This window comes from uncultured Paraglaciecola sp. (assembly GCF_963977085.1).
In the GTDB taxonomy this organism is placed as follows: Bacteria; Pseudomonadota; Gammaproteobacteria; order Enterobacterales; family Alteromonadaceae; genus Paraglaciecola.
The window spans coordinates 1-115,343 of record NZ_CAXBNC010000002.1 but is presented as its reverse complement, the minus strand read 5'-3'; the positions used below and the strand labels follow the sequence as shown (position 1 = coordinate 115,343).

At 40.2% G+C, this 115,343-nt stretch carries 97 protein-coding genes (1 of these 97 running past the window's edge); 36 read left to right on the top strand and 61 right to left on the bottom strand.

Annotation, left to right across the window (positions count from 1 at the left end):
* Nucleotides 1–355, top strand: the 3' end of a protein-coding gene (locus AAC000_RS03000) for a class I SAM-dependent methyltransferase (protein WP_339719982.1). Its footprint begins 833 nt before the window's first position; only the last 355 of its 1,188 coding nucleotides appear in the window; its start codon lies beyond the left edge, outside the window; its stop codon occupies nt 353–355.
* 58 nt (nt 356–413) lie between these two features.
* Here AAC000_RS03000 and AAC000_RS02995 read toward each other — a convergent pair whose 3' ends face one another.
* The 11 genes from AAC000_RS02995 to AAC000_RS02945 form a co-directional block, all read right to left on the bottom strand.
* The gene (locus AAC000_RS02995; protein WP_339719981.1) at nt 414–716 is read right to left on the bottom strand and encodes a PilZ domain-containing protein; all 303 of its coding nucleotides are present in this window, start codon (nt 714–716) and stop codon (nt 414–416) included.
* Between the two features lie 94 nt (nt 717–810).
* Nucleotides 811–4,719: an ATP-dependent RNA helicase HrpA gene (hrpA, locus tag AAC000_RS02990; protein WP_339719980.1), complete on the bottom strand. Its 3,909-nt coding sequence runs from the start codon at nt 4,717–4,719 to the stop codon at nt 811–813.
* Between the two features lie 90 nt (nt 4,720–4,809).
* A complete protein-coding gene (locus tag AAC000_RS02985) occupies nt 4,810–5,232 on the bottom strand; it encodes a CBS domain-containing protein (protein ID WP_339719979.1) in 423 nt (140 codons plus the stop codon).
* Between the two features lie 363 nt (nt 5,233–5,595).
* Nucleotides 5,596–6,816, bottom strand: coding sequence for a sugar MFS transporter (locus AAC000_RS02980; protein ID WP_339719978.1), 1,221 nt, complete (start codon nt 6,814–6,816; stop codon nt 5,596–5,598).
* Between the two features lie 173 nt (nt 6,817–6,989).
* A complete protein-coding gene (locus tag AAC000_RS02975; RefSeq protein ID WP_339719977.1) occupies nt 6,990–8,369 on the bottom strand; it encodes a DUF1080 domain-containing protein in 1,380 nt (459 codons plus the stop codon).
* A gap of 78 nt (nt 8,370–8,447) precedes the next feature.
* Nucleotides 8,448–10,850 (bottom strand): GH92 family glycosyl hydrolase, encoded by a 2,403-nt coding sequence (locus AAC000_RS02970; protein WP_339719976.1) that lies wholly within the window; start codon nt 10,848–10,850, stop codon nt 8,448–8,450.
* Nucleotides 10,851–11,086: 236 nt separating this feature from the next.
* Nucleotides 11,087–13,828 carry a TonB-dependent receptor gene (locus tag AAC000_RS02965; RefSeq protein ID WP_339719974.1) on the bottom strand — a complete coding sequence of 914 codons (2,742 nt, stop codon included), beginning with the start codon at nt 13,826–13,828 and terminating at the stop codon, nt 11,087–11,089.
* A 301-nt stretch (nt 13,829–14,129) separates the two neighbouring features.
* Complete coding sequence (locus AAC000_RS02960) at nt 14,130–15,002, bottom strand: aldose 1-epimerase family protein (protein ID WP_339719972.1); 873 nt, start codon at nt 15,000–15,002, stop codon at nt 14,130–14,132.
* On the bottom strand, nt 14,995–16,185 hold the full coding sequence (locus tag AAC000_RS02955) for an AGE family epimerase/isomerase (RefSeq protein ID WP_339719970.1): 1,191 nt from the start codon (nt 16,183–16,185) through the stop codon (nt 14,995–14,997). The genes AAC000_RS02960 and AAC000_RS02955 overlap by 8 nt, the downstream gene beginning before the upstream one ends.
* 30 nt (nt 16,186–16,215) lie before the next feature.
* Nucleotides 16,216–17,103, bottom strand: coding sequence for a carbohydrate kinase (locus tag AAC000_RS02950; RefSeq protein ID WP_339719968.1), 888 nt, complete (start codon nt 17,101–17,103; stop codon nt 16,216–16,218).
* Between the two features lies 1 nt (nt 17,104).
* On the bottom strand, nt 17,105–18,508 hold the full coding sequence (locus AAC000_RS02945) for a sugar porter family MFS transporter (protein WP_339719966.1): 1,404 nt from the start codon (nt 18,506–18,508) through the stop codon (nt 17,105–17,107).
* Between the two features lie 128 nt (nt 18,509–18,636).
* Between AAC000_RS02945 and AAC000_RS02940 the strand changes: the two genes are divergently transcribed.
* From AAC000_RS02940 to AAC000_RS02930, 3 genes are all read left to right on the top strand, one after another.
* Nucleotides 18,637–19,539 (top strand): AraC family transcriptional regulator, encoded by a 903-nt coding sequence (locus tag AAC000_RS02940; RefSeq protein ID WP_339719964.1) that lies wholly within the window; start codon nt 18,637–18,639, stop codon nt 19,537–19,539.
* A gap of 239 nt (nt 19,540–19,778) precedes the next feature.
* Nucleotides 19,779–21,218 carry an exodeoxyribonuclease I gene (gene sbcB / locus AAC000_RS02935; protein ID WP_339719962.1) on the top strand — a complete coding sequence of 480 codons (1,440 nt, stop codon included), beginning with the start codon at nt 19,779–19,781 and terminating at the stop codon, nt 21,216–21,218.
* A gap of 159 nt (nt 21,219–21,377) precedes the next feature.
* Nucleotides 21,378–23,033, top strand: coding sequence for a FapA family protein (locus tag AAC000_RS02930; RefSeq protein ID WP_339719960.1), 1,656 nt, complete (start codon nt 21,378–21,380; stop codon nt 23,031–23,033).
* Between the two features lie 36 nt (nt 23,034–23,069).
* Here AAC000_RS02930 and AAC000_RS02925 read toward each other — a convergent pair whose 3' ends face one another.
* Complete coding sequence (locus tag AAC000_RS02925) at nt 23,070–23,939, bottom strand: NAD(P)-dependent oxidoreductase (RefSeq protein ID WP_339719959.1); 870 nt, start codon at nt 23,937–23,939, stop codon at nt 23,070–23,072.
* 111 nt (nt 23,940–24,050) lie between these two features.
* Between AAC000_RS02925 and AAC000_RS02920 the strand changes: the two genes are divergently transcribed.
* Nucleotides 24,051–24,539 carry a glutathione peroxidase gene (locus AAC000_RS02920; protein WP_339719957.1) on the top strand — a complete coding sequence of 163 codons (489 nt, stop codon included), beginning with the start codon at nt 24,051–24,053 and terminating at the stop codon, nt 24,537–24,539.
* Here the strand turns inward: AAC000_RS02920 and AAC000_RS02915 are convergent.
* Nucleotides 24,525–25,310, bottom strand: a complete 786-nt coding sequence (locus AAC000_RS02915; RefSeq protein ID WP_339719955.1) for a methyltransferase domain-containing protein — start codon at nt 25,308–25,310, stop codon at nt 24,525–24,527. The two genes, AAC000_RS02920 and AAC000_RS02915, sit on opposite strands and share 15 nt — an antisense overlap.
* A 14-nt stretch (nt 25,311–25,324) precedes the next feature.
* Entirely contained in the window at nt 25,325–26,086 is a 762-nt protein-coding gene (locus tag AAC000_RS02910) for a Nif3-like dinuclear metal center hexameric protein (RefSeq protein ID WP_339719953.1), read from the bottom strand.
* 171 nt (nt 26,087–26,257) lie between these two features.
* On the opposite strand from AAC000_RS02910, the gene AAC000_RS02905 reads away from it, so the two are divergent.
* Complete coding sequence (locus tag AAC000_RS02905) at nt 26,258–26,626, top strand: hypothetical protein (RefSeq protein WP_339719951.1); 369 nt, start codon at nt 26,258–26,260, stop codon at nt 26,624–26,626.
* A 116-nt stretch (nt 26,627–26,742) separates the two neighbouring features.
* On the opposite strand, the gene AAC000_RS02900 is transcribed toward AAC000_RS02905, so the two are convergent.
* Nucleotides 26,743–27,537: a DUF2189 domain-containing protein gene (locus tag AAC000_RS02900; protein WP_339719949.1), complete on the bottom strand. Its 795-nt coding sequence runs from the start codon at nt 27,535–27,537 to the stop codon at nt 26,743–26,745.
* 122 nt (nt 27,538–27,659) lie between these two features.
* Nucleotides 27,660–28,178, bottom strand: coding sequence for a hypothetical protein (locus tag AAC000_RS02895; protein ID WP_339719947.1), 519 nt, complete (start codon nt 28,176–28,178; stop codon nt 27,660–27,662).
* A gap of 201 nt (nt 28,179–28,379) precedes the next feature.
* On the opposite strand from AAC000_RS02895, the gene AAC000_RS02890 reads away from it, so the two are divergent.
* From AAC000_RS02890 to AAC000_RS02855, 8 genes are all read left to right on the top strand, one after another.
* Nucleotides 28,380–29,600, top strand: a complete 1,221-nt coding sequence (locus AAC000_RS02890) for a pyridoxal phosphate-dependent aminotransferase (protein ID WP_339719945.1) — start codon at nt 28,380–28,382, stop codon at nt 29,598–29,600.
* A 4-nt stretch (nt 29,601–29,604) separates the two neighbouring features.
* Nucleotides 29,605–30,216, top strand: coding sequence for a 5'-deoxynucleotidase (gene yfbR / locus AAC000_RS02885; RefSeq protein WP_339719944.1), 612 nt, complete (start codon nt 29,605–29,607; stop codon nt 30,214–30,216).
* A gap of 96 nt (nt 30,217–30,312) precedes the next feature.
* Nucleotides 30,313–31,635: an anti-phage deoxyguanosine triphosphatase gene (locus tag AAC000_RS02880; protein WP_339719942.1), complete on the top strand. Its 1,323-nt coding sequence runs from the start codon at nt 30,313–30,315 to the stop codon at nt 31,633–31,635.
* 125 nt (nt 31,636–31,760) lie between these two features.
* Nucleotides 31,761–32,765, top strand: coding sequence for a protein-methionine-sulfoxide reductase catalytic subunit MsrP (gene msrP / locus AAC000_RS02875; RefSeq protein ID WP_339719941.1), 1,005 nt, complete (start codon nt 31,761–31,763; stop codon nt 32,763–32,765).
* A 12-nt stretch (nt 32,766–32,777) separates the two neighbouring features.
* The gene (gene msrQ / locus AAC000_RS02870; protein ID WP_339719940.1) at nt 32,778–33,422 is read left to right on the top strand and encodes a protein-methionine-sulfoxide reductase heme-binding subunit MsrQ; all 645 of its coding nucleotides are present in this window, start codon (nt 32,778–32,780) and stop codon (nt 33,420–33,422) included.
* Between the two features lie 79 nt (nt 33,423–33,501).
* Entirely contained in the window at nt 33,502–33,882 is a 381-nt protein-coding gene (locus AAC000_RS02865) for a hypothetical protein (RefSeq protein WP_339719939.1), read from the top strand.
* Between the two features lie 77 nt (nt 33,883–33,959).
* Nucleotides 33,960–34,439, top strand: a complete 480-nt coding sequence (locus AAC000_RS02860; protein WP_339719937.1) for a YchJ family protein — start codon at nt 33,960–33,962, stop codon at nt 34,437–34,439.
* Nucleotides 34,440–34,860: 421 nt separating this feature from the next.
* A complete protein-coding gene (locus tag AAC000_RS02855) occupies nt 34,861–36,780 on the top strand; it encodes a methyl-accepting chemotaxis protein (protein ID WP_339719935.1) in 1,920 nt (639 codons plus the stop codon).
* 45 nt (nt 36,781–36,825) lie between these two features.
* Here AAC000_RS02855 and AAC000_RS02850 read toward each other — a convergent pair whose 3' ends face one another.
* The 13 genes from AAC000_RS02850 to yceD all read right to left on the bottom strand — a co-directional run bounded on the left by AAC000_RS02850 (nt 36,826) and on the right by yceD (nt 47,201).
* Nucleotides 36,826–37,590, bottom strand: a complete 765-nt coding sequence (locus AAC000_RS02850) for a TatD family hydrolase (RefSeq protein WP_339719933.1) — start codon at nt 37,588–37,590, stop codon at nt 36,826–36,828.
* Nucleotides 37,591–37,618: 28 nt separating this feature from the next.
* Nucleotides 37,619–38,506, bottom strand: coding sequence for a DNA polymerase III subunit delta' (holB, locus tag AAC000_RS02845; RefSeq protein WP_339719931.1), 888 nt, complete (start codon nt 38,504–38,506; stop codon nt 37,619–37,621).
* Entirely contained in the window at nt 38,507–39,136 is a 630-nt protein-coding gene (gene tmk, locus AAC000_RS02840; protein ID WP_339719929.1) for a dTMP kinase, read from the bottom strand. It lies immediately after the preceding gene.
* Between the two features lie 11 nt (nt 39,137–39,147).
* The gene (gene mltG, locus AAC000_RS02835) at nt 39,148–40,143 is read right to left on the bottom strand and encodes an endolytic transglycosylase MltG (protein ID WP_339719927.1); all 996 of its coding nucleotides are present in this window, start codon (nt 40,141–40,143) and stop codon (nt 39,148–39,150) included.
* Entirely contained in the window at nt 40,140–40,985 is an 846-nt protein-coding gene (gene pabC / locus AAC000_RS02830) for an aminodeoxychorismate lyase (RefSeq protein WP_339719925.1), read from the bottom strand. Before pabC ends, mltG begins: the two co-directional genes overlap by 4 nt.
* A gap of 48 nt (nt 40,986–41,033) precedes the next feature.
* Complete coding sequence (fabF, locus tag AAC000_RS02825; protein ID WP_339719923.1) at nt 41,034–42,284, bottom strand: beta-ketoacyl-ACP synthase II; 1,251 nt, start codon at nt 42,282–42,284, stop codon at nt 41,034–41,036.
* A gap of 75 nt (nt 42,285–42,359) precedes the next feature.
* Entirely contained in the window at nt 42,360–42,599 is a 240-nt protein-coding gene (acpP, locus tag AAC000_RS02820) for an acyl carrier protein (protein WP_007620501.1), read from the bottom strand.
* Nucleotides 42,600–42,768: 169 nt separating this feature from the next.
* Nucleotides 42,769–43,506, bottom strand: a complete 738-nt coding sequence (gene fabG / locus AAC000_RS02815; protein WP_339719916.1) for a 3-oxoacyl-ACP reductase FabG — start codon at nt 43,504–43,506, stop codon at nt 42,769–42,771.
* Between the two features lie 31 nt (nt 43,507–43,537).
* Nucleotides 43,538–44,464, bottom strand: a complete 927-nt coding sequence (gene fabD, locus AAC000_RS02810) for an ACP S-malonyltransferase (RefSeq protein WP_339719915.1) — start codon at nt 44,462–44,464, stop codon at nt 43,538–43,540.
* Between the two features lie 23 nt (nt 44,465–44,487).
* Nucleotides 44,488–45,447, bottom strand: a complete 960-nt coding sequence (locus AAC000_RS02805) for a beta-ketoacyl-ACP synthase III (RefSeq protein ID WP_339719914.1) — start codon at nt 45,445–45,447, stop codon at nt 44,488–44,490.
* A gap of 3 nt (nt 45,448–45,450) precedes the next feature.
* Nucleotides 45,451–46,476, bottom strand: a complete 1,026-nt coding sequence (gene plsX, locus AAC000_RS02800) for a phosphate acyltransferase PlsX (protein ID WP_339719912.1) — start codon at nt 46,474–46,476, stop codon at nt 45,451–45,453.
* A gap of 16 nt (nt 46,477–46,492) precedes the next feature.
* Entirely contained in the window at nt 46,493–46,663 is a 171-nt protein-coding gene (rpmF, locus tag AAC000_RS02795) for a 50S ribosomal protein L32 (RefSeq protein WP_215927992.1), read from the bottom strand.
* Between the two features lie 10 nt (nt 46,664–46,673).
* Nucleotides 46,674–47,201 (bottom strand): 23S rRNA accumulation protein YceD, encoded by a 528-nt coding sequence (gene yceD / locus AAC000_RS02790; protein WP_339719909.1) that lies wholly within the window; start codon nt 47,199–47,201, stop codon nt 46,674–46,676.
* Nucleotides 47,202–47,321: 120 nt separating this feature from the next.
* Between yceD and AAC000_RS02785 the strand changes: the two genes are divergently transcribed.
* Nucleotides 47,322–47,921 (top strand): nucleoside triphosphate pyrophosphatase, encoded by a 600-nt coding sequence (locus AAC000_RS02785; protein WP_339719907.1) that lies wholly within the window; start codon nt 47,322–47,324, stop codon nt 47,919–47,921.
* 3 nt (nt 47,922–47,924) lie between these two features.
* Here the strand turns inward: AAC000_RS02785 and AAC000_RS02780 are convergent, their stop codons facing one another.
* Both AAC000_RS02780 and rluC read right to left on the bottom strand, forming a co-directional pair.
* The gene (locus AAC000_RS02780; protein ID WP_339719905.1) at nt 47,925–48,566 is read right to left on the bottom strand and encodes an HAD-IA family hydrolase; all 642 of its coding nucleotides are present in this window, start codon (nt 48,564–48,566) and stop codon (nt 47,925–47,927) included.
* Nucleotides 48,556–49,509: a 23S rRNA pseudouridine(955/2504/2580) synthase RluC gene (gene rluC / locus AAC000_RS02775; protein ID WP_339719904.1), complete on the bottom strand. Its 954-nt coding sequence runs from the start codon at nt 49,507–49,509 to the stop codon at nt 48,556–48,558. The genes AAC000_RS02780 and rluC overlap by 11 nt, the downstream gene beginning before the upstream one ends.
* A 607-nt stretch (nt 49,510–50,116) precedes the next feature.
* Here rluC and rne point away from each other — a divergent pair.
* Together rne and AAC000_RS02765 are read left to right on the top strand one after the other, a co-directional pair.
* Nucleotides 50,117–53,005, top strand: coding sequence for a ribonuclease E (gene rne, locus AAC000_RS02770; protein ID WP_339720371.1), 2,889 nt, complete (start codon nt 50,117–50,119; stop codon nt 53,003–53,005).
* Nucleotides 53,006–53,204: 199 nt separating this feature from the next.
* Nucleotides 53,205–54,521 (top strand): DEAD/DEAH box helicase, encoded by a 1,317-nt coding sequence (locus AAC000_RS02765; protein ID WP_339719903.1) that lies wholly within the window; start codon nt 53,205–53,207, stop codon nt 54,519–54,521.
* 187 nt (nt 54,522–54,708) lie between these two features.
* On the opposite strand, the gene AAC000_RS02760 is transcribed toward AAC000_RS02765, so the two are convergent.
* From AAC000_RS02760 to AAC000_RS02745, 4 genes are read right to left on the bottom strand one after another with little or no spacing between them, the layout of a single operon-like run.
* Nucleotides 54,709–55,155, bottom strand: a complete 447-nt coding sequence (locus tag AAC000_RS02760; RefSeq protein ID WP_339719902.1) for a YaiI/YqxD family protein — start codon at nt 55,153–55,155, stop codon at nt 54,709–54,711.
* Between the two features lie 23 nt (nt 55,156–55,178).
* On the bottom strand, nt 55,179–56,021 hold the full coding sequence (locus tag AAC000_RS02755) for a hypothetical protein (protein ID WP_339719901.1): 843 nt from the start codon (nt 56,019–56,021) through the stop codon (nt 55,179–55,181).
* Nucleotides 56,018–56,665: a sigma-70 family RNA polymerase sigma factor gene (locus AAC000_RS02750; protein ID WP_339719900.1), complete on the bottom strand. Its 648-nt coding sequence runs from the start codon at nt 56,663–56,665 to the stop codon at nt 56,018–56,020. The genes AAC000_RS02755 and AAC000_RS02750 overlap by 4 nt, the downstream gene beginning before the upstream one ends.
* An 8-nt stretch (nt 56,666–56,673) precedes the next feature.
* Nucleotides 56,674–58,500: a VWA domain-containing protein gene (locus AAC000_RS02745; RefSeq protein ID WP_339719899.1), complete on the bottom strand. Its 1,827-nt coding sequence runs from the start codon at nt 58,498–58,500 to the stop codon at nt 56,674–56,676.
* Nucleotides 58,501–58,794: 294 nt separating this feature from the next.
* Between AAC000_RS02745 and AAC000_RS02740 the strand changes: the two genes are divergently transcribed.
* The 7 genes from AAC000_RS02740 (at nt 58,795) to AAC000_RS02710 (ending at nt 69,579) form a co-directional block, all read left to right on the top strand.
* Nucleotides 58,795–59,940, top strand: a complete 1,146-nt coding sequence (locus tag AAC000_RS02740; RefSeq protein WP_339719898.1) for an efflux RND transporter periplasmic adaptor subunit — start codon at nt 58,795–58,797, stop codon at nt 59,938–59,940.
* 10 nt (nt 59,941–59,950) lie between these two features.
* Nucleotides 59,951–63,298 (top strand): efflux RND transporter permease subunit, encoded by a 3,348-nt coding sequence (locus AAC000_RS02735; protein ID WP_339719897.1) that lies wholly within the window; start codon nt 59,951–59,953, stop codon nt 63,296–63,298.
* Complete coding sequence (locus AAC000_RS02730; protein ID WP_339719896.1) at nt 63,291–66,380, top strand: efflux RND transporter permease subunit; 3,090 nt, start codon at nt 63,291–63,293, stop codon at nt 66,378–66,380. The genes AAC000_RS02735 and AAC000_RS02730 overlap by 8 nt, the downstream gene beginning before the upstream one ends.
* A 15-nt stretch (nt 66,381–66,395) precedes the next feature.
* Complete coding sequence (locus AAC000_RS02725) at nt 66,396–66,560, top strand: hypothetical protein (protein WP_339719894.1); 165 nt, start codon at nt 66,396–66,398, stop codon at nt 66,558–66,560.
* A 185-nt stretch (nt 66,561–66,745) separates the two neighbouring features.
* Nucleotides 66,746–67,762 (top strand): L-glyceraldehyde 3-phosphate reductase, encoded by a 1,017-nt coding sequence (mgrA, locus tag AAC000_RS02720; protein WP_339719893.1) that lies wholly within the window; start codon nt 66,746–66,748, stop codon nt 67,760–67,762.
* Nucleotide 67,763: 1 nt separating this feature from the next.
* Complete coding sequence (locus AAC000_RS02715) at nt 67,764–68,279, top strand: RNA methyltransferase (protein ID WP_339719892.1); 516 nt, start codon at nt 67,764–67,766, stop codon at nt 68,277–68,279.
* A gap of 127 nt (nt 68,280–68,406) precedes the next feature.
* Nucleotides 68,407–69,579, top strand: coding sequence for a hydroxymethylglutaryl-CoA reductase (locus AAC000_RS02710; protein WP_339719890.1), 1,173 nt, complete (start codon nt 68,407–68,409; stop codon nt 69,577–69,579).
* A gap of 67 nt (nt 69,580–69,646) precedes the next feature.
* Here AAC000_RS02710 and AAC000_RS02705 read toward each other — a convergent pair whose 3' ends face one another.
* Nucleotides 69,647–71,788 carry a molybdopterin-dependent oxidoreductase gene (locus AAC000_RS02705; RefSeq protein ID WP_339719889.1) on the bottom strand — a complete coding sequence of 714 codons (2,142 nt, stop codon included), beginning with the start codon at nt 71,786–71,788 and terminating at the stop codon, nt 69,647–69,649.
* Nucleotides 71,789–71,975: 187 nt separating this feature from the next.
* On the opposite strand from AAC000_RS02705, the gene AAC000_RS02700 reads away from it, so the two are divergent.
* The 9 genes from AAC000_RS02700 to AAC000_RS02660 all read left to right on the top strand — a co-directional run bounded on the left by AAC000_RS02700 (nt 71,976) and on the right by AAC000_RS02660 (nt 83,140).
* Nucleotides 71,976–73,274, top strand: a complete 1,299-nt coding sequence (locus tag AAC000_RS02700; protein WP_339719888.1) for an HlyD family efflux transporter periplasmic adaptor subunit — start codon at nt 71,976–71,978, stop codon at nt 73,272–73,274.
* 59 nt (nt 73,275–73,333) lie between these two features.
* Nucleotides 73,334–74,578 (top strand): ABC transporter permease, encoded by a 1,245-nt coding sequence (locus AAC000_RS02695; protein WP_339719886.1) that lies wholly within the window; start codon nt 73,334–73,336, stop codon nt 74,576–74,578.
* On the top strand, nt 74,575–75,837 hold the full coding sequence (locus AAC000_RS02690) for an FtsX-like permease family protein (RefSeq protein WP_339719884.1): 1,263 nt from the start codon (nt 74,575–74,577) through the stop codon (nt 75,835–75,837). Before AAC000_RS02695 ends, AAC000_RS02690 begins: the two co-directional genes overlap by 4 nt.
* A 105-nt stretch (nt 75,838–75,942) precedes the next feature.
* Complete coding sequence (locus tag AAC000_RS02685) at nt 75,943–77,235, top strand: efflux RND transporter periplasmic adaptor subunit (RefSeq protein ID WP_339719881.1); 1,293 nt, start codon at nt 75,943–75,945, stop codon at nt 77,233–77,235.
* 58 nt (nt 77,236–77,293) lie between these two features.
* Nucleotides 77,294–78,001, top strand: a complete 708-nt coding sequence (locus AAC000_RS02680) for an ABC transporter ATP-binding protein (protein WP_339719878.1) — start codon at nt 77,294–77,296, stop codon at nt 77,999–78,001.
* A gap of 18 nt (nt 78,002–78,019) precedes the next feature.
* A complete protein-coding gene (locus AAC000_RS02675; RefSeq protein ID WP_339719877.1) occupies nt 78,020–79,336 on the top strand; it encodes an ABC transporter permease in 1,317 nt (438 codons plus the stop codon).
* 11 nt (nt 79,337–79,347) lie between these two features.
* Complete coding sequence (locus tag AAC000_RS02670; RefSeq protein WP_339719875.1) at nt 79,348–80,595, top strand: FtsX-like permease family protein; 1,248 nt, start codon at nt 79,348–79,350, stop codon at nt 80,593–80,595.
* A 292-nt stretch (nt 80,596–80,887) separates the two neighbouring features.
* Nucleotides 80,888–81,139: a hypothetical protein gene (locus AAC000_RS02665; protein ID WP_339719874.1), complete on the top strand. Its 252-nt coding sequence runs from the start codon at nt 80,888–80,890 to the stop codon at nt 81,137–81,139.
* Between the two features lie 159 nt (nt 81,140–81,298).
* Entirely contained in the window at nt 81,299–83,140 is a 1,842-nt protein-coding gene (locus AAC000_RS02660; RefSeq protein WP_339719872.1) for a sodium:proton antiporter, read from the top strand.
* On the opposite strand, the gene AAC000_RS02655 is transcribed toward AAC000_RS02660, so the two are convergent.
* The 7 genes from AAC000_RS02655 to topA all read right to left on the bottom strand — a co-directional run bounded on the left by AAC000_RS02655 (nt 83,098) and on the right by topA (nt 91,928).
* Complete coding sequence (locus tag AAC000_RS02655) at nt 83,098–83,496, bottom strand: SRPBCC domain-containing protein (protein WP_339719870.1); 399 nt, start codon at nt 83,494–83,496, stop codon at nt 83,098–83,100. The two genes, AAC000_RS02660 and AAC000_RS02655, sit on opposite strands and share 43 nt — an antisense overlap.
* 73 nt (nt 83,497–83,569) lie before the next feature.
* Entirely contained in the window at nt 83,570–83,875 is a 306-nt protein-coding gene (locus tag AAC000_RS02650) for a hypothetical protein (RefSeq protein ID WP_339719869.1), read from the bottom strand.
* Between the two features lie 108 nt (nt 83,876–83,983).
* A complete protein-coding gene (locus tag AAC000_RS02645) occupies nt 83,984–84,862 on the bottom strand; it encodes a helix-turn-helix transcriptional regulator (RefSeq protein ID WP_339719868.1) in 879 nt (292 codons plus the stop codon).
* A gap of 554 nt (nt 84,863–85,416) precedes the next feature.
* On the bottom strand, nt 85,417–87,573 hold the full coding sequence (locus AAC000_RS02640) for an exonuclease domain-containing protein (protein ID WP_339719866.1): 2,157 nt from the start codon (nt 87,571–87,573) through the stop codon (nt 85,417–85,419).
* 308 nt (nt 87,574–87,881) lie between these two features.
* Nucleotides 87,882–88,343 carry a hypothetical protein gene (locus AAC000_RS02635; protein WP_339719864.1) on the bottom strand — a complete coding sequence of 154 codons (462 nt, stop codon included), beginning with the start codon at nt 88,341–88,343 and terminating at the stop codon, nt 87,882–87,884.
* 292 nt (nt 88,344–88,635) lie between these two features.
* Entirely contained in the window at nt 88,636–89,205 is a 570-nt protein-coding gene (locus AAC000_RS02630) for a DUF2058 domain-containing protein (protein WP_339719862.1), read from the bottom strand.
* Between the two features lie 80 nt (nt 89,206–89,285).
* Nucleotides 89,286–91,928 (bottom strand): type I DNA topoisomerase, encoded by a 2,643-nt coding sequence (gene topA, locus AAC000_RS02625; RefSeq protein ID WP_339719861.1) that lies wholly within the window; start codon nt 91,926–91,928, stop codon nt 89,286–89,288.
* A gap of 311 nt (nt 91,929–92,239) precedes the next feature.
* Here topA and astB point away from each other — a divergent pair, with 311 nt between their 5' ends.
* Nucleotides 92,240–93,580: an N-succinylarginine dihydrolase gene (gene astB, locus AAC000_RS02620; RefSeq protein ID WP_339719860.1), complete on the top strand. Its 1,341-nt coding sequence runs from the start codon at nt 92,240–92,242 to the stop codon at nt 93,578–93,580.
* A 63-nt stretch (nt 93,581–93,643) separates the two neighbouring features.
* Here astB and AAC000_RS02615 read toward each other — a convergent pair whose 3' ends face one another.
* Entirely contained in the window at nt 93,644–95,953 is a 2,310-nt protein-coding gene (locus AAC000_RS02615; RefSeq protein ID WP_339719859.1) for an Ig-like domain-containing protein, read from the bottom strand.
* Nucleotides 95,954–96,115: 162 nt separating this feature from the next.
* Between AAC000_RS02615 and AAC000_RS02610 the strand changes: the two genes are divergently transcribed.
* Nucleotides 96,116–97,489: a dicarboxylate/amino acid:cation symporter gene (locus AAC000_RS02610; RefSeq protein WP_339719858.1), complete on the top strand. Its 1,374-nt coding sequence runs from the start codon at nt 96,116–96,118 to the stop codon at nt 97,487–97,489.
* A gap of 7 nt (nt 97,490–97,496) precedes the next feature.
* Here AAC000_RS02610 and AAC000_RS02605 read toward each other — a convergent pair whose 3' ends face one another.
* From AAC000_RS02605 to AAC000_RS02545, 13 genes are all read right to left on the bottom strand, one after another.
* Nucleotides 97,497–97,991, bottom strand: a complete 495-nt coding sequence (locus AAC000_RS02605; protein ID WP_339720370.1) for a YcgN family cysteine cluster protein — start codon at nt 97,989–97,991, stop codon at nt 97,497–97,499.
* Nucleotides 97,992–97,993: 2 nt separating this feature from the next.
* Nucleotides 97,994–98,383: a hypothetical protein gene (locus tag AAC000_RS02600; protein WP_339719856.1), complete on the bottom strand. Its 390-nt coding sequence runs from the start codon at nt 98,381–98,383 to the stop codon at nt 97,994–97,996.
* Nucleotides 98,384–98,386: 3 nt separating this feature from the next.
* Entirely contained in the window at nt 98,387–99,052 is a 666-nt protein-coding gene (locus AAC000_RS02595) for a fumarylacetoacetate hydrolase family protein (protein WP_339719855.1), read from the bottom strand.
* Nucleotides 99,053–99,056: 4 nt separating this feature from the next.
* Nucleotides 99,057–100,031, bottom strand: coding sequence for a lytic murein transglycosylase (locus AAC000_RS02590; protein WP_339719854.1), 975 nt, complete (start codon nt 100,029–100,031; stop codon nt 99,057–99,059).
* A 2-nt stretch (nt 100,032–100,033) separates the two neighbouring features.
* On the bottom strand, nt 100,034–100,312 hold the full coding sequence (locus tag AAC000_RS02585) for a YcgL domain-containing protein (protein WP_339719853.1): 279 nt from the start codon (nt 100,310–100,312) through the stop codon (nt 100,034–100,036).
* Nucleotides 100,312–101,478 carry a ribonuclease D gene (gene rnd, locus AAC000_RS02580; protein ID WP_339719852.1) on the bottom strand — a complete coding sequence of 389 codons (1,167 nt, stop codon included), beginning with the start codon at nt 101,476–101,478 and terminating at the stop codon, nt 100,312–100,314. The genes AAC000_RS02585 and rnd overlap by 1 nt, the downstream gene beginning before the upstream one ends.
* 84 nt (nt 101,479–101,562) lie before the next feature.
* A complete protein-coding gene (gene fadD / locus AAC000_RS02575; protein WP_339719850.1) occupies nt 101,563–103,218 on the bottom strand; it encodes a long-chain-fatty-acid--CoA ligase FadD in 1,656 nt (551 codons plus the stop codon).
* Between the two features lie 155 nt (nt 103,219–103,373).
* On the bottom strand, nt 103,374–104,213 hold the full coding sequence (locus tag AAC000_RS02570) for an alpha/beta hydrolase (RefSeq protein ID WP_339719848.1): 840 nt from the start codon (nt 104,211–104,213) through the stop codon (nt 103,374–103,376).
* Nucleotides 104,214–104,342: 129 nt separating this feature from the next.
* Complete coding sequence (locus tag AAC000_RS02565; protein ID WP_339719846.1) at nt 104,343–104,909, bottom strand: Slp family lipoprotein; 567 nt, start codon at nt 104,907–104,909, stop codon at nt 104,343–104,345.
* A gap of 37 nt (nt 104,910–104,946) precedes the next feature.
* Entirely contained in the window at nt 104,947–105,573 is a 627-nt protein-coding gene (locus AAC000_RS02560) for a Slp family lipoprotein (protein WP_339719844.1), read from the bottom strand.
* A gap of 113 nt (nt 105,574–105,686) precedes the next feature.
* On the bottom strand, nt 105,687–105,989 hold the full coding sequence (locus AAC000_RS02555) for a hypothetical protein (RefSeq protein ID WP_339719843.1): 303 nt from the start codon (nt 105,987–105,989) through the stop codon (nt 105,687–105,689).
* A gap of 102 nt (nt 105,990–106,091) precedes the next feature.
* Nucleotides 106,092–106,778, bottom strand: a complete 687-nt coding sequence (tsaB, locus tag AAC000_RS02550) for a tRNA (adenosine(37)-N6)-threonylcarbamoyltransferase complex dimerization subunit type 1 TsaB (protein WP_339719841.1) — start codon at nt 106,776–106,778, stop codon at nt 106,092–106,094.
* A complete protein-coding gene (locus tag AAC000_RS02545) occupies nt 106,775–108,718 on the bottom strand; it encodes an ATP-dependent DNA helicase (protein ID WP_339719839.1) in 1,944 nt (647 codons plus the stop codon). The genes tsaB and AAC000_RS02545 overlap by 4 nt, the downstream gene beginning before the upstream one ends.
* Nucleotides 108,719–108,869: 151 nt before the next feature.
* Between AAC000_RS02545 and yeiP the strand changes: the two genes are divergently transcribed.
* Complete coding sequence (gene yeiP / locus AAC000_RS02540) at nt 108,870–109,442, top strand: elongation factor P-like protein YeiP (RefSeq protein ID WP_339719837.1); 573 nt, start codon at nt 108,870–108,872, stop codon at nt 109,440–109,442.
* A 383-nt stretch (nt 109,443–109,825) separates the two neighbouring features.
* Here the strand turns inward: yeiP and AAC000_RS02535 are convergent, their stop codons facing one another.
* Genes AAC000_RS02535 through AAC000_RS02520 form a run of 4 tightly spaced genes read right to left on the bottom strand, consistent with a single transcriptional unit; the run spans nt 109,826 to nt 115,143 of the window.
* Nucleotides 109,826–112,108, bottom strand: coding sequence for an FdhF/YdeP family oxidoreductase (locus AAC000_RS02535; RefSeq protein ID WP_339719836.1), 2,283 nt, complete (start codon nt 112,106–112,108; stop codon nt 109,826–109,828).
* A gap of 6 nt (nt 112,109–112,114) precedes the next feature.
* Nucleotides 112,115–113,350 (bottom strand): lipoprotein-releasing ABC transporter permease subunit, encoded by a 1,236-nt coding sequence (locus tag AAC000_RS02530; RefSeq protein WP_339719834.1) that lies wholly within the window; start codon nt 113,348–113,350, stop codon nt 112,115–112,117.
* On the bottom strand, nt 113,350–114,054 hold the full coding sequence (lolD, locus tag AAC000_RS02525; RefSeq protein ID WP_339719833.1) for a lipoprotein-releasing ABC transporter ATP-binding protein LolD: 705 nt from the start codon (nt 114,052–114,054) through the stop codon (nt 113,350–113,352). The genes AAC000_RS02530 and lolD overlap by 1 nt, the downstream gene beginning before the upstream one ends.
* Before the next feature lie 15 nt (nt 114,055–114,069).
* Nucleotides 114,070–115,143: a CNNM domain-containing protein gene (locus AAC000_RS02520; RefSeq protein ID WP_339719832.1), complete on the bottom strand. Its 1,074-nt coding sequence runs from the start codon at nt 115,141–115,143 to the stop codon at nt 114,070–114,072.
* Nucleotides 115,144–115,343: the final 200 nt, after the last annotated feature.

Sequence of the window (115,343 nt, the reverse complement as noted above, 5' to 3'; positions counted from 1 at the left end):
TGTGTTCCAAGCATTACGGGACTATAAACAAGAAGGTAGATATTTTGAGCAAATCATTTTAGATCCTCCCAAGTTTATCGATTCTAAAAGTTCCTTAGTACGCGGCTGTCGCGGATATAAAGACATCAATATGCTGGCAATGCAAATTATGCAGCCCGGTGGTATTTTATGTACTTTTAGTTGTTCGGGATTATTGTCTTTCGACTTGTTCCAAAAAGTCGTCGCTGACGCCGCTTTAGACGCAGGTAGAACTGTACAAATACTAGAAAGATTAGGACAAGCGGCTGATCATCCTGTTTCCACCAACTATCCAGAAGGGTTTTATTTAAAAGGTTTAGTGTGCAAAGTACTCTAAGTTGACCAACTAGGGTCAACTCATTAAATGACAAATGAAATAGACAACCAGTGGTTGCTTATTTCATTTCAATAATTTCAACACCCACAGTACATGAGTTGTCATCAATAGCTTCACAACGTACTACTTTAGTATCGGCAGTAAGTGACGGAATTTGTGAGTTGGTTGATTCAATATAAACGTTGATCTTGGTTCCCATTTCAATAGAGCTTTCCTCTATCTCAAAAGACATGCCAGTTGCACTTATGTCTTTACACACGGCCTGAAGGCTACGTGTTGATTCATCGTCAACTATTTCTAATTCACATACAGAATTAACCATCATCCTGAAAAAATTGCGTTTATCATCGTAACCTAACATTCAATACTCCACGCTGTTTAAATTCTCCCCCTTAGTTTATAGGGTGCCGTGAAAACAAAGTCAACGCAAATAAAACTCGAACAGTAAAACTGACCTAAATCGAATCCAAATGGTTTAAAATACGTTTCACTGAAATTGGGGCTGACGTGCCTAGTTGTTGAGCAAAAAACGATACCTGTAATTCATGTAACAACCAACGTACTTCCTGTAATTTCTCCGGTATTGGCTGTTGATTACCAGTAAATTTATTACATTTTTGCTGGTAGGCCTGTTGCGCCTTTTCCAAATTAAGTTGGTGTAGTTTGTCTTTGGTTGGATCTATTGCAACTTTTTCTAATCTTTTAGCAATGGCCTGAATATAACGTTGCCAATCCGCTAATTTATGGGCACCCACATCTGCTACAAACCCTTTGTACACTAAAGAATCCAGTTGACCTTTTATATGCCCGTGGGCATAAATTAGATTCAGTGGCACACTGCCTTTCATATTTTTCTTAATTTCATGGGCAATAGTCAAACCAACCTCAACCTGTTTAGCAATAGCCAACACAGTATCGTTGATGTCTTGTTTGATAAAATGACAACATGACTCAAAATGTGCTTTTCCACGAATATCACAGTCATTATCTTGGCAATACTGCTTAATAAGTTGATCAACAGCCGCATCTATACAGTCATCAATTAACGCTTTAATTTGTCCAAAAGGATTAAAATACAGTCCTAACTTGGCTTTATTAGGTAGTTTGTCCTGCAAATATTTGACGGGTGAAGGAATACTTAAAATAACTAATTTTCGTAATCCCAGCTGGTGGGATGCTTCGGCGATATGCGGTTGATCAAATAATTTAACCGCTACGGTTTTTCCTTCATTAACCAGTGCTGGATAGGCTTTAATTTCATAGCCGCCAGCTTTGTTAACGAACTCCTTGGGCAAGGCTTGCATTTCCCAACTTACTAAACCACTTTTCTCAAGTTCAGGCGTCGCCACAGCCTGCAGGTTTTGTTTCACTTTACCTTGCAAACTTTGTTGTAACACTAACAAATCACGCCCTTGAGCAATAACCTTAGAGTTTTGATCTATTACTTTGATATTGAAGGTTAAATGTTTCGGTAATTTATCACGTTGCCATTCAGATTCCTGTAGCTCTCGACCTGTCATTCGTTTTAATTTTAAAGACAAAGCCGTTAAAAACTGAATAGGATGGCCTTGTTTATCTTTTTGGGGCATATCCGACAAACAGGCATCAGCATAATTGGGAGCAGGCACAAAATTTCGTCTTAATGATTTTGGTAAGGCTTTAATCAAAGCCACGATCAGTTCATGTCGCAACCCTGGAATAAGCCAATCTAATCCCTCAGTTGTGACTTGGTTTAACAGCGCTAATGGCACCATCAAACTGACACCATCATCTTCATCCTTTGGATCAAAATGATACTCTAATCCCAAGGTTAGATTGTTTTGCCTGAAGGTTTCTGGAAATGACAAGGCGTCAATATGTTCAGTATCCTTCTTAAGCAAAGCTTTAGGATCAAAATTAAGCATTGTTGGATTGTCTGTGGAGTGTTTTTTCCACCACTTTTTGAAGTTCACTTCAGAACAAATATGCTTGGGGAGTTTTTCGGCGTAAAAATCGACTAAGGTATCTTCATCCACCAATAAGTCACGTCTACGGCTTTTGTCTTCTAACTCTTCGATGTTTTCTATCATTTTTTGATTAAATGACAAAAATGAAAAATTCAGCTTAGTGTCCATATTCACCAAAGCTTCGCGAATAAAAATATCACGACTGACTTCAGGATCAATCTGACTATAATTTTTGCGCCTTTGGTTAACCAGTATTAGCCCGTACAAACTCACTTTTTCAAAAGCCTGAACTACACCTTGTTTTTTTGACCAATGAGGCTCTGAGTATTCGGTTTTAATTAAGTGTTTTGCCAGTGGTTCAATCCACTCTGGTTCAATTTTAGCCGCCACTCGACCAAATAGGTGTGCCGTTTCCACTAACTCAGCCACCATAGTCCATTTAGGTTGCGATTTAGATAAGCCAGAACCGGGAAATATTTTAAAGCGGCTATTTCGGGCACCTAAGTATTCACGATCTACGTCTTTGGTCCCTAAATGGGATAACAAACCCGATGCTATGGCTTGGTGAATAGCTTGATACTCAGCCTGTTGCGAAGAAATACCAAAACCCAATTCCGCCACTGACTTTTTAAGTTGACTCACAATGTCTTGCCATTCGCGCATACGCATAAAATTGATAAAATGTTTTTTACACCAGTTGCGCAGTTGACTCGATGATAACCCTTGCTGTTGTTCTTTAAAGCTCTGCCAGAGCTGGAAATATCCAAGAAAATCAGACTCTTTATTAGTAAAGTCTTCATGCATTTGGTCAGCTTGCTGTTTTTTGTCTTGTGGTCTTTCTTTGGGATCTTGAATACTTAAACCCGCAGCAATAATCAGCACTTCACTGAGGCAATTTTGTTTCGCTGCCTCTACCACCATGCGTGCATATCTTGGGTCAATGGGTAATCTAGCAAGTTGCCTACCTTGATGTGTTAATCCTTGTCGCCCTAGTTTGTTATCGATAGCTCCCAATTCTTCGAGGAGTTTAAAACCATCATTAATGCTTCTAGAATCGGGGGGTTGCACAAAAGGAAATGCATCAACTTTACCCAAACCCAGTGACATCATTTGTAAAATTACAGAAGCCAAATTGGTGCGTAATATTTCAGGGTCGGTAAACACATCTCTGGATAAATAGTCATCTTCTGAATACAAACGGATACAAATGCCATCGGATACACGGCCACAACGCCCTGCCCTTTGATTTGCTGACGCTTGAGAAATGGGCTCTATTGGTAAGCGTTGTACTTTACTACGTACACTGTATCGCGAGATCCGTGCCGTACCAGGATCAATGACGTATTTTATTCCTGGCACTGTTAATGACGTCTCAGCTACGTTGGTGGCAAGTACAATACGTCTACCAGAATGGGCAGAAAATACTTTATTTTGTTCGCTATTACTTAACCTTGCGTATAAAGGTAATACTTCAGTATGCCGGTATTGTTGTTTATTTAGGGCGTCAGCGGTATCGCGTATTTCCCTTTCACCACTAAGGAAAACTAAAATATCCCCTCTGGGTTCGCTTAATAGCTCATTCACGGCTTCTGTGATAGCTTGGATCTGGTCGTAATCACCACTTTCAATTTCACGGTAACGCATTTCTACTGGGTAAGTTCTGCCACTGACTTCAATGACAGGAGCGTCGTTAAAGTGTTTTGAAAAACGTAAGGGATCGATAGTAGCAGAGGTAATGATAAGCTTTAATTCTGGGCGTCTGGGTAGCAGTTGTTTTAAATACCCTAGGATAAAATCGATATTTAAACTGCGTTCATGAGCCTCGTCTATGATAATAGTGTCGTATTGATTTAAGAACTTATCTTGTTGAATTTCAGCCAACAAAATACCGTCTGTCATCAATTTGATATAGGTACCATCGGATACTTGATCAGAAAACCTTATTTTAAAACCCACTTGTTGTCCAAGTGGTGTTTTCAACTCATCTGCAATCCTATTGGCTACCGTTCTAGCAGCGAGTCGCCTAGGTTGGGTGTGACCAATTAAACCACCTATGCCTCTCCCAAGCTCTAAACATATCTTTGGAATTTGTGTGGTTTTCCCAGAGCCTGTTTCACCAGCGATTATCACCACTTGGTTATTAGCAATCGCCTCTGCTATTTCATCTTTTCTTTCACAAACGGGTAAAGGTGGAAAGTCAATCTCAGGACGTTGGGCTTGTCTCGTGGCAAAAATCTGTGATGATTTTTGTATATCAGATTGCAGTTTTGCTAAATACTCCGCTTTTTTAGCGGCTTCTAGCCTGGGAATTTTACGCAGTCGAGAAATAAATCTAAATTTATCTCTCGACATACAAGTGGCGATATCACTGGAAAGTTGTTTAACACTAATTTCTGAGTTGGGTTGTACTAACGACAAAAACGGCTGCTCTATTACATCAATAAAAACGAATCAAGGATCCTAGAAGATGAATCGAGCAAATGCCAGTCTTATTGAAAATAACATCACTTAACCCTTAGGTAATTTGTAGCCATCATGGAGATGCAAATCTAAGGCGTGCAACAAAGCTGAACGATTGATTGTGCCTACTAAATATCCATCATCGTCAACTACTGGGTAAACTTTAGGTTTAGCAGTGGTCATTTGTTGCGCCAACTCAATAACGGAAGTGTAAGGCTTGATAGCCAACACCTCGGTTTTCATAATATCTTTGACGTGGGCTATCTGTTCTCTGTAATAACTCGATTCGATCATTTGTACTAAACAATCCTGCTCAGATAAAAAACCTATTACCTTATTTTGATCATCAATTACCGGTCCACCGGTTTGTTTAGTTTGTAATAATCTTTCTACTGCTTCTGCCACAGGCATACTACTAGTAAAAGTTACTGGTCTGTGATTCATATGGTCATTCACTTTTAAAGATTCCACTGTAACTCCTTGGTTTTCTAATAATTATAATTATATATCGTCACTGTTAAAGATAGACTTAAGTTCTAACATTACCTAATTTAATTAATTTTCATATTAAAATAATAATCGTTTCTCACTTCTATTTAAAAAATACTGATTTAGGTTTTTAATCACGCTAAAGCAAGGCAAAATCTGCAATTTGGCAATAGGGTGGATTGCAATAAAGAAGAAACGTCAGGTTGAAGAGTAGGTTTAAAGGTATCTCGGAATGACGGCAAATAAAGTGTTATTTTTAGCGATGGGGTAAGTATGAACATACTTAACCCATCGAATTAACCGTTTAAAGCAACACCACAACAAATTAAAAAGTAGGTGAAGACTTTATTGGTTTCTATTTAACGCATACCAACCAATATATAGGTAGCATAAAAGTGGAATGATAAAACTGAATTGAATTCCCCACATATCCGCTGCCACACCTTGAATAACAGGTATTAGAGCCCCGCCAACAATAGCCTGACATAAAATGCCAGATCCTTTACTTGTTAGAGATCCTAAGCCACGAATGGCTAACGTAAATATAGTGGGAAACATAATAGAGTTAAAAAAGCCCACCGCTAAGATTGACCACATGGCAACACTTCCGGAAGTATTCATACTTACCACTATCATCACAATAGCGATAAGTGAATTAACCGCTAGATAACGAGTTGCGCTGAAATATTGCATAAGAGCCGCACCAATAAATCGCCCTACCATTGCGGCGCCCCAATAAAAAGCGACCATTTCACCCGCTTCAGCTTCACTCAGCCCTGCAATTGAAGATTCAGCAAAGTAGTTTACTAAAAAGCTGCCTATTGATACTTCGCCACCAACATAAAGGAAGATAGCTAAGGCACCTAACAATAGTGATTTATGTCTCCAAATACTGTCAGTATTTTCGTTATCCTTACTTTCAACATGTGCCAGTACGGGTAAGGTTATCTTGTAAAAAACAAGGGCAGCTATGATTAACATGGCAGCAATAAACAAATACGGTAGTTGTACTGCCTTTGCGTCCGCTGTGGCTGCATTTAAAATAAGCATTGCCCCTAAAATCGGACCTATGGTGGTTCCCAAAGAATTTAACGCTTGGGCTAAATTTAAACGACTTGCCGCCGTTTTATTAGGCCCAAGTGCCGCCACATAAGGATTAGCTGCCACTTGTAGAATAGTAATCCCACTGGCAAGCACAAAAAAGGCAAATAGAAATAACGCATAAACCTCTAACTCCGCAGAGGGATAAAATAAAATACAGCCACTGGCGGTGGTTAATAGTCCTAAAACAATCCCTCTTTGGTAGCCAATTTTATCGATGATACGCCCTGCAAATGGCGAAATAATAAAGTAAGCCCCAAAAAAGCAAAATTGTACTAACATCGCCTGCGTATAATTAAGGTCAAATGCGGCTTTTAAATGAGGGATTAAAATATCATTTAATACTGTGATAAAACCCCAAAAGAAAAATAAAAATGTCATAGCAATAAAAGCAAATCTATATTGCCCTTGGCTTGATTCTTCAATTGAACTAGTTGTTGTTGAACTTGGTGTGACCCCAGCCATAACTCTTCCTATAGGTAAATTTATTCTAATAATTATAAGTTACTAAATTACAACAGAATTTAGGCAATTACGATTCGTAGTTTATTCTTTAAATAGTTGGACTATTGAATATGGCAACTGCAGTGATTGCTAATGATGTAATCACTGTCAGTGCCATTTTATTTTTGTTTAACTTAATCAAAGGTTTTAATCTTTATTGTTCTAAAGTGTACTTGGTCGCCATGATCTTGAAACAAAATAGGCCCTTGTTTCCACTCACCAAAATTATCCCATTTTTCATATTTACTTTTTTTAACTAGCGCCTGAAACATCTGACCGCCTCGTGGATATTCAACCACTTTAATATTATTTAACCAGTGCTCTACATGGCCATCTTTCACCACAATACGTGCTCTATTCCAAGACCCCAGTTGTTTAACACGTTTAGTATCACTCGTTGGGTCACTCAAATTGCTCGCAGGTATTAAGTCATATAATGAACCTATAGTGCGGTTTCCAAGGTGACCCTTTTTAGCATCTGGATGTTTCGCATCGTCAAGAATTTGAAACTCTAGGCCTATGGCAGAGCCATTACTTTTTAAATAGTTAGGATCAACAAAATATTTAATCCCAGAGTTGGCCGCTTCGGTAATTTTAAAATCTACCTCTAACTCAAAGTCGGTAAAGGCTTCTTTAGAAATAATATCGCCGCCATCGCGATATTCACCACCCGATGAGTAAACAATCAACTCTCCATTTTCAATTCCCCAACCACTGCTTGGGAAAGTATCACTATTGACACCTTTCCAACCATTTGTGGTTTTTCCATCCCAAAGTAATCTCCAACCTTGTTGTTTCTCTTTACTGCTTAAGGTATTAATTTGATAACTTATTTGTTGTGTTTCTGTTGGGGTATACCATTGATTTTGATGTAATTGTTCAGTCAAAACTCTAGGGTTGCGCATTTTTACCTGCTTACCAGCAAGGTCTTTGTTTTTAATGCTATGTACCTGAAAAGCAATAAACCCGTTAAGATTGCCGTCTTGATTATCCAATAAATCACTACATGGGACTTCATTTACCCAAGTTCGAATATGATTATCAATGGCTTCAATGCGGTAATGGTTCCACTGATTATTTTGGAACGCATTTTGACAACTTTGATTACGGCTTAAATTATATAACCAACCACGTTTTGCTTCTTCATAGATACCACCACTCCATTTTCTTATACTAGTATCTATTTCTGCTTGATAACCAAACACACGGCCATTGTGAAAACTAGGTATAGATTGACTCCTAAACTGTATCCCCGAATTTAGGCCTTCTTCGATCTTAATCTCAGCTTCAAAAATAAAGTCATCATAAGTAGATTTAGTGGTTAGAAAGCTATTAGGAGTACCCATTTTTGACTCACCAACTATGACGCCATCTTCCACTGTGAATTTTGCTGTGCCTCCTAACTGCTGCCAGTTTGATAAATCTTTACCGTTAAATAATGGCGTCCAATCAGAAGCATGAACGCCTGCAGACAGACACATCGATACAACTGTTAATAGTGTTAGCCTTTTCATTCAATATTCCTTGTTCTAAAAGTTAAATTTGCACTTATTCTAAATGTCATAACAAAGCGACATTTCCAATCTATATCTTTAATTTTGAAGGGCTGTACTAGTCATGACTAATTCTAAAATACCACCCGAAACAATTTCATTGTGGGTTAAATAGTGACGAGTTAATGGCTTACCGTTTAAGGTCATGGTTTTTATATAGATGTTGGTATCAGAGTTGTTTTTTACTTCAATGATAAAATTCTTACCAGGATAATACTGATCGTCCAATTCAATCTCAACACGGTCAAATATCGGGCTACCAATTTGATAAATAGCTTGCTGTGTTGTACCACCATCAAGTTGAAATAAACCAATCTTCATTAACACAGACAGAGATCCCATTAGGCCTTGATCTTCATCACCATTAAAGCCATGGCGTTCGGATACATCGCTATAAACCTTGTTTATCACTGCTCGAGACCACTTCTGAGTAAGATGGGGGGCGCCTAATTCATTAAAAATAAAGGCTGTTTGAATTGATGGTTGATTACCGTAGTTGACGGGAATACGGCGATTTTCTTCGTTGGTTTCTTCATCATGGGCATTGCCTGCTGTAAATCCTTGTAACGCAGCTGTTTCAAAGGCTGTATTTAATTTCGCTACGGCTTTCTCTTTACCGCCCATCAAATCAGCTAAGCCTGCATAATCTTGAGGAACAAACCAGGTCATTTGCGATGCGTTAGACTCTACAAAACCAACACGGTAATGGTAAGGGTCAAAGTCAGCAAGCCAGTTACCTTGTATATCTCGAGGACGCATAAAACCACTCTCCCCATCAAACAGTTTGCGGTAGTTCTGTCCTCGATTTAAGAAATAGTTGGCATCGTCAGTTTTACCAAGAGCAGTAGCTAATTGCCCCAAGGTCCAATCCTGAAATGCATATTCCAAGGTTTGACCAGCGCCATCTTGATGGAAAGCATTGTTTTTCTTGGGAAGCGGGTAAGGCACGTATCCATTTTCAATGTAGTACTCTAGACCACCAGAGTAACTACTTGTATGTTCGTACCCTGCTCTTCCCATAGTCCCACCTTCAAGATGATTCTTTTTGAGACCTTGGTAGGCCAGTTCTATATCAAGATCACGTATGCCTTTCATATAATTGCTTACAAAGAAAGGTGTGGCTTGTGCCCCCGTCATTACATGGGTGTAATTACCACCAGAAGGACCCCTTGGGATATAACCACCATCTTGATACATTTGTAAAAATGAACGAGAAAAATCAGACGCCACTTTAGGGTACGCTAACGGCCACAAGGTTTGGATTGTCCATTGAGCGCCCCATAGAGAATCGGAATTATGGTGATTAAATTGCGGTACTCCTTGTTCATTCAAAGGAAGCTGTTTAACGACCCGTGTTTCACTGGTTTGGTCTGCATACCTACCATCCACATCAGAAATGATTCGTCTGCCCTGTAAAGCATGAAATAAGTCTGTATAGAAACGTACTTTCGCCTGCTTATTTTCACCTTCAACTTTAACTTTTGATAACCAAGCGTTCCAATCACTGCGTGATTGCTGTACGACTTGCTCAAAGTTCCAATGTGCCAGTTCTGAATCTAAGTTATTCTTAGCGCCTTGCTCATCTACATAAGAAATGGCGACCTTCATCAACAACGGCTCTATTGAGTCAGCAAGGTCTAAAAGCACAGCGCCTTTTTGCTCATGCAAACTACTTACATCAGTATTGGTTTCGATATAAAAATAAATTGGAGTCGGCCTTGGACGACGTATAGTCGGTTCGTTTATTACAAAGCCACTAAATGCTCTTTCGTTTATTTGTGCAAATGCCCCCTTAGTTAAGTCAACAGGGCCAAATTTCCCTTGAAGATCAAACAAAACTTTCCGATTTTGATTCTTAGAATAGTGATAACGATGGAAACCAACACGAGTGGTAGACGTCAGTTCTACGTCAATGGCATACCTGTCTAAGGTTAATTTATGGTAACCCGCCTTAACCGTTTCCCTGTCGTGTGAGAACTTGGAATAATAGTCATCTCGAATACTCTTAATGGCTTTATCTGACGAAATGGGCATAACTGATAAGCCCGAGAGTTGCCAAGCATGTACATGATTAAAGCCTTTTACTTCAGTGGTGTTGTAACGATACCCACTGCCCCATGCACCATCAATTTCGGTGTCGGGACTTAAGTTAACCATACCAAAAGGACGGGTAGCTGAATTGAAATAAAACCAACGAGAATTAGCTGAGTCTAACCAGGGCCAAACGTAATCTACTGGCTCAAGTTCCATGTCTTGGTTTTGACTGATAACTTGTGGAGGAGTCTGTTCGACTTCTTGAACAACTTGCCGACTGCAAGCGGTAAATAATAGTGCAGACGCCAATAATAAGCCTAATTTGTTACTCGTTTTGTTCACTGTTAGTTTCCCCATAGCGTATGAACTGTTTTTACTACACCAAAATTTTTCAATTGCTTTATTCATTATTGAATGCCCATCAAATATAGGGTTTGTTTACTGTTAACCGAAAGTTTTAAATCACTGAAAATGAAAGACCACAGGCTCCATTAAATAAAAAGAGAATAACTTGCACTGTCACTCCTTGAGTATTAAAAGTGCTGGCAGCTTTATGCGAATTAATGGCCTTAAAGTGTTGCTGAGAATATCATTAAACATTATGCGCTTTATTACACCACTGTAATAAAGCGCATATTTTAGTACTACAGACTGTATCTAAGTTTTACGAAGTAAGTCGAACCAAAGGTCGCGACTGATTGTAACCTGGCCTCTTCAAAACGTGTGCCTAGTTCATAGTCACCATTTATGTTTAACCCTTCAAATGATACTTTCAAGTCTTCATTAATTTCATAACCAACAGAAATATCGATTTGATTACGAGCTTCAAGGGTAGCGCCCGGATTAGGGTATAGGCTTGAACTTGGACCATAGTTTCGGCCATATTTGAAACCATCATTGACGGCATATTCACTACGGTTGTTTAACGCAATACGCACTGAGAACCCATCATTCTCATAATAGGTCACAAGATTATAAGTTTTCTCAGATGAACCTAACAGTGGCTGCAATTCATCAGGGTTTTCAGCATCCAAAATAGTGTAGTTAGCTATCACCCCTAGACCATTAAATGGCGCAGGTAAAAAATCAAATGATTGATTGTAGGCAAATTCTAAACCATTCATTTTAAGCTCACCGTCAGTTACGCGGTTACGAGTGATATTATAAATATAACCATCATCTCCCATACACTCATTACTAGCACTATCGAAAGATACATTGGCTAAATCAAAATTCTCTGGACAAACAGTTTCTGTGCGGACTTGATTTTTGATGTTTTTTCTAAAGTAAGCCACGCTCAAGGCACCCGACTCATTAAAATACCACTCAGCACTCAAATCAAATTGATTGGCTGTTAAAGCAGGTAAATCTGCATGTCCTTCACTGACTGCTACTATTGTATTGGTGCCATCACTTGTTGCTGATATTGCACGCGCATAGTTTTCTGGAGAACCAATAATTGGACGTACTAAGGCTTTACCAATTGCCGCTCTAAGCACAACTGTATCAGTTAGATCATATGCTAGATTAAGACTTGGTAGCCAATTACTATAATCATGACCCAAAGTAACAGGTGTACCTTCCCCCCCTACTAATTCTAAGGCACCATCAGAAATGGTAATACCATTATCGTAATCTAAGGTGTTAACAGTACGGTCAGTATAGGCATAACGTAAACCGACATTACCTCTTAGTCCACCTGTAGCGAAATCAAGTTGGCCATAAACAGTGGTAATATCTCGGTCTATTTCAAAAAATGAGGCTGCCAACAAATCTTCTGGCATAGTATCTTTAGGCTCACCATAAGACGCCACTGCTTCTACAATATTTGGCAACACATAATCTAAAGACAATCCAGGAAATTCACCACCGGTAAAGTCATCTACCACTATGTATGACTCTGCTACTGTATCAAACGGGGCATTCAAGATTTCTTCTTCTGTGCGGTAGTTGGCGTTATAACGACGAGAACTGGTTTCAAGAGTCTGAATTCTTTGCTTTACCCCAGTTTTAAATGTCTGTAAAAAATCTCCACCTATGTTGTATTCCAGATCTAGTTGGAAAGCCAACTCATCGGTTGAGAACACATCAACTCGACCTTGTAAATCGTTACGGAATAAGTTGCTTGGATCCCATGAATTTGGATCATCCAACGGATTTAAGCCTTGAGAAATGAGCTGTGGATTATTCACATCCATATCTACTTCCAAATCGGAGCGAATACCTAAAACACGCAGTCTTTCATACATTTCGAACTCACCAGCAGTATAATGCAAGGCGCCAGTTACCGATAAATCATCAGATAAATGCCAATCAAAATTCCCTGTTAACGCATAACTGGTACGCTCTTCACTTTGCCAAGTATGGTTCGCTTCCACGCGGGCGTTTTCGGCTAAAATATGATCAACTGTATTGTCTGTTTGTCCCAAAAATGTCAGTTCTGGAGCTGGACTACCGCCACTAAACAATGGCACTAACTGTTGAAAAAATACATCTCGATCATCCATAGCAACAACACTTGTAAAGTTAAGTTCAAGATCATCAGTTGCAAGATATTGCACAGCACCACTGAATAAATAACGTTTAGTATTACCATCCTCTCGACGTAAGCGTGGTCTATCAGTCATTTCTACAGGAATACCATCAGCATAGTCACTCTCACCATCCATATCTGCATCAACATCACTAAAGCGTTGACTAAACATAAGATCATATCGGGTATCAAGTTCTTGGTAACCAGCATTGAACAAATAACCTAATTTTCCGTCATCTGATTGGTCAATGTATGTAAAACCTGCGCCTGGGGTGGTACTTTCTCTATCACCGGAATAGATTCCTTCAGCACTTAAAAGCACTTTACGACCATCGAAAGATAATGGCTTAGCTGTACCAATATTCACTGTGCCCGATAAACCGCCTTCTTCTTGAGAGGCACTAGGTGTCTTAAACACTTGGATTTCAGAGGCTAATTCTGATTGCACTATGTCGTACCGGAAACCACCGTTAAATTGTGCACTAGCGAAAGATTGACCATTTAAGGTAGTAGCCGCATATTCTGGTCCCATACCACGGATACTGATCAAGGCTCCTCGACCATTTGAACGCTGTATTTGAATCCCTGGTATACGTTGAATTGATTCAGCAATGTTTTCATCTGGGAAACTGGCGATATCATCTGCTGAAATGGCATCAGACACCCCCACCTCCATGCGTTTTAATGCTAATGCTTTAGTCACACTGGCTCTTATTCCACTGACTTGTATCACTTCGACTTCGTTTTCAGTTGAAGGTGGTGCATCTTGAGCTAATGTAGGCAGTGAAAATACTGAGGCTAATGCTAAAGCTACAGGCGTTAGGCAAATTACTTTATTTTTTAATTTTGTCATTATGTTGTTCTCCATTGTGTCCCGATTATTCGTCAAATACGTGTATAGTTTTTTTGATATATATCGTTCTCTATTGGCAAAGCATCTTCAAATATTAGTTAACAGACACCGGTGTCAATAGCGTGAAATTACAGCCAAAAGACACCGGTGTCAATTGGGTTTTTACAAGTTCTTATCATAAAATTAACATTACCTCTTTTTGGGTTAAATTAGTTACCTCGACTTTCAAAAATAACTTGAAAATAGGTCACCTAAATTAATGACCCAATTATTGGTCCAATGAATATTTACCAAGCAATTTTCAAAATATATTTATTCGATAATCATTCGTGTACATTTCTCCAGATAAAAGGCAGGCCAAATCAGGCTTATCACTTATTTCTAAAGGGGTATTTTCCGTTTCATCGGTTGCGGTCCAAGGCTCTATGCAAACATAAGCAGCCTTTGGTTTTGCCCACAGTCCTAAATGTTGGTTGTTCCCCATTTCAAGAGACAATATAGGGGTGTCATCTACGGACAATATGATTGAAGAAGAACAAAGATCTCTGAAAATAAGGGCGTCTTTTTCAAAAGTGTCAGGAGTGATAGGCAAGGTTTTTCCGGAAAATTGAACTGGATAATTTTGCTCTGTTAACAAATCATTTTTAATCAGGCGACAAAGTGGACTTTCTTGGTCAGAGAATATTAACTTGCATTTTTGTTGGTTAAAATCGCTCTGGGGTAATGCAAACCCAGGATGTGAACCAATAGCAAAATATAGAGCAGTGTCATCCTGATTAATGATTTCGTACTTTACTTCAAGGGCTTTTTGCTCCAGTGAGAAAGTCACGTCCAGTTGAAATTGATAAGGAAAAGATGCCAATGTGGATGAATTAGCACTCATCGTTAATCTAATAGTCGACTCAGTTTGCTGCTTTACAATAAAACGTTGTCTTTTTGCAAAACCATGAGTTGGCAAACTATATTTTTGACCATCAACGGCATATTGCCCAGTATTTAATCGACCCACTATGGGGAATAGTATTGGCGCAGACTCATCCCAAACTGTTGGGTCTGCTTGCCACATATACTCTCGATTAGATGCCAATGACCTTAGGCTGATAATTTCAGCCCCCACTTCACTAATAGTGCAGCTTAAGAAGGCATTGGCAATCTTATGAGTTTGTTTATGCATTTGACAAACCTAAGTCAATTGCTCTTAGGACTTCAAAACATGCACCCAGAGTATGATAGTCACATTTAGCCCCTACACTGCTTTTTTCATTAGAGATTTTACTATTGTCTCTATTTAACACTCTAAACCACGCACCGTATTGGTGATCAACAAAGTGTTGATCACAATACTGCCAAATCGCATTATATTGCTCTAAATATTTAGGTACTTGAGTCTCTGAATATAATAAGGCAGCAGTCGCAAAACTCTCTGCTTGGACCCAGAAATATTTGTCAGCATCACACCACTTACCTTGTGGATCAAAACCATAGATTAACCCTCTAAACTCCTCATCCCAAGCAACGTTATAGGCATGATCGAATAGCGCTACAGCGCGTTCAACTAGCCAAGCTGCAGGTGCGTGTCGATTAATAATGAGCAGTAATTTTGCCCATTCTGTTTGGTGTCCGGGTTGAAAGCCCCAAGGACGGTATAGGTTTTTGGGATCCTCTTTATTGTATTCCCAATCAGGGGCAAAAATGGTTGTATAGTGTTCCCAAACAAGGTTATCTGTGAGCGACGCCTGTCTAACTGCGACGTTATGGGCAAGTAACTTTGCGCGCTCTAAAAAGAGTGGATTGTTGGTGGCTTCATATGCAGCGATCATTGCTTCGCATAAATGCATATTTGAATTTTGGCCTCGATAGTCACTGAGTATGCCATCAGGACTTATTTCATCTGCATACAAACCAAACTCTTTCTGCCAAAACCTTTCTTCCAGTTGCTCATAAACATCTAAAAGTTTCTGATCACTACTAATAATTCCCGCTTTTTTAACCGCGGCGTAGGCCAACAAAACAAAGGCATAACCATAAGCTTGTTGTGTCATATCAGTGGGAAGATTATTGTCTAGGGTCCACGCATAATTTTGTGAATCAGCCTGCCAATGTACATTTTCTAAAAAATCTAAACCATGTTTAGCGATGGCCAAATACTCATTATTGTTAAACCTAATAGCTGCTAAGGCATAATTAACAATGATGCGGGTACTGCTCACTAATTGTTTCTGGCCTTCAGAAAAAAGTGTGCCATCGTCATAATAATTTTGGAAATAACCGCCCTTTTCATCGACAACCCGTGGCGTATAAAAATCTAATATTTCTTTGCTGTGTTGCTGCAAGAAATCTGTATTCAAATAATTCATGACACTTCCTAACTATATTGACTAAAACGACTAGGGTTGAGTTAAATGTGTTAACTGAGGTGTACCGCCTTGTTGCGAGCACACGTAAGAGGCCACCTTTGTTGCAAAATGCGCTATTTCAATTAAAGAATTTTGTTGCAATAACCCTAAGGTAAAGGCAGCGGTAAAAGAATCCCCTGCCCCAACCGTATCAACCACAGTTGTGGGAACAATTGGCACTTCTACTTGTTCTTGATTGTGAATTAAAACAGCACCTTTAGAGCCTTGTGTCAGCGCTATGCTGTTTAATTTAAATTGTTTTGTTATAGATTGAAGTAACTCATTTGTCTCACCCGAAATCCCTAAAATATCGGCAATAATAGGCAACTCTTCTTCGTTTAACTTTAAGACATTGGCTAATTCAAGAGATTGAATAATTATCTCATTACTATAAAAAGGCGCTCTAAGATTGACGTCAAACACCTTAAGCGCACTATCGGGAAGCGCAGCAACCAGTGTTTGAATAGTTTCACGGGAGCACTGAGTGCGTTGCGCAAGACTGCCAAAGCAAATAGCATCTGCTGATAGTGCCAGCGTATCTAAAGAGTCATTCCAGCTAATATTATCCCACGCGGAGTTTTCAGCAATTTGGTAAGTCGCATGGAGTGACTCATTTAGATTAACCGTCACTGTACCAGTTGGAAAAGTAGTTGATTGGATCTGAGAAACATCAACATTAAATTGCGCCAAAGAGTCAATCGCTTTAATGCCAAGAATATCCTTTCCAACTGCACTGACCATAGTCACTTTAGCGGTTTTTCTCGACAAACCAGAAATTGCACAGGCCACATTAGCAGGGGCGCCTCCAAAGCGACTGCCGTCAGGGAATATGTCCCATAACACTTCACCCACACCAATTATATTAAAAGGTTTATTCATTTTATAAGGCCTTAATTTCTTGCTTGATTTCATCGTTATTTTGTAACTTTGCTATACCCAGTTTCTTTTGTAATGCTTCTAAAGGGATGCCTTTAGTTTCAGGCACCATAAAAAAGACCCAAATAAGTTGTAGTAACATCATTAAACAGAAAAAGCCGAACACATAACTAGGTGAGAAAAGTGTCACTACCATAGGGAAGAAAAGTGTTAAAAGAGCGGCAAAAATCCAATGAATAAAACAACCTAAAGACTGACCTGTACTGCGGTGTTCAGTTGGAAATATTTCGGCAATAAACACCCAAATGACGGCCCCTTGTCCAATAGCATGGGCGGCAATAAAAAGGAAAATACAAAAAGGAACAATGACAAATACTTCATTAGCAAATGCCCAAGAACATGCACCAAGAGCTAAAATATACCCGAATGAACCAATATACAGTAAGGTTCTGCGGCCGATTCTATCGATAAGTAAAAGGCCAATAAATGTGGCCACAAGATTTGTGATCCCAATCCCAGCAGACTGAATCAATGCCGCTTCTTGGCCTAATCCTGTCATTTCGAATATCCGCGGAGAAAAATACAAAATTGCGTTGATACCCGAGAGTTGGTTAAAAAAAGCAATTAATATCGCTAACATTATTGGATAGCTTAATCGGCTACGCCAAAATGCCGACTTTACGCCTTTAACATTAGATGCTGCTAAAATTTCATTACCCATAGCTTCAATTTCTTGGGGCGACATCTGTGTATTAATTTGAGACAGAACTGTTTTGCCTTCATTGATTTTTTTAGCTTTGCCAATAAGCCAACGTGGACTTTCAGGAAGAGAAAAACACAATAAACAATAAATAATTGCCGGCACTGCCTCAACAGCTAACATCCAACGCCATGCATTCTCACCCACGCCACCTAATAGCGCATTAGAGATAAACGCGATGAGGATGCCAAAAACAATATTGAACTGAAATAAACCTGTTAGTTGACCACGTCGTGCCGCAGGTGATATTTCAGATATATACAGAGGTGCCACAACAGTGGACACGCCAACACCTAAACCACCAATAAAGCGTGCCACCATAAAAGAATAAGGGTCATTGGCAAGGGCTGACCAAATAGCGGACACAAAATAAAGTAACCCGATAGAGATTAACGTTTTCACTCGGCCAAAACGATCTGTTGGCCAACCGCCAAGCATTGCCCCTAAAACGGTTCCCCAAAGCGCAGCGCTAATCGCTAAGCCGTGAAGACTGGCTGATAATCCCCATAATGACTGAATTGTTTTTTCAGCACCTGAAATAACCACAGTATCGAAACCAAAAAGAAACCCAGCGAGTGCAGAGGTTAGTGCCCACAAGAACAACTGCTTGTTATTGTCGACCTTGAGTTTTTTATCAGTTGCAGCCATTATTTGGCCCATTCAGCTTGTTACATATTACGATTCTAACCTTTACAATAGTGATTGAAATGGTTCTGATTGCAAATTTTTTGTGATAAATTGTGATTTATTGTAAATTTATTATTATATAAAGATTAATGAAAGAGACTAAAACACCACCCGATTATCTGCGATGGAACACGCCATTAGAGTGCGATCAGGGTAAAATTACTAGAAAGTGGTTCGGTGATGAACTTCAGCCTCAATCTCTTATGACAGTAAGAGGGATTGGTATTTATGAACCTATGATTAATGCCAACGTTGATCGCCCTTATGGCACTGGAGACTGGTTGATCATGCTGTTTCACCACCCCGCCCGACTTGAGCAAAAACAAAATGCAGCTTCGGTTCCAGCCAATACCTTAATGATATGGCCTACAGGAGCTAAACAGTTTTTTAGTTGGGCTACTGAGGCGGGTGTAGAGTTACATTCATGGATGCACGTTGAAGGAACTTGGGTTAGCTTACAAATTGATAACAATTTATTACCATTAAATACGCCGATAACATTATCTGATAGCTCTGTTATGACAGATCATCTACAAAGCTTAATGGATGAAATGCTGCATCCTGCACAACATGACCCTATTATCATTCAGAATCTTTTTCAAAACTGGGCACGCTCTATCGCCAGGCAACTCGATACAAAAAATCCAACCATGAAAATCCCTGCTGTACTGTTGACCATAAAACATCATCTTGATGAACACTATAACCAAGGGATTGTTCTGGATGAACTAGCGGACATGGCTGGCGTGTCTAGAAGTTACCTATGCCACCAATTTAGGTCTTTCTTTAATACGAGCATAAGCCAATATGTTATTCGCAAACGTATGTCTATTGCACAGCGACTGCTATTTAATGCACAGCTTAGACTTGGAAATATTGCATCTGAGGTCGGTTATACCGACATTTACCAGTTTTCAAAACAATTTAAGAAAACCTTCGGTGTTTCGCCTAGTAAATATCGAGCTCAGCAACAAAACAAGACCCTTAGTTAATTGGTAACAGGTAAACCTAGTACACTAACCATAAATGCTGATGAATAGAGGTTAGGATAGAAATAGACAGTGTCGTGTTTTTCAGTTTCAATACTGATTTATTCTGTAATAATCATTGGTTTAGCGGTTAAATGCAGCTAATACAAAAAATACTGCTGTTTATTAATCAACATTAATGACACAGAACCGACTGATACAATCACAGATAATATGCCTTTGGCATGGAGTAACAAACATTAATGGGCACTAATATACAACCCACTATTTATTGGCACGACTACGAAACATGGGGAGCCAATCCTCAGAAAGACTTCCCTTGCCAGTTTGCTGGTATTCGCACCGATCTAGATTTGAATATAGTCAGTGAACCTTTGATGATTTTTAGTCAGATAGCAAATGATTGCCTGCCTACTCCTCAAGCCTGTTTAGTCACAGGTATTACCCCCCAGCGTTCTTTAAAAGAAGGGCTTTTGGAAAGGGATTTTATTGCCAAGATACTGGAGGAATTTGCCACACCTAATACCTGTGTTGCCGGATTCAATAACATACGTTTTGACGACGAAATTACTCGCTACACTTTATATCGAAATTTTTATGACCCTTATGCAAGGGAGTGGCAACATGGTAATAGTCGTTGGGACATTATTGATTTAGCGAGAGCCTGTTATGCACTTAGGCCTGAAGGCATCAACTGGCCTTTAAATGACGATGGATTACCCAGCTTTAAATTACAAGATTTAACTAAAGCCAATGAAATCCAACATCTTGATGCTCACGATGCTATGTCGGATGTGTATGCGACTATAGCGGTGGCGAAGCTAATAAAGGAGCGCCAGCCAAAACTATTCGATTATATATTTACCCTGCGTGATAAAAGAAAAGTGCTAGCACAAATTGATTATGAACAACTCACGCCCTTAGTGCACATATCGTCCAAAATTCCCTCAATTCACGGCTGTTGTACTTGGATAGTGCCTATTGGCATGCATCCAACCAATAAAAATGCCGTCATTGTGCTTAATTTAGCCTTGGACCCTAGTCCACTTTTCAGCCTTTCAGCTGACGAAATACGCCAGAAGCTGTACACGCCCACTGCTATGTTAGGGGAAAATGAACAGCGATTGCCAATCAAACTACTGCATGTCAATAAATGTCCTGTGTTAGCGCCAGCCAAGACTCTGAGCGCTGAAAATGCACAACGTTTGGGAATTGATAGAGCACTCTGTTTGGCGAATCTACAAAAAATTAAAGCCAATAGGCACAAGCTTGAAAATCTGCAACAGGTCTATGCTCAAACGGAAGAACGTGATCCCCTTGATGCTGAACACGCCTTGTATTCAGGCGGTTTTTTTTCGTCTAACGACAAAGCACTTATGGCACAAATTGTTGATGCTGATTTACAGGGGCTCACTGAGCTAACCTTACCTTTTGAAGATGAGCGACTCAATACACTGTTATTTAGATACCGTGCACGAAACGCCTCTCAATCGTTATCCGCAGCAGAAGTTGAACGGTGGCAACGTTATCGACATTTTAAGTTTTATGATAATGATTCGCCCGCTAGTATTAAAATGCCGGAGTTTTTAATGCAACTAGAACAATTGAGTGGTGAATATTCTCGTAACCCCGAAAAGCTGAGTATATTAAAAGCACTTTACAACTACGCGCAAAGTTTATAACAATACACGCTAACTCGCAGGTTATTAGGTTATCTGCTTGTATTTTGCTACTTCTATTAGTGGGCGAGTAAACAACTAATGAAAGTGAATTATAGGCCGATATCAAATCTGAGACATGCTAGTCTTTAACAGTGTGTTGTAATAATTAAAGGCGAATAAATGCTTGGTATAACTATAAAAATTGATGAGACAGACAGATATTTGGATCTGGATATTGCCCCCAACCTAATTCAGAAAAAAGTAGAAGCAAGTGATATTCATGTTCTTATCCAAAAAAGTGAGTTTAAACATTTTTTTATATTTGATGAAAACATCATTGATGCAATCAATAGTTATAAATCAGCAGAAAAAAACAACAGTTCGGCAGTCATTGAAAATCGAATTGGTGAACGCAGAGATACGCAAGTAAAATGCAGAATTGTTGAAGATCAACTCTCGGCCTACCTTAACATCACAATTGGATATGCCGGAAAACTCCCCACACTTGATTCATTATTTGCAGAATTAAAAGCCTCTGGAATCAAACGCGGCATCAGTACTAAGCGCTTAAATCGTTTAGTTGAGCAAAGTGCACAAGCACTACCCGGTGAAATATTTGAAGAGCTAATTGCCAAAGGGTTACCTCCTAGAGTGGGTAAATCGTCTAAATTAAAACCCTTAGTACAAAACGCCTTGGAGCGAATCCTAAAGCCTCAAACACTAGGGTCAAGCCGTGTAGATATGCGTAATTTAGGTGCCATTATCTGTGTACAGAAAGGTGCTGAACTGCTTCGCAGAATGCCTCCAAGCGACGGTAGAAACGGATTTACAGTGGGTGGCGAAGTCATCAAAGCTAAATCAGGTGAATGGATCAAGTTTCGGCCAGGTGATGGCACTGTCATTAGTGACAATGATGAGAACTTGTTGCTTGCAGATATTGCAGGCATGCCAAAATTTAAAGATCAAAAAATGTGGGTTGACGACATATTTATATGTAAAGGCGTCAATGTAGGTTCCGGTAACGTTGAGTATGATGGCTCTGTGTTAGTCAATGGTGACGTCACTGAAAAAATGGAAATCCATGCCACTGGTGATGTCACTATCAATGGTTTTGTAGAATCTGCGACTATTCATGCAGACGGCGATATCATTATTACCGAAGGTGCAATGGGAAAAGTGAATGATAGCGCCACCGAATACAGTACGAGTTTAACGGCTAAAGGCAGTGTGCATGTGGCCCATGGTCAAGGCTTAGACATTAACTGTAATGGCAATGTCACTGTTGGCAGGCAATTAGCCTATAGTCGAATTAACTGTCGAGGTAAAGTCACAGTAGGCAACTTAGAGAAACCCAATGGCAATATTTTTGCCTGTACTATTAAATGCCAAGATGCAGTTACCGCAGGCACCTTAGGCGCAGTGTCTGGGAGTAACTTGAATGTCGATTTTAGTGAAGGTTTTAATACCTTATTAGAGCGTAAAGATACACTCGACGAGCTTCTTAAAAAAATAAGACAAAATAATACCCGTCATTTTCAGCGGATGAATATTATTAATTCAAAGTCAATTCCACAAGACATGCAAGATCGTGTAGACGAAGCCAATCAGATGTTTGAAAATGAATCACAACTATTGCAATGGCTTGAAAACAAAGCCGAAGAAATGCGCAAGTCGAAAGAAAAGTATCAAACTGACATTCAGCTCATCGCCAATAAACGCGTGTATCCCGGTGTAGTAGTGAAGCTTAATAACCGTACTTGGCGAGCCGAAAGAGAATACGACCGCGCTAAAATTTGTTTCCATGGGCATCAGTGGCACTTCGAGCCACTGATCTGATTTAGCCTTCCCCAGCGCCCTGCTTATTTAGTCCTTTTAGTTTTTTAATCGAATTAACAAACTAGAGGTATCCCAACGCCCACCACCTTGTTTTTGTACGTCACCATAAAACTGATCAACTAAAGCGGTAAGGGGCAAAGTAGATCCATTTCTTTTCGCTTCATTCAACGCTATGTCTAGATCCTTGCGCATCCAATCAACCGCAAAGCCAAATTCAAACTTACCCGCTAACATAGTCTCAAAACGATTTTCCATTTGCCAAGACTGGGCCGCGCCCTTGGAAATAACATCAATCACTGCATGACAATCTAACCCCGCATTTTCGCCGAAACTAATGGCTTCAGCTAACCCTTGAACTGTGCCCGCAATACAAATTTGGTTCATCATTTTAGCGAGCTGACCACTTCCCACTTCACCAAGTAATTGGCTAAATTTTGCATAACAATTGATTACAGCTTGAACCTTGTTGTAGTCCGCTTCTTCGCCACCTAACATGACTGTTAATTGACCATTTTCAGCCCCTGCTTGACCGCCGGATACTGGCGCATCCAAAAAGCCCACATCAAGCTTCGCACATAACTGTGCCATCTCTCTGGCCACTTCTGCAGATGCGGTTGTGTGGTCGACTATAATGTCTCCAGCATTCACCCCAGCCAATACGCCATCATCCCCTAACATAACGGCACGTAAATCATCATCATTACCCACACATAATAAGATCACATTGGCTTTGTCAGCAGCAAGTTTTGGGGTCGACGCCATACTCCCTGAGAATTCTTCCACCCAAGCATGGGCCTTTTGTGAAGTGCGATTGAATACTGTGACAGTATGGCCTGCTTTTTTGCAATGTCCTGCCATGGGATAACCCATTACACCCAATCCAATAAAGGCGATTTTTTGTGTCAATTTACTTTCCTTACTTTTAGGTCTATCTGTATTAAATTTAATGCTTTAATTAGTTGAAACACGACTAAATAATGACAATATAGATATTACAAAATTACATAGAGAATAATTATGCCAGATACCATATATCAGTTTGATGCCATATTAAATAATGGTGAAACGATTAATTTTAAAGATTATGAAGGCAAAGTATTGTTGATAGTCAATACCGCCAGTAAATGTGGCTTTACCCCACAATACGATGGTTTACAGAGCTTATATCAACAATTTGAAAGCCAAGGGTTAGTGGTTCTCGGATTTCCCTGTGACCAATTTGGTCACCAAGAGCCTGGTGCAGACGCAGAAATACAGGAGTTTTGTAGCTTGAACTTCAATGTGCAATTTCCTTTGTTTAAGAAGATTGAAGTCAATGGCGCAAACACAGCCCCTATCTACAAGTATATGAAAGAACAGGCAACGGGAGTGATGGGCAGCAAAAGCATAAAATGGAACTTCACTAAGTTTTTAGTCAACAAACAAGGCAAAGTCACAAAACGTTATGCTTCTACCACTAAACCAGCTGAAATGATTAAGGATATTGAGAAGTTACTCGCTGAATAATCCGGCATCCTGGTTTTTCTGGGCAATAATTAAAAAATATTTACCTAACCATAGATATGGCTCAGTGGAGCCATATTGGATTTCTAACTTCTTTAATTGCTCATATTCATTGCTCTGTTTTTCGGGCTGTTTTAAATAGTCGTGAAAACAACGTATTCCAGCCTTTTTTAACACCTCAACTGGCAAAGTATTAAGTTGAGACAAAATAGCTTTAGGTTTCTGCGGATTATTAGGACTTAAGCGCACAATATTTTTATTCTGCATTCCCTTTTCAACATAATCAAAATTGCCATACAGCATATTTCCAAACAACTGGGCGTCATAGTTAAAAAAGCTGAGTGAAATATGCCCACCAGGTTTAACTAAGTCCACGAGTTTCTTGATCACCCTAAAAGGGTCTTGCAACCACTCTAAAACGGCATGACAGATCACCAGATCATATTGTTTTGTATTGCTCAAAGATAAAATATCGGTATGTTGGATATCGAGATTGCTATTATTAGCTAATTTTTGTTGTGCTATAGACAATACCTCCGAAGACATATCTGATAAGGTGACTTTGTGACCTAAGTCCAGCATCACTTCGGTCATGACGCCAGTCCCCCCACCTGCATCTAACACCTCTAAGGACTGCCCTGGTAAATCGATACAGCTATGCAGATGATGTAGTAATAGTTCATGCCGCAATCGCCCTTTTGTCGAGCCATAAATATTTTTTTCAAATTTATCCGCAAATTTATCAAAACTTTGATCTTGCTTATTATTTTGCATGTAAACTCTGTACCTTAGGCTGGGTTTGGAATGTCAACAAACACGGTTTCAATAGAGAGTGTGTGTTGGATATGTTCACCCAAGGCTTTAACGCCATAACGCTCAGTTGCATGATGCCCAGCAGCATAAAAATGAATATTCATTTCCCGCGCTGTATGGATAGTTTGCTCTGAAACCTCTCCTGTAATATACGCATCTATGCCACTTTCTGCAGCCAATTCGATGTAACCTTGCCCTCCCCCAGTACACCAAGCAACTGTTTCAATCATGCTAGTATTTGCTGGCTCGTGTAAGGGTGTTTTAGCTAGTTGAGTAGTTAACAATCTAGATAATTCATTGGCACTGATCCCCGCTTCAAACCTACCTTGCATCACCACACATTGAGGGTTATTTGCTTGCATAGGTGAAACATCCACTATGCCTAATAACTTCGCCAATTGCGCATTATTTCCCAATGACGGGTGAATATCTAAAGGCAAATGGTAAGCATAAAGATTGATATCATGTTGTAACAGGGTCTGTATTCTTTTCTTTTTCATTCCTGAAATACAAGGTGATTCACCTTTCCAGAAGTACCCATGGTGTACCAAAATAGCGTCAGCATTAATAGCAACCGCATGATCGATCAACGCTTGAGAAGCAGTGACACCAGTGACTAACTTTGAGACTTGTTCTTTGCCTTCTACTTGTAAACCATTTGGACAATAATCTTTTACCTTTTCTGGCATTAGTATCGAATTAAGTGATTGTAATAATTGACCATTTGAGACTGACATTACATTTCCTGTTATTTTGTGCAGATAACGAATTAAACTAAATAGCGACTATTGGCTCCCATATTTCAGCGCTATATGAATGCTTAACGTCCCCTAGACATTATAAATAAAAAAAGGTATAAAACCCGCCCCTATTCTGAAAATAAACATATTAAAGGCAAAGACCTGATTATGAGTAAATTGGATAAAGATCAAGTAATAGCGGCTTTTACCGAAGCTTACACCGCAGCAAATGGTAAAGCCCCCGCAATTGAAGCTAAGGGTGGCTGGTATAGTGTTGACGGTGGCAAAAATATGCGCTTGGCAGACTTAGATGCGTTGATCGCTGAATTAGGTTCGGCAAAACCGGCTAAAAAAACCAAAGCTGCCGCTGAGAAACCTAAAAAAGCAGCAGAGAGTAAGCCTGCAGCTGAGAAGAAGGTGGCTAAAGCGCCAGCTCCAAAGAAAACTAAAAAGAAAGCTAAATCAGATTTTTCAGTCAAAGCATTTTGGGCTGAGAAACTTTTAGAAAAAAGTTCAGATTCTAAACTTCCTCGTTAAGCTTATTCGATAACAAAAAAGCCTTATGATTGATTTTCAATCATAAGGCTTTTTTATTGTGTGGCACTAATACTCAATCCCATCAAACTTAGTGTTTCAGAATGGTTGAGCAGGTTTTATTCGAAATGGCGCTCTCTTTTAGTTTCTATAGTGTCAATGTAACCATGCCAAGTTGCATAGCCAATAAGTGGCATTAAAAAAACAAACCCTACAAACCAAGTGGCAAATCCAATGAGTACCGCTATTAATATAATAAATGCCCATAACAACATAGGGCCTTTGTTACTCAGTACGGCGTTCATGTTGCTTAATAATGCCGTGGCTAAGTCGACTTTACGCTCCATTAGTATGGGTTGCGTAAAAGCACTGAGAAAAAATACTAGTAGTGTAAAACCAGCCCCAATTACGGTACCCACTGCTAAAAATGGAAAAAGATTTTCAAAATTTTCATCTAACAAAGGAGGATATAAAGCGTGCACCATAGACGCGACTCTTAACCAAAAAATCATTAACACCAAAAGCAAAATTCCAAAGCCCCATTCATTTACCGCATTGCGTTTGATTGCCATGACACTATGCCACAAAGAAGGCACATGGTCTTTTTCTAGCTCCCAACTGACGTCGTACATGCCCGCCGCTAAAAAAGGACCTATCAGCATAAAACATACAATTGCAGGCATGATCACTAAGTGCCAACCTGTTAACTGCACTAAATACGTAATAAACCAAGGAATAGCGGCAAAAGTCAAACCATAAAACAGCGTTAATACAGGCGCCCGACTCGCATCTTTAAGACCGAGAACCAGCCATTTAAAAGGATCGCTCATCGACAATTGTTTACAAGGGATGACACGAGCGATGCCACTGTCGATAATTGCATTATTGGGTGTGTCTTTAAAATGTTGTGACATTGTTTGACTCCATAAAACATCTAAGCAATATAAAGGTTTATAGCACAAGGGTAGCAGAACAACTAAAAATTGATTACAACAGTCTTGTTAAAAAAATGTCTAACCCGTTAAAGGTGAACAAGCTAATACGAAACGGGGTGCCAATGGATACTGGTGCTAAATCGTTCAGCTATCTTTTGGTTTAATAGCGAAAAACGCGTCAGCGGAACATCTTCTCCAGAAATACAGTACCAAACAAACTTATGGCAATTGTTTTTAATCAAATCGTATTCTGAGTAACTAAAAAGCCGAGAGATGGCGCGTTCTGCTGCATCTGGTTGAATCAGCGGTCTATTATCATTACCACATGCGATATAAATATTATCTCCGCTGCGATCTTGTAGAAATCTATTGGGTGAAATCCCTCTAATCAGTCCATTGCCTTTTAGTTCTAAAATATTACCATCCACCCAAATACCTGTGTGTTCAAAAAGACCGTATATACCGCAGGTGACAATCGCCCCATTTACTGGCTTTACTTGCCTATCAGAACGACCAGGCAAACTATTAACGGATTGTTCTAAGCGCTTATCATTGGAATATTTTGTACTAGCCAAAATTGCAATAGCGCTAGCACCAAGCCAAATTAACGGAGCAGGCATTTGTTGTTCCTCATTAACACACACTGCATTAGCTAAAATGAAAAGTGCCAGTAATGCAAATTTGGAATGTAATGGAATGTGACAAAATACATCAACCATTAGGCAATATTATGTTTTTGTATCCCATAGCTAATTTAACACTTAACAGTCTGACCCTTGTTAGTTTACTCTGTCGGCCTGTGTAGGAGATGAATCACATCAATGAAAAACATTTATAAATCGAACAAATTAGAAAACGTCTGTTATGAGATACGTGGGCCTATTCTAGTCGAAGCCAAAAAAATGGAAGACGAAGGGCATAGAATTCTAAAACTCAATATTGGTAACCCCGCCCCATTTGGTTTTGAAGCACCGGATGACATATTAAAAGATGTCATTCATAACCTGCCTAAATCACAAGGTTATTCCGACTCAAATGGTATTTATTCGGCTCGTGTAGCAGTGATGCAATATTATCAACAAAAAGCGGTCAAAAACGTCAAAGTAGAAGACGTGTATATTGGTAATGGCGTTAGTGAGCTCATTGTTATGGCCATGCAGGGACTGTTAAATAATGGTGATGAGGTTTTGATCCCCGCACCTGATTACCCGCTTTGGACTGCTTCGGTAAGTCTCGCATCTGGTGTGCCGGTTCATTACCGCTGTGATGAAAGCAACGAATGGCAACCGGATATTCAGGATATCCGCAGTAAAATCACCGATAAAACCAAAGCTATAGTGTTGATCAATCCTAATAATCCAACTGGTGCAGTATATCGACCAGCACTTTTACAACAAATTATAGATTTGGCCCGTGAGTTTTCATTGGTGGTAATCAGTGATGAAATCTACGACAAAATTTTATACGACGACGCCCAGCACCATTGTATTGCCTCTATGGCCACAGATATATTTTGTATCACTATGGGTGGCCTATCAAAAAACTACCGTATCGCCGGTTTCCGAGCTGGGTGGCTAGTTGTCAGTGGCAATAAATTAGTGGCCCAAAGCTACATTGAAGGATTAAATATTCTGTCATCTATGCGTATGTGTGCAAATGTGCCAAGTCAACATGCAATACAAACGGCCTTAGGAGGCTATCAAAGTATTAATGAACTTATTGCTGATGATGGACGCTTAAAACTGCAAAGAGATATGGCCTTCGAAATGTTAAATGCAATTGATGGCCTTGAATGTATTTTGCCTAAAGGCGCCATGTATTGTTTTGTGAAAGTAGATGCTGAAAAATTTAATATTAGTAGCGACGAACAGATGATTTTTGATTTATTACGTACTGAAAAAATATTATTGGTACACGGTTCTGCGTTTAATCTTAAAGAAGGCTGTTACTTTAGATTGGTATTTCTACCACATGTTGACGTACTTAAGCCCGCACTGGAAGGTATTGCAAACTTCTTTAAACATTATCAGCAGGTAAACTAGCTACATGAATAACAGCTCCCCAAAACAAAGCCATTTTTTTGCCCATCTATCCCGTATGAAATTAATCAATAGATGGCCTCTAATGCGCAATGTAAGAACTGAAAACGTACAAGAGCACAGTTTACAAGTTGCCATGGTAGCTCATGCTTTAGCTCTGATCCGTAATAAATATTTTGAGGGTGATTTAGACCCTAACCAAATCGCAACTATTGCCATGTTCCATGATGTTTCCGAGGTGATCACCGGAGATCTCCCCACACCGGTCAAATATTCCAATCCCATTATCCGTGATGAATACAAAAAAATTGAAAAACTCGCGGAACAAAAACTCATTAACATGGCACCAAATGAGTTTAAAGAAGATTATGCAAAACTCATCGACCATCATTATCACAATGATGACATTGCCTTTATCGTCAAAGCCGCTGATGTGATTTGTGCCTACCTTAAAACACTTGAAGAACTTTCTGCTGGCAATAAAGAGTTTGAACTGGCCAAAAAGCGCTTAGATAAAATGTTAAAAGATTACCATTCAAAAGAAGTCGATTATTTTATCAAAGCTTATGTTCACAGTTTTAGTTTAAGTCTCGATGAAATAACCCATGAAGATCAATAGTTTCTGACTAACCCCCTTGATTAACTAGGCTGCATCTGGTCACATTAGTGTCAAGTAGATCCCTACAACACATTCAGTGTGGAGCAGATGTAAGTTATGGAAATATGGACACAACGTAGGCTTAGTCAAAAGCTGCAACGTCAAGGTGATCATCGCACCCCTTATCAGCGTGACAAAGCAAGGATATTGCATTCCGCAGCCTTTAGGCGATTGCAGGCAAAAACCCAAGTGTTAGGTGTGGGAATGAGTGATTTTTACCGGACTCGTTTGACTCATTCACTGGAAGCCTCGCAAATTGGTCAAGGCATAGCAGCACAACTAAGAAGTAAATACGCAGAATTAACTGAACACTTAGACTTAAATGATACTTTGATAGAAGCCTTGTGTTTAGCCCATGATATTGGCCATCCACCCTATGGTCATGGAGGAGAAGTCGCACTACATTATATGATGCGCAATCATGGCGGGTTCGAAGGAAATGGTCAAACCTTTAGAATAGTCACTAAACTTGAACCTTATACTGCAGAACATGGCATGAATCTGAGTAGGCGCACTTTGTTAGGGCTAGTCAAATACCCCAATTATATTCCAACCCTCAATCAGCGTCCGCAACAGCAAGAGTCAGCGTCCCATCGCGATGTTAAAGCTTCCCTTTGGCATCCCCCAAAAGGTTTATATGAATGTGACCAAGCCTCATTTGCATGGTTATGTGCGGGCTTTTCTAGTCACGACACTCAGAAATTTATGCAATTTAGTCACAATGAAAAAAGTCATCATAAAACCCAGTATAAGTCTTTTGATTGTTCCATTATGGAGCTTGCTGACGATATCGCTTATGGCATTCATGATCTTGAGGATGCCATTGTAATGGGAATAGTCAATCAATCACAATTTGATCAAGAAGTGGTAGAGCCGCTACTTAAATTGGACATTGATTGGATGAATCAACACATTAAGGCACTCAGCAAGAAACTGTTTAGCCAACACCATCACGAACGTAAAGACGCCATTGGCGCACTAGTTAATTGTTTTATTACTAATATCGAGATAGCTGAGATAGCACCAGAATTTGAACAAGACTTACTAAAATACAACTCGGTTTTCCCGGCACCTTTTCATAAAGCCTTAGGTATTTTCAAAGCCTATGTGTACAGTCGCGTCATCAGAAAACCTGAAATACAAATGCTCGAATATAAAGGCCAACAAATAGTCATGGAATTATTTCAAGCCTTTGCATCAGATCCACAAAGATTGCTGCCTGATAATACTCGTTTGCGATGGACTGAAGCCAATGACGCAGGAAATGGTCATAGAGTCATTGCTGATTATATTTCCGGTATGACAGATGGTTTTGCCTCAAAATTATATGCTACTTTATTTTTGCCCTCATCTGCCGCTGTGGGTGAAAAACTAGGCTAATTACCTTCCCTATAAAAGAATACAAAATAAACATTATTGGTTTTGTGATAAAAACGTGAAGAAATTTTTGTTCTGAATTAACTGTCTGCTCGTATAAGTAGATGAACCTAAGAAGTGAGAAAAACATGTTAATTCGCACACCTAAGTCCAGTGAGATAAAAGAGAGTCAGATAACTGACGAACATATCTATCAAAATAGAAGAAGCATATTAAAATCGATGGGGTTTTTAGGCGCTTCAGCCTTAGTGGCAAGCCCATATGCCCATGCTATTGATTGGTTTGGTAGTAAAGACACAAAAAAATTCACCACTTCAGCGCTTAAGTTTGCTCAACCAACACATTTTCAATCAGATGATGAGTTAACTCCAGAGCAGAAAATTATCAGCCACAATAATTTTTACGAGTTTGGAACCGGAAAATCCGATCCTGTTGCAATGTCTCAGTCGTTCAAAGTGGACCCTTGGTCATTAACCATAGACGGGTTAGTTGAAAAACCAGTTACCTTGGGGTACGACGACTTATATAAAACGGTGGATTTAGAAGAGCGTATTTACCGACTGCGCTGTGTAGAGGCTTGGTCAATGGTGGTGCCATGGATTGGATTTTCTTTAGCTTCACTATTAAAGAAGGCCAGCCCATTAAGTGCTGCCAAATATGTCGTATTTGAAACCTTATACGATCCCGAACAAATGCCAGGTCAGCGGAATCGTTTTTCAGGTGGAGGCATCGAATATCCTTATGTTGAAGGATTGAGGCTAGACGAAGCAATGCATCCCTTAACACTTATGTCAGTTGGTTTGTACGGTAAAACCTTACCACCGCAAAATGGTGCCCCAATCAGACTTGTTGTGCCTTGGAAATATGGCTTTAAAAGCATTAAATCGGTAGTGCGGATTCGACTAACAGATACAATGCCAAACACCACTTGGAATCAACTAGCTTCGAGCGAATACGGTTTTTACGCTAATGTAAACCCACAAGTTGACCATCCACGATGGACACAAGCCAGTGAACGCAGAATTACTTCAGGAGGGTTATTCACTCGCAATCGTATTGAGACCCAAATGTTTAATGGTTATCCTGAAGTCGCGTCCTTGTATGCTGGTATGGATCTCAAAAAATATTTTTAAGTGAGCTGTGTTGTGAAAAAACCGCTTCGCATTACTAAGACGCATACATTTTGGCTGAAAATAATTCTGCATATGCTAGCGACATCTTTGTTGCTCATTACATTTTATCAAGCTTTTAACGATCAGTTAGGTGCAGATCCAGTTCAAGCACTGTTACATTTTACAGGCATTGGTGCTTTTAACTTATTACTTTTATCATTAGCCATTGCACCATTTAGTCAATATTTTCGACAAGGTCAGTTAGTGACCCTAAGAAGACCCATTGGTCTTTACGCTTTTGTTTACGCCACTTGCCACTTCAGCAGTTATTTACTCTTCGAATTGCAATTACAGTGGTCACTGTTATTTTCTGAGTTAATCAAACGACCTTATATAAGTGTTGGTTTTGGGGCCTTGCTTATTTTGGGTGTGTTGTCTGCCACCTCCACTAAGTCGATACAAAGACGTATGGGTAGAACATGGCAAAAAACCCACAACTGGGTATACCTAGCCAGTTTATTGGTCGCTTTGCATTACTTTTGGTCTGTAAAATCTGACCTTATTCAGCCAATGATATACGGATTACTTGTAATAGCCTTATTAAGTTTTAGAAAAACCAAATTTCTAAAACCTTTCAAACATGCCACTAAAAAACGTATTAAAACTGAACAAAGTTAAAAAAAGGCTTGCATGATGTTTTATACAGTACTACTGTATATCCAACCACTGTATATAACAACACTACTTGGAAATCACTATGGCAAGTTTACATGCGTTTACCAACAGTTCCACTCCACTAGCCACTATGCAAGTGCCCGCTTTTAATGGGCTAAGCAAAAATAACAATGTTAAACACGGCCACAATAAGTGGACTTTCCTAGTAGCTAAGCATATTCGTTTTACCGAAAAACAAAATTACTGCATACGCTTAACTAAACCAAAGCAAAAGTGTTTATCACTATGGCTTGAAAAAATAGTCACTGGCGGTCAATGCGCAAACTTGTTTGTTGAACAGCTATCCTTAGATGAAATTAGCTTCAAGCGACTCAAACAACTCTGTATTGATTACAATGTCGCTTTAGTTAATTTAATGCCAATTAGCCAGCAAAAAAATAATGTGGTGCAAGGGCCTTGGTAATTGCAGTGGGATTACTATTGACTCGACCAATTAAAATCGCCTAGGCTTGCGTACCTATTTTCTAACGCCGCAACATTTTGACAACTACGAATAAAAATTGCTTTTGTGGTAAAACGTCCGTATTTGAACGTTGTTGCCAACCCATTATTACAGGTAAAGTTGCCGCTCAAAATGCTGAAGAGTTAATGCGTTCGCGTTTCTCAGCTTATGTAATAAAAGATTATGCTTATATTTTACTCACCTATACAACTGAGCAACGTGGCAAATTAACTGTAAGTGAACTTGCGAATAGTGCTAAAGGTACTCAATGGTTGTCATTGCAAGTTCTATCTCATCACTCTGAAGCAGATACCGCTCAAGTGGAATTTAAAGCTTATTATCAAATAGACCAAGACTATTATGTTATGCATGAATTATCAGACTTTGTTCGAGTGCAAAATAAATGGCTTTACTCTACAGGTCTAATACAAAACGATTCTGGCGAATTCTCCCCACAACGAAATAGCCAATGCTTGTGTGGTAGTGGCAAAAAATTTAAGAAATGCTGCGGCAAATAATCACCTATTACTCAATACCCCCATTTCACTTTAGTATTAGTTATATTCCCTAAAGATGACTCGTTATTAGTGAGCCAGTGTTAGGTTTTAAAAGGTGCCTTTGGTGATGTGAATGTAATTGATAATCTACCGCTTATTTTCATACACAAATATCGACTAAAAATTCCAACTAAAATGTAGCCTAAATGTAAATAGTGAAACACCCTATTTACAACTTGACCATTTAGTCAAGAAAACAGTGGGAATTGGCTATGAAACATATATTTTGCCATATTGATGTCTTTACACTTGCCCTTGTATTAATCATTATAAAACCATGGAATATTGCTGAATGACATGAAGTCACCTTTACTCGCTTAACTGGAGGCCTAGGCTTTTTCAGTTTTTACAACGCTGACTTAATGTTGAATGGCAAAAATATATGAACAAACTCTCAATTAGACAGAAAATTATTCTGACCCTTATCCTCTTTGTGATGCTTACTGCGGTTTCAGTCGGCACTGTTAGCATGTTTACAGCGAGATCAAGCATTGAACATCGTGTTTTAACGTCAGAATTACCTACCACAGTGGGAAAGATTGCTGAAAGTATAGACAGCGATATAGTGTTAATGCAGGTATTAGCCAAACAAATTGCTACTGACGAACATATTCACCAATGGGTAAATGGTAAGCAAGATAAAAGTGGCGAGGCAGTATTAGTGCGAAAGCTGCAATCGGTGGCAAAATTTAACGCCTTAAGTGCGGTGTCATTTGCGGATAAGAACACGGCAGATTATTGGAATCAAGATGGCTTTTTACGCCGTTTGCAAAATGATGCAGCCGATGGTTGGTATTACAACTACACCGCCAGTAAACAAGAATATATGGTCAGCGTTTATCGGGACCCTAATACGGGTAAAACGGATTTATTTGTTAATTACCAACAACCTCAAGGACAAGGTTTATCAGGTACTGCTAAATCTTTTAAATCTGTAGTCGATATGTTGGCAAGTTTTCAACTTGAACAAAGTGGCTTTGTTTATTTGGTGGATGGACAAGGCTTAGTGCAAATGCATAAAGATAATGCCTTATTAGGCAAAGCGAACTTAAGCAATTTATATGATGCACAAACCAGTGCGAAACTATTAAGTAAAGAAAAGTTTAATTTGTCTGTCATTGAAAAGGATGGAAATAAACTCATAGTTGTTTCTAGTTTCATACCCAGTATGGACTGGTATGTTGTCGCCCAAGTGCCCTTTGATGAAATGTTCAGCGCATTAAATAATGCCACTTGGCAAATATTGTTATGGTCGGTTTTAATCGCTGTATTGGCGTCTATAGCGGCATGGTTTATGGCAGGAACAGTGACTCGCCCTATAAGCCAATTGGCTGAGGTTTTTACTAAGCTAGGTCAAGGTAATGCTGATTTGTCTTATCGATTGCCACAAGATGGCCAAAAAGAAATTGCGATTGTGGCGATTGGTTATAATAATTTCATACAAAAACTCGAAGACCTATTTAATCAAATTGCACACAGCGGTGAAGCATTGCGTAATGTCGCAAATTTACTTAAACGAGATGCGGATCATACTAGCGCCAGTGTAAAAAATAGCGCTGAACATACGCTAAATATTTCTAATTCATTAGAGAATGTTAGCGCCAGCGTCATTTTAGCCGCTAAAAATGCCAGTGATGCTGCTAAAATTGCCGATCAAATTAGTACTGATGGTGAAATAATTACCGGAGTGATCCGCAATACCCAAAGTGATATTAAAAAATTAGCCGAAAAAATAAATGATGTAGCTAAGGTGATAACGTCACTGACTAACAATACCGAAACCATCGCCAAAGTATTAGAAACGATTCAAGCCATCTCAGACCAAACCAACCTACTCGCCCTAAATGCTGCCATTGAGGCTGCGCGAGCCGGAGAACAAGGGCGAGGCTTTGCAGTGGTGGCTGAAGAGGTCCGCAATTTGGCGAAAAGAACCGCCGATTCCACTCATGAAGTACAAGATATTATGGAAGAGTTAAAGATAACGTCTGGTACAGCCACAAGTGAAATTGAATTAATTATTCAACAATCCGAAACAACATCTAGTTCAATTGGCAAAGCTGAAAAGATACTCGAAGAAAATAATCAACAATTTGTGCAAATCTCTAAAACCAATAAAACCGTTGCCACTTCAACCAATGAGCAATCGGAGAATATAGAATCGATTAATTTACAAATGAGTGACATCAGAGAAAATGCTAAACAAAACGTACAAAACGTTCAAAAAATAGCGGATGAAACCCTTAGTCTAAATGACTTAGCTGAAAAGCTGGATGGCCTAATTAGCTTGTACCAGCGTACCTAAAAAACACACTTAGTTTTAGTAACCCGGTCACTTTTGACCGGGTTGTCACTTGATATCAAATAATCTGTAAAAGTTTTCTGTTGTCACCTTAGCTAATTCATCAACTGTGATCCCTTTTAATTCAGCTATAAACTCCCCTACTTCTCTTACAAATCCCGGTTGATTGGGTTTTCCTCTGTAAGGAACCGGCGCCAACCATGGTGAATCGGTTTCAATTAATAATTTATCTAAGGGGACTTTTTTAACAACTTCTTGTAACTCAGTCGCAGTTTTAAATGTCACTATCCCGGATATTGAGATATACATGCCTAGTTCTATTGCTGCCTGAGCCATTTCCCAACTCTCGGTAAAACAATGGAGTACGCCTTTTGTTGACGGGGCTTTATGCTCTTTTAACAAGTTAATGGTGTCTTCTCGCGCATCTCGAGTGTGAATAATCAAAGGTTTATTTAGCTTATTCGCCACTTTAATATGCTCAACAAAAGACGTTAATTGCACCGCTTTTGTTTCTGCACTGTAAAAGTAATCCAGTCCAGTTTCACCAATAGCAACAACGTCATCGCTATCAGCCATTTGAAGTAGCTCGTTATAACTACAGGCATCTTCTTGGTGCAGAGGGTGAACTCCACAAGAAACAGATACATCATTGAAGTGCTTAACCGTAGCTAACATTGCAGGGAAATCTTTGACAGAAACCGACACACATAAAAAGTGTTCTACTCCGCGATTCCTAGCAAAATTGAGTATCTCTGACAATTCTTCTGGGGTTTTATCTAATCTGTCTAGGTGGCAATGTGAATCAACAAACACGTCATTATTCCATTTTTAAAAGTTAAATTTATGTGGCTTTGGTAAGTGCCAGCTTATCTAATAGCTGCGTTAACACTAAAGTTTTATTTACCCCAGGGTTACGTAGTTGTTGGGTGACTTTTGTCGCCTGAATATTGAGTTCCCAAATTGATTCAGAAACCAACTCAGCGCATTGCAGTCTTGCCCAATATTGAGTCCATTTAACCACTTTATCTGCGCTATCTTGCCAATCCATCGCCAATTGAGTGGAGCTTAATCTTCCTTGTAACAGTGCATCTAGTCCATTACTGAATGTGTCATAGGAAAAGTGTTGTTCTTCTTGCAGTTCCGCAACTAAGGCCAATGGGCGTGCACTAAAGAGTTTTGCCAAATTAATATCAACGTCAGCATTAATTTGGGTTTTCACCCATGCCATTGTGGTGTTTAAATCGGGTAAAGGTAAGGCTAATTTTTCACAACGACTTCTGATTGTTGGTAATATACGTTCAGGCTTGTCAGTAGTGAGTAACAAAAAGGTGTTGGCTGTCGGTTCTTCTAACGTTTTTAGTAATGCATTAGCACTTGATTCAGTCATAGTGTGAGCACTATAGATGATCAACACCTTGGCTCCTGACAAATGTGCAGAACTGACTAACTTTTTGATAGCATCACGTATTTGATCCACACCAATTTGTTTATCAGATTCCACCATATGCAAATCTGGATGGTTGGACGCAGCATTTAATAAACACGACTGGCAGCGACCACAGGCATTACCGTCTTGCCTCGCACTACATAAAAGTAATTGCGCTAATTGTAAGGAAAAAGATGCTTTACCCAGTCCAGAGGGCCCTTGAATAAGTAAGGCATGATGCAGCTTATTAGCGGCAATCCTGTCACTTAACTGCTTAAAAGAACGGGCTAGCCAAGGAAACACTTAACGCTCCAAGAATTGTGTAATGGCTAATTCAACGTCTTTATGCACGGCCTGCATGTCTTGCATAGTGTTGATCACCACACAATTAGGATCCTGCTCTGCTAATAACAAATAACGCGCTCGGGTTCGTTCGAAAAAACTTAAATCTTCCTGCTCAATACGGTCTAACTCGCCACGCCCTTTGGCACGCTTTAACCCTTCTTGCGGCTCAACATCCATATACAAGGTAAAATCTGGTTTAAACGCTTTTAAGGTTATGTTTCTGAGGCTCTCAATCATGTTTTGATCAATCTGACGCCCCCCCCCTTGATAGGCTTGGGAAGAAAGGTCATGTCTATCACCCACTACCCAATGACCTTGGTCTAAATTAGGCAGAATAACATTTTGTACTAATTGCGCTCTTGCGGCATACATTAATAACAACTCAGCTTCTACTGTGACCTTTTCATCTTTCCAGTCATGTTTCACTACGTCTCTAATTGCTTCAGCCATGGCGGTCCCACCTGGCTCTCTGGTATTCACTACTGTATGGCCAACAGCCTGAATGGTTCTGGTTAATATGGCTACTGCGCTACTTTTACCAGCTCCTTCCAAACCTTCAATAACGATAAACTTACCTGATTTATGCAACTAGGACTCTCTTATTTTTTTAGTTGATATTGACGCACTGCAAGATTGTGTTCTTGTAACGTAGTTGAAAATTTGTGACTGCCGTCACCTTTAGACACAAAGTACAATTCTTCAGTAATCATAGGGTTAAATGCCGCATCTATTGCCAATTTACTAGGCATGGCGATAGGCGTAGGCGGTAAACCTTTGATCACATAAGTATTATAAGGTGTGGGAGTTTTTAAATCTTTACGTCTAATATCTCCATCAAAACTATCCCCCATTCCATAAATAATGGTGGGATCTGTTTGTAAACGCATATTCAAATTAAGTCTATTTACAAATACACCGGAAATTCTTGGGCGCTCTTGTGCCACACCTGTTTCTTTTTCAATGATGGATGCCATTATCAACCCTTCGTAAGCTGAAGCATAGGGTAAATCGAATGCACGATTTTGCCATGCAAGGTCTAAGTACTGTTGCATACTTAAATGGGCACGTTTGATTATGTCTATCGCGGCAGTTTGCGCCACAAAATAATAGGTGTCGGGTAACAGGTATCCTTCAATCGACTTTTCAGGCAGTGTTGCAGTTAAGTTGGCCAGTTGTTGATTAAAATCGTCGTTAAAACTAATTTGTGGATGTGATTTTAGCGCTGATAACCACTCCCGCCAATTTAACCCTTCTATTAAACTGATAGAAAATTGCATTTCTTTACCGCTAGCAAATAACTCTAACAAATCTAACCCATTCATCGAAGGCAGCAGCTCGTAAGTACCTGCTTTGATCTTAGCCAATTCTGGCACTAGCTTTAATCTAATTTTAAGACCAATAACATCCGCTAGGATGCCTTGTTCTTTTAATCTATTGAGTAAACCTTTGGCAGACGTACCCACTTTAACTTGATACAGGGTGGCCTCTGTAAGATTAAGTGGTTGTTGTACTTTTTTATCAAAATGAAAAAGAATTGCCACAACCACTAGTCCGAGGACAATCGCAAAAACAGCGAGCCATTTTACAATTTTCATGACGTCCTTATCGCTTTAAGTGGAAGTCCAGAAAGTACGTATTGTTGTAGGTGCTTAGTTTGATCTATCACATAGCGTTTAGCATTTTGATTATTGGGATCCACTAAAGTCGTCACCGGGACCAACATCATTAAGGAATTACACACAAACAACTCTTGAGCAGAAAACAACACTCTGATGTCCTGCTTAACTACGCGGCATTCTAGCCCATATTCTTGCATAACAGCAACAATATGGTTACGCATAACCCCTTCAACCCCTGATTCTGAAAGGTCTGCAGTAAACCAGACATTTTCCTTATACCAAAACAAATTACCCGCAGAAGTTTCAACTATTTGTTGCTGGGTATCACAAACCACCGCATCGTCAAAATCAGTTTTTGTCAATTTTTGCTTAATTAAAACCTGCTCTAAGCGGTTTAGATGTTTAATGCCAGCCAGTAAAGGTTGCTTAGCTAAGGTAACAGGACTAATTGTTAAACTAATACCTTTGCTCTGCCAAAGAGGGTATTGAGGAGGAAGGGGGTGCTGAGAAATAATATAAGTGGGATTGACCGCGCCCTCTGGATTATAACCTCGACCACCCTCACCTCTAGTAATCATGACTTTGATTACGCAGTCAGAGGTTGACCGCAACGAATCAAAGACACAGTCTACTAATTCTGACCATTTATCAAAATCAATACATAAGGTTTTACAGGCTAATTTTAGACGAGCAACGTGAGCATCAAACAACTCAATATGACCTTTTCTAAAGGCCATAGTAGTAAAGCAGCCATCACCATACTGTAAAGCTCTGTCCGCTATTGTTATATGTCGTTGCTGCTGTCCGTTAACAATCATTCATATTTGCATCTAGAATGCTAGAAGAGTCTCAATATTACCCAAAAGCTACACTTTTCCTACTGGTTTTTTAAACAACAGTGAACCATTAGTGCCACCAAAACCAAAAGAATTACATAAGGCATAATCCATTTTTACGGGTCTGGCAGTATGTGCAACAAAATCAAGATCACAACCTTCACCAGGAGTATCTAAATTAATAGTGGGTGGCGCAATTTGATCACGCAATGCCAAAATGGTGAATATTGCTTCAACCGAACCTGCCGCTCCTAGAAGATGTCCGATCATCGATTTAGTGGAACTAACCAAAACACTATTAGCATGTTCACCAAATACTTGTTTAATCGCTGCAACCTCGGCCATATCCCCTGCTTGAGTCGATGTGCCATGAGCATTGATGTAACCAATTTCATTGACGTTAATCTTTGCGTCGTTAATGGCATTCACCATAGCAGCGGCAGCACCTTCGCCATCGGCTGGCGGTGAAGTCATATGATAAGCATCACCACTCATGCCAAAACCGACCAATTCTGCATAAATAGTCGCGCCACGAGCGACAGCAGAATTATAATCTTCTAACATTACCACGCCTGCGCCCTCACCCATCACAAACCCATCACGATCTTTATCCCAAGGTCGACTCGCCGCCTCAGGATTATCATTGCGAGTTGATAAAGCACGGGCGGCCGCAAAACCACCAATACCGAGAGCACAGACTGTTGACTCAGCACCTCCGGCAACCATGGCGTCAGCGTCACCGTAAGCAATAGTACGTGCTGCAATACCAATATTATGCACCCCAGTAGTACAGGCGGTAACAACGTTGATATTAGGTCCTTTGAGCCCTTCAAAAATTGAGAAAAAGCCCGAGATCATATTAGTGATAGTGGCTGGAACAAAAAAAGGTGAAATTTTTCGTGGACCTGATTCAAGCATCTTACGGTGGTTTTCTTCAATTAACCCTAAGCCACCAATTCCTGAACCAATGGCGACACCAATGCGTGATGCGTTTTGAGGAGTAACTTGTAATCCTGAATGTTCTAAGGCTTGTTTACCCGCAGCAATACCCAGTTGGATAAACCTATCCATCTTTTTGGTTTCTTTTTTCGGAATGTATTTTTCAACATCAAAGTCTTTAACTTCACCTGCAATTTGCGTGGTTAAAGAATCAGAATCAAATGAAGTGATAGGTGCAATGCCACTTTTACCAGCAAGAATGTTTTTCCAAGTAGAATCTACAGTATTGCCAACAGGAGAAAGCATGCCAAGACCAGTCACAACAACGCGACGTTTAGACACATTGGCCTCCGCTTATCTATGAAAGTTTGAATATTTTTGAAAAAAAACGGTCCTGAGAGGACCGTTTATAATAAATTACGCGTCTTTATTAGCGTTAACGTAGTCAATAGCAGACTGAACAGTAGTAATTTTTTCAGCTTCTTCATCAGGGATTTCAGTATCGAACTCTTCTTCAAGAGCCATAACCAATTCAACAGTGTCTAATGAATCTGCACCTAAATCATCAACAAAAGATGCTTCTGGTTTTACTTCTTCTTCTTTAACACCAAGTTGCTCAATGACGATTTTTTTTACACGTTCTTCGATAGTACTCATAATTCTAGTTTTCCTTTAAGTCGCTAGATATAAATTTGCGAGTAGTGTATTCAGCAAAGAGAGCCCTTGCAAGCAACAGTCTCAACTTTTTGTCTGGTCTAACCACTCGCCGATTAGTAAATAATTATTCGTTTAATAAAGAATCAATAATTGAAAACTTTATCACATTTTATCCCATATACATGCCGCCATTGACGTGTATCGTTTCACCAGTGATATATGCAGCGTCATCACTGGCTAAAAATCCAACAGTCGCGGCTATTTCTTTTGGGTCGCCTAAACGATTTGCTGGAATATCTTTAAATATACTTTCTTTTTGGTCATCAGTTAATGCTTTTGTCATATCCGTGTCAATAAAGCCCGGTGCAACTACATTAACAGTAATGCCTCTAGAAGCCACTTCACGAGCCATTGACTTACTAAACCCTATTACACCTGCTTTTGCAGCCGCATAGTTAGCTTGTCCTGCATTACCTGTAGAGCCGACCACTGAACCAATATTAATAATACGACCTTTGCGTTTTTTCATCATACCTCGCAACACGGCTTTTGACATTTTAAATATCGATGTCAAATTCGTGTCCATGATACTTTGCCATTCATCGTCTTTCATACGCATCAGTAGATTATCACGAGTAATACCCGCATTATTGACTAATATGTCAACACCACCGTGTTTCTCTGTTATGTCAGCTAACAATACTTGCATCGAATCAGGATCGGCAACATTCAATACTTTTCCTTCACCTGAACCTTGCAGATAATCACTGATTGCTGCGGCACCATTTTCAGATGTTGCAGTGCCTATTACCGTTGCACCATCAGCAACTAAGCGTTCTGCAACGGCTCTGCCAATTCCTCTACTTGCACCTGTTACTAACGCAATTTTACCATTTAAATTAGCCATACATTCTCTCTACAAACAATATTTAAAGTAATTAAATCAACGAATTAATAGTGTCGACTGTATTGATCGCCGTGCAACTTAGACGTTTATCAATACGTTTAGTTAATCCTGTTAAGACCTTGCCTGGCCCCACTTCTAATAAAGTCTCCACCTCAAGGTCGGCCAATTTAGTCACGGTTTCAGTCCATCTAACCGGACTATATAATTGTTCAACTAATGCCTTTTTGATCGCGATTGGATCATTTGGATATGCGACATCAACATTATTGATAACGGGTACATTAGGTACGTTGAACTGAATATCTTTAAGCAAACCAGCTAGCTGCTCTGCCGCTGGCTTCATCAATGCGCAGTGTGACGGGACACTGACAGCCAAGGGCAAGGCCCGCTTTGCGCCATGCTCTTTGCATAAATTAGCGGCCACTTCTGCTGCTTTTTTGTTTCCAGCAATAACCACTTGTCCAGGTGAATTAAAATTCACTGCTGCGATCACTTCAGCGGTGTCTTTTTGTGCTTGTTCACAACTAGCCACTACTTTATCGTCGTCTAAACCTATGATCGCATACATAGCACCTACTCCAGCAGGTACAGCTTGTTGCATAAATTGACCACGGGCTTCCACTAATTTAAGGGCATCTGCAAAACTTATGACTCCAGCACAAACTAAAGCTGAGTATTCCCCTAAGCTATGCCCTGCCATAAATGCTGGTTGGCCCTGATTTCTTTCGAGTAAAAGTTTATAAATTGCGTAGCTTGCCGCTAATATAGCAGGTTGCGTGATATGGGTTTGATTAAGTTTTTCTTCATCGTTTTGTATTAGTTCCCATAAGTCATAACCCAATACTTCACTGGCTTGTGCAAATGTCTCTTGAATAACCGTATATTCCGCAGCTAATTCACTTAACATACCTAAAGTCTGAGATCCTTGACCGGGAAAAACCCATGCTTGTTTACTCATAATTAATTCTCTAAAAATAAATTTTAATAACGTACTAGAGCAGATGCCCAAGCAAAACCACCACCAAATGCTTCTAGAAGAAGATTTTGGCCACGTTGAATCCTCCCATCTCGAATAGCAGTATCTAACGCGGTAGGAACAGTTGCAGCAGAGGTATTACCATACTGTGCAAGCGTTATGACCACCTGTTCAAGTGGCATTTCCAATTTTTTTGCTGTTGCTTTTATAATGCGGAAATTTGCTTGGTGAGGCACTAACCAATGCAAATCTGATTTTTTCATGTTATTGGCCGCTAACGTTTGTTCCACCACTTCACTTAACTTAGTCACAGCCACTTTAAAAACTTCATTGCCTTTCATGCTGCCCCAGTTTTCGAACACTGATTGTTCGTCTCCATGTTGCGGGTTACCTATGGTTAATAAGTCACCGTAAGAGCCTGCTGCATGAATATGGGTGGACAAAATGCCAGGTTCTTCACTTGCTTCTATAATAGTGGCACCGGCAGCATCACCAAATAGGATCACCATAGTGCGGTCTTCGGGACTGATCATACGGCTAAGGCAATCAGTACCTACTACTAATATTCGCTTAGCCATACCACTTTTTATATACTGATCAGCCACACTCAATGCGTAACAATATCCAGCGCATGCAGCGGCTACATCAAATGCGGGTATACCATCCACATCTAATAATTTTTGAATTTCACAAGCCGTACTTGGCAATGCGTAACGACCGCTTGTTGTGGCACATACAATCATATCCAAAGATTTTGCGTCAATACCGGCGGCTTCTAGTGCATTTTTACTGGCTTCAAAACCCATAGTGGCCGCGGTTTCGTCTGCACCAATAATACGTCTTTCTTTGATCCCCGTGCGATCAGTAATCCATTCGTCTGAAGTGTCGACCATAACCGAAAGGTCTGCATTGGTTCTTACTTCACTTGGATAATAACTACCTGTGCCAATTATTCTGGAATTCATTTATCAGTGGCGCTCCATTAAAACAGCTTCAATTTTATCTTTAATTTTTTCCGGAACTTGCATTTCAACTTCTTGAATGGCTTCGCGGATCGCATATAAAAAAGCCTCTGACGAGGCATTACCATGGCTCTTAACCACAATTCCGCGCAATCCTATCAGACTAGCGCCGTTATACTGGTCGGGTTTCATATGCAAATAAATACCGCGAAAAAATGGCATGGCTATTTTTGCCACAATTTTTGAAAACCAATTGTGTTGTGATGCTTTTTTAACTTCCTGAATAACAAAATTGACCAAGCCTTCCCACGATTTCAAGGCAATATTACCCACAAAGCCGTCTGTTACTATCACGTCTGCTTTTTGGGAAAAAATATCGTTTCCTTCAACATAGCCAATATAGTTAATATTTTTAGAGTCAGTTAATAATTTGGCCGCATGTTTTACCCGATCATTACCCTTTATTTCTTCAGAACCAACATTCAGCAAGGCAACTTTAGGCTGTTTAATATGCCCAACTTGTTCAGCTAATACCGAACCCATCACCGCATATTGAAAGAGAATTTCTGAATCACAATTAACATTGGCACCTAAATCCAAAAAATAGACCTTATCATTATTACTTGCAGGCACTAGGGTAATCAGTGCAGGTCGATCAATGCCTGGTAGGGTTTTTAAGACGTAATACGCCATACTAAGTAAAGCACCGGTATTGCCACCACTGACACAAGCGTCTGCTTCATTACTGTCGACTAAATCCAACATACGTCGCATAGAGGAATTTTTTTTGTGTCTTAACGCATGGGCAGGTGCTTCATCCATTGCCACTGATTCTGGGCAGTCGGATAAAGTGATTCTAGCTTGAATGTCTGGTTGTTGTTGATTTACCCACTGGGACATAAGCGCCAAAGGGCCACAAAAAATAAAGTGTAAATGGGGGGTTTGCTGGAGTGCTGACAATGCAGCAGGAAAAATAATATGGGGGCCGTGATCGCCCCCCATGATATCTAACGCTAAGGTTAGACGACTCAAAGTTCAGTCTCTTAAATTAAAGAGATAAAACTTTTTTGCCTTTGTAGTAACCATCAGCGGTCACGTGATGACGAACATGTGTCTCACCTGACGTTGAATCTACAGACAAAGTCGCAGAACCAAGTGCATCGTGTGAACGACGCATTCCACGTCTTGAACGAGCTTTCTTACTCTTCTGTACAGCCATTACTTTACTCCTAGTCTCGCTTAAGTTCTTTCAAAACCGCGAACGGGTTTGGACGCTCATCGGCCGGTTCAATTTTTCCGAAGCTCATTTTATCACGCTTTTGTTTGCAATCCTCCTCTGCATGAAGGGCTACAATCGGTAATGATAAAATCAGTTCGTCTTCAAGAGTTTGAAATAAATTGATTTCTCCTTGGTCATCGACCTCTACCGGTTCGTAAACATCCGGTAACTCATCTTCGACTTCTTCTTTAGCACTCTGCACTGGGCTAAAACAAAAAGACACATCCAGAGGATGTTCGAAGACTTCATTACATCTCTCACAGATAAGTGACGTTGAACATGCCATATGACCTTGAAAATAACTAAGACCCTGCTCGTCTTTAGCAAACTTAATTTCAACATCCACTTCTTTGGCAATATCAGCAACAGAACCAAGCAACCTGGGCATCTCAGACGACAAAATAACACCCCGATAATCGGAACGTAAAATGGCGCTTTTAACTGGGTCTACCAGCTTGGGTAGTTTCACTTTCTGCATAGCGCGCGCATATTATAGTTTCAACTCAGTTTAGTCAAAGAAAAAATCATAGTTAATGACACCCAGCGCTGCATTTTATATGCTTTAGCTAATATTTTTAAGCATCCGAAAGCACCATTTATGAAAATTATTTTGGCCTCAAGCTCCTCGTACCGCCAATCCATCTTAAAAAAGCTGCATATTCCCTTTTCATGTGTTGCCCCTAACATCGACGAATCGCCAATTGTGGCGGAATCAATTTTGGATCAGGTAGCTCGCCTTGCAAAAGAAAAAGCCTTAGCTGTAGCGGCACAAAGTCCCGATAGTAATAATTTTGTCATTGGTTCAGATCAATTAGCGAGCTTTAATGGGCAAGTATTGGGAAAACCGGGAAATTTTGCTACTGCTAAACAACAGTTAATGATGTTCAGTGGTCAAACCGTTAAGTTTTTCACTGGTTTGTGTTTAGTTCATTCAGCAAATCAAAAATTGTCACAAACAGTAGAAACCTTTGATGTGACCTTTAAAACCTTAACTGAGAGTCAAATCTCCACTTACTTACAAATTGAGCAACCTTACGATTGTGCCGGCAGCTTTAAAAGTGAAGGATTGGGAATAGCCTTATTTGAATCCCTCAGTGGCAGAGATCCTAATACGTTAATTGGTTTACCCTTGATTGCATTAATGGATTTATTTAATTCGATGTCTGTAGATTTGTTTAATTATATGCAAAAAGATTAAGGGTTAGACGTGTAACAATAATTCGTCCAAGGTATTGATCACTGCCAAAGGTGAATGTTGTTGCAAGGTATCTGCATTGTGTACGCCAAAACTCACACCAATACGATCCATATTTAATGCTTCAGCCATTGCCATATCGTAAGTCGTATCGCCCACCATTAACACTTGATCCGCCGATAAATCTAATTCGGCTAATATTTGCTGCAACATATCGGGTGAAGGTTTACTTTGCGCATCATCTGCGGTTTTAGACACAGTAAAAAATTGCTCCGTATTTGAATGATACCAATTGTGCTCTAAGCCCTGCCGAGCTTTCCCTGTTGCTACCGCTAAGATATAACCTCTTTGGGTCAGCTCTTCTAGTAACTCTACGGCACCATTAAAAAGCGGACTGCTAATTTGCGCATGATCTTTAAAGTGTTCTTTGTAGGTATGAAAAAGTGTCATTGCTTCTTTTTCATCGCGAATATTAAATAATTGTTTTAACGCTGGTAACAAACTAATACCAATTACGTTTTTAGCTTGATCATAATCAGGCACAGGAAACCCAAGTTGCTTAGCAGTGGTTTGCATACTTTCAACAATCTTACCTATGGAATCCATCAAAGTGCCATCCCAATCAAACACTATAGCCTTATACTTCACTTCTTAGTCTCTTCAATACACTCACTAAACTGGGTTCTAGGGGGGCTTTATAACTCACACGCTCTTCGGTATTAGGATGAATAAAAGCTAATGAGTGAGCGTGTAAAAATAATCTTTTTAGCCCCATCCTTTGAGTTCTTTCGTCAAACTCTTTGTCACCATACCTATTATCTGCGGCTATCGGGTGACCGGCATGTAAACAATGTACACGAATTTGGTGCGTACGCCCGGTTATAGGTGACGCTTCTACTAAGGTTGCTTGGACAAAAGATTCCAAAATGCGATAGCGTGTTTCTGATGGTTTACCTTCATCATCCACTAACACAATGCGTTCCCCGGATTTTAAGGTATTCTTTAACAATGGCGCTTTTACTTTGAAACGATTAGCGGGCCACTCTCCAGCAACTAACGCTTGATAACGTTTATCTACTTTTCTATCTCTAAGTTGCTCGTGTAGATTCTTCAAAGCTGAACGTTTTTTAGCTATTAATAAACAGCCTGATGTATCGCGGTCTAACCTATGTACCAACTCTAAAAATTTTTGTTGTGGACGTAATGACCTTAGGGCTTCAATGACCCCAAAACTTAATCCACTGCCACCATGCACAGCTGTACCGGAAGGTTTATTCAACACTATTATCCAGTCATCCTCATACAAGATGTGGTTTTCTAGACTCGATACTTTATTGAGTTTAGTAGAAGGTAAATCGGTAGGTTCAGATACGCGGACAGGGGGGATCCGCAACTCATCGTTGGCCTGTAATTTATATTCGGGTTTAACCCGCTTTTTGTTCACTCGTACTTCGCCTTTACGCAAAATGCGATAAATAAGGCTTTTAGGCACTCCTTTTAAGAAAGTGCGCAAATAGTTATCGATCCTTTGCCCTTCAAGGTCAGGATCGATAGTTACAAATTGAACTTTTTGAAATGATAAGTCTGTCATATGCCGCGTATTGTAACTGAATTGCTATACTAGATGTCCAGTTTTTTAATGTCTTGCCAGTGTCAGTGCTTTAGTGTGATAATACTCAGGTTTTCAAACATAAATTAAATGTATAAAACAAACAGATGGATTAATCAGTTCTGTAAGCAAATACAACCAATTTGTTGTTTCACGCCAATTCAAAAGCGTGTATTGCAAGCCTAATACGGCTAATTAACTGTGAAGCGAGTAACTTTTCACAAGCTTGATTAAACAGAACCCTTACATCAGCGATATAAATAACCTATTGATCGCCAATGATGTAAAGAATACAAAAGAATTGACAAGATATTTGAATATCGAAATAGCCAGACAAGCATTTTTGTTCGAATACCACTAAGTTTTAAATGATAAATAAGTAGCTAAACATACCGTCTTGTTTAGTGCCTATGAAATATAGGTAAAGTGTTTAAAAAACAAAACATTAAATAATGCAAATAACACTTATAGACGCAAAAACTTAACCAATAGCATACAGTCGTGAGGCTGCATTGAATAATTGTCACATTACTGCGTAGTTCTTTACTTGTGGTGATCGGTACTTTACCGAGCAACAAGAATGAAAAGAATGTTAATCAATGCAACTCAGCAAGAAGAATTGCGAGTGGCACTTGTAGATGGTCAAAAACTGTATGATTTGGACATAGAAAGTCCAGGCCACGAACAGAAAAAAGCCAATATTTACAAAGGTACTATTACCCGCGTAGAGCCTAGTTTAGAAGCCGCATTTGTCGATTACGGTGCTGACCGACACGGTTTTTTACCATTAAAAGAAATTGCCAGAACTTACTTCCCTCAAGGTTATAGATTTGAAGGCCGTCCAAATATCAAAGAAGTGATAAAGGAAGGTCAAGAAGTCATAATTCAAATAGATAAAGAAGAACGTGGCCAAAAAGGCGCAGCCTTAACCACCTTTATCAGTCTAGCTGGTAGCTACTTAGTTTTAATGCCGAACAACCCCCGTGCTGGCGGTGTATCTCGCCGTATTGAAGGCGATGAGCGTACCGAATTAAAAGCAGCTTTAGGTGGACTAGATCTGCCAGATGGCATGGGTTTAATCGTCAGAACCGCTGGTGTAGGCAAAACAACTGAAGAACTAGCATACGATTTAGACTACCTAGTATCAGGTTGGGGCCGAATCAAAGAAATGGCAGAGTCTCGCCCTGCCCCATTCCTAATACATCAAGAAAGTGATGTAGTAGTGCGAGCTATCCGTGATTACCTTAGACGGGATATTGGTGAAATCTTAATCGACAATGCCATTGTTCACCAAAGAGCATTAAAACACGTTGAGCAGATGCGCCCTGATTACGCTAACCGCGTTAAACTTTATAGTGGTGATGTGCCTTTATTCAGTCATTATCAAATCGAAAGCCAAATTGAGTCGGCTTTTCAACGTGAAGTAAGACTGCCCTCAGGCGGTTCCATAGTCATTGACCCTACTGAAGCCTTGATATCGATAGATATTAACTCTGCCAGAGCCACCAAAGGCAGCGATATTGAAGAAACAGCCTTCAATACTAACCTTGAAGCTGCTGACGAAATTGCCCGTCAATTACGCTTACGAGACGCTGGCGGTTTAGTGGTAATCGACTTTATCGATATGACCCCAGTACGTCATCAGCGTGAAGTTGAAAACCGTATGAAAGACGCCGTTCGTGGTGACAGAGCACGTGTACAACTAGGACGAATTTCACGTTTTGGTTTATTAGAAATGTCACGGCAACGTTTACGCCCATCATTAGGTGACTCTGCTAATAATGTGTGTCCAAGATGTAGTGGTCATGGTTCGGTGCGAGGCACTGAGTCATTGGCATTATCAGTACTGCGTATAATGGAAGAAGAAAGCATTAAAGATAACACTGGGCAAATTGAAGCCCAATTACCTGTTAATGTTGCGACCTATTTATTAAACGAAAAACGTAATTCAGTACGCGGTGTTGAAAAGCGTCATAACGTACAATTAGTTATTATTCCTAACCCGAACATGGAAACGCCACAATACAGCGTTGCCCGCAGGCGTCCAGATGATGCCGTTCAGGAAATGAGTTATAACTTGCCATTGATTGAGCAAGAAGAAAACATTACAGATAAGAATGTTGCGCCGGCAATGGCCAAAGAACAGCCTGCATTACAAAGTCTTATTGCTCCAGAACAAAAAATGACTGCTAAAGCCAAATCTTCTGATAAATCAGAAAGTGTTATGGAGAAAGTCAGCAAATGGATTTCTGGATTATTTAAAGCAGAAGAGAAAGTTGTGCCGAAGAAAACGACTCATACTCGTAATCAAGGCTCTAATCAACGTCGAAATAAAAACACTCGACCGGATAGAAACAAACGTAATAATAAAAACTTTGACCGTAAAAATAATGAAGAGCAGTCAACTAATCGTAACGAGCGCCCAGCTAGAAACGACAAAAACGAACGTTCTGAACGTAAGCCACGAAATGAGAATCGCAAACCACGCCGCGATGACAAATCAGTAGAAGCTAAACAAGATGCCGCTACGGTATCAAAAGGCAATACTGCAGCGCCAGCTAAGAAGAAAGAACAAGTAGCTGAACGTAGAAAACGTCGAGATACTAGACGTAGCGTGCGAGTTGAAGATGAGAATGTTGAAAAGAATAAAGTGGTTGCCCCTGTTCAAGAAACGCAGGCGCCCGTTATTGAGCAAGCAAAAACTGAAATCAAAAAAGATACACCAGTAGCTAATGATGCGGAAGTGCCAAGCAAAGCGCCGACTAAAGAGCCTAAAACAGCTGAAACAAAAGACGCTGCTGTAGAGTCGCCTGTTGAAACCACAGAGGCTAAGGCTGTAAGCGCCAATAAAGAGGAAGAGTCGGCCCCTCGAACTCGCACACGTCGTTCTCCAAGACATATTCGAGCGGCGGGTCAAAAACGTCGTAAAGAAGGTGATGAGAAAGACGAAACCGTTAAAACTGAATCTGTTGAAGTTACACAAGACGAATTACAGTTTGATGAACCCGTTGCGGCACCTAAAAAAGCAGCAGCCCCAAAAGTCGAAACTACGCCTGAAGTAGTGGTTGCTGAAGAAGCCCCAGCACAAGAAACTCTGGAATTAGCTACTGAAACTGTGAAAGCGGTTGATAAACCAGAAGTAGCTGCACAACCTTCCACTACAGAAGACAATCCAGTTGCTGCGGTTGAGCCTGTAAAAGAAGAAGTGTCTAAGCCAGTCAAAAAAGCACCTGCCAAGAAAGCGCCTAAAAAGGCCACGTCTTTAAAAGTGCCGGCTAAGCCAGTGAAAAAAGAATCAGTGTCAGCCCCAATGGCGCGACCTGCTTCTATTGATGAAGCATTTGTTGATGTTAAAATCGGTTCTCTTGATGACGCAGCCAGACCAGAAGTTAAACGCTCTGGTAAATCTGCTGCATTCTCAAGCTCATCGAATGCGGCGACAGCTCCAGCAACACGTCCTGGTTCACAAAGCGAATAAAATATAAGCTCGCAAGAGGTTAACAAAAGCCGCAAGACTTCACTGACTTGCGGCTTTTTATCGATAGTCTAAGTGCTATTGTGAGTGGTTTACTGTATCCTGCCGCGACTAATTAAACTGTTTAAAAATTAAACTATGTCTAACAATGACTACAACTTTGCCAGACAAACAAGTTAATCACCCTATTTGAGAATTATCTATGAGTTTTGCCGATCTAGGCCTTTCACCCAAAATTTTATCCGCTGTCACCAGCAAGGGATATACCACTCCTTCACCCATTCAAGCACAAGCCATTCCAGCTGTATTACAAGGTAGTGACGTAATGGCAGCAGCACAAACTGGTACAGGTAAAACTGCCGGTTTCACTTTGCCTATTTTACATTTATTAAGCCAAGGACAATCAGCTCGACCGAATCAAGCTCGTGCCTTAATTCTGACTCCTACACGAGAGTTGGCTGCACAAATAGCAGAAAGTGTGCAAACGTACGGAAGAGATCTACCGTTAAAGTCCGCAGTAGTATTTGGCGGCGTGGGTATTAATCCACAAATGCTTAAATTACGTAAAGGGGTGGATATATTAGTGGCCACGCCTGGTCGCCTACTTGACCTCTACAATCAAAATGCGGTGAAGTTTAGCGAGTTAGAAATACTGGTTATGGACGAAGCTGACCGTATGTTAGATATGGGCTTTATTCACGACATAAAAAAAATCATCAAATTGTTACCGCAAAAGCGTCAAAACTTGATGTTTTCAGCGACCTTTTCTGATGACATTCGCAAGCTAGCCAAAGGTTTAGTGCATAACCCTGTAGAGATATCGGTATCACCTGCTAACACCACTGTTGATTTGGTGGAGCAATGGGTCTATCCAGTTGATAAAAGTAGAAAATCTCAGCTACTCACGCATTTAATTAAAGAGAATGATTGGCAACAAGTTTTGGTTTTTAGTCGCACCAAACATGGCGCTAACCGAATTGTTAAGCAGCTTGATGCGCAAGGTATCAGCGCTGCCGCTATTCACGGTAACAAGAGTCAAGGTGCACGTACCAAAGCCCTCTCTGACTTTAAACAAGGAAAAGTGAAAGCGCTAATCGCCACCGATATTGCTGCCCGTGGATTGGACATTGATCAGTTGCCACAAGTTGTCAATTATGATTTGCCAAATGTATCCGAAGACTATGTGCATAGAATTGGCCGAACTGGTCGTGCTGGCGCAAAAGGTCAAGCTATATCTATGGTGACACAAGATGAATTCAAGGAATTGGTTGATATTGAAATATTGATTAAGCAACTTATTCAGCGAAAAATTACCGCTGGATTTGAACCGTCACAACCACTACCAGAATCAAAACTTGGGCAAAAACCCATCAAAGCTAAAAAACCGAAACAAGCGCAATCTGGTCATAGAGATGGGCAACGTTCTGGTCGTAATGCGTCTGGTGGACAGCCGCCTAAAAACAATCAATCACGTAATAGAAATAGAGGCCATTCCGGTGGAAACTCTGGTAATCGCTAAATTTAGCAGATAAATCAAATGCCATAACGCATCCCGGGTACGTTGTGGCTATCAATGCTCCCCCTCACTGCTGCACTGTTAAAAACAGGCATAGAAATGGACTTAGCTTCATGGCTCGGACTGACTTATGCAGTAGCTGTAGGTGGCTGATTGTTAGTGATTTAGTGATTGGATCAGCGCAAATAATTTAAGCCTGGGCAGTGAGTATTCTATCTAAGTGATTAGCAAAGTTCTGCCTATCACTTTGATTAAGTGGCGGTGGCCCGCCCGATTGTTCGCCACTGGCGCGCATAGTGTCCATAAAATCGCGAATATTAAGGCGTGAACGAATGTTTTCAGTAGTAAAGAGTTCGCCTCTAGAACTCAATACTTGTCCCCCTTTTTCAATTACCTCCGCGGCTAAGGGAATATCACTGGTGATCACTAAATCATTAGGTTCAACTAACCTGACTATTTCGTCGTCAGCCACATCAAACCCTGCACTGACTTGCATAGAGCGGATAAATTTAGACGGCGGTGTGCGAATATATTGATTAGCCACAAAAATCGTTGCAACTTTTTTACGTTCTGCGGCACGAAATAAAATATCTTTTATCACCACCGGGCAAGCATCGGCGTCAACCCAAATTTTCAATGTATCACTCTCTTTTTAGATGGTTAATTTTCTGGAATAGCTTCACTAGTTAGCGATTGTAATTGTTTTCTTTGCTCATCTGTTAACACATTTAAAAATTCGTTGGTTATGCGCCCTTCCCTATGACTTTCTTGATAGTGGAATAGCTGTTCAAATAAGGTTTGTTGCATCTGAATAGTTTTGCCGTTAACTTCTGACTCTGCCTGCTGATGCGCCGCCAATTCCCCTTTTAATGCCTCTAGCAATTTAGACATCTCTGCCAAAGACATGGGGGGTGAGGTAAAGCTGACTTCACTTTGCGCACTATCTAACTGCCTTTCTTTTGGGACTTTAGCTGTTTGATTGTCTGACAGACTTTTTCTAGCCACTGGCGCACCGTTTTGTTTTACAAATAATGCTTCTTTATGGATTGCTTCTGTCATTTGTGTTTTAGATAACAACTCACTTTTATCCAAAAATGCGAGTTTTTCTGGCGCACTTAATTTTGACGTTTGGGTAACAGGACCATTCACAACACCCGAATCTGTGACGTCAACATTATTAGGGTGAATATAATAGTCACTATGGGTAATCAACAAAACCGTCATAATCCCCACCGAAGCCACCAATGACATTGGCCATTGCCAGGCCATTTTTTTCTTAAGTTGGATATTTTTAACATTAGGACCCAGGGGTTTACACTCTTGAGCTTTGGCCTCTACGAGTGAATTTTCGGACAATTGTCGTTGGGCCATTGCTAGTATTTCAGCATCTAGATTTGCACTAGGCATTTCACCCTGCTGCTTTTTAATATTTTGATAAAGGTCGCTGATTTTTTTCTCGTGGGGCAATAAATCAAAAGTGTCATTTTTATTATCATTGCTCATAAAAATGCCCTCCCAGTCTTAACCTGTAAACATTGACGTAAATTTTCATAGGCGTATCGCAAACGACTTTTACTGGCTTCGAAACTGCTATTGAGCACTAAGGCAATATCTTTAACTGATAACTCTGCCTCTTCCTTCAATAAAAAACTGTCTTTTTGTGCTTGGGGTAACTGGCCAATGCAGTGATTTAATGCAGCAGTTATTCTAGACGCAGCCAATTCATTCTCTGGCTCGTTTAACATTTGTACCTGTGCAGCGGTCACCGGCTCTTGAGTCATTTCAGTTTCATGACTGTCAATCATGACTTTATTTACTACAGTTAAGTGCCGTATATGATCGACTAATTTATTGTGAGCTAAGGTATATAACCAAGTCGTAAATTTAGCTGTAGGCTTATAATGTTTAGCTTGAATTATCACCTTGCTCCATATTTCTTGGTATAAATCTTCCGCCAAATTAGGATCAGCAATATGCCGTAAAAAATAACGATACAAGCCTCCTTTGTGCCTGCTGTATAAAGTTTTAAACGCCTCAAGATCACCAGCAGCGTATTCCTTAATTAGGATTGCATCAGATTGTTGTTGGTGCTTAGCCGATTCAGTGCTGGTTTGCACTGGATCAGCATTAGTCTCGAAAGAATTCACTTGTAGTTTCAATGCTCAATTAACAAAGCCGCCTTAGGCTCAATATTGCGGGTAAATGCCTGAAGATTCAATTCAACTGACTGTGATTTGTCTTTTGCCCCTTTTACAAGATTAAGGTGTAACGAGGCACTACTGCGAACTAATTGGATAAACTCTGCTCGGTATCCAAATTCGTCTTTGCCTTTAGCCTCAAGTGCCATATCAATAATTTGTTGGTAACTCAGATCCTGCCAATAATGACTCTGCTTTAATAAATGCGCAAAACCTACTACGCTACTGGCAAACCTAAAATCATCGGATTGTTTCTTAAAATCACTTATTTGATTCGTTAACACAGTTTTAGTGATTAACTGACTTTCTTCCCTATCAACAGCTTTATAACGTAGTTTAACCAAAGCCAGCTCATCAGAAAATGGGTTGTTTTGTAGCTTGGGGATAGAGTCACTTTTAGACTGCTGATAACGTAATGGGTCGAGATAGTGGTTGTTAGATTGATTTAGCGTTAACTCATACATTGCAGTCACTGTATGTCCCGCACCAATTTCACCTGCATCCACTTTGTCATTGTTAAAATCTTCACGGTTCAAGGCACGATTTTCATAACCTATCAAACGATACTCTGCTACTACATCAGGATTAAATTCCACTTGGATTTTGACATCCTTGGCAATAGTTAAAAGTGTGGCATTCATTTCATCCACTAAGACTTTTCGGGCTTCATGAATGGTATCAATGTAGGCATAGTTACCGTTGCCTGCATCCGCTAACTGCTCCATAAGGTGATCGTTGTAGTTACCTTGCCCAAAACCTAAAGTGGTTAAGGCAATGCCTTTTTGACGTTTTTGTTTGATCAACTCAATTAATCGCTCATGACTGGTCAAACCTAGGTTAAAATCCCCGTCTGTAGCTAAAATAACCCTGTTGACCCCTTCCTTGATAAAAGCCTGTTCTGCCATATTGTAAGCTAACTCAATACCCGCCTGTCCATTAGTTGCACCTCCTGCTTTTAGAAGACTGAGTGCCTGGTTAATTTTAGCTTTTTCATTACCAGAAGTAGGCTGCAAAACCACACCTGACGCCCCAGCATATACCACAATAGACACACTATCTTGGGGGTCTAATTGTGCCGTTAACATTTCAAGTGAACGGGTTAACAAAGGTAGTTTATTTGTTTGATTCATTGATCCCGACACATCTAATAAAAACACTAAATTTCGGCCAGTGATTTTCTTAATATCTGGGCTAAAACCTTTTAGGCCAATACGCATGATATGCCTGTCTTGAGCCCAAGGTGAAGTTGTTATTGCGGTATTAATACTAAAAGGTAAATCAGGATTAGCGCTATTTGGCTTAGGATAATCATAGTCAAAATAATTTATAAACTCCTCTACTCTTATGGCATCCGCTGGTGGCAGAACTCCCTGAGTAATCATTCTACGAACGTTTGTATAACTGCCCGTATCAACATCGATTGAAAAGGTTGAAACTGGGTGTTGAAACACTGATTGAACGCCATTTTCGTTATAGTGTTGGTAGTTTTCAGTATTCTGTTTATTAGGTTCGGTCATTCTAAATTGCTGCTGCGGCCTATAATGAATTGCATTGTTAGCCATGACTTCTTGGTCTGCCATAACCTGACCCATTGAACTAATTTTCTTAGGCTGATTTTCAACAATGGTAACTTTTACTGGTTTTTCGAGTTTTGCTTGTTTCTCTTCGGCTTTATTATCTGTGGTCCCTGAACTGCAAGCCCCCAAAAAAACTAACAATGTTCCGCTTATTAGAATTTTAGGTAAGGCATAAACTCCATGGTTACTTTTAGCTACATTTTTCATAAATAGACTCTCTGGTTAACTGGAAAATTTCCGTTGTGTTTTCCTTACCAACGGAGCAGATAATCAAAAGGGTTATTTATTTTTAATCTCGTCATCTTAAGCATTTAAACCAAAAAATAGTGAATATCACCAAAGGTTACAATTTCAAATTCGCCACGAAATTTCTCATGTAGGTTATCCATTTGTTTTATATAGGTTTTATTGAATTGGCATAGTCGATGCTCTGTACCTGAAAATAACAGCAGAAATGCATATTGACTATTAACCTCACACTATATTTTCAGGGAACCCACAATGGATTCGATAATAATAAATAAAAAAATTGGCCTTAAATTACTTTCTATCTTGCCTATACTTCTTACGGTTAGTTTACTCAGTAGTTGTGGAGAAGCCGAAGCGCTAGCTGAAAATGCCCAACAAGAGCTAGTGATATCAGTACCAGTTGAAGTCGCACCATTATCGATTGGTCACATTTCCTCAAATTATGCGACAACCGCAATTTTAGAAGCCAAAGAAGAGGCCTTTGTAGTACCGAGAGCGTCAGGGATCATCGAGCATATTTATGTTGAAGAAGGTGACTACGTTAAAAAAGGTCAAATTCTGGCGCAAATTGAGCCCCGTCGTTATCACTTGAATCTAGATCGAGCAAAAGCGGATTTAGTTGGGGTCGAGAAAGAATTGGCAAAAATCAACAAGGTATATAACAAAAAATTAGTCAGTGACGATACCTACGACAAACTGACCGCCCAATATGAGTCTGCAAAAGCCACCCTTTCCTTGGCAGAACTAGATTTAAAAGAGGCCACAATTACCGCGCCTATAGCTGGATTTATTGCTGAGCGAAATGCCAAAGTAGGCAATCTAAGTGAGTCGTTTCAGCGTGAAAGAATGTTTCATATAGTTCAACAAAAAGAATTGTATGGCATTGTTTATCTACCTGAAAAAGAATTATCAAAAGTACATAAAGACCAACAGGCCTCGTTGGATTTAACTGCCTTTACTGGTGCGGATATTCTTGCCTTTGTGGAACGGATTAGCCCAGTAATTGATTCAAAAACCGGTACCTTTAAAGTGACCTTACGCGTCCCTAATCCCGACAATTTATTAAAATCAGGCATGTTTGCTCAGGTTAAGTTGAATTACGACACCAAACAAAATGTGATTTTATTACCACGCAAAGCGTTACTCGCCATAGACGATAGTATCAATGTTTTTGTTGTTAAAGACGGTATCGCAAGTAAACAAGCAGTGACAGTGGGTTACCAAGAAGGTGAAGTAGTAGAAATATTGAGTGGTCTGTCAGGTACCGAAAAGGTGGTGATTACTGGACATCAAAATCTCAGAGATCAAGCTCCGGTTGAGATTGTTAATGATGCCATTGGTCAAGATGAAACCTTAGAACTAGCACTGGACACATCAAGTCAACTAGCTAAAGGTTAAGGAGCGGTTTATGAATATTGTTGATATAGCTGTCAAGCGCCCTGTCACAGTATGGATGTTTACCTTTGCGATTATATTATTTGGAATGGTGTCTTTATCACGTTTAGCAATCAATCTGCTACCGGAATTGTCATACCCTACTCTCACTATCCGCACTGACTATATTGGTGCGGCACCTGGGGAAATCGAGCAACTGGTATCCAAACCCATTGAAGAAACCATAGGCGTAGTAAAAGGTGTTCGTACAGTTATGTCCACCTCTAAAGCTGGCCAATCTGATGTGTTACTTGAATTTGAGTGGGGTACAGACATGGACTTAGCCAGCCTAGAAGTACGTGAAAAACTCGATACCTTAGAGCTCCCTTTAGATATCAAAAAACCATTATTGTTACGCTTTAATCCAAGTTTAGCTCCTATCATGCGTTTTGGCCTAGGAGGTGCTAAACCAGACGCAGCGGCCGAAACCAGTAACACAAAAGATAGTCAACAAGTCCCCCTAAGTAATCAAGGCATTAAAGCACTTCGAATCTACGGCGAAGAACAAATCAAAAGACAACTAGAATCTGTAGTAGGAGTGGCCTCCGTGAAAGTGGGTGGAGGTTTAGAAAATGAAATTCAGGTCTTAGTTGACCAACAAAAATCCAGTCAATTACAGATTACACTAAATGAAATTATCAAACGTTTGAAAGATGAAAATGTCAATTCATCTGGTGGGCGCGTTAAAGATGGCTCCCAAGAGTACTTGGTGCGTACCTTAAACCAATTTCAAACGTTGGATGACATTCGCAACCTGTTTATCGCAAACCGTGAAGGCAAAAACATCCGTTTAGGTGATATTGCGACTGTGCAAGATGCCCATAAAGAGCCGACCTCACTGAACCGCTTTAATGGATTTGAAGGGGTCGAAATAGCCATTTATAAAGAAGGTGATGCCAATACTGTACAAGTGGCTGAAAACATCCAGTTTCGGATTGCTCAATTGCAAAATGACATTCCTAGTCAATACCAGTTGCAGTTGGTTTACGATCAATCAAGATTTATCGCCAACGCCATTAACGAAGTGAAATCAGCCGGTATGATAGGAGGCCTATTGGCCATGTTGATTTTGTATTTGTTTTTGAAAAACATTTGGTCAACTTTGATTATATCTATTTCTATTCCTGTTTCTATTATCGCTACCTTTAACCTTATGTATGGCAATGATATTAGCCTTAACATTATGAGCTTAGGTGGTATCGCTCTGGCGATTGGTTTATTAGTAGATAACAGCATAGTGGTGCTAGAAAACATCGCTAGACATAAAACTAAAACCCAAAACTTTAAACAGGCAGCCGTTATAGGTACCAAAGAGGTATCCATGGCCATCATTGCATCCACTTTAACCACTATGGCGGTATTTTTTCCATTGGTCTTTGTTGAAGGGATAGCAGGCCAATTGTTCAGTGATCAGGCGTTAACTGTGACTTTTGCTTTAGGAGCATCGCTAGTAGTGGCGCTAACGTTAATACCCATGTTAGCCTCTCGAGAAAAATCGACTGATAATACTCACAACACCCCGCCTGTAGATTTAGGAACAAGTCCTGAACAATCCCTTCCCACGACTAAAATAGGCTGGTGCCTTCATTATTTATCTTTACCTTTTTATTGGTTAGTACAATTGGTTTTTCATTATGTACCTTTGTTAATTACCTCTTTGGTCGTTTTAATCTTCAGACTATTAAGTAACGTATTCGGCATTTTATTTAGGCCCCTATTATGGGTGTTCGACAAAAGTTTTGCGAAAATTGAATATGCCTATTTAGCCGCACTTAAATTTGCATTAGGTATGCGTATTTTGGTGCTAACAGCTGTAATCACGGTTTCCCTAGCCTCAGTATTGTTAATTCCTAAACTAGGCATGGAGCTTATCCCTGACATGTCTCAAGGTGAATTTTTTGTAGAAATCAACCTCCCAACGGGATCACAATTAGCAAACACCGATCAGGTGATTGCCGATTTAGGCGGTTTCACCGCTGAGCTTAAAGGAGTGGAACGCACTTATGCGTTGGCTGGCACAGGAAGCTTAATGAATGTATCAGCCAGTCAAGGTGGTGATTATTGGGGAAAATTAAATGTGGTCATGCAATCAGGTAGTACGACCGAGGCAAGTCAGTTAGTTATGCAAAAAATGCGCGGTTATTTGTCTCAGCAAGCGGGTATACAGAGTAAATTTGGTAAACCTGCCCTGTTCACTTTTGCGACCCCACTTGCGGTACAGATAGTCGGCTATGATTTGCAAAACTTAACAAAGTACAGTCAAAAGTTGCAGTCAATATTACAAAGCGATAACCGCTTCAGCGACGTAAAATCCTCACTACAAACAGGAAACCCAGAGCTTAAAGTTAAATTCGACCATGGCAAACTGGCGCAACTTGGTATTAATGCGCCCGATGTCTCTAAACTTATTTCGGCCAAAATAGGAGGCGAAGTTGCCACTAAATACAGCATGGATGACCGTAAAGTTGATATTTTGGTGAGAACCATTGCGTCACAGCGGGATTCCATCGCTGATATTGCTCAAATGATTGTTAACCCTGGTGTTAGTCCTGCTATCCCTTTGGACGCAGTGGCAGATATTAGTATGTCTATTGGTCCCAGTGAAATCACCCGTATTGGGCAAGAGCGCGTTGCTGTGGTATCTGCAAATCTTAATTATGGCGATTTAAATGAAGCGTTATTAGCAGTACAACAGCATATCGACACACTAAAATTGCCAGTCAACATGCAGGCAAAAGTAGCAGGGCAAAGTGAAGAAATGGAAAACAGCTTTCAATCTTTACAGTTTGCCTTAGCACTGGCGATATTTTTGGTTTACCTAGTCATGGCGTCACAATTTGAGTCTTTGTTACACCCACTACTGATTTTGTTTACTGTGCCCTTGGCCTGTGCAGGCTCTATTTATGGCTTATATCTCTCTGGAACCAACATCAGTGTAGTGGTATTTATCGGACTTATTATGTTAGCGGGTATTGTTGTCAACAACGCCATAGTGTTAATTGACCGAATAAACCAATTAAGGGCACAAGGAATTGAAAAGTCAGTCGCGATCATCGAAGCGGCGCAAAGTCGACTTCGCCCCATCTTGATGACCACACTAACAACCTCTCTAGGTTTGTTACCTATGGCGATTGGCCTGGGAGAAGGAGCTGAAATACGCACACCTATGGCCATAACGGTTATTTATGGTTTACTTTTTGCCACGCTACTTACCTTATTTTTTATCCCAGTCATTTACAGTTTGTTTGATCGCAAACAGTTCGAAAAACAACCGGACGTTTTATTGCCAAATACGGATGCTGGGGAGACAATTTATGGATAAGTTTGAAAGTGGTGCAACGGCATTAGCAGATTTTGCTATTCGCCGCCCCGTTACTATTATGATGGTATTTTTATCGATGTTAGTTTTGGGTATGTTATCCAGCCAACTGTTGCCCTTAGAAAAATTTCCTAGCATCGATATTCCAGAAATCGCTATCCGTATTCCATATAGTGATGCGACGCCGGTTGAAGTGGAGAAAATGATCACTCGGCCTGTAGAAGAGGCCTTGGCAACTATGTCTGGTATTAAACGTTTGCGTTCTCGCTCTTCTGAGGATGCCGCTGAAATTCAATTACAGTTTGCTTGGGATGAAAACCTCAAGGCAAAAGGCATAGAAGCCAGAGAAAAAATTGATGCCATACGTGCAGATTTACCCGAAGACGTTGAGCGTATTTTAGTGTATCAATTTAATACTAATGATATGCCGATTTTTTCGCTGCGTGTCTCAAGTGAAAGAGACTTATCTAGCGCCTATGACTTGCTTGACCGTAACTTAAAACGCCCAATCGAAAGAGTCGCTGGGGTATCAAAGGTGGAGTTGTACGGTGTCACAAAAAAGCAAATCTCAATTCGCCTAGATCAACAACTGATGGCTGCCTTACAAGTCAACACCAACGAATTAGCCAAATCTTTGAGTAACGCCAACTTCTCACTGACCGCCGGTAGTTTTATTGACGCAGACATTCAGCAAAAAATCACAGTCAATCCTCAAGGCGAATTTACAAGCTTACAAGAAATTCAAGACTTAATGGTCAAAAAAGGCGTACGCCTTAGTGATATTGCGCTAGTTAAATACGAAAAACCTAAACCCACTGAAGGTCGTCACTTAGATCAATCCTTTGCAGTTGGCTTTAACATCTATCGAGAATCAACCAGCAATATGGTTGAAGTATCCAAAGAAGTATTAAAGGTCATAGATGAGGCTAACTCCAACCCAGCGTTTAACGGTATCCACTTGTTTATTATGCAAAATGAAGCTGAGAGTGTAACCAAATCACTTTCTGATTTACTGAACGCAGGTTTGATTGGCGCGTTATTATCCCTGCTGGTGCTTTACGCCTTTTTACGCAATGTGACCACTACCTTATTAGTAGTGTTGTCGGTGCCTTTTAGTATTTGTATTACCCTTGGCTGCATGTATATGATGGGTTATAGCATTAATATCTTATCTATGATGGGGCTGATGTTAGCGGTAGGTATGCTGGTAGACAATGCAGTGGTTGTCACGGAAAGTATTGAACAAGAAAAACAAAACACGCCAGATGTCGTCGCCGCCACAAAAGCAGGTGTAGGAAAAGTCAGTTTAGCGGTCATCGCTGGCACTCTCACAACAGCAATCGTATTTTTACCTAACATAGTGGGCGCTAAAGTTAATGTCACCATTTTTTTAGAACATGTCGCAATCGCTATTTGTATTTCATTATTTGCTTCGTTATTGATATCACAGACGTTAATCCCCTTACTGGCGACCAAAATTAAACCCAAAGTTTCTAACGCTGCGCCAAACAATCAGCCAAAAACACTGGGGAAATTTGCTACTTGGTACAAAGGTATACTAACTTGGTCACTTAAACATCAAGGAAAAACCAGTTTAATTGCAATATTGATCTTAGCCAGTACCGCGTTTCCAATGCAGTACGTCACCAGTGATGATGATAACGACAACGATCAAAATCGTGTATGGATGAACTACGATATTCAAGGTAGTTTTAGTTTGGAAGAAGTCGAAAAAACGGTCAGTAAAATGGAACAATACCTCTATGCCAATCAACAGAAGTTTTATATTAAGCAGGTATACACCTATTATACAGCCGGATTTGCGGTATCGGGAATTACCCTTATTGACGATCTACCGGTATCACAATCAACAGTAAAAAAACTCATCACAGAAAATCTACCCAGCTTCGTTAGGGCAAAACCTTCATTCCAATGGGATCAAGGTAATGGCGGTGGTATACAAATGACTCTAGTAGGCGACTCTTCAGAAAAACTTGAGCAAATAGCCAAACAAATTATTCCAATATTGGCCAATGTTGAGGGGCTGTCAGAAGTAAAAACCGATACCAGTAGGCAAAAACAAGAGTTGCAAGTGGTCATTGATAGACAAAAAGCATTTCGTTTTGGGCTCAACAGCAGCGATATTTCTCAGGTAGTGGCTACTGCATTACGAGGCGCAAATTTGCGTACCTTTAGACATGGCGACAGCGGTGAAGTAGGTATTCGCCTGATGTACGATGAACAACTACAAAATTCACTGGAGGCACTCAAAAATCTCACCATTACTCGCTTATCTGGTCAAAACGTAACATTAGATATGATTGCTCAATTGACTGTTAAACCGAGACTGTCAGAAATTAATCGCAGCTATCGCCAAACTTCCATTACTGTTGGTGGCAATTTACAAGATGGTTTTACTCTGGAAGATGCGCAAAAAAGTATTCAGGGTGTAATGGAACACATCAACTTACCCACGGGCTACGATTGGACTTTTGATGGCAGTATTGAACGTCAAAACCAAAACGAAACGGCCATGCAAACCAATATGTTGTTGGCGCTCATTATGATTTATATTGTTATGGCAGCCCTTTTTGAGTCATTACTGCTGCCAACAGCGGTGATTACTTCTTTGTTGTTTTCAATGACGGGGGTGTTTTGGGCGTTATTTGCAGCCGGGTTACCTATGTCAATTATGAGCATGATTGGCATGCTGATATTGATGGGAATAGTCGTCAACAATGGCATAGTGCTGGTGGACAGGATAAATCAGCTCATCAATATGGGCTATGGGGCACAACAAGCCATCGTCGAAGCTTGTTTAAACCGAATTAGGCCCATTCTTATGACAGTCGCCACAACCGTATTAGGCTTAGTGCCACTAGCTTTTGGTAGTACACGTTTAGGAGGTGATGGTCCCCCCTACTCCCCTATGGCAATATCCATTATAGGCGGGTTAATATTTTCAACTTTAACGAGTTTGGTATTGGTGCCATTGGCCTATTTTCTGCTGCTTAAACTCAGATCAAAAACCACCGAAATGATCGCTAATAGCAAACAAATAGTTAACCGATTAATAAAAGTTTAATAAGGAAAGAACAACATGAGTAGATGGATAGTGCTACCCATACTAGCCCTTGCTGCTATCACTTTTTATAGCATTGGCAACTTTTCTAGTTTGATTGTTTTTTTAATCATTGGTTTTATGTTTGAAATGGCCTTTTGGTTTAAGGCTTTTCCTAAAAGAAGAAAAAAGCTTAAACGCTAAAATTATTAGCTTGAAATAATTTCTCGTGCATCTCTGCCAACAAATAAATACCTTGTTGGCAGAGGCGTTACCTTTATCAATTGCTCGCGCTAGCTAATGAAAATATGTATTCGCACTGAATGTAAATTGAGAATTAGTTGGCTTTGGTTTAGGCTATCGCAAATTTTTATGCAGCGTATCCACTCATGATTAAGAACGACCCCAATCCACAATACTTAGCGGCAAGTAACAGATATGAAAGCATGTCCTATCGTCGCTGCGGAAAAAGTGGTCTGAAGTTACCCGCTTTATCCTTAGGTCTTTGGCAAAATTTTGGTGCCGTGGACTCAGCCGAAAATGCCCAAAGTATGTTACATCGCGCCTTTGATCTTGGCATTAATCATTTTGATTTAGCCAACAATTACGGTCCTCCATTTGGTTCAGCTGAGTCTACTTTTGGCAAGGTTATGACTAAAAGCTTTAAGCCATATAGAGACGAAATGTTGATATCCAGCAAAGCGGGATACGATATGTGGGCTGGACCTTATGGCATTGGTGGTTCAAGAAAATATCTAATCGCTAGCTGTGATCAAAGTTTAAAACGTACAGGGCTAGATTATTTCGACGTGTTCTATTCTCACTGCTACGATCCTGACACACCTCTTGAAGAGACTATGCAAGCCTTAGATTATATTGTACGTTCTGGGCGCGCTTTATATGCAGGAATTTCTAGCTATTCACCGGTTCATACTAAACAAGCCATACGTATATTAAGGGATTTAGGCACACCTCTGCTCATTCATCAGCCTAGCTATAATATGTTTGATCGGTGGATAGAAGACGGTTTAACTGAGGTGTTGTTGGAAGAAGGTGTTGGTTCAATTGTATTTTCTCCATTGGCACAAGGGTTTTTAACCAATAAATACCTTAAAGGTGTACCACAGGGTTCTCGCGCATCTAGAAGTGAACAGATTTATTTAAACGAAGAAAATATCAGTCACGAGAAAGTGGCTAAAGTTACTCAACTTAATGAATTAGCCTTACAAAGAGGTCAATCGCTGGCACAAATGGCGGTGTCATGGGTGCTTAACAATCAAGCGGTGACCAGTGCGATTATTGGTGCCAGTAAAGTCAGTCAAATTGAAGACTGTGTTGCAGCGTTAGAAAACCTAGAGTTTACGCAACAGGAACTTAACCACATCGACGCTATTCTAGGACAATAAATTGCCAGCACATTTAGCCATTATTAACCCCAAAAGCCCTCAAAACATGGGCAGCATTTTGCGTGCTGCTGGCTGTTATCAAGTACATAGTATTCGCTATACGGGCGAGCGTTATGCTCGAGCTAAAGCATTTCAAACAGATACGAAAAATGTACATTTGGCTATTAACGTGAGTCATGTTGACCAGGTGATCAATGGGACTACTGACGTGAACCTTAGTAAAGTAGCGGTTGAGTTAGTGGAAGGGGCCACCCCTCTTCCAAATTTTATCCATCCTGAAAATGCCCTTTATATTTTTGGACCTGAGGACGGTTCAATAGAACAAGATGTAGTGGATCAGTGTGATTATGTGGTTTATGTCCCCACTGTGGGTTGTATGAATTTAGCGGCCACTGTCAACGTTCTCCTATACGACCGCTTAGCTAAAACCACAAAAATGCCTGAAGGCGATGAAATCATTATAAAAAGCAGAGATACCAACAACCGCACTAAAGCAAAGGAGACAGTTATTAAATAAATGTTAACTTTTTGTTTAACTCGATAACATTTCCTTTGTCATCGCTCGCTAACCGTGTGACTATAAAATTCAGAAAAAGCCGTACTTATTGTATTTAAGTCACACGAAAAAATAGAAGGAATATCTAATGAGTGATGATAACCGCATCCCACGTAATCCAGACAACGACCATTCTAGGGAAATGGCTGACATCCGCAGAGAGTTTATCAAACAAAAAACCGGGGCTGAACTCACCCATACTGGACAATTTAGCATCGATCCTGCGGTGCTACCGGGCAATGTCGAAAACTTTATCGGTATAGTACAAATGCCAGTAGGTGTGGCAGGTCCTGTATTGATAAATGGCGAACATGCTCAAGGTGAATTTTACGTTCCACTTGCCACCACTGAAGGAACCTTAGTGGCCAGTTATAGTCGTGGTATGCGAGTAATCAACGAGTGTGGGGGGGTTAAAACCACAGTGGTTGAAGGGTTTATGCAAAGGGCCCCTGCATTTATTTTTAATGATGCAAGAGAAGCGCGAGATTTTGGTCATTGGATTGATGAAAATTTTGATAAAATTAAAGCCGTATCAGAAACCACAACAAGTGTAGGTAAACTCGAACATATACAACAATGGTCAGTCTCTAAAACCAAATACCTGCGTTTTAACTACACCACAGGTGATGCTGCCGGACAAAACATGGTGGGTAAAGCCACTTTAATTGCCTGTGAATGGATCAAAGCTAATTCCCCTATCCCTTGCATGTATATGTTGTCTGGCAATATGGATACAGACAAAAAACACTCACACCTCAATATGCTGCATTCACGGGGTAAACGAGTGATTGCTGAGGTAGTACTTAAAAAAGACGTGTTAGCTCGTGTCATGAAAGTCGATACTAAGATGTTGGCGGGGGCTTCCGTTTTAGCAAATACCGGCGCACAAATGGCCGGTGCCGCCTATAACGGCCCACATTCAGCGAATGGCATTGCATCTTTATACATTGCCACAGGTCAAGATGAAGCTAACGTGGTGGAATCTCACGCGGGTATGCTGTCACATGAATTATTAGACAATGGCGATCTGTATATGTCAGTGACATTACCTTCACTAATAGTGGCTACTTTCGGCGGCGGAACAGGCTTACCTACACAAAACGAATGCCTACAAATGTTAGGTTGTGTGGGTAAAGGAAAAGCCGAGAAATTTGCAGAGATTGTTGCTGCAACGGTACTTGCCGGGGACATCTCTTTAGGTTGTGCAGTCATTGCTGGCCATTGGGTCAGCAGTCATGACCAGATGGGGAGAAATAGATAAGGGATTAACGCTTAACAGTGAGCCCAGCATTGGCTGGGCTTTTTTATGTTTCAAGAGTAACCAAAGTTCATGCTGACTTAATTGTTACTGGCACTCCGTTTAAAACGGCGTTGCCCGACAATTCATCCAATACCATTTCATCTGTTAAATCATTTACACTGACACCGGCATGTTGCTCGGCTGTTTTCCAGTGACTGCCCTTTTTATTGTGTCCCCAACCATGAGGAATTGAAATAACACCGGGCATGATTTTCTCAGTAATTTCTACGGGCAAAGTGATTTGCCCGACTCTAGAAGTCACAGTGATCATCTGTTGGTCTAAAATATTGTGTTTATTTGCATCATCAGGATGAAGCTGCGCTGTACAACGGGACAAACCATTATTGGTGCCTTTCACCATACGCTGACTATTATGCAACCAAGAGTTGTTCGTTTTAAGGTGCCGGCGACCAATTAACTGCAAACTGCCATCATTCACTTGTTCAGTAGCAAAGAAATGTGTGTCTAGACGGATTAAATCAGTCATAAAATAGTCAAAGCATAAATGTATTTGTTTATCATTATGATATATCGCCTCGGGTAAATCAGGCTGCAGCGGGCCAAGATCTATACCATGTGGTTTTTTCAATAATAAATCTATACTAAGCAGCTCGCCTTCGTGGCGATAACGACCACTTTTTAGAAGATCATCGACTACCCCTTTAGGCTCTTTTTGCCATAAAGTTTGATATCTATCGGTAGGTAAACCATTCAACTTATCTAAACGTTCGGCAAGGCCTAGGTATATTTGCCAATCGGTTTTGCTCGATTCTGCTGCAGGGAAAATAGCCGGAGAGAACTTAGAACTGTTTCTTACCGCAAAATTATGGAAAACCACATCATAATGATCTCGCTCTAGAGAGGTAACAGGTGGCAAAATGATGTTCCCATGGCGCGAGGTTTCGGTGATATAAAAATCCACTGCCACTACAAAATCTAACTGTTCAAAGGCGGCGTCTAACTGCGGCCCGTTAGGGGTAGTTAAAATAGGATTGCCCGCCCCTATCACCATAGCTTTGATCTGGCCTTCACCTTCCGTGAGGATCTCTTCCGCCAAAGCCGAAACTGGAAATTCACCGGCAAAAGCGGGGAGTTTTCGGACTCTCGAATGAAAATTGCCAATTGATCCTCGGCCTGAATGAGGCAGCAAATCTGCAGCAGGTTGCGTAAACATCATGCCACCGGGTTTATCTAAATTTCCAGTGAGCATATTAAACAACATGATCAAATATTGAGTAAGGGTACCAAAGGCTTGTACACTGGCCCCCATCCGGCCGTAACACACTGCAGGACCCGCTTCACAAAAGGACTCAACTAAACCAATAATTTGTGTTTCGCTCATACCAATTAAATTTGCGACCCGTTTAGGCGGGTAGTCCAGAACATATTTTTCCACTTCAAGCAAATCAGGTGCATAGGGCAAAAGATGGCTAGCAGAAACGAGTTGTCTATCAAACAAAGTGTGCAGCATAGCTAGTAACAATAAGGCATCAGTGCCAGGCTTTATAAAGTGATGTTCGCTACTGATATCCGCCGTTTCAGATTTTTTAGGATCAATCACCACCACTTTTCCGCCACGGGCTTGCACCGCTTTTAAACGGCGTTTGATATGTGGCACTGTCATTATGCTGCCATTGGAAGCCAGTGGATTTCCGCCAATAATCATAAAGTGTTGTGTATGGTCAATATCCGGAATAGGAATTTGTGACTGATGACCAAATAATTGGCGACTCACAATATGGTGTGGCAGTTGATCCACCGAGGTAGCTGAATATCTATTGTGCGATTTCAACGCACGGTAAAAATAAGGGCCAAATAGAATAGCTCCCATGTTGTGTGCGTTTGGGTTACCAAGGTAAGTCGCAACTGATTCTACCCCATGCTTTTGTTGCACTTCAAACAAACTACTTGCCACCTTATCTAAAGCATAGTCCCAAGACACTTCTTGCCAGCCATCTGCTGTTTTTTCTAAAGGAGTACGAATACGCTGAGGATCCTCATACAAATCCTTTAATGCCATAGCTTTGGGGCAAACATGTCCTTCGCTAAAAGGGTTGAGTTTGTCTCCTACGATAGACACTATGTCTCTGTCTTTTGTGGTCACTTCTATGCCACACATGGCTTCACATAGAGTACAAGTGGAATAATGTTTGAGTTTTTCAGTCGCCATATTTAATGTCACAAAATTGTTAATAACTGAAAGTTAGCGATTAACCTTGTTATACACAAGCATCATTGTTAGTTATGTTTTGTTTGGAGCTAATTAATAGCCTAGACACACAGGTATAACTATTTTACCCTGTGTATTAGTCCAATAAGGGTTATCAGTTTAGTTTTATCACTTCCAAGGAACCTAGTTGAAAATCACTGACACTAGTGCTCAAGACACTATTATTGCCCCTAAGAGAGCGCCCACGAAATACTTATTAAAGGGCTTAGTTTTTTTCGTTTTACTCATCTCTTTAGTATTGTTATATCCGTACTTTTCTCGTTGGTCTGACTCTTCCATGTCAGTTTCAGCTGAGCGTATTCGAACCGGCACAGTTAAACGAGGGGATTTCGTGCGAGACTTGTCTATTCAAGGACGTGTTGTGGCAGCCATTAGTCCTAAATTATATAGCCCAGCCCAAGGTACTATTACATTTCTAGTAGACGCTGGGGACACAGTTTCCCAGGGGCAAACACTGGCGACAATCGATAGCCCAGAGTTATCTAACCAACTTAAACAAGAGCAGTCCAACTTACAACGCTTACAATTTGAACTCGACAGACAAAGGATCCAGAGTAAAAAGCAAGTGCTAGAAAATCAAAAATCTTCAGACTTAGCTAAAGTAGCCTTAACAGCTGCAGATCGAGAAAAGCGCCGTGCCGACCAAGCCTATAAGAGCCATTCCATTAGTCAGATTGATTTCGAAAAAGCCCAAGACGATTTAGAAAATGCCAAGTTAGTTTATAAACATTCAGTTAATGACGCCAAACTCAACATAGAAAGTCTAGAGTTTGAAGTGCAAACCAAACAACTACAAGTTAATAGACAAGCCTTAGAGGTAAAAGAATTATCTAGGCAGGAAATGGAACTTACCCTACTCTCTCCTGTGAATGGCATTGTGGGAAATTTAGCAGTAGAGCAAAAGAACCAAGTCACTAAAAATCAGGCCATTATGAGCGTAGTTGATTTAACAGAATTTGAATTGGATGTGGATATTCCAGAAAGTTACGCCGACGATTTAGCCATAGGCATGTTGGCTGAAGTCAATCTAGATGGTCAAACCCACCAAGCTATTTTGGTGAATATTTCTCCCGAAATAGAAAACAACCAAGTAAAAGGTCGGGTTCGTTTTGCTAAAACCGACACAAATGGTAATTCGCTGTCTGCGCCAACTGGATTACGGCAAAATCAACGTTTAACCACACGTATATTAATGGAAAGCAAAAATGATGTACTCATGGTAGAACGAGGACAATTTTTGCAAAGTGCCAACGGTAGTGTGGCATACGTGGTAGAAGACGGACTGGCTATTCGAACTCAAATTAAAACTGGGGCGCGCAGTTTATCAGTCGTTGAAATACTTCAGGGCTTAAGCGAAGGACAACAAATTATAATTTCTGGCACCGACCAATTTAATGGCGCTAGTACCATTTTGATCAGCCAGTAATGTTTTATTATTACCTCTCACTTTCCCTAAAAAGCATTAGCCGTCAGAAAAGCTTAAGTGTGTTGATTTCTGCAACATTAGGACTGGGAATTGCAGCATCGATGATCACCTATTCACTGATCTATTTTATGTCCAAAGACCCTTTACCCCATAAAAGTGAAAGGGTTTACCATATTCAATTAGACAACTGGAGCCTGAACACTGCTGCCATTCCACCGGACTTGCCACCGGAAGAAGTGACCTGGCTTGATGCCTTAAATATCGTGCATGCCAAACAGGCTAAGTTTCAAGCTGCCCACGCAATCACTTGGGGCATGGTTACCCCAAGTGATAACCAGATCCCACCTTTTTTAGGGATTATTCGCGCCACACATGGTGAGTTTTTTCCAATGTTTGATGTGCCTTTTTTATATGGTCAAGCTTGGCAAAATTACCCTCGCGAACAAGTGGAATATGTCACTGTGTTGAGTAAGTCTACTAATCAAAGGATTTTTGGTGGGATTAACTCTGTGGGTCAAACATTACCCATGTTAGGCAAGTTATTCACTGTAGTAGGTGTATTAGATGATTGGCATCCCAGCCCAAAGTTTTTTGATGTGTCACTCGGACAATTTTATCCACCAGAAGATTTATACGTTCCATTACAAATAAAAGCCGAACTTGAATTACCTCATGGCGGCAACACCCATTGCTGGCAAACCGATATAGGTGACGACTATCACGCTTTTCTCAGCTCTGAATGTGTCAACTTTAATCTTTGGGTTGAATTAGCCAGTCACCAAGATAAACAACAGTTTGAAGCGTATTTAGAGCGATACGTTGAACAACAAAGATCCCTAGGTCGATTCCCTAAAGCAACTCAAAATAGTGTATTAGATATAAACCAATGGCTAAAACACAAAGAAGTAGTCAGTTCCGACATCTATGTTTTCTTCTATTTGGCGCTGTTATTTTTGTTAGTCTGTTTGTTTAATGCTGCAAGTTTAATGAGCACTAAATTTACAGCAATAAACAGTCAAATGGCACTCAGACGCGCCTTAGGCGCCAACCAACAAGCCATTTTTAGCCAATGCGTAGTAGAAACCATCCTGTTAGGTTGTATGGGCGCATTGATAGGTTTTGTGCTTTGTTTACTGGGCCTTGAGGGTATCAAATTTCTGTATCCAAATTTTAATGCCTTTATCACTTTGGATATGCCCCTGTTGTTTATCACTGTGATGATCAGCATATTGTCTAGTGTTTTGGCAGGCTTAGTGCCTAGTATAAAAGTGTGTCGATTAGCGCCAGCGGAATACCTAAAATGACCAGAAATATACAGGTTTTTATCAACGGCCTAGCATTTAGCCGCATCGCATTGCTCCCTATGCTGAGGACACTATTCAGACAAAAATATGCCATGGCCATGGTAGTGCTGCAGATAGCCCTGACATTAGCAGTAATCAGTAATGGCCTTTTTATTGTTTCCCAGCGACTAGACGTATTGCAACGCCCAAGCGGTATCGATGAAGCCGGTACATTTGCATTAACTAGCTCTGGTTTTACTGAAAGTTTTAATCCACACAACAGTATACAAACGGATTTAGCAGAACTGAGGCAGATGCCCAATATTGTAAACGCTGTGGCCACCTACTCTTTTCCCTATAGTGGCAGTAGTGACTGGGAGGAATTACAAACTGTGGCGGGAAGCGACCAAAATACTGTACCTGCTGCCAGTTACAAATTAGATGAACACGGTATAGAAGCCCTAGGTTTAACACTCATTGCTGGAGAAAATTTCACTCCCGGCGAGGTACTGTGGCAAACAGAAAGCAACAAAACATTTCCATCTGTGGTTATCATCACCACTAGCGTAGCAACAGACTTATTCAATACCTTAGATTGGGGATCTGTTGTCGGTAAAACAATTTATATTAACGCCACATATAGCGCGGTAATAAAAGGGGTAGTACAACAATTGCAAGCCCCTTGGGATGCGGTGGGGAAAATTGAAAACAGTATTATTTACCCCAGAGTAATTACTCGTAACTCGGCGAGATACTTTGTTCGTACTAAGGCAAACACCCTTCAAGCCACTATAACTGAAGTAGAGCACTATCTAGCAAGCAGCAACCTAGAACGTATGATCCGTAATGTTCAAAGTATTCAAACCATTAAAAAACAAGTATTCGGCCCCGATATTGCAGCTATTACTATTTTATTGGTGGTGATATCGGCCTTGAGCATTATTGCCGCGATGGGCATTGCCGGCATGGCAAGTTTTAATGTGCTTAAACGAAATAAACAAATAGGTATCAGACGCGCATTAGGCGCAAATAAAATGGATATACTCGGTCATTTTATAGTAGAAAATATCATACAAACTTCATGTGGTGTTTTTATAGGTTGCTTTGTTGCCCTGGGATTGAACGTGTTTTTAGTCTCTCAATATGCCTTGCCTAAACTACCTTTAAGTTACATTTTTACAGGCATTGTTTGTTTGTATCTACTGGGCATACTGGCCATTTTAAAACCAGCCATTAAAGCAATGAATATTTCTCCCGCAATGGCCACCAGAAGCCAATAAGTTAAATGACAAAAGGCCACTTAAAAAATATTTTTTATCTTTTTTAAACCTTTTTGAATATTGCCTCGACTTATTGGCTGATTGTTCAAAATTTCAGGGATACAGATGAAAATTGCAGATACCAGTGGTCAAGATACCGCTGTTTTAAAAACATCCAATAATAAAACAAAATGGCTCGTCCTTAGTTTAATTTTAATTTCAATTTTAGCCTACGCCACTTTTGCACCGGCTATCAGTAATTGGTCCAACTCAGACGTCAGCGTTTCTGCTCAAAGAGTACGTTTAGCGACTGTCACTCAAGGTGACTTTGTCCGTGATCTATCAGTTCAAGGAAGGGTTGTAGCGGCTGTCAGCCCCAAATTATATAGTCCCGCACAAGGCACTATCTCTTTTGAAGTTGACGCAGGAGATACCGTCACTAAGGGTCAAGTATTGGCCATCATTGACAGTCCCGAGCTCACCAATCAGCTCAAACAAGAGCAATCAGCGATACAGCGTTTACAGATGGAATTAGACAGGCAAAAAATTCAATCCAGCAAACAAGCCTTAGTGAACCAAAAAGCAGTGGATCTAGCTAAAGTAGCACTTACCGCTGCAGACCGAGAAAAACGCCGAGCAGATAAAGCATTTGCAAGCCAATCCATTAGCCAGATTGACTTCGAGAAAGCCCAAGATGACTTAGAAAACGCTCGTTTAGTGTATAAACATTCTGTTAAAGATGCAGAGCTGAATTTAGAAAGTTTAGAATTCGAAGTGAAAACTAAACATCTATTAGTAGAGCGTCAAAAACTCTTAGTCACTGAGCTTAGCCGTCAAGTCGAGGAATTAACCTTGCTTTCCCCTGTCGACGGATTAGTGGGCAACTTATCAGTCGAACAGAAAAATCAGGTTGCCAAAAACCAAGCCATTTTAAGCGTAGTGGATTTATCTGAATTTGAAATAGAAGTAGATATTCCAGAGAGTTACGCCGATGACTTAGCCATTGGTATGGCCGCTGAAATCAACCTCAATGGTGAAACGCATTCAGCAAAACTCGTGACCATCTCACCTGAAATTGAGAACAATCAAGTTACGGGTAGAGTGCGTTTTACCGCCCATTCACAAGACCAAATCAGTCAGCCACAAGGTTTACGACAAAATCAGCGTTTAACGACCCGTATTCTGATGGAACACAAACAAGATGTGCTTATGGTACAACGTGGACAATTTCTGGAAACCGGCAATGGTAAAGTCGCTTATTTGGTCAAAAATGATATGGCTGAGCGCACCTCAATTGCTACTGGGGCCAGGAGTTTATCCAGTGTCGAAGTCCTAAATGGACTCTCGGTTGGCGACACCATAATAGTGTCTGGCACAGATCAATTTAATGGCGCACAAAGTGTGTTAATTACCCAATAATGAATAAACGATTTATTTTGAAACTAATAACCACAATTACAGTTAGGGAACACTTCTAATGTTAAAAATGACAGATGTAAAAAAAGTATTTCGTACCGATTTAGTTGAAACTCACGCATTACGGGATTTCAATTTACATGTGAAGGAAGGTGACTTTGTTGCTGTCACTGGACCATCAGGCTCAGGCAAAACCACATTTTTAAATATTGCAGGATTACTGGAAACCTTTAATGGCGGTACCTACGAGTTAGACGGCCAAGACGTCAGTAACCTGAATGATAAAAAACGTAGTCAGCTTAGAAATGAAAAAATTGGCTTTATTTTTCAAAGCTTTAACTTGATCCCTGATCTCAATTTATTTGACAACGTCGATGTGCCTTTACGTTATCGCGGATTTAACAGTGCAGAACGCAAAAAACGCATAGAAAACAGTTTAGAAATGGTGGGCCTAGCGCAGCGCATGAAACACCTGCCCTCACAACTATCTGGGGGGCAACAGCAAAGAGTCGCCATAGCCAGAGCCCTTGCAGGCGAGCCTCGTTTTTTATTAGCCGATGAACCCACAGGTAACCTCGACACCCAGATGGCGAATAGTGTTATGGAACTACTAAAAAGCATTAACGATGCAGGCACAACTATCATAATGGTGACCCATGACGGTGAATTAGCCAGTCAGGCTAGGCGCAATATTTATGTCCGTGATGGCAAAGTTAGTGAACTTAATGATGCTGATATCCCATCACCCGCGCAACTTGCTGCTGTCTAACACTTAGGAGCCATCACTATGTTTGGTTATTATATAAAACTTGCGCTAAAAAGCGTAAAACGCAATCCCATCCTGAGTATGCTTATGATCACTGCGATTGCCTTAGGTATTGGTGCCAGCATGACCACAATCACAGTTAACTACCTGATGTCTGCTGATCCTATTCCCCATAAAAGTGCACAACTGTTTCATATACAAGTAGATAGTTGGGATCCCAATAATGCATTTGATGATGACGACGATGCTTTGCCCAATCAACTCACTTGGACAGACGCAACCAATTTTACACTGGCTAAAAAAGCCCTCAGGCAATCAGCAATGGGCATGTCAGGAGGTATTATTGAACCACCTGGTGACGATGCAAAACCATTTGAAGCGTCAATTAGACTGGCTTACACCGACTTCTTTGGCATGTTTGATGTGCCCTTCATTTTTGGAAATCCATGGGATAGCAGCTCTGATACCAATCGCCAACAAGTAGTAGTGCTCAGCAAGCGTACCAACGAAAGTGTGTTTGGTGGTGAAAACTCCGTGGGTAAAACAATTGTTATTGATGGAAGGAACTTTCAAGTGGTGGGGGTCATAGACGATTGGCAACCTATGCCCAAATTTTACGATGTGAATAACGGAGCCTTTAACGAAACAGAAGAAATATTTATGCCCTTTACGCTAAAAGAAGAATTAGAGTTACCTAACTGGGGCAATAATAGCTGTTGGAAAAGCCCTGACGGTGAAGGTTATAAAGCGTTTCTTCAGTCCGAATGTATCAATACCCAGATGTGGGTCGAATTGCCGAATGACTTGGCCAAGGCTGAATATATGGACTTCTTGAATAACTATGTTTTGGAGCAAAAAGCACTCGGCCGCTTTCCTCGTCCTCTTAACAATCGCCTATCTAATGTAATGGAGTGGATGGAGAGACAAGAAGTAGTTGAAGAAGATGCCAAGATGATGATGTGGCTTTCATTTATGTTTTTATTAGTGTGTTTACTGAATACCATAGGTTTATTGTTAGCGAAGTTTACCGGAAAATCGGCTGAAATTGGCTTACGCCTAGCGGTGGGTGCTTCTAAAACGGACTTATTCAAACAACATTTAGTCGAAACTGCCCTGATTGGATTAATGGGTGGTATAGCAGGTCTCGGCTTGGCCGTGCTTGGTTTGCAAGGTATCAAAAGCCTCTATGGCGACTTTGTAGATGATTTAGCGACCTTAGATGTCAGCATGATTTTAGTGGCACTGTCTATCGCTTTACTGTCGAGTATTGCCGCAGGTTTATACCCCACTTGGCGAGCTTGTAATATCGCACCAGCCAGTCAATTAAAAAGCCAATAAGGAGCCACCCCATGTCAAATACGCAACCTAGTACTTCTATCAACTGGGAAATTGGTCCCATTTTTCGCGCCATGTTAAGAAACAAAGTAGGCGCCATTTTAATTGCGCTACAAATTGCGGTCACTATGACCATAATTGTTAACTCGGTCTACATAATTGTAGAGCGCAACAAAGAAATGCAGCGTGACAGCGGTATAGACAATGAAAACAGTTTTTACTTAACCAGTGTGGGGTTTGCTGAAAACTTTAACGTACCAAATACTGTTGAAGAAGATATGAATGCCCTGCGAAACCTACCCGGTATTGTTGATGCTGTGCAGATCAATGCAGTACCCAACAGCGGCAGTGGTTGGTCTATGGGCCTAAAAACCCAATCTGGGGTAGAACATGATGCAGTAAGTACCGCAGTTTACATGGTGGATGAGCATGGAATTAATGCCTTAGACGTTGAAATTATCGCTGGTGAAAACTTTGCTCCTACAGATATAAGTTTACGGGTTGTTGGGCAAGTGAAGTGGCCAGATAAAACGATTTTAACTAAAGCCATGGCTGAAAACTTATTTCCAGATATTCCCTATGCCTCTGTTGTTGGCAAAACTGTATACATCAATGACACAGACCCTATGATAGTGGTGGGTATAATTGATAAGTTACAAGCCCCCTGGGTGGGTTGGAATAATTTGGAAAACGTGATGTTGTCCCCTGAAAGAATGGACTTTAAAGGTAGCCGCTATTTTATCCGTACCGAACCCGGACAAAGAGACAGTGTTATGAAGCAAGTGGAGGAGTTACTTGCTAATAGTAACAAAGGCCGTTTAATAAAAGGCATGCGCAGTATAGTAGAGACGCGAGAACGTAGTTACCGTGGGCATACCGCCATGATAAAAATCCTGACCACAGTGATGATCATCTTAACCATAGTGACGGCTTTAGGCATTGTTGGACTGGCAAGCTTCAGTGTGAACCAACGTAAAAAACAAATCGGTACTAGACGCGCTTTAGGTGCAAGTCAGTCGGCTATCGTGCGTTACTTTATGTTAGAGAACTTTTTGATTAGCAGCATAGGAGTGATTTTAGGCGCGGCCTTAACCATAGGTCTAAATATCGTTTTAGTGAATACTTTTGGACTCGACAGAATTGACTGGTTCTACGTCCCAATTGGCATGTTGGTATTATGGCTAGTGGGCCAAGGAGCAGTATTCGGCCCAGCCAAAAAAGCAGCAAACATCCCCCCTGCATTGGCAACTCGAACAGTTTAATCTCATACTCAAAGAGGAAACAGTTAGCAACAAACTGCTAACTGTTTCCTTGAGGCATAGAATGCATTAAAAATACTCTAGCAAAAGGTTAAAGGTCTCACTCATTGATTTGTTAAACGACTTTTATGTTTGTTTTTTTGACCAAAAATCAGTGAAAAAGACTAACGTTAATTTCGACCAATTTTTTAATTTTAATATAACTCATTGTTTATTAAAGATTATTAATAATTGGTCTAAACTGTGCTTTAATCATTCGGTAAAATTTACTTTAATTAATCTTTGGAGAGAAAAAATGGACGAAGGTATGGTGTTTGTATTGATCATTTTATTTGCGTTTGTGTTACCTATAGTACTGATCGGCACTTGGACGTCTCATAAAAAAGAAATGGCAAAGGCGAATGCCAACCTGAATGACTCGGAAAAACAAAATCTGCAAAACGAGTTAGCAGCGGTTAAAGGTAGGCTAGAAGTACTAGAAGCAATAGTTACCGATAAGAAATATCAACTCAATCAAGAAATCACCGCATTAAAAGCAGTGGACTAAATTCATTCCCCTATCAATACTCCTCAGTTCAATAACACACCGGCTGTTTAACTGAGGAGTTACCAATTTTCAGTTAGTAGAGTTTAATAATTGATTTTAATCACTTATCTGTGATGTCATAGGTTATCGTATGACATCACTTATTATATTGGATTTAACTTGAGCGAACCTATTATTGCCTTAGTCACAGTAGGACTGGTGTCAATTGCCTGCCAATTTTTAGCCTATAGAATCAAACTTCCAGCCATTTTACCTTTGTTAATAGCAGGAATTGTGGTTGGCCCTGTTACAGGTTTGATTGACGCCGACTTGTTATTTGGCGACTTACTTTTTCCAATCGTCTCTTTGTCTGTGGCGATCATTCTGTTTGAAGGCTCATTGACCCTTAAATTTAAAGATATAAGTGGTCATGGCTCTATGGTTCGAAATTTGTGCTCTGTTGGCGTACTGATAACATGGGTAATAGCCGCGCCTATTGCTCACTATGCGTTAGATATGACTTGGCAAATGGCGTTTTTGTTTGGTGCAATTGTGACAGTCACAGGACCGACAGTGATTGTGCCCATGTTACGCACCGTAAGGCCGAGCACTAAAATTTCCAATATTTTACGCTGGGAAGGTATCATAATTGATCCCATAGGTGCCTTATTGGCGGTGTTGGTCTTTGAATATATAGTGTCTACTCAAGATGCCCTCAGCCATACCTTATACGCATTCGCTAAAACCATTTCAGTAGGCGTTATTTTTGGTGCACTTTCAGGCTACCTAATGGGCATAGTGCTTCGCAATAATTGGATCCCTCATTACTTAGTCAACACAGCCGTTTTAACCTTAATGTTAGGTGCCTTTGAAGGCTCCAATATCATTGCCCACGAATCAGGGTTATTAACTGTGACTATCATGGGCATCTGGTTAGCGAATATGAAGCGGGTAGAAGTTGAAGATATTTTGGAGTTTAAAGAAACCCTCAGTGTTTTGTTGATATCTGGTCTGTTTATTCTGCTAGCCTCGAGAATAGAATTGAGCTCAATGCTTAACTTAGGCTGGGGATCAGTCGTGGTATTGTTGGTTATTATGTTTATCGCTAGACCCATATCAGTGTTTATCTCCTCTTTGGGTACCCATTTGAATTGGCGAGAGCTGGCACTATTAAGTTGGATTGCACCTAGAGGCATAGTCGCCGCCGCTGTTTCTGCTTTATTTGCATTAAAATTAGAAGTATTGAACTACGCACAAGTTGAATTATTAGTGCCTATGGTATTTATGGTGATTATTGCCACTGTGGTCATTCAGAGTCTTACATCAGTGAAAGTGGCAGAGTTTTTTGGGCAAAGAGCCCCTGCCCCCTATGGATTTTTGATATTTGGTGGTGGTCTATTTTCACGGTTGTTTGCAAAAGAGTTATTAGCGCAAGATATAGTGGTACGCATAGCCGACACAAACTGGGAATCTATAAGATTGGCACGGATGGACAATATTCCAACCTATTATGGCAACCCCATGTCTGAACATGCTGACCGTAGTGTAGACTTATCCCTATATGGCACCGTATTAGTGATGTCGCCTTATAAACAGCTTAATCCCTTGGTTACCTATCACTTTGAACACGAATTAGGAAAAGGAGCGGTACTAGGTTTAACTGTTAATGAACCCCAAAAACGAGCCAGTCATCAGGTATCAGAGTCTTATGCGGCTAAGTTATGTCTATTTAATGAAAATGTTACTTACGCAAAATTAGCTGGGTATGCGACTAAAGGCGGTTTAATCAAAACGACACGATTGTCTGATGAGTTTACCTATGCAGATTATGAAAAACAGTACCAAAAACGCTCAATTCGCCTTTGTGCTATTGAACCAAATGGTAAGGTAAGAATGTATACTAGCCTTAAAAACATTCAGCCTAAATCAGATTGGCGAATTGTCAGTCTAATAACAGAAGAGAAAATGCCAGAAGTGGATCAGACCGCTTTTGACAAAAACAGCTTAAATCCTTCAATATAGCTATCCCAACCTTGGTCGTGTCTATCTGCACTTGCTTGGTTTACAAAGCCAGAATGCAAGATGCGGATAGCCGTACCTTTACCTGTAGCAGAAAAATTAACGTCAATCTCACTCACCTCTCCGTCATTGTTCCATTCCCATGTATAACAAAGGTGGCAATTGGGATCGACAAGTAAAAACACGCCTTCATTCTTACCTTTAAACTCTGGTGTATCCACGACTAGGCGATAATGCCCACCGAGTTTGGGGAGAATATCCATAGAAGTAGCTGGTGCAATAACCGTATCAGATGAGATCCAAGTGGCATACACTTTTTCAAGTGGGAAAGATAAATCATAGTTTTTTTCAATGTTCATGATTAATTTTCTTTAAACACCTAATAAACCTAAAGTAGCTTCATAAAATGAGAAGCTACTTTGCAAGTTACCACTACACTTTATAAAATCTTACTAACTGGTCTTGTTGTAACACACAGGAGTATTTAGTGATACGTTTGGCTTCAGGTTTAACTTTCATTTTCACAGCCGCACCACCCATAGCTTTCATCCATTTCACTTTATGACTAATATATTCAATTGAATCTTCGCCATAACGTTTTTTGGCTTCTGTTTGACATGCCTCTACTACTTTAGATTTAGTCTCATCCCTAGTTAACTCAACATCTGCGAAAACAACCGATGAGCCTAAAACATTGATGGCACAGGCTAATAATAATGGTTTGATAATTTTAGTCATTGTATTTCCTAATTAATTGAGTTGACGTACTCATTAAAATAGAAAATAGACAATTAATCTTACCGATTGCGAAATCCTGTATAGTTTTTCGAAATCGGTAATAAAAAATTAGAAATCGGTCAGCTCTCTAGAGTCCGATAGACCACTTATTCGCCGAAATTCACTTGGTGTCATGGTTTTTAGCGTTTTGAAGGCTTTGTTAAAAGTCGTTAAAGATGCGTAACCTGACTCAATCGCTATGGTTAATATGGGTATTCTCACCAGTTTTGGATCTGACAAACGTTGTGCTGCATCTCTCACCCGATAGCGATTTAAATAGTCATTAAAATTTCGGTAACCAAGATGTTGATTAATGAGTCGTCTAAGTTGATGCTCAGGAATCGCTAAATGTTCAGAAAGCCCCTTAATGGTCAAATCAATTTGGCGATAATAGAACTCTTGTTCCATTGCATTGGTTAATTTATCTAACCACTGAATATCGGCTGACGAAGGTTTAGGTATGTCGTCTTTAATTAATTCAGGGGGCAGATCATCGATGGACTCGACCAGAATGTTTGAGTTTGAGACCAATATAATATAACCATAAGACATGGCAAAAATGCTGATAACAATAATATTAAGGTAATTTAAAAATACTGGGAATTCACCATGTCCATAAATAAACTCGTTCGCCACAATGAACAACAAAAAAGCCCCACAGGTTACAGACAAACTCAATCGTAAAAAGCGCCTACATTCAACCAAATCAGATTGCCAGTTTCGAAACACATCCAATAAGCCCAAAATAGTGATTACACCGGTGACAACAAGTGACACTAAGTGAATGATTGAACCATCTAACTCTGCGGGAGATTGCAAACATTGATAGGCTCCCAAAACAATACAAATTCCCAAGGCAATATGATGCCCTAGGTGTAATTTTTGGTTACGTTCATTCATTTGAAAAAGTGTCGAAGCAAACATCCAAAACAAAGCAGGACTTGCCATGGCAACGATTCCTAGAATAAGCCTAATGTAGAATATATCTTGCACAAGTGGTTGCACCAGGTAACACCCAGCAGAGAGTAACAATAGACTTAAAATTCTTGCGCTTAATACTTGGGGGTAAGCAAACATGAGTTTACACACAACCAAGAATATTGCGCCAAACGCCATGCCCGTTAAAATGAGAAAAAAACTTTGCATAATAAATGTGAAAACGTCTAAAACTTTAAACACAGAATACCGTAATCTAGGCATTGTAGCTGAGATAAATTTGTAACTTTTAACAATTAATCACTCAATCGGCTAACTTAGCTGTTTTAATAGGCTTAGTTCATTTTAGCGATTTTACTTTTTATATTTCCACTTGAGCCGCTTTTATCACAGCTAAATAAGCCCTTGTAATTGGAAACTTTTGGCATAATTGAGCTGGGAAGTTAATGGGTTTATGGTAATTAAACATCAACCGATGTTAAGCCATTATCCTACTAATAGCGCCATCTAATAGTGAGCTACAAGAGCTTAATTATCAGAAGGTTAGATATCGAATCTGAATATTTTCAAAGCATTTGCTGCTGATGGATCATTTTTAAAAGTTCTGCCGCCGCTTCAGCGTCACAGAGTGCCCTGTGGTGGTTTTCTAAGGCAATATTATAAGTCTCACATAGATTGCCCAATGAATAGGAGTGTAAACCTGGATAACACTTTCTCATTTCTCTTACCGTACATAGTTTCGCCATAGAAAAATTGCGATCGAGCCGCTGATATTCTTGTTTAATAAATCCATAATCGAAATTAACGTTATGGGCTACAAAGACACTATTCTCCATAAATTGACCGAGGTTATCTGCCACTTCACTAAATAAGGGAGCATCTTTTACCATGTCATTGCTTATGCCAGTAAGCTGAGTGATAAATTTGGAAATATGCCGTTGTGGATTAATCAAACTACTCCACTTATCCACTATTTCGCCGTTGATCATTTTAACAGCCCCTATTTCAGTAATACGATGTTGTGGCTGTTTACCCCCTGTGGTCTCAACATCTACAATGACATAGGGCTGCATAGGATCGACTATCCAGTCTACCTTACACACTCGTACATCAAACCCTGCATCTTGTAAGGCATTCATGGTAACAAACTGATTGGGACGGATTACATCACCCGGTGCTTTTACCTCTTCAAATCGAAGTTGCCCCTTTTCTATTATCACTAAGTCTGGATAACCATCATTTAGCCCATGGTAGTTCTTTGCCATCGCTCTTAAATGTTGGATAACAGCTACGACAGGTGCGTTAACTAAAAAGTCTGTGATGACCTGGATCATTTTAGTATTCCAACGAAACATACCATTAGGTTGCCCGTAATACTGCGTTGCTATTTTGGTGAGATAAGCCGCTGCCCTTTTTGGCTCAAGAAAGATCAATAAGCGCCTTTCAATAGCATGCTCTAATTCGAGATAAACGGTGTTTTCTTTGACTACTTTAGGTCTACGATCAAACTCGGTGGCCACTGCATCAACATGATTAAACAACTCCTCCCAAAACGTGAGCCCGAATAATGCGTTAAACAAGCGATTTTCGGTCCTATAAGCACTGGCACCTAAGCGCTGGTAATACTGTTTAACCCCCTTTTCAACTTGGTCTTTATGTATTTGATCGATGCCTAAATCATAACTCTCTTCTCGCAACTTTTGAGTCAATTTACTGACTTTGACTTGATGAAATTTACGTTGATAGAAATCCTCAGCAAAAAGTAATAAGCCATCATCCAAGGAATTATCGATGACCTGCTCCAGCTCATATTTTACTCGGTCTTTTTCACCCTGTTTAAACAGCTCTCTTAACCATTTCTGCTGCGCTTTTGGGTGAGTGGAGGCGCGCAGATACTCCATGGCTAATGCATTTTTATGATCCAGCAATTGCTTGCCCAATAAATAAAAATACTCCCCTTTCAACTGAATTGATTGGGCACAGTTGTCCGGTACTTCTGGGTGATCCTCTGGATTTTTATGAGTTATTAAATATTCTTGAACATTCAACGCATTCGCTTTTAGTTGCGCAAGCTTAGCACTGTAATAAAAAACACACTGCGCTTGTTCAAAGTTACTAAATCGCGCACTTTTTTGTGATTTACCAGAACGCGTGGTTAACACGCCAAGATCGCGCATCGAGAACTTGTCTAGTTTGCTGCTGGTATTACCAAAAAATAAAAATAATAGATACGCTAAACAGGGCTCAAAATTTTTAACTAAAACGTTCTGAGCCACATTTGATGTGAGGCATTGCTCTATTGAGCAAGATATTGTTAATTGCTCTAACAAAATTGATTTTGCAGCACTTCTTTTGATACTGCTGACTGCATATTGCTGCAAAATATCTACTAATTGCAATTTCGTTAATTGTGGCAACCACCCTTGTATATCTTCAGAATGTAACCGCCTTAGCAGAGCAACCTTTTGCAACGCGCCTAATTGCCTTGGGCAGTCAGTGATCTCGTGATAAATCATTTTATCTTGAGTGATAAAACATCCTTGGCGGTTAATTACCCTGACAAACATACATTGGGTGTCATGACATAACTGCTGGTAACACTTCACAAACTCTTGGTGTTCTTGATCTAACAGATGCCCACACTGCTGGGTGATAAAATCAATAAATTCATTGAAATGATCAAGGTAGTATTTTTCTGGTAATTCCTTAGAAAACCTAGGCATATGAAACCACTATTGAAGAACAATGAAAACATTATATACAGTGGTTTATACAGTTGTAAAATGGAATGCTAAATTTGAGTTCAAGTTGATAATTACAAATCTGAAATTTTAGAAGTAAACCCTTGATGTCTAAAACTCAGGCAAGGATCTCATTGTGGAAAACACATCCCAAATGCACTAAAAGTATGAGCCTCCCCTGTTTTGCAGACTTCGAAGCAACTGTTAGCTAAGTGCCATGCATCAAATTCATAGGCATCACTAACCGTTTTTGATGTTTTGTTGTGTTCTATTTTGCCAGTCTATTTGACTCATTTCTCTATAAACTGGTTCATTTTAATATATGTATAAGCCTTTTCAGCTAAGACAGATTGGCTTTTAGAAACATAACCTAAAATAACACTATCACTGTGTTTAGATGTTTCGCAAGGTGTAGCGGTGAATTCGCAAGGCTTCACAAGAAAGACACTATACCTATCTCCTACCGCCTCCAAAAGCTTGGGAAGTTGGCTAAAGGGTATTTTTCGATTGTGATCTGCTGTCATATTCTGTTTTATAAAATTGAGGATGTCTTTGGTTGACTGCAGAGTTTCACCATCTAATGGTTTTAAAAGACAGGCATTACTATTAATCACTTCGGCAGGAAGGCTGTAGTCTGAATATGTACCGTTATTTTTAGACCATTCCTTAACGGTCATTTTTCCATCACTGCATTGTGTAGCACTAACATGAAGTGATAAGCAAAGTAGTGAAGCGCTTATAATACGTATCATTTAAATAATTCCTTTTAGTGTTCCAAACTACCTAAAACTTAGACTGCCAAGACGAGGTTCAAGCAAATATACACCAATATTCATAATAAAATCTAGTGTAAATATCTTCCCTTGTATTGCAAGTAAATTTCATCACTCAAAAGTGGCAGATTCAATATATGACACTTTACAGTAGTGGTGTTTTATTAACCAAAGGCTGAAGATCCGTTTTCTCAGTGCTGTAGACTTTAAGAATAGCTTAACTGTTTAGTCTTTCTTTCACTTAAACCTTTGGCCTTCAACGCAAGCTTGCTTACCAATTCAAATCATCTGGAATATCATACTCAGCATACCAATCATCCTCTTCACTACTCTTTTGATCGGCCTCGCTAATGTTATCCGCTCGATACACGACTATTGCCTCATCGCGCTCTGAAATTTTATTGGCCACTGGCATTGGCACTAACTCGTAGCCATCGTTTAATTTGACTATGGCAAGTTTACCTTGGCTGATTTGTTTTTGGGTCGATTGGCTAACGTACATACGTTTAATGATTGTGCCGTCGGTGAAGTTACAGACCACTTCTTCTTCACGTTTGGAACCTGCAAATTTTGGTTGTTTATTGGTTTCAATGAGTTGTTTGATTTGCGCAACTAGCGCTTTTTTCTCGGCTTCTTGTTTAGCTTTTTGATTAAGCTCTCTATCTTTGGCTTTTTTCGCTTCGATAAGTTTTTCTGCAGCCAATTTAGCTTCATTGGTTTGCACCACATTGTGATTTTTCTGCGCTTTGACTTGTTTGTTTTTTTGTTGGCGAACTTGTTTCGCTTTTTTCTTGTCGGTTAAACCGGCTTTAAGTAATTGTTCTTGTAAAGAGAGGGCCATAATTGAATGCCATTTATATAAAGTTAAAAACAATACGGCAGCCAAAAGCTGCCGTAAAATAATAAGATAAACCCGCTAAATTACTTTTTAGGTTTCTTACGTTTATCTTCCACTTTCCATTTTCCGTCAGTACACCAAGCAGACCAACCAGTAGCTTTACCTTCTTCGTTTTCTGACATCACGTATTGCTGCTTAGTTTTACGACTGTATCGCACTATTGTTGGATTACCATCTGAATCTTTAGCTGGCGCATCAGCCAAATAATAAAATTTGGGCGAAATTCTATCTCTGAATCTAGCCAACTCGGCCACTTGTGGGGCCCGGGTTTCTCTAGATTTAGGAAAGTTATGAGCCGCTAAGAAAATACCGGATGCGCCGTCTCTAAGCACAAAATGAGCATCAGATTTCAGGCATTCCAATTCTGGCAAGTCAGTAGGATCTTCTTTAGGTGGCGCAGCTTCACCATTTCTGAGCAATTTACGGGTGTTTTTACATTCTTCGTTAGTACAACCAAAGTACTTACCAAAACGACCACTTTTTAACTCCATGTTCGATTTGCATTTATCACACTCAAGAATAGGCCCTTCATAACCTTTAATCTTAAAGGTGCCTTTCTCCACATAAATGCCTTCACAGGCCGGGGAATTCCCGCAAACATGCAACTTACGAGACTCGTCGACTAAATAGCTATCCATAGCAGTACCACACTCACCACAACGACGTTTTGAACGTAACACTTCAGTTTCTAATTCTTCTTCATCTTCAACTTTGATGACTTCATCACCAGAGGTCAGATTCATAGTGCCTGTGCAGCGCTCTTTAGGTGGCAAGCTGTAACCAGAGCAACCTAAAAACACGCCTGTGCTAGCGGTACGAACATTCATTGGACGCCCACATTTAGGACACTCAACATCAGTAGGAATAGCCTGATTTAAACGCATACCGCCTTCTTCTGGCGATTTTTCAGCAACATGTAGTTTCTGCTCAAAATCCACATAAAAATCGTCTAGCACCCCTTTCCAAGAGGCAGTGCCTTCAGCGATGGCATCCAGTTGTTGTTCCATATTGGCGGTAAAATCATAACCGATCAGATCGTCAAAATTTTCCATCAAGCGGTCATTTACAATCTCACCCATTTTTTCAGCATAGAAACGTTTACTTTCGATTCTTGCATAACCTCTATCTTGGATAGTCGAGATAATACTGGCGTATGTAGACGGTCGACCGATGCCGCGTTTTTCCAGCTCTTTAACCAACGAGGCTTCATTAAAACGCGCCACAGGTTTAGTAAAGTGTTGCTTAGGATCCAGTGATTTAAGATCTAAATCCTCACCTTCTTTTACATCAGGCAGCAATAAATCTTCATCACCTTTTTTACGCTGTGGGTTTTGTACTTTAGTCCAACCATCAAACTTTAATACACGGCCTTTTGCAGTCAATTCAAACTCACCTGCCTTGACTCTGATGGTACTCGCATCATATTTGGCTGGGGTCATTTGGCATGCCACAAATTGACGCCAAATCAACTCATATAAACGTTGCGCATCACGCTCAACATCTGTGATGGCTTCAGATTTTAGCAATACATTGGAAGGACGGATCGCTTCATGGGCCTCTTGAGCGCCCTCTTTGCTACCGTACTTAATTGGATTTTCTGGCAAGTAGTTATTACCAAAATTATCCGTAATATATTCGCGACAACTGTCCACCGCTTCTTTACCCAAATGAGTCGAATCGGTACGCATGTAGGTAATATGACCAGCTTCATATAAACGCTGCGCCATCATCATGGTTTTCTTTACACCAAAACCTAAACGCGTACTTGCTGATTGTTGCAAAGTTGAGGTTATAAAAGGCGCTGACGGTTTACTTTGAGTCGGCCTAGACTCTCGGCTAACCACTTGATAACTGGCACTTTCAAGAAAGCTAACAGCTTTGTCAGTTTGGGCTTTATTAATCGGCTTAAATGCCGCGCCATTTTCTTTGACCACTTGCATACGCAAATTGGTTTGTTTTTTGGTATTTAAATCTGCATGTAAATCCCAAAATTCTTCAGGTACAAAGGCTTTAATTTCTCTTTCGCGCTCTACTACTAAACGTACAGCTACCGATTGAACGCGACCTGCTGACAAGCCTCTTGCGACCTTTTTCCACAATAATGGCGACACCATAAAGCCCACTACCCGATCTAGAAAACGTCGAGCTTGCTGAGCATTCGCCATCTCAATATTCAATTCACCTGGATGGGCGAACGCTTCTTGAATAGCGTTTTTAGTAATTTCATTAAACACTACGCGCTGAAAATCTTTGCCAGGTTCATTAATTAGTTCTCGCAAGTGCCAAGCAATGGCTTCCCCTTCCCTATCCAAATCCGTTGCGAGATAGACAGTGTCAGCGCTTTTTGCCAACTTTTTGAGTTCGTTAACAACTTTTTCTTTGCCTTCAAGTACATCGTAATGAGCTTGCCAATCGTTTTTAGGATCGATCCCCATGCGATCAACTAACTTTTTATATTCGTAATCGCGTAAATAGTTTTCACGCTTTTTTTCAGAGAGAAGTTTGAGTTCTTTTGCTGGTTTTTTAGGCGCAACTTTGCCCACAGCCTTGTGAGGAAGATCCCGAACGTGACCGACACTAGATTTAACAATAAAATCTTTGCCGAGATATTTATTAATCGTTTTTGCCTTTGCCGGTGATTCGACAATGACTAGATGCTTTGCCATATATTGGTTTTAACCTTTGATATTTATAGGTTTTTATTAACTAGGTGAACCTAACAGTAGGTTCACCTCTTAAAAATGCTTTTTAACATATATCGACAAAATGAATATAAAACAAGTTCTTCTTCATACTTATCCAATATTCTTTTTTTTAGACACCCTTTCATTGTTCACTTTTCGAACAGCTCCATTGGCAGGGCAAACAAAAACAGTATAATGCTCAGCAATTCGTATTTTGAACGTTATTTCAAGTCAAAAATATCGAGCCTGAATGGCTCAAATACCGATGAGAAAAAACAGTAAGTGAGGTTTAGATGAAACAATTTGAAGCCAATTTTGATGGATTAGTAGGGCCGACTCATAATTATGCGGGGTTATCATATGGTAACGTTGCTTCTTTAAGTAATGCCAGTGCTTCAAGCAGTCCTAAACAGGCCGCTAAGCAAGGGTTGAAGAAAATGAAGGCACTAGCTGACCTTGGTATGGTTCAAGGTGTTCTAGCGCCGCAGGAGCGTCCTGACATTGCTTCGTTACGTAGATTAGGCTTTAGTGGAACGGATGCGAACGTTTTAGCTATGGCGGCAAAACAGGCTCCGGCAATTTTTCAGGCATGTTGTTCGGCCTCAAGTATGTGGACAGCTAATGCTGCAACGGTTTCTCCTAGCGCTGATACCCATGATAGAAAAATTCATTTCACCCCGGCTAATTTAACGAATAAATACCACCGCTCATTGGAGCCCCAAGTCACAGGAAATATTCTGCAGGCTACCTTTGCCAACCAAGAATATTTTGCACATCATACTCACTTACCAGATAACGAACATTTTGGTGATGAAGGTGCCGCTAACCACACCCGTCTTTGTAGCGAATATGGCAAAACTGGCCTAGAAATATTTGTATATGGACGTCATGCATTTGATACCAGCAAACCTGCACCAAAAAAGTTTCCAGCACGGCAAACACTAGAAGCAAGCCAGGCCGTCGCCAGATTGCACGGGCTTAGCGATAAAAATGTAGTTTATATACAACAAAACCCAGATTTAATCGATCAAGGTGTATTTCATAATGATGTGATTGCCGTGGGTAACCAAAATGTGTTGTTTTTCCACGAACAAGCGTTTTACCAATCAACCCAGGCAATAGCTGAGATAAAACAAAAGTTTGTTGGTGACGGGCTACACTTTATTTGTGTAAAAACCGCTGAAGTCAGTGTACAAGATGCCATTAAGAGCTATTTGTTTAATACACAAATAATTACTCTAGCAAATGGTGAAATGGCAATAATTGCACCAACTGATTGTAAAGAAAATCCTGCAGTATCCGCCTATTTAACTAATTTAGTAGGACAAAATACGCCTATCAAACATGTGTACTACCATGATGTTAAAGAAAGTATGCGTAACGGTGGAGGTCCGGCTTGCTTGCGGCTGAGAGTAGCAATGACCGAAAAAGAATATGCTGCAGTGAATCAAAGTACCTTAATCAATGACAGTCAATTTGAACGTTTAAACACTTGGGTTGATAAACACTATCGCGACACATTACATGTGAGTGATTTAAGTGATCCGCAATTGTTAATTGAGTCTAGAACTGCGTTAGATGAATTAACTCAATTATTGAGTTTAGGCTCGGTTTATCCATTCCAACAAAGCTAGTGCCAAAATGCGCTTTTAGTTTGCCAGCCCTCATTAATCGGAACTGGCAAACGAGTTCCTTTATTACAATGTATTTTCACAGGTTAAATTAGCACCATCATCTATAAATGTGCCTGGGTTGTTAGGATCTTCAACAGAATTTAAACCTCTTCCAAATGGATTAGTGTTTGGAGGTGTAGCTTCTTCTCGCAGGTCAGTCGACGAGGCCGACAATAAGAAAAATTGACTCGCTTGTGATTCACTGCCTGACACAGGAGTACTAGCCGTTATCTTGACCTGCCCCCAAGCAGCATATGTTTTAGCATATCTTAATTCAATGATGGCTTGCCCATTTTCGTCTGTGACAATATCACCGTCTATCGACAGTATATTTCCTGGCGTTAACTCGCCATCGCCATTTACATCTTCGTTCGGATCTTCAATAGCATCGTCATCTACATCTTCATTAGCACAACCAACGGTACGTACAGCTGTCCAGAACTCAAAATCTTCTTGATTCGGATACGCAACCCAATAACCTTTATAAAATGCAGGGCGAATTGCTTGATAGTTTGCGTCACCGGGCTCTGCATTGGGTTCAAGAATTTCAGAGTATTTAACCGGTGTCCCCGTCACAGTTAGTTCGACGCCACTAACCGGATTTGAATTGGCATCAGTTACGAAAACAGTAAACTTCTTCAAATAACTGGTTTCATCAGGTGAAGAAATAACATTTCCTGTACCGATAGAGATAAATTGCGATCTGTTTGCAACAGTCAAGTTTAAGCTAGTCATAATATTAGAGTCTGGTTCTGTTGCAGATATAGTAATGCCATTTTCCGTCGTTACACTAGAAGAGGTATAGACCGTTGAAGCCACTCCATTACTATCAGTAATAGCTGATGCTGGGAAGATTTCACCGCCACTGACGTCATCATTATTAAAATTAACAGTTTTACCTTTAACGAGATTTCCTGCAGCATCGCGTAATACCGCTGTTATGGTACTTTTTTGACCCGCAGGACCAATTGAATTAGGGCTTGCAGACAAAATAATATTATTAACTTGGGTGGCTACAAATTCAATATCAGTACTGACATTGACATAAACCGGAGTATCACTACTAGAATCGACACCTTGAGCTGAGACAATTGCTCTACCTGCGTTACTTGATTGAATTTGAAAGGTTGCCTTACCACTGGAATTAGTTTTTACATTTGTAGCTGACAGCGTTCCTCTAGTCGTTGTTAGGGTTATTGTTCCATTTGCAAAAGGTACAGTATCTTTTAACCAAGTTAACTCTATATTACTTGCTGTGCCTAATGGGATATCTTCTGTAGAAACCTCTGTAAAACTGAATTGGTCCTGCTGGACAGTTACATTTAACGCACCATTAGCGTTTAGTGCTGACGCGGTTATCAAGTCCAATCCAGAACTGTTCGCGGTATAATTCACCACGACTTGGCCTTCACCATCGGTAACATAAGCGTTTGAATCAAACCCATTGCCCTGTTGAGATTCCACTTGAATAATCTGGTTGGCGATCCCTACACCATCAAAATCTGACAGAAAAATTGTGAAGGTAGCTGTCTCTCCTACGATAACTGTAGGCGGACCGTTTACTGAGATTGATGTGCCAACAACTTGAATATCTAAGGTTTTTGTTTCAGCCAACCCAGAGGCGGTGGCGGCCACAGTGATCGTTCTGTTTTCAGGCTTGTTTTGAGTATCAAGCAGCGCGGTGGCAATACCATCAGCCCCAGTTATACCTTGGGTAATTTGTAAGCTAGCAGAAGAGTTTGCTGAAAAAGTTACGGTTACACCTTCAAGCAAAACATTATTGGCATCTTTCACTTGTGCAATTAATTCAATTTCATCAGACCCACTTGATGCTAATTGTGTAGAACTTCCATACAATTCTATAGATGCAGGGATGACGCCTATTCGCGTAGTACCAGAAGACTTGAAAGTAGTGTCATCTGTTTCACCAGAGCTTAAAGTAGCAATTATAACCCCATCGCCCGAGTTTTCACCGACTAAAATATCAATCGAAGCAACGCCATCATTACCAGTAGAAGCAGTACCTGAATCATTACCGAATATAGCCAATCCTTCAGGTTGAAAAGTAAAAGTTATTAATGTATCCGCAACTGGATCACCATTTGAATCAATAGCAGTAGCTGTCAGTGTTAAAGGGTTAGATTCGTTTAAATCTTTTGAAGATTGACCATTAGCATCAGTAAACTCCAATTCTACATTTCTGGTGACATTAACCGTACCTCCACCACCAGTGCTTCCTGTACTATCATCACGAGAAATTTCTCCCCCGCCTCCACAAGAGAAAAGGCTCAATAAAGCCAAAAATACTAACAGCGTTCTAAAACGTAAAATCATAAACCTTTCCTATACACATGAGCCATATTGTGATGGCAAATTCACTTTAACAGTTCAGCTTGAACAATAATCTTGTTAACCTTGCTTTAGGTTATAGTAGATAACCAAATTCAATAGCACTAAAACTCGCGACTTTTAACAAAAATAAAGCTTAGGATTTTCATGACCACATCAACCCATTTGTCATCACAAAAACCCTCACCACAAAAACTCGGACTAACCGCTCGTATCTTTATCGGCATGATTGCCGGAATAATTATCGGAGCTTTATTACAATGGTTGTTTGATGATAGCGGAGATTTTTCTTTTAGTGTATTCGGCTTGCACGTTTCAACGTATGCACTTTTAGTCGAAGGTATATTTAATGTAGTGGGAAGTATATTTATCGCCAGTTTAAAGATGCTGGTTGTACCTTTAGTTTTTGTTTCTTTAGTATGTGGCACATCGAGTTTATCTGATCCCTCTAAATTAGGGCGATTAGGAGGGAAATCGATATTACTTTACGTATTTACAACGGCGCTCGCTATCAGTTTAGCCGTCAGTTTAGCCTTATTAGTTAATCCAGGCGAAGGGTTAAATCTTGTTTCTGAATCCACCTATGTTGCCAAACAAGCGCCGACCCTAGGACAAGTCATCATCAATATGATGCCCACCAATCCTATTAACGCGATGGCCGAAGGTAACATGTTACAAATCATTGTATTTGCAGTACTTTTTGGCATATCTATGGCGATGACAGGGGATGCAGGCAAAAGACTAACCAGTGTATTTGAAGATTTAAGCGCAGTAATAATGAAACTTGTAACTATTTTGATGAACCTTGCACCTTATGGAGTATTTGTGCTGATGGCCAAATTGTTCGCCACTATAGGCTTTGACACCATAGCAAGTTTATTTAAGTATTTCCTATTGGTTATATTTGCGTTGTTCGTTCACGCTTTTGTTACCTATCCCATTATTTTAAAAACCTTAAGTGGTTTGAGCCCTTTAATATTGATCAGAAAGATGCGTGATGCGGCGATATTTGCGTTTAGTACTTCCAGCAGCAGTGCAACTTTGCCTATTACTATGGAAACAGCAATTAGCAAGCTAGGCGTTAAACGCTCAGTCGCTTCTTTTACCGTTCCCCTTGGCTCTACAATTAACATGGATGGCACTGCCATTATGCAAGGCGTAGCCACTGTATTTATTGCTCAAGTCTATGCCGTAGATTTAAGTTTAAGTGATTATATGATGGTTATACTCACCGCAACGCTTGCCTCTATAGGCACAGCAGGAGTGCCTGGTGTGGGCCTCATCATGCTAGCTATGGTGTTACAACAGGTGAATTTACCTGTAGAAGGTATTGCACTTATTATAGGCGTAGATCGATTGTTAGATATGACCCGAACTGCAGTAAATGTTACGGGTGACTGCATGGTGGCGTGTATTGTGGCTAAAAGTGAAAACGAACTAGATATTGACGTGTTTAACGATCCAGATGCAGGGATATCTGAAGAAGAAGTCGATTTTACGCATTTAGACAAAAACAGTTAATCATTAACTAGTCTAAATCTTCTATCGGCCACAATGCGATGAAATCTTCGAATTCTTCAAGATCCACATCTTTGTCGGATACTGTTTTTCCGCGGACAGACATGCCAACTTTATGCATTACTGACTTTTTGTTTTTATTTAACAGAGGATGCCAACTTGGCAATCCTCTGCCTTCATAAAGCCTGCGATAACTGCAACTTGGTGGCATAAAAAAGATATCTTGGAGGTTATCTTTGGTAAGTTTGACACACTCTGGCACTAGTTTAGTTCGCTCTGAGTACTGGGTACAAGAACACGATTTTGTATTCAACAGATTGCAAACGATATTGGTGTAATGAATTTTTTCCCCAAGTTGAATTTGATTTGTAGTGGCTGGCTCTGACACGTTTTCATCATCAATAAATTTATGCAAACAACATTTGGCACACCCATCACAAATGCCTTCCCATTCTTTATCAGACATATTCTCTAATGATGTGCTTTCCCAATATTTAACGCCCATCATTACTTATCTCTCACTTTATCAAACAACAACCAAAGCATGGCTTCACTTCTTGTTTCAAAATTTTTAATCGACAAAGACAAACTTTCAGCAAGCCCTTCAATCACGTTTTCAATATTCATTTCAGGCTTCACTATTCTTGCGACTTTTAAACCGCCTAGCCAGCCGTTTTCTTGCACGGTTATCAACAATTTAGCAATTTCTATATTGGAAAAGAGCAATCTGAATTCCGTATTATCCAGCACTACATTCTTCACCTGATTTTTACCTGCCATCTTAACAATTGTTTTTAAGAGATGCTCAAGATCCACAAGTTCTCTTGCTTCACCAAAAGTTTCACAAATTAATATTTTGTTCGCAGGATCTACTATAAAGTTATATGAAAATTTCATTATCTATACAACATTCGTCATAATTGAAAAGTGTCCATTCAAATCGATTAATAACTCATCACCAACAGATAAAGATGCCACTCCTTTTGGTGTGCCTGTCATCACTATATCCCCTGGTAAAAGCGTAAAAGCATGGGAAATATTAACCAGTAATTTTACAATAGAGAACAGCATATGTTGGCTATTACCTAGTTGTCTTAATTCATTGTTCACCTGTAAACTAAAGTCTATATCGGTTAAATTTTCAACCCTATTTACAGCAGCAAATTGCGACATAGGGCAACTAGCGTCAAACGCTTTAGCACGTTCCCATGGATGACCTTGTTTTTTTAATGTACTTTGCACATCTCTTAATGTGAGATCTAATCCTAAACCGACTCCCCAAATTGCCGCTGTTACGTCTTCAGTTGAAGCCTTACAAAGAGGGCTTTTAATCAATATCGCCACTTCCAACTCATTGTGGCAAGGGCCAAAGTTTTTAGGAATGACAACAGGTTTATTTAGATCACATAAGGCTGTAGTTGGTTTAATAAACAATAATGGCGTACTTGGCACTTCATTGTCTAATTCTTTTATATGCTGAAGATAGTTTCGTCCGACACAGACGACTTTCCCCAAGGGTAAATCGATATTGTTGCCATCACTGTCAATATGTCGATATTCAAACATCCTTTTACGATCCTTTTTTAATACGATCAGACAAATAGCTGACTGATACTCCAAAATAGCTTGAACGGTTCCATTTCATTAAGGTATGAAAATTTTCATAAACCAGATATATCCGGCCATCTTTCCCGTCAGGATTTATCAGTGATGCAAACACATCCACTTTTGGTAAGTCATCACCATTGTAACGCCTTACACCGATATTCTGCCAGTCAGATAACAAACGTTTATTTGATGACTTCAATCCCGCTACACTAAAATCAAAATCACCTAATACGCTCACTTGACGTCCCCATGTTATATCACTACTCCACCCTTCGGTTTTTAGGAAATTAGCAATAGACGCAAACACGTCAGCAGTATTATTCCATATATCTTTACGGCCATCGTTATCAAAATCGATCGCATAGTCTAAAAACGAAGTGGGCATAAATTGACTTTGACCCATAGCGCCCGCCCATGAGCCTACAAAGTTTTCCAATTTAACATGTCCTTGATCAAGGATCTTTAACGCAGCAAAGAGTTGTTTTTTAAATAAAGCTTCTCGCCTACCCTCATATGCTAAGGTCACCAGTGAGTTAATTATCGAGTGTTTGCCCATAATATTGCCAAAGTTACTCTCGTTACCCCAGAGCGCCACGATAAAACGTTTCTGTACACCAAACTGTTGCTCTATTTGATCTAATAGCACTTTGTGCTGCGCCATTAAATCAACGGCTTTTTTAACTTTCCAGTCGGGAACACGGGTAGCTAAATATTTATCTAACGTTAATTTAGTTTCTGGTTGATTTTTATCTGCTGTGACCGTTTTTTTACGGTAACTAACCCCCTTAAACACTCGGTCAACAAACTCACTGGTGTAACCTTGTTCAATGGCTTGTAACTTTAAATCAACTAAATACTCCTCAAAGCTAGGTTTAGCATTCAGGGTCTGACTGACTATAAGTAAAAATATAAGCAATAAGTGATAGGTACATTTCATGGTTATTGGTCTGTATTATTTTGTTGTAAATGAATTTTTAATAAATTTTCAATGGGTGGTGGAAGCTGCAAATAAAAGCCTTTGGTTTTAAGCTCAGAGCGCAACTTATTGATATCCACACTTGCCAGTTCTCGGTCTTTTTTAAGTGGCATAATCATTAAAAAAATGGGTTTGCCAAAGGTTTTTAATAATGCCTCTGGCACCTTAGAAAAGTCGTCTCTACCCGGCACATACAAATAGGTCTCTTGTTTTTTACTGCTTTTGTATACTGCGCATAACATTAAACATTTTCCTCAAGCAGATCACTGGATAAATTAAGGGCACTAATATTAACTAACCCTTCTAACAAAAGTGCACGACGCCAACTACTCAACAAATCCGGTTGTAATCCCATGTCACGAGTTTCATCCTGACTAAACCAACACCATTTGAGTAATTGGTTAATTTGTTTTTTAGACCCGACTAATTCGGGAGGAATGGCATGTTTTTCGGCAACACTCAAACATAGTTTTTTAACACTCGCAGCAGTATTTTTGTAATCTTCGATATCATTTAAACGTTTTACTCTTGGTGGGTAAGCCTCATCAGAAACGTTTTGGCAATCAGCAACAATTGCTAGCAAAGCGTCGCCGTGTATCCGTACTTCGTGTGGATTTACTCCTTGAATTGTACGTAATTCATTTTTACTCGATGGTTGCAGAGTAGCAATTGAAACTAAATTTTCTTCTCGCACCACAAAATTTAATGCCATATCACGCTGCCTTGCAACTGAAGTCCGCCAAGCCGCCAATTTTTTTAAAATCAACACCCCTTTATTCGATAATTTCCAGTTATTCTTAATGGTTAAATACACCGAATTTAGAGGAATTGCGGTTTGTTTTTTAGTCGCTAGATGGGCTATTTCCTCATACACCCAAGGTAGTTTATTTTGTGCTACTACTCGAGATTTAAGTTCTGGATAGAGTTGTAACAAATACAGCACGTCTTTAGCTGCATAATCACACTGTTCATCTCGTAAAGGCCTAGCTAACCAATCAGTGCGCGACTCACCTTTATCGACTACTATATCAAGCATGATTTCCACCAACTTCGCATAACCTAAAGCGGGTCCCATCCCTACTATGCTAGCCGCAAACTGACTATCAAACACAGGATATGGCATGACTTTAAAAGCGTGCCAAAAGGTTTCTAAATCCTCAGAACAAGAATGTAATATTTTAACCACGTCAGGGTTGCTTAACAATTCTGTCAAACTTGAGAAATCATCAATTGCCAAAGGATCAACCAAAACCAATTGTTTGCCGTCGTACATCTGTATTAGGCCCAACTGAGGATATAAAGTACGGGTACGCACAAATTCGGTATCTACGGCTATAGCGTCTGCTTGACTGGCTTGTTGACAAAAATCTGCGAGTGCTTGATTACTGGTAATAAAGTTGTATTCCATGGATTTCCAAATTAGTAGTCACATTACCCATAAAAAAGCCGGCTACAGCCGGCTTTTTCCATTTAACGGTAAAAGTTGTTAGCTTTATTTATCTCTTAATTCTCTACGTAGTATCTTACCAACATTACTTTTAGGAAGCTCGTCTGTGAACTCAACTTTTTTCGGTACCTTATAACCTGTTAAATGTTTACGACAATGTTCAATTAAGTCACTTTCAGATAATGTGTCATTTTTACGCACTGCGACTAATTTTACAATTTCTCCAGAAACCTCGTGGGGTACACCTATAGCGGCAGCTTCTATTACATCGTCATGCATGGCAGCAACTTCTTCGATCTCATTGGGAAAGACGTTAAACCCTGAAACCAAAATCATATCTTTTTTACGATCAACGATATAAAAATAACCATCTTCATCACAAGTTGCAATGTCGCCCGTGGCTAACCAGCCATCAACTATCATCTCAGCAGTGGCTTCAGGCCGATTCAGATAACCTTTCATCACCTGAGGACCTTTGACTAACATTTCCCCCGCTTCTCCCATAGCAACTTCGTTACCTTCTTCATCCACTAGTCTTATATCAGTCGAAGGTACCGGCATACCAATAGAACCTTTATACGCTTCAAGGTGCGGCGGGTTAACAGTGACAACAGGACAACACTCAGTTAATCCATATCCTTCAAGTAATACGTTCCCTGTCGTTTTGTGCCAACGCTCAGCAACGGGTTTCTGCACAGCAGCACCACCACCCAAGGAAAATTTTAAGCCACTAAAATCTAAATCTGAAAAACCAGGTGTATTTAGAAGCCCATTAAACAGAGTATTAACACCCGTCAGAACTGTGAACGGGTACTTTTTGAGTTCAGCAACAAAACCCGGCATATCACGAGGGTTAGTTATCAGTAAATTTGGACAGCCAAATTTAACAAAGGTTAAGCAGTTACTTTGTAAGGCAAAGATATGATAAAGAGGTAAAGCCGTCACTACTAATTCTTGACCTAGCTCAATGACATTTTCAAGGATATTCGACGTTTGCTCTAAATTGGCCACAATATTTCTATGGGTTAACATTGCCCCTTTTGAAACCCCAGTTGTCCCCCCTGTGTATTGCAAAAACGCCAGATCCTCGCCGCTTATTTCAGGACGTTGATACACTTGTTTATTGCCTTGTTTAAGGGCGGACAAGAAGCTTTCTGCATGAGGTAAATCAAAAGCAGGAATCATCTTTTTAACGTATTTTATGACAAAATTAGTAAGAGTTTTCTTCAGGGGTGACAACATGTCACCAATGGAGGTTAATAACACCGTCTCTATAGCGGTATTTTTAATCACTTCACTCAAAGTACAGGCAAAATTTTCAACGATAACAATAGCTTTAGCGTTTGAGTCAGTTAATTGATGTTGTAATTCTCTGGCAGTATACAAAGGATTCACATTCACAACAGTCATACCTGCTCGCAAGATCCCAAACAGCGCCACAGGATATTGGATAAGGTTAGGCATCATAATTGCCACCGCATCCCCTTTCTTCAGACCTGAACTTTGTAAATATGCAGCGAAATCACGAGTCAGCACATCTAACTCTGCAAAAGTAATGCTTTTTCCCATATTGATATAACTGATATTGGTTGAGTATTTTTCGATAGATTGCTCAAAAATATCAACTATGGATGAATAACGATCAGGATCGATGTCGGCAGGAACCCTAGGGTCATAATTCTTCAACCAGATTTTTTCCACTGTACCTCCAAGCCATTAACTTTACACGCCCACTTGTTACAGAGGCAAAAGCCAATTTTTTATTATTTTAATAGAATGTTTATCAGCAGGGATTCTACCTAATACTTTCGCAAAGATAAATCAACAAATGATTAACAACTAAGACCAGTTTAAATTTAGCTTAAAAAACAAACAATTGCGTTAGCAACTGGTTGAGGATTGTCCATATGTAAATGATGGAAGCCCTCACACTCGACCATAACTAGGTCTTTAACCCAATCCAATCTTTTGTGTAACGCAGTTCGCATTGATTCATATCCTTGTGATCCCGTTATGACTAAGGTGGGACATTGAATATTTCGCATAAACGCTTCGGCCTGGGATTCAGTCATTCTAAGAGATGAAAAGGTCCGTAAACGCCTATCAGTAGTAAAATATAATTGCTGATTTTCTTCTCGGATGTTTCGAGTGATCAATAATCTTGCGGATTCCAATTTAATGTCACCCACCATCGCTCTTGCTTCGACAGTGCGCTCAATGCTTCTTGGGTGTTTCGCCTCACTTTTTTGAGCCTTTAACCTACTCAAAATAGAATCCCTGAGTTGAATTGGGCTACTTTGTGGATCTTTTGTCATAGGGCCAAAGGACTCAATAGAAATGAGCTTACTGACAAACTCAGGAAAACAGCTAGCGTAAATAGTCGCAATGATACCTCCCATAGAATGCCCCATCAAAATAAACGACTGCCAGCCTTGGGAATCCACCAATTCATGTAAATCATAAGGAAAATCAATGAGATGATAGTGTGCACCATCCGTTCTATGGGATGACAACCCATGACCTGTAATGTCCAGTGCTACAATATAATAGTCACTGAGGTAGTCAGCAATAGGATTAAAACTCGCTGCGTTGTCTAACCACCCATGTAATGCCAAAATCATAGGTTTGCAAGGATCACCATAACCAATACCGCGAAGGGTTACGTTGGCAAGGGGGAATTCGAGGGCTTGTTGCACGTTTAGTCCTTTTTGAAAACACAAAAAAGCGGCAAATAATTGCCGCCAATATAAAATTAATTGCCGATAACGGCAAAAAGTTTCCACTTTTTATAATCAAATATCACTCATACAAAAAACAGATTTCTGTCAGTAGCGGCTATTTTGCTCGTTTATTCTCTCTTGGCGTTCTCTTTGTTTTTCTTTTTCGCTTTTAACTTGCCATCCCCACTTTCCTCGTTGGATAAAAGCAGGGTTATTATCCAAGGTTATTGAATGATCAGCTTTAGAAAAGCCATTCCACACGTAAAAACCATCGACTGACACTTGGGCTAACTGTGTTGACTTAAGTTCAGGATAAGGGTTGTGTACATCTTCAATATCTCCTATTAGCGTGAGCACACTTCCCTTTTCTAAGCGGTCTATATTCAATGAGTTATTTAATTTTGCAGTAAAACGCCCAAAACTACCTGACGCATAGGTAGGTTGACCCGAGGCCAATAGCGGATACTGAGTGATAGTCACATTTGCAACACCATCCTGTTTGCTCAGCTCAGTGATAATGCCGCCCCACCTCACAGATTCACCGACAGAGTTTTCGCTAACCTCACTAAATCCAATTAATTTTTGTCCATGAGAAACTTGGACTTGCTCGGGTAAGGCGGTACATCCGCCAAGTAAAGCTACAACTGCCAAAACTGTTAAGTTATTGGTCATTCTACTGTCCTTAGGAAAACGTTTTAAAAAGATACAATTAAGATTTATCTCGCGTTGTTTTTACTGGTTTAGGTAGAGTCGTCGCCCCACTTGGACGAATTGCATTGCCCTTATGTCCTCTGTTTCCGCTTGTGCTGCGAATAATGAGACTTCTATTATAGCGGCGCGGATAATGACCGTACCAATATTGATATGGCCAAACATGCACACTACTTACATCGATTCGCTGCACGTTTTTCCACAAGTAGTAGGCCGTAACATTGGCTGTTGGAAATACGTATTCATGTTCGCCAACCAAGCCTTTTTCCAGACCATTTAACTCGGCTGTAAATGTCATCAATCGTCCAACTTGATACACCATAGGATCCATAAAGCCATTCACATGAATGCGATACCGTCCCATGCTTTCTTCACCAGAGATAGGGCGACCATAGCCATTTAATGGGTAATAAACCATTTCAAAAACAGTTGAATCTGCTTTATTTTCGACTTTTGCGATTGCACCACCCCAGCGTAACATCTTACCTTTAACTTGCTCAGCCTTCGAGGCAGCGTCCTCATAAATGACTAACTGCGTAGAATCTTCTAGCTGAAGTTGTTCAGGAAATGTTGAGCACCCCGCCAACAAAATAGTACCTAAAAACGCATATATACGAATATTCATAATGATCCTCAGAAAGTTCAATCAGGGAATGTTTAACTAGTATTGTATTTATAGTAACTGAACAGCCACTGAATTTTAACGTTATTTTGATATGTATTAAATTATCAAATAGATCAAACGAAAGTGTCGACACCCAACAATAACTGAATACCTTGACGTTGCTGCTCTTTAGCAACACTTTGATAAGCTGCAATGGCTGACTTTTCGTTTAAGCTATTGTTTGAAATAGAGTGGCTTTGTTGATTGAAAGATGCTGCTTTTTGAACACTTTCGCTATCACCGGCGCGAATAATCGATGCTTTTGAACTGGGCTGTTGCTCATCGTGAGTTTTTTCTGATTTAACAACACGCGGTTTATCCCGTGAAGAACGGGCAATATCAGATGCTTTTAATAACGATACTGAGTCTATACTCAACTACTTTTCCAAAATTTTAGCAACACTAGTCAATAAACCTTCAACCTCAATTAAACTCAAAAAAATTATACAAGAATTGTTCCAAATTTATCGAGTCGATAACTACTCTCTTCCCGGTAACTTTTTCCATGTCACTTTGTCACGTAGGTAAACCGGTTGAATTGCTTCTACTTCAGTGGCGTCACCCTTTGTTATTAGGTGTTTGGCTAAAGGCAGCATATACAAAGCATTTGGGTACAGAATATCGGTTAACTCGTCAATTTTTGCACTAGCATTTAATTCTGGATAGGCTTGCCATCCAGTGCCAACCCCTGCCATTTCAGAATTTTTACTGAGGATTTCTGCCGCATCTTCCGGTGCGAGTACTTGTTCATTGCCCACCAGTGTCATAACACTTTGTTGTAATTGATATTGCCCAAAATACACTTCTGACATGCGCGCATCGATCGCTGCCGTGACTTGCTTACTGTGATTTTGCATATACGCTTGCTGTGCCATGGCCGCTAAAGTCGATATTCCCACCACTTTATGGCCTGTTCCCAGCGCTAACCCCTGCAATACTCCTGTTGCAATACGTACCCCAGTAAAACTGCCTGGACCACGTCCAAAGGCCAAATAATCTATATTTTGCAGTGTCACCTTGGCTTCATTTAACACCTCATCAATCATAGGTAAGATACGTTGACTGTGTTGTTGCGGGCAAACCTCAAAACGGTTGAACACTTGTTCATTAACTTCAAGGGCCACAGAACAAGCCTCAGTGGCGGTATCTATTACTAAAATATTCATGATTGAGTCTCAACTTCATCTTTGTCGCTGTGTATGTCATTTAAAAAATCTAATGCTTTTTGTAGATCCCGAGTGCGATGCATATCCGGCAAACTACCCATAAAAATTTTACCATAGTCTTTGGTGACCAATCTGTTATCACAAATGACCAGCACACCTTTATCGGTTTCGTCGCGGATCAGGCGCCCAGCCCCTTGTTTTAAGGCAATAGCGGCCTGAGGGATTTGTAACTGAGCAAAAGGGTTTCCACCACTTTTACGGCAATCTTCTATCCGAGCTTGCAACAAGGGATCATCGGGAGAAGCAAATGGTAATTTATCGATTAGTACACAAGTTAAATCATCTCCTCGGACATCCACTCCTTCCCAAAATGCACCTGTACCTAACAACACTGCGTCTTTATTCTCAATGTAACTTTCCAGCAATGCCCGTTTGGTTGTGGAGCCTTGAACTAAAATAGGGTTGTCGATTTTATCTTTAAGTTGATCGGCGATGGCATTCAGTGTGGCATGACTAGTAAATAATAAGAAACAACGTCCACGACTGGCTTTAACAAGTTTGATAGAAATATCCAACAAGGTCGCGCGCATTTCCCGAGCATTAGGCTCTGGCAAGAATCGTGGTACGCATAACATTGCTTGATTGGGATAATCAAAAGGGCTATCTAATGACAATGTAGTAGCATTGTCTAAACCCATTTGCTTTTGAAAATGTTTAAAACCGCCATCAACCATCAAAGTTGCAGAGGTAAATACCCAACTGCGTTTTGGTTCAGCAATAAAATCTGCAAATTTTTGGGATATGCTTAAAGGCGTTAAATGCAGCACAATATGACGCATGGTTGTTTCGTACCAAAGGCTCACACCTAATTGGGTAGTATCAGTTAAACGGGCTAACTTACCCTTTATTTCTGAGACTCGTTCAAAAATACTGTCTAAATCTTTGTCACGACCCACATGCAATTTAAGTACTTCGTAAAACACACCTAACGCATCCGTTAATTTACTAATTTGAGTTTGCACATCGTTCCGGGACAACATTTGCTGCCAATTACCTTTAGAAGGATTTTCAGGGAATAAAATACGTAAATCAGCCGCTATCATTTTGCATTTTTCTGCAGCACTTTGTAATTGTTTCGCATCTTTGAGTACGGTGCGATATACCACTTCCACATCACGGCTAATGTCCTGCATTTGCCTGCTTGAAAACGTCTCTCCAAAATACTCACTGGCAATATCAGGTATTTGATGGGCTTCATCAAATACCACTACATCTGCTTCAGGTATTAACTCTCCAAATCCTGTGTCTTTTAACGCCATATCAGCAAAAAACAAATGGTGATTAACTACCACTACATCCGCATCTAATGCTTTACGGCGGGCTTTGACCATATAACAGTCTTCGTAATCAGGGCAGTCTTTACCTAAGCAGTTATCAGCTGTAGAAGTCACAAAAGGCAATACCTTAGCGTCTTCTGCCAGCGATTTCATATCGCCCATATCACCGGACTTAGTACTCGAAGCCCACTCTCGTACTTGGGTGAGTTCAGTCAAGGTTTGTCTATCAACTAAAGTACTGTTGCCACTGTGTTGCCTTAACCTATGTAAACATAAATAGTTAGCTCGACCTTTTAATAAAGCCGTCTTGCTATTAGCGCCCAACGCTTTTTTAATCAGGGGTAAGTCACGGTGAAAAAGTTGCTCCTGCAGGTTTTTAGTACCTGTGGAGACAATGGTTTTTCTTTGAGATAACAGGGCCGGTGCTAAATAAGCAAAGGTTTTACCCGTGCCTGTCCCTGCTTCTACAATAAGCGGCGCTTTGTTTTTAATGGTATTTTCAACGGCAACCGCCATATCAGTTTGTGCTTGGCGCGGCACAAACCCATCGATAGCCTCAGATAACTTGCCATCGGCAGCAAACAAATAGGATGTTTTGGACATAGCGCCTTAATGAATATTTGGGAAGCAAAAAAACAGCCCAGCATTATGCCAAAAAGCATCACAACTAACGAGTGAAAAGTTGTAGCAACTTCCTTTGTCTATTTTGGTTTTCATGTTATTTTTTGCGGCAAAATTATAAAGGGTCTCTACCATGCCAAAAGCAAGTGAAATTAAAAAGAATGCCGCCGTTGAACTTAATGGCAAAACTTATATAGTCAAAGACATCAATAAGATGACACCAAGCGGCCGCGCTGGTGCCAGTTTATATAGAATGCGTTTATATGAAGTGGGTACAGGGGCTAAAGCAGATGAAAGTTTTAAAGCCGATGAAGTGCTCAACCTTGTAGACTTTCATCGTAATAAAGTGAGTTTTTCTTATGTTGATGGCGACGAATATGTGTTTATGGATGACGAAGATTATTCTTCTTATCCATTAAATTCAGAAACCATAAGCGATGAATTACCTTTTATCACCGAAGATACAAAAGGCTTGCAAATTTTATTGGTTGAAGGAAAACCCGTAGGCGTTGAATTGCCCGCTTCTGTTGACTTAGTGATTACAGAAACCGATCCATCGATTAAAGGTGCATCTGCTAGTGCCCGTACTAAGCCTGCTACTCTTTCCACTGGATTAGTCGTACAAGTGCCTGAGTACATTGCAAGTGGCGAAAAAATCAAAGTAAACACAGCAGAAAGTAAATTTATGGGTCGTGCAGATTCTTAATCTAAACACAAAGATCATTCACCACATAGAGTATCGAGCCAGAGCGCTTCGCTGCACAAAGGAATAGATTGTTAAAAACCAAATTTTCTTTGCTCTGTGTTCTCTCCTTCCTCTGTGGTGAATATTTCTTTTAGCTTTTAAAATTTAAGCCTTAAAAGCATTTGAACCACAGAGTACACAAAGTGCTTCGCTGCACAGAGAAAAGATTGATAAGGATTTTTCTCTGTGCTTGGTACCAGATATTCACCTGTTCCTCACGTGGTACAAAATAACTCTAGCTTCTAGCTTCTAGCTTCTTTCACACCATCAAAAATTTAGAATTTAAGAAAAACCACTTTTTTTGCATTTATCTGTGCCTTTTTTCGCCTATGGCTAAGCTTCATTTACGTTTTTTTATGTAAACTGATCACCACTGACTTATAAGCGGGTGTATTACTTTTAACTGCGACACTACTCAGGGGGATCAAATCGTTTGTTTCAGGATAATAAGCGGCGGCACACCCACGAGGAATATCATATTCAACCAGAGTAAAATCTTCTACCGTTCTGGTTTGTATCTTTTCGTTCGGCCAATGACTGTGGATATCCACTTGTTGTCCTGCTTGTAAGCTTAAATCTTGCAGATCATCAGCATTAACAAAAACCACTCGGCGGCTGCCATGAATGCCACGGTACCTATCATTGTTGGTATACACAGTAGTATTAAACTGGTCATGGCTGCGGATCGTCATCATTAATAAACAACCATTTGGCACAGCAATAGAATCAATTTCATGGACCACAAAGTTAGCTTTACCGTTGATGGTGTCAAATTTACGTTCATCTCGCACCGCATTAGGTAATTCAAACTCACCTAATTCTTCAATACGTTGATTAAAGCGCTCAAATCCTGGGATCACTTGAGCAATGCCGTCACGGATCACGCTATAGTCGTCCTGCATTTGCTGCCAGTTTATATGGCTACTCGGCAAGGTTAGTGCGGCTAACTCGGCGATAATTGCCACTTCACTCTTTAGTAAGTTTGAAGCTGGAGGTATTTTACCGTGGGAAGTTTGCACTACTCCCATAGAGTTTTCTACGGTAACAGTTTGAATACCTGATAATTGCCTATCAATTTCAGTGCGCCCTAACGCCGGAAGAATCAAAGCGCTTTTACCTGTATATAGATGTGATTGATTTAACTTAGTTGAAACTTGCACCGTTAATTCACAGTTGCCTAAAGCATGTTTGGTTGCCACATGATCTGGCATAGCACGATAAAAATTACCGCCTAACGCAAACAACACTTTAACTTGCCCTTGTGCCATTGCATGAACACTTTCTACTGCGTCATAACCATGTTCTCTTGGTACAGTAAAATCATAAGTCTGCTGCAACGCATCTAAGAAAGACTCATTGGGTTTCTCCCAAATTCCCATAGTGCGATCGCCTTGCACGTTACTGTGGCCACGCACCGGACAAACACCTGCCCCTGGTTTACCCAAGTTACCTTGCAACATTAAAAAATTGGTCATCAGCTGAATATTGGCCACTGAGTTTTTATGTTGGGTCATACCCATTGCCCAGCAACAGATCGTTTTCTTAGAGGCACAGGCAATATCTGCAGCTTGATTAATTTGACTTTGAGTTAAACCACTGTGTTGCTCAATGTCACTCCAAGCCGTAGATAACATATCTTGTTTAAATGCCGCATATCCATCGCAATACGTTTCAATAAAGTCTTTATCCAAAACATCTTGCCCAGCATCATCTCTTTCAATTAAGACTTTGCACAAACCTTTAAGAAAAGGCAGATCACCGTTAATTTTTACCGGTAAAAACAAGTCGCGTAACTCAGTACCAGCGCCAATAACGCCCGTTACTTCTTGTGGGTTTTTAAATCGTTTTAAACCTGGCTCATCCAATGGATTGATTGCAACAATCTTAGCACCCTGACGTTTCGCTGCTTGTAACGAGCTCAGCATTCGAGGATGGTTTGAACCTGGGTTTTGTCCAAAAATAAAAATGGCTTCGCTATTTTCTAAATCATGGAGTGAAACGCTACCTTTACCTATACCTATTGTCTCAGTTAACCCCACACCACTGGATTCATGACACATATTTGAACAATCTGGCAGGTTGTTGGTACCAAATTGACGCACGAATAACTGGTATAAAAATGCAGCTTCATTACTTGCGCGCCCTGACGTGTAAAAAGCCGCTTGGTTAGGGGAATCTAGTGTGTTTAGTTTTGTGGCAATTAAATTCAAAGCCTCTGTCCAGCTAATAGGCTGATAATGCTGGCTACCTTCGGCTAAAAACAATGGTTCAACTAAACGCCCCTGATCATTTAACCAACGATCAGACTTCAGTTTTAAATCATCAATACTATATTTGCTAAAAAACTTTGTCGTTGCGCGCTTTAAGGTCGCTTCGTCGGCAACGGCCTTTGCACCGTTTTCACAGAACTCAAAGGTTGAACGTTTTAATAGTGGGTCTGGCCAAGCACATCCTGGGCAGTCAAACCCTTCTATTTGATTGAGTTGCTTCAGTAATTTTGTGCCTTTAATAGGCCCTACTTTGCTGCTCACATTTTTATATGCCGACAAAACCGCTGGTACACCTGCGGCCCAGCTTTTTTGTTCAGTCACCTGGAGGTTTTTTACATTTATAGTCTTTTTAGTCATTTTTATTTAATGCCCTAATACTTTTGCGGGATTAATTTTAGCGGCTTTTATTGCGGGATACAGTGTCGCTAAAACACTCAACAGTATCGCAATAAACGCCGTAAGGTACACTTCATTCCAATTTAACTGTGACGGTAAAAAATCAATAAAATAAACGTCAGCCGATAAAAACTGCACGCCAAATAAATCTTCCATAAAACGTGCTACCGCGGGCAAGTTAGTTGCCATTAAAACCCCTAACACCACCCCAACAATTGTTCCAATGAGGCCATTAAACGTACCTTGCAACATAAACACTGAGATAATCAGACTGTTTTTTGCGCCCATACTTTTTAGCATAGCAATTTCGCTTTGTTTTTCATTCACCGCCATCACTAAAGTCGACACAATATTGAAACAAGCCACGGCAATAACCAAACTTAGAGCAATATAGACGACTGCTCTTACAAGCTGAATGTCTTGATATAAATTGCCATCGCTAATTGTCCAATCAGACATATACACTTCAGGTGAGAGCTTATATCCAATGGCGCGGCTTAGTTCACGGGCCATAAAAGCATCGCGGAATCGTAAGCGTATACCCTGTGCTCCATGTTGAATATTCTGAGCCTGTGCCGCTAATGACATGTGCATAAAACCAATATGATTACTCAGTTCACCGCCCATATCTAAACTTGCAATAATGCTAAGTCGTAATGTTTTTGGAGCACTTAAACTTAAATCCTCAGATAACTGTGGTAATAATATCTGTACTTTATCACCCACTTTAAGATCCAGTTTTTGCATAAGACCTATACCTAACATTGTGGCATTTTCATCATGTTGAAACTGCTGCCACTGTTCACTTGAGACTAAGCTGGGAATAACGCCGTCAATGGCATAAAGGGGGTCTAAAGCTGTCATCTCAACCGCTTTCATCTTATTGCCTTTTTGCAACATGCCAGTAGCGTTAACGTAAGGTTCCACAAAGGTCACTTCGGGGTGTTGTTTTAAGGCTTCTACTTCTGCTGGCCAGTTTTCAATGCCGCTTGCATACACTGATTTAAACTCAGCATGAGGAATAACAGACAATAAACGGTCTTTCAATTCTCTTTCAAAACCGTTCATAACGGACAACAGCAAAATCAGTACAAAACAGCCTAAACCAATACCAAAAGTCGAAGAAGCCGATATAAAGGATATAAAACCATTTTGGCGTTTATTGGAACGGAAACGCCATGCCAACAACCATGTTAAATGCACTAAATTGTACTCTTCATAGGTTGGCTATGTGGATCAGTTAAATGCCCATCAATTAAGTGCATAGCGCGGTCTAACCTTTTGGCCAACTGTGTATCATGGGTCACAACCACAAAACTAGTATGCATTTGTTCACGCAAATCACTGAGTAACTGATAAATACTCTCACCGGTTTTTTGATCTAGGTTACCAGTGGGTTCATCTGCAAGGATTAGCTTGGGTTGTGTCACCAAAGCTCTAGCAATCGCCACACGTTGTCTTTCGCCACCAGATAATTCTGCAGGTTTATGACGGTATCTATGTGACAACCCGACCTTATCTAACATGGCAATGGCCAATTCATTCGCCTCTTTAAGCGCTTTTTTAGCGATCAACAAAGGCATAGCAACGTTCTCTAAAGCACTAAACTCTGGCAATAAATGATGAAATTGATAAACAAAACCAAGGGATTGATTGCGAAACGTTGCTTGTTGGTTGCTGTTAAAGGAAAAAATATCTTGTTGTTGAAACAATACTTGCCCAGATGTAGGTTTGTCTAAGGCACCTAATAAATGTAACAAGGTACTTTTTCCTGAGCCTGAGCTCCCTACAATAGCGACTTGCTCAGCAGTATTAACAGAAAAATTGACGTTCTTTAGCACCTTAACGGTGTTTTCTCCATCACTGTATTCTTTGCTTAGATTGATACATCTGAGTAACTCACTCATAATCAGCACATTTCCCTAATTTGTTTTGGAAGGCTTTATTTTTTCATACTTGCGTAAACGTTTCTTTTCCCGTCTTTTCGCCAATATTCGCGCTAATTTTCGCATACTCACAACTTGATCACTTTCGTCAATAATATCAATACCAAACAAACTCTCAACTAAATCCTCAACAGTTAAGACCCCTTCTAAGCCACCGTATTCATCGACAATAAGCAACATATTGCCTCGTTGAGAATGTAAAGGTGCAAATGCATTTGCTAAGGACATACTGCTTAATATAGTGACCATATCTTTTTGATAGGTTTTTAGTGCTTTATCTAAATTACCACGGGCATAAGCCAACAATAAGTCTGACTTCAAGACATAACCGCAAATCTTTTCTGGCTCACCATCTTCATAAATAGGGATCCGTGAAAATGACACTTCAGCGTGTTTTTCTAAAAACTCTGCAACTGTCATGGTATCAGGTAACGAAAAGACCACTGTTCTGTGAGTCATAGCTTGACGCACTTTTAACTGCTTTAAACTCAGTAAATTTTGCATCACTGTTGCTTCACGTGCGGCAATTTGGCCTTCTTCCATCGACAACGCAGCCATAGCTGCCAATTCATCTCTATTTAAACCAACCAGAGGCGATTCATCTTGCATTTTTGATGTCATTTTTTGCGCCATCTGCACCAATGGCCATAGAACAATCATTAAATACTTTAAAAAATAAGCGGTGCCAGGTGCCAGCTGTCGCCAATAGGTTGCCCCAATGGTTTTTGGAATAATTTCTGAAAAAACCAAAATTAATAAGGTCAATACCGCCGAAGCAATTCCTAGATAGGCATCACCAAACACTACCGCCGCCTGGGCACCCGCCCCGGCCGCCCCCATAGTATGAGCAATGGTATTTAAACTTAAAATCGCCGCTAGAGGCCGATTAATGTCACTGACTTGTTTTTTTAATAATGCCCCTGACGGATGGCCATTTTTCTCCAACACAGAAATATACGCAGAGGAAATGCTGAGGATAACCGCTTCTGCAATAGAGCAAATAAACGAAAAACCTAAGGCAATAAAGATATAAAGCAGCAACAAAAACATAGGGACTAAATCTCAGAGGATGGCGTAGAAAGCATCATATAAAAATGGGTAAGTAGCATAAGGTAAGCTTATCAAACCATTGGCAGATAACGAACAATTAATGAGGATATTACAAGGAGTTTTTACAAGGAAGTAATTAACATATAATTTAATGGCGGAACGGACGAGACTCGAACTCGCGACCCCCGGCGTGACAGGCC

Excerpts from the sequence above, each read along its gene's own strand:
- AAC000_RS02610 (WP_339719858.1), top strand. The coding sequence starts at position 96,116 with ATGACCACATCAACCCATTTGTCATCACAAAAACCCTCACCACAAAAA.
- AAC000_RS02740 (WP_339719898.1), top strand. The coding sequence starts at position 58,795 with ATGGATTCGATAATAATAAATAAAAAAATTGGCCTTAAATTACTTTCT.
- AAC000_RS02965 (WP_339719974.1), bottom strand. The coding sequence starts at position 13,828 with ATGACAAAATTAAAAAATAAAGTAATTTGCCTAACGCCTGTAGCTTTA.
- AAC000_RS02685 (WP_339719881.1), top strand. The coding sequence starts at position 75,943 with ATGAAAATTGCAGATACCAGTGGTCAAGATACCGCTGTTTTAAAAACA.
- fabG (WP_339719916.1), bottom strand. The coding sequence starts at position 43,506 with ATGGCTAATTTAAATGGTAAAATTGCGTTAGTAACAGGTGCAAGTAGA.
- AAC000_RS02745 (WP_339719899.1), bottom strand. The coding sequence starts at position 58,500 with ATGAAAAATGTAGCTAAAAGTAACCATGGAGTTTATGCCTTACCTAAA.
- AAC000_RS02585 (WP_339719853.1), bottom strand. The coding sequence starts at position 100,312 with ATGTTATGCGCAGTATACAAAAGCAGTAAAAAACAAGAGACCTATTTG.
- AAC000_RS02995 (WP_339719981.1), bottom strand. The coding sequence starts at position 716 with ATGTTAGGTTACGATGATAAACGCAATTTTTTCAGGATGATGGTTAAT.
- AAC000_RS02645 (WP_339719868.1), bottom strand. The coding sequence starts at position 84,862 with ATGGCAAGTCCTGCTTTGTTTTGGATGTTTGCTTCGACACTTTTTCAA.
- AAC000_RS02730 (WP_339719896.1), top strand. The coding sequence starts at position 63,291 with ATGGATAAGTTTGAAAGTGGTGCAACGGCATTAGCAGATTTTGCTATT.
- AAC000_RS02900 (WP_339719949.1), bottom strand. The coding sequence starts at position 27,537 with ATGTCACAACATTTTAAAGACACACCCAATAATGCAATTATCGACAGT.
- AAC000_RS02690 (WP_339719884.1), top strand. The coding sequence starts at position 74,575 with ATGACCAGAAATATACAGGTTTTTATCAACGGCCTAGCATTTAGCCGC.
- AAC000_RS02940 (WP_339719964.1), top strand. The coding sequence starts at position 18,637 with ATGAAAGAGACTAAAACACCACCCGATTATCTGCGATGGAACACGCCA.
- AAC000_RS02975 (WP_339719977.1), bottom strand. The coding sequence starts at position 8,369 with ATGAAAAGGCTAACACTATTAACAGTTGTATCGATGTGTCTGTCTGCA.
- AAC000_RS02665 (WP_339719874.1), top strand. The coding sequence starts at position 80,888 with ATGGACGAAGGTATGGTGTTTGTATTGATCATTTTATTTGCGTTTGTG.
- AAC000_RS02635 (WP_339719864.1), bottom strand. The coding sequence starts at position 88,343 with ATGATACGTATTATAAGCGCTTCACTACTTTGCTTATCACTTCATGTT.
- AAC000_RS02855 (WP_339719935.1), top strand. The coding sequence starts at position 34,861 with ATGAACAAACTCTCAATTAGACAGAAAATTATTCTGACCCTTATCCTC.
- AAC000_RS02890 (WP_339719945.1), top strand. The coding sequence starts at position 28,380 with ATGAAAAACATTTATAAATCGAACAAATTAGAAAACGTCTGTTATGAG.
- acpP (WP_007620501.1), bottom strand. The coding sequence starts at position 42,599 with ATGAGTACTATCGAAGAACGTGTAAAAAAAATCGTCATTGAGCAACTT.
- pabC (WP_339719925.1), bottom strand. The coding sequence starts at position 40,985 with ATGATTGTTAACGGACAGCAGCAACGACATATAACAATAGCGGACAGA.
- yeiP (WP_339719837.1), top strand. The coding sequence starts at position 108,870 with ATGCCAAAAGCAAGTGAAATTAAAAAGAATGCCGCCGTTGAACTTAAT.
- rpmF (WP_215927992.1), bottom strand. The coding sequence starts at position 46,663 with ATGGCTGTACAGAAGAGTAAGAAAGCTCGTTCAAGACGTGGAATGCGT.
- AAC000_RS02545 (WP_339719839.1), bottom strand. The coding sequence starts at position 108,718 with ATGTCCAAAACATCCTATTTGTTTGCTGCCGATGGCAAGTTATCTGAG.
- mgrA (WP_339719893.1), top strand. The coding sequence starts at position 66,746 with ATGATTAAGAACGACCCCAATCCACAATACTTAGCGGCAAGTAACAGA.
- AAC000_RS02755 (WP_339719901.1), bottom strand. The coding sequence starts at position 56,021 with ATGAGCAATGATAATAAAAATGACACTTTTGATTTATTGCCCCACGAG.
- AAC000_RS02915 (WP_339719955.1), bottom strand. The coding sequence starts at position 25,310 with ATGCAAAATAATAAGCAAGATCAAAGTTTTGATAAATTTGCGGATAAA.
- AAC000_RS02705 (WP_339719889.1), bottom strand. The coding sequence starts at position 71,788 with ATGGCGACTGAAAAACTCAAACATTATTCCACTTGTACTCTATGTGAA.
- AAC000_RS02955 (WP_339719970.1), bottom strand. The coding sequence starts at position 16,185 with ATGAATTATTTGAATACAGATTTCTTGCAGCAACACAGCAAAGAAATA.
- tsaB (WP_339719841.1), bottom strand. The coding sequence starts at position 106,778 with ATGAATATTTTAGTAATAGATACCGCCACTGAGGCTTGTTCTGTGGCC.
- topA (WP_339719861.1), bottom strand. The coding sequence starts at position 91,928 with ATGGCAAAGCATCTAGTCATTGTCGAATCACCGGCAAAGGCAAAAACG.
- AAC000_RS02735 (WP_339719897.1), top strand. The coding sequence starts at position 59,951 with ATGAATATTGTTGATATAGCTGTCAAGCGCCCTGTCACAGTATGGATG.
- AAC000_RS02655 (WP_339719870.1), bottom strand. The coding sequence starts at position 83,496 with ATGAACATTGAAAAAAACTATGATTTATCTTTCCCACTTGAAAAAGTG.
- AAC000_RS02960 (WP_339719972.1), bottom strand. The coding sequence starts at position 15,002 with ATGCATAAACAAACTCATAAGATTGCCAATGCCTTCTTAAGCTGCACT.
- AAC000_RS02710 (WP_339719890.1), top strand. The coding sequence starts at position 68,407 with ATGAGTGATGATAACCGCATCCCACGTAATCCAGACAACGACCATTCT.
- AAC000_RS02950 (WP_339719968.1), bottom strand. The coding sequence starts at position 17,103 with ATGAATAAACCTTTTAATATAATTGGTGTGGGTGAAGTGTTATGGGAC.
- AAC000_RS02600 (WP_339719856.1), bottom strand. The coding sequence starts at position 98,383 with ATGAAATTTTCATATAACTTTATAGTAGATCCTGCGAACAAAATATTA.
- astB (WP_339719860.1), top strand. The coding sequence starts at position 92,240 with ATGAAACAATTTGAAGCCAATTTTGATGGATTAGTAGGGCCGACTCAT.
- AAC000_RS02970 (WP_339719976.1), bottom strand. The coding sequence starts at position 10,850 with ATGAATAAAGCAATTGAAAAATTTTGGTGTAGTAAAAACAGTTCATAC.
- AAC000_RS02945 (WP_339719966.1), bottom strand. The coding sequence starts at position 18,508 with ATGGCTGCAACTGATAAAAAACTCAAGGTCGACAATAACAAGCAGTTG.
- AAC000_RS02565 (WP_339719846.1), bottom strand. The coding sequence starts at position 104,909 with ATGACCAATAACTTAACAGTTTTGGCAGTTGTAGCTTTACTTGGCGGA.
- AAC000_RS02895 (WP_339719947.1), bottom strand. The coding sequence starts at position 28,178 with ATGCCTGCTCCGTTAATTTGGCTTGGTGCTAGCGCTATTGCAATTTTG.
- AAC000_RS02670 (WP_339719875.1), top strand. The coding sequence starts at position 79,348 with ATGTCAAATACGCAACCTAGTACTTCTATCAACTGGGAAATTGGTCCC.
- rnd (WP_339719852.1), bottom strand. The coding sequence starts at position 101,478 with ATGGAATACAACTTTATTACCAGTAATCAAGCACTCGCAGATTTTTGT.
- msrP (WP_339719941.1), top strand. The coding sequence starts at position 31,761 with ATGTTAATTCGCACACCTAAGTCCAGTGAGATAAAAGAGAGTCAGATA.
- AAC000_RS02520 (WP_339719832.1), bottom strand. The coding sequence starts at position 115,143 with ATGTTTTTGTTGCTGCTTTATATCTTTATTGCCTTAGGTTTTTCGTTT.
- AAC000_RS02640 (WP_339719866.1), bottom strand. The coding sequence starts at position 87,573 with ATGCCTAGGTTTTCTAAGGAATTACCAGAAAAATACTACCTTGATCAT.
- sbcB (WP_339719962.1), top strand. The coding sequence starts at position 19,779 with ATGGGCACTAATATACAACCCACTATTTATTGGCACGACTACGAAACA.
- lolD (WP_339719833.1), bottom strand. The coding sequence starts at position 114,054 with ATGAGTGAGTTACTCAGATGTATCAATCTAAGCAAAGAATACAGTGAT.
- AAC000_RS02680 (WP_339719878.1), top strand. The coding sequence starts at position 77,294 with ATGTTAAAAATGACAGATGTAAAAAAAGTATTTCGTACCGATTTAGTT.
- AAC000_RS02865 (WP_339719939.1), top strand. The coding sequence starts at position 33,502 with ATGGCAAGTTTACATGCGTTTACCAACAGTTCCACTCCACTAGCCACT.
- AAC000_RS02930 (WP_339719960.1), top strand. The coding sequence starts at position 21,378 with ATGCTTGGTATAACTATAAAAATTGATGAGACAGACAGATATTTGGAT.
- AAC000_RS02920 (WP_339719957.1), top strand. The coding sequence starts at position 24,051 with ATGCCAGATACCATATATCAGTTTGATGCCATATTAAATAATGGTGAA.
- AAC000_RS02560 (WP_339719844.1), bottom strand. The coding sequence starts at position 105,573 with ATGAATATTCGTATATATGCGTTTTTAGGTACTATTTTGTTGGCGGGG.
- AAC000_RS02595 (WP_339719855.1), bottom strand. The coding sequence starts at position 99,052 with ATGTTTGAATATCGACATATTGACAGTGATGGCAACAATATCGATTTA.
- AAC000_RS02725 (WP_339719894.1), top strand. The coding sequence starts at position 66,396 with ATGAGTAGATGGATAGTGCTACCCATACTAGCCCTTGCTGCTATCACT.
- AAC000_RS02675 (WP_339719877.1), top strand. The coding sequence starts at position 78,020 with ATGTTTGGTTATTATATAAAACTTGCGCTAAAAAGCGTAAAACGCAAT.
- AAC000_RS02880 (WP_339719942.1), top strand. The coding sequence starts at position 30,313 with ATGGAAATATGGACACAACGTAGGCTTAGTCAAAAGCTGCAACGTCAA.
- AAC000_RS02615 (WP_339719859.1), bottom strand. The coding sequence starts at position 95,953 with ATGATTTTACGTTTTAGAACGCTGTTAGTATTTTTGGCTTTATTGAGC.
- AAC000_RS02905 (WP_339719951.1), top strand. The coding sequence starts at position 26,258 with ATGAGTAAATTGGATAAAGATCAAGTAATAGCGGCTTTTACCGAAGCT.
- AAC000_RS02805 (WP_339719914.1), bottom strand. The coding sequence starts at position 45,447 with ATGAATTCCAGAATAATTGGCACAGGTAGTTATTATCCAAGTGAAGTA.
- yceD (WP_339719909.1), bottom strand. The coding sequence starts at position 47,201 with ATGCAGAAAGTGAAACTACCCAAGCTGGTAGACCCAGTTAAAAGCGCC.
- rluC (WP_339719904.1), bottom strand. The coding sequence starts at position 49,509 with ATGACAGACTTATCATTTCAAAAAGTTCAATTTGTAACTATCGATCCT.
- AAC000_RS02605 (WP_339720370.1), bottom strand. The coding sequence starts at position 97,991 with ATGGGCGTTAAATATTGGGAAAGCACATCATTAGAGAATATGTCTGAT.
- AAC000_RS02535 (WP_339719836.1), bottom strand. The coding sequence starts at position 112,108 with ATGACTAAAAAGACTATAAATGTAAAAAACCTCCAGGTGACTGAACAA.
- AAC000_RS02630 (WP_339719862.1), bottom strand. The coding sequence starts at position 89,205 with ATGGCCCTCTCTTTACAAGAACAATTACTTAAAGCCGGTTTAACCGAC.
- AAC000_RS02980 (WP_339719978.1), bottom strand. The coding sequence starts at position 6,816 with ATGGCTGGGGTCACACCAAGTTCAACAACAACTAGTTCAATTGAAGAA.
- AAC000_RS02650 (WP_339719869.1), bottom strand. The coding sequence starts at position 83,875 with ATGACTAAAATTATCAAACCATTATTATTAGCCTGTGCCATCAATGTT.
- rne (WP_339720371.1), top strand. The coding sequence starts at position 50,117 with ATGTTAATCAATGCAACTCAGCAAGAAGAATTGCGAGTGGCACTTGTA.
- AAC000_RS02910 (WP_339719953.1), bottom strand. The coding sequence starts at position 26,086 with ATGTCAGTCTCAAATGGTCAATTATTACAATCACTTAATTCGATACTA.
- AAC000_RS02785 (WP_339719907.1), top strand. The coding sequence starts at position 47,322 with ATGAAAATTATTTTGGCCTCAAGCTCCTCGTACCGCCAATCCATCTTA.
- AAC000_RS02590 (WP_339719854.1), bottom strand. The coding sequence starts at position 100,031 with ATGAAATGTACCTATCACTTATTGCTTATATTTTTACTTATAGTCAGT.
- fabD (WP_339719915.1), bottom strand. The coding sequence starts at position 44,464 with ATGAGTAAACAAGCATGGGTTTTTCCCGGTCAAGGATCTCAGACTTTA.
- mltG (WP_339719927.1), bottom strand. The coding sequence starts at position 40,143 with ATGAAAATTGTAAAATGGCTCGCTGTTTTTGCGATTGTCCTCGGACTA.
- AAC000_RS02765 (WP_339719903.1), top strand. The coding sequence starts at position 53,205 with ATGAGTTTTGCCGATCTAGGCCTTTCACCCAAAATTTTATCCGCTGTC.
- yfbR (WP_339719944.1), top strand. The coding sequence starts at position 29,605 with ATGAATAACAGCTCCCCAAAACAAAGCCATTTTTTTGCCCATCTATCC.